Origin of the sequence: Achromobacter sp. K91, assembly GCF_003576205.1 — a bacterium.
GTDB classification, from domain to species: domain Bacteria; phylum Pseudomonadota; class Gammaproteobacteria; order Burkholderiales; family Burkholderiaceae_B; genus Achromobacter; species Achromobacter aegrifaciens.
Genome location: NZ_QWFB01000032.1, coordinates 56595 through 168147 on the forward strand (window position 1 = coordinate 56595; position 111553 = coordinate 168147).

112 protein-coding genes and 2 tRNA genes (2 of these 114 only partly in view) are annotated in these 111553 nt (G+C 65.4%); 43 read left to right on the forward strand and 71 right to left on the reverse strand.

Going from position 1 to position 111553, the window contains the following annotated elements:
* The 4 genes from DXK93_RS15305 to DXK93_RS15320 form a co-directional block, all read left to right on the forward strand.
* Window positions 1–807, forward strand: partial view of an AEC family transporter gene (locus DXK93_RS15305; RefSeq protein WP_054451124.1) — the 3' portion only. It extends 138 nt beyond the left edge of the window; 807 of the gene's 945 nt are visible here — the last part of the coding sequence; its start codon lies off the left edge, out of view; it ends in the stop codon at window positions 805–807.
* 12 nt (window positions 808–819) lie between these two features.
* Window positions 820–2100 (forward strand): arsenic transporter, encoded by a 1281-nt coding sequence (locus tag DXK93_RS15310; RefSeq protein WP_054451123.1) that lies wholly within the window; start codon window positions 820–822, stop codon window positions 2098–2100.
* Window positions 2101–2245: 145 nt separating this feature from the next.
* The gene (locus tag DXK93_RS15315; protein ID WP_119450519.1) at window positions 2246–3472 is read left to right on the forward strand and encodes a YeeE/YedE family protein; all 1227 of its coding nucleotides are present in this window, start codon (window positions 2246–2248) and stop codon (window positions 3470–3472) included.
* An 84-nt stretch (window positions 3473–3556) separates the two neighbouring features.
* Window positions 3557–5227 carry an FMN-binding glutamate synthase family protein gene (locus DXK93_RS15320; protein WP_119450520.1) on the forward strand — a complete coding sequence of 557 codons (1671 nt, stop codon included), beginning with the start codon at window positions 3557–3559 and terminating at the stop codon, window positions 5225–5227.
* An 18-nt stretch (window positions 5228–5245) separates the two neighbouring features.
* On the opposite strand, the gene DXK93_RS15325 is transcribed toward DXK93_RS15320, so the two are convergent.
* Both DXK93_RS15325 and DXK93_RS15330 read right to left on the reverse strand, forming a co-directional pair.
* Window positions 5246–6673, reverse strand: coding sequence for a phospholipase D-like domain-containing protein (locus DXK93_RS15325; protein WP_119450521.1), 1428 nt, complete (start codon window positions 6671–6673; stop codon window positions 5246–5248).
* A gap of 68 nt (window positions 6674–6741) precedes the next feature.
* Window positions 6742–7077: a YqjD family protein gene (locus DXK93_RS15330; RefSeq protein ID WP_054451119.1), complete on the reverse strand. Its 336-nt coding sequence runs from the start codon at window positions 7075–7077 to the stop codon at window positions 6742–6744.
* A 420-nt stretch (window positions 7078–7497) separates the two neighbouring features.
* Between DXK93_RS15330 and egtD the strand changes: the two genes are divergently transcribed.
* From egtD to DXK93_RS15345, 3 genes are all read left to right on the forward strand, one after another.
* On the forward strand, window positions 7498–8475 hold the full coding sequence (gene egtD, locus DXK93_RS15335; protein ID WP_054451118.1) for an L-histidine N(alpha)-methyltransferase: 978 nt from the start codon (window positions 7498–7500) through the stop codon (window positions 8473–8475).
* A 35-nt stretch (window positions 8476–8510) separates the two neighbouring features.
* A complete protein-coding gene (gene egtB, locus DXK93_RS15340) occupies window positions 8511–9827 on the forward strand; it encodes an ergothioneine biosynthesis protein EgtB (protein WP_054451117.1) in 1317 nt (438 codons plus the stop codon).
* A gap of 125 nt (window positions 9828–9952) precedes the next feature.
* A tRNA-Met gene (locus tag DXK93_RS15345) sits at window positions 9953–10029 on the forward strand.
* Window positions 10030–10113: 84 nt separating this feature from the next.
* Here the strand turns inward: DXK93_RS15345 and DXK93_RS15350 are convergent.
* The 3 genes from DXK93_RS15350 to DXK93_RS15360 all read right to left on the reverse strand — a co-directional run bounded on the left by DXK93_RS15350 (window position 10114) and on the right by DXK93_RS15360 (window position 11779).
* The gene (locus DXK93_RS15350) at window positions 10114–11022 is read right to left on the reverse strand and encodes a hypothetical protein (protein ID WP_054451116.1); all 909 of its coding nucleotides are present in this window, start codon (window positions 11020–11022) and stop codon (window positions 10114–10116) included.
* 187 nt (window positions 11023–11209) lie between these two features.
* Window positions 11210–11401 carry a hypothetical protein gene (locus DXK93_RS15355; protein ID WP_119450522.1) on the reverse strand — a complete coding sequence of 64 codons (192 nt, stop codon included), beginning with the start codon at window positions 11399–11401 and terminating at the stop codon, window positions 11210–11212.
* A gap of 129 nt (window positions 11402–11530) precedes the next feature.
* Entirely contained in the window at window positions 11531–11779 is a 249-nt protein-coding gene (locus DXK93_RS15360; protein WP_119450523.1) for a hypothetical protein, read from the reverse strand.
* Between the two features lie 262 nt (window positions 11780–12041).
* Between DXK93_RS15360 and DXK93_RS15365 the strand changes: the two genes are divergently transcribed.
* Complete coding sequence (locus DXK93_RS15365; RefSeq protein ID WP_054451113.1) at window positions 12042–12233, forward strand: hypothetical protein; 192 nt, start codon at window positions 12042–12044, stop codon at window positions 12231–12233.
* 29 nt (window positions 12234–12262) lie between these two features.
* Here the strand turns inward: DXK93_RS15365 and yddG are convergent, their stop codons facing one another.
* On the reverse strand, window positions 12263–13171 hold the full coding sequence (gene yddG, locus DXK93_RS15370) for an aromatic amino acid DMT transporter YddG (RefSeq protein ID WP_054451112.1): 909 nt from the start codon (window positions 13169–13171) through the stop codon (window positions 12263–12265).
* Window positions 13172–13325: 154 nt separating this feature from the next.
* Between yddG and DXK93_RS15375 the strand changes: the two genes are divergently transcribed.
* Window positions 13326–13598, forward strand: coding sequence for a hypothetical protein (locus DXK93_RS15375; protein WP_054451111.1), 273 nt, complete (start codon window positions 13326–13328; stop codon window positions 13596–13598).
* A gap of 11 nt (window positions 13599–13609) precedes the next feature.
* Here the strand turns inward: DXK93_RS15375 and DXK93_RS15380 are convergent, their stop codons facing one another.
* The 5 genes from DXK93_RS15380 to DXK93_RS15400 form a co-directional block, all read right to left on the reverse strand.
* The gene (locus tag DXK93_RS15380) at window positions 13610–15184 is read right to left on the reverse strand and encodes a diguanylate cyclase (RefSeq protein ID WP_054451110.1); all 1575 of its coding nucleotides are present in this window, start codon (window positions 15182–15184) and stop codon (window positions 13610–13612) included.
* Window positions 15185–15427: 243 nt separating this feature from the next.
* Complete coding sequence (locus DXK93_RS15385; protein WP_054451109.1) at window positions 15428–15649, reverse strand: hypothetical protein; 222 nt, start codon at window positions 15647–15649, stop codon at window positions 15428–15430.
* Between the two features lie 117 nt (window positions 15650–15766).
* Window positions 15767–16858 (reverse strand): AI-2E family transporter, encoded by a 1092-nt coding sequence (locus tag DXK93_RS15390; RefSeq protein WP_054451108.1) that lies wholly within the window; start codon window positions 16856–16858, stop codon window positions 15767–15769.
* Window positions 16859–16912: 54 nt separating this feature from the next.
* The gene (locus DXK93_RS15395; protein WP_119450575.1) at window positions 16913–17626 is read right to left on the reverse strand and encodes a DUF3053 family protein; all 714 of its coding nucleotides are present in this window, start codon (window positions 17624–17626) and stop codon (window positions 16913–16915) included.
* Window positions 17627–17781: 155 nt separating this feature from the next.
* Window positions 17782–18297, reverse strand: a complete 516-nt coding sequence (locus DXK93_RS15400) for a GNAT family N-acetyltransferase (RefSeq protein WP_119450524.1) — start codon at window positions 18295–18297, stop codon at window positions 17782–17784.
* A gap of 90 nt (window positions 18298–18387) precedes the next feature.
* On the opposite strand from DXK93_RS15400, the gene DXK93_RS15405 reads away from it, so the two are divergent.
* The 3 genes from DXK93_RS15405 to DXK93_RS15415 all read left to right on the forward strand — a co-directional run bounded on the left by DXK93_RS15405 (window position 18388) and on the right by DXK93_RS15415 (window position 20471).
* The gene (locus DXK93_RS15405) at window positions 18388–18747 is read left to right on the forward strand and encodes a hypothetical protein (protein WP_119450525.1); all 360 of its coding nucleotides are present in this window, start codon (window positions 18388–18390) and stop codon (window positions 18745–18747) included.
* A 665-nt stretch (window positions 18748–19412) separates the two neighbouring features.
* Entirely contained in the window at window positions 19413–19694 is a 282-nt protein-coding gene (locus tag DXK93_RS15410) for a hypothetical protein (protein ID WP_054451105.1), read from the forward strand.
* A gap of 84 nt (window positions 19695–19778) precedes the next feature.
* On the forward strand, window positions 19779–20471 hold the full coding sequence (locus DXK93_RS15415; RefSeq protein WP_054451104.1) for a cytochrome b/b6 domain-containing protein: 693 nt from the start codon (window positions 19779–19781) through the stop codon (window positions 20469–20471).
* 36 nt (window positions 20472–20507) lie between these two features.
* On the opposite strand, the gene DXK93_RS15420 is transcribed toward DXK93_RS15415, so the two are convergent.
* The 3 genes from DXK93_RS15420 to purB all read right to left on the reverse strand — a co-directional run bounded on the left by DXK93_RS15420 (window position 20508) and on the right by purB (window position 23276).
* A complete protein-coding gene (locus DXK93_RS15420; RefSeq protein ID WP_119450526.1) occupies window positions 20508–21257 on the reverse strand; it encodes a class I SAM-dependent methyltransferase in 750 nt (249 codons plus the stop codon).
* Between the two features lie 127 nt (window positions 21258–21384).
* Window positions 21385–21843 carry a cytochrome c gene (locus tag DXK93_RS15425; RefSeq protein WP_054451102.1) on the reverse strand — a complete coding sequence of 153 codons (459 nt, stop codon included), beginning with the start codon at window positions 21841–21843 and terminating at the stop codon, window positions 21385–21387.
* A gap of 56 nt (window positions 21844–21899) precedes the next feature.
* Window positions 21900–23276, reverse strand: a complete 1377-nt coding sequence (gene purB, locus DXK93_RS15430) for an adenylosuccinate lyase (RefSeq protein ID WP_054451101.1) — start codon at window positions 23274–23276, stop codon at window positions 21900–21902.
* 161 nt (window positions 23277–23437) lie between these two features.
* Here purB and DXK93_RS15435 point away from each other — a divergent pair, with 161 nt between their 5' ends.
* A complete protein-coding gene (locus DXK93_RS15435) occupies window positions 23438–24043 on the forward strand; it encodes a glutathione S-transferase (protein ID WP_054451100.1) in 606 nt (201 codons plus the stop codon).
* Between the two features lie 206 nt (window positions 24044–24249).
* On the opposite strand, the gene DXK93_RS15440 is transcribed toward DXK93_RS15435, so the two are convergent.
* The 3 genes from DXK93_RS15440 to gcvA all read right to left on the reverse strand — a co-directional run bounded on the left by DXK93_RS15440 (window position 24250) and on the right by gcvA (window position 27233).
* Window positions 24250–25068 carry a sulfite exporter TauE/SafE family protein gene (locus tag DXK93_RS15440; RefSeq protein ID WP_054451099.1) on the reverse strand — a complete coding sequence of 273 codons (819 nt, stop codon included), beginning with the start codon at window positions 25066–25068 and terminating at the stop codon, window positions 24250–24252.
* Window positions 25069–25180: 112 nt separating this feature from the next.
* Entirely contained in the window at window positions 25181–26299 is a 1119-nt protein-coding gene (mnmA, locus tag DXK93_RS15445) for a tRNA 2-thiouridine(34) synthase MnmA (protein WP_054451098.1), read from the reverse strand.
* Between the two features lie 7 nt (window positions 26300–26306).
* Window positions 26307–27233, reverse strand: a complete 927-nt coding sequence (gcvA, locus tag DXK93_RS15450) for a transcriptional regulator GcvA (protein WP_054451097.1) — start codon at window positions 27231–27233, stop codon at window positions 26307–26309.
* A gap of 192 nt (window positions 27234–27425) precedes the next feature.
* Between gcvA and DXK93_RS15455 the strand changes: the two genes are divergently transcribed.
* From DXK93_RS15455 to DXK93_RS15475, 5 genes are all read left to right on the forward strand, one after another.
* Window positions 27426–28415 (forward strand): tripartite tricarboxylate transporter substrate binding protein, encoded by a 990-nt coding sequence (locus DXK93_RS15455; RefSeq protein ID WP_054451096.1) that lies wholly within the window; start codon window positions 27426–27428, stop codon window positions 28413–28415.
* Between the two features lie 68 nt (window positions 28416–28483).
* Window positions 28484–29359 (forward strand): N-formylglutamate amidohydrolase, encoded by an 876-nt coding sequence (locus DXK93_RS15460; RefSeq protein ID WP_054451095.1) that lies wholly within the window; start codon window positions 28484–28486, stop codon window positions 29357–29359.
* A 230-nt stretch (window positions 29360–29589) separates the two neighbouring features.
* Complete coding sequence (locus DXK93_RS15465) at window positions 29590–30708, forward strand: Re/Si-specific NAD(P)(+) transhydrogenase subunit alpha (protein ID WP_054451094.1); 1119 nt, start codon at window positions 29590–29592, stop codon at window positions 30706–30708.
* A gap of 4 nt (window positions 30709–30712) precedes the next feature.
* Window positions 30713–31030 (forward strand): NAD(P) transhydrogenase subunit alpha, encoded by a 318-nt coding sequence (locus DXK93_RS15470; protein ID WP_119450527.1) that lies wholly within the window; start codon window positions 30713–30715, stop codon window positions 31028–31030.
* Window positions 31027–32466 (forward strand): NAD(P)(+) transhydrogenase (Re/Si-specific) subunit beta, encoded by a 1440-nt coding sequence (locus tag DXK93_RS15475; protein ID WP_119450528.1) that lies wholly within the window; start codon window positions 31027–31029, stop codon window positions 32464–32466. Before DXK93_RS15470 ends, DXK93_RS15475 begins: the two co-directional genes overlap by 4 nt.
* Before the next feature lie 36 nt (window positions 32467–32502).
* Here DXK93_RS15475 and glcF read toward each other — a convergent pair whose 3' ends face one another.
* The 6 genes from glcF to tldD form a co-directional block, all read right to left on the reverse strand.
* On the reverse strand, window positions 32503–33747 hold the full coding sequence (glcF, locus tag DXK93_RS15480; protein WP_119450529.1) for a glycolate oxidase subunit GlcF: 1245 nt from the start codon (window positions 33745–33747) through the stop codon (window positions 32503–32505).
* Between the two features lie 6 nt (window positions 33748–33753).
* Entirely contained in the window at window positions 33754–34860 is a 1107-nt protein-coding gene (gene glcE, locus DXK93_RS15485) for a glycolate oxidase subunit GlcE (protein ID WP_054451091.1), read from the reverse strand.
* A gap of 11 nt (window positions 34861–34871) precedes the next feature.
* Window positions 34872–36371 (reverse strand): FAD-linked oxidase C-terminal domain-containing protein, encoded by a 1500-nt coding sequence (locus DXK93_RS15490; RefSeq protein ID WP_054451090.1) that lies wholly within the window; start codon window positions 36369–36371, stop codon window positions 34872–34874.
* A 205-nt stretch (window positions 36372–36576) separates the two neighbouring features.
* Window positions 36577–37986, reverse strand: a complete 1410-nt coding sequence (locus tag DXK93_RS15495) for an FAD-binding oxidoreductase (RefSeq protein WP_119450530.1) — start codon at window positions 37984–37986, stop codon at window positions 36577–36579.
* 102 nt (window positions 37987–38088) lie between these two features.
* The gene (gene aroG / locus DXK93_RS15500; RefSeq protein ID WP_054451088.1) at window positions 38089–39162 is read right to left on the reverse strand and encodes a 3-deoxy-7-phosphoheptulonate synthase AroG; all 1074 of its coding nucleotides are present in this window, start codon (window positions 39160–39162) and stop codon (window positions 38089–38091) included.
* Between the two features lie 251 nt (window positions 39163–39413).
* A complete protein-coding gene (gene tldD / locus DXK93_RS15505) occupies window positions 39414–40874 on the reverse strand; it encodes a metalloprotease TldD (protein ID WP_013392574.1) in 1461 nt (486 codons plus the stop codon).
* A gap of 796 nt (window positions 40875–41670) precedes the next feature.
* On the opposite strand from tldD, the gene DXK93_RS15510 reads away from it, so the two are divergent.
* Window positions 41671–42054 (forward strand): H-NS family nucleoid-associated regulatory protein, encoded by a 384-nt coding sequence (locus tag DXK93_RS15510; RefSeq protein ID WP_054451087.1) that lies wholly within the window; start codon window positions 41671–41673, stop codon window positions 42052–42054.
* Window positions 42055–42142: 88 nt separating this feature from the next.
* Here the strand turns inward: DXK93_RS15510 and DXK93_RS15515 are convergent, their stop codons facing one another.
* Complete coding sequence (locus DXK93_RS15515; RefSeq protein ID WP_082400691.1) at window positions 42143–42781, reverse strand: DUF4136 domain-containing protein; 639 nt, start codon at window positions 42779–42781, stop codon at window positions 42143–42145.
* A 148-nt stretch (window positions 42782–42929) separates the two neighbouring features.
* Here DXK93_RS15515 and pepN point away from each other — a divergent pair, with 148 nt between their 5' ends.
* Window positions 42930–45635 carry an aminopeptidase N gene (gene pepN / locus DXK93_RS15520; protein ID WP_119450531.1) on the forward strand — a complete coding sequence of 902 codons (2706 nt, stop codon included), beginning with the start codon at window positions 42930–42932 and terminating at the stop codon, window positions 45633–45635.
* Window positions 45636–45644: 9 nt separating this feature from the next.
* The gene (locus tag DXK93_RS15525) at window positions 45645–46667 is read left to right on the forward strand and encodes a class 1 fructose-bisphosphatase (RefSeq protein ID WP_054451085.1); all 1023 of its coding nucleotides are present in this window, start codon (window positions 45645–45647) and stop codon (window positions 46665–46667) included.
* Window positions 46668–46754: 87 nt separating this feature from the next.
* Here the strand turns inward: DXK93_RS15525 and DXK93_RS15530 are convergent, their stop codons facing one another.
* From DXK93_RS15530 to alaC, 4 genes are all read right to left on the reverse strand, one after another.
* On the reverse strand, window positions 46755–46976 hold the full coding sequence (locus DXK93_RS15530) for a YgdI/YgdR family lipoprotein (RefSeq protein ID WP_054451084.1): 222 nt from the start codon (window positions 46974–46976) through the stop codon (window positions 46755–46757).
* 179 nt (window positions 46977–47155) lie between these two features.
* The gene (gene thrC, locus DXK93_RS15535; RefSeq protein ID WP_119450532.1) at window positions 47156–48565 is read right to left on the reverse strand and encodes a threonine synthase; all 1410 of its coding nucleotides are present in this window, start codon (window positions 48563–48565) and stop codon (window positions 47156–47158) included.
* The gene (locus DXK93_RS15540) at window positions 48562–49866 is read right to left on the reverse strand and encodes a homoserine dehydrogenase (RefSeq protein ID WP_054451082.1); all 1305 of its coding nucleotides are present in this window, start codon (window positions 49864–49866) and stop codon (window positions 48562–48564) included. Before DXK93_RS15540 ends, thrC begins: the two co-directional genes overlap by 4 nt.
* A 178-nt stretch (window positions 49867–50044) precedes the next feature.
* Window positions 50045–51232: an alanine transaminase gene (alaC, locus tag DXK93_RS15545; RefSeq protein ID WP_008164319.1), complete on the reverse strand. Its 1188-nt coding sequence runs from the start codon at window positions 51230–51232 to the stop codon at window positions 50045–50047.
* A 530-nt stretch (window positions 51233–51762) separates the two neighbouring features.
* Between alaC and DXK93_RS15550 the strand changes: the two genes are divergently transcribed.
* The 3 genes from DXK93_RS15550 to DXK93_RS15560 all read left to right on the forward strand — a co-directional run bounded on the left by DXK93_RS15550 (window position 51763) and on the right by DXK93_RS15560 (window position 54447).
* Window positions 51763–52224 (forward strand): Mth938-like domain-containing protein, encoded by a 462-nt coding sequence (locus tag DXK93_RS15550; protein WP_119450533.1) that lies wholly within the window; start codon window positions 51763–51765, stop codon window positions 52222–52224.
* Window positions 52221–52685, forward strand: coding sequence for a peroxiredoxin (locus DXK93_RS15555; RefSeq protein ID WP_054451079.1), 465 nt, complete (start codon window positions 52221–52223; stop codon window positions 52683–52685). The genes DXK93_RS15550 and DXK93_RS15555 overlap by 4 nt, the downstream gene beginning before the upstream one ends.
* A gap of 61 nt (window positions 52686–52746) precedes the next feature.
* On the forward strand, window positions 52747–54447 hold the full coding sequence (locus DXK93_RS15560; protein WP_054451078.1) for a PhoH family protein: 1701 nt from the start codon (window positions 52747–52749) through the stop codon (window positions 54445–54447).
* A gap of 147 nt (window positions 54448–54594) precedes the next feature.
* Here the strand turns inward: DXK93_RS15560 and DXK93_RS15565 are convergent, their stop codons facing one another.
* On the reverse strand, window positions 54595–56016 hold the full coding sequence (locus DXK93_RS15565; RefSeq protein ID WP_119450534.1) for a carbohydrate porin: 1422 nt from the start codon (window positions 56014–56016) through the stop codon (window positions 54595–54597).
* A 440-nt stretch (window positions 56017–56456) separates the two neighbouring features.
* On the opposite strand from DXK93_RS15565, the gene DXK93_RS15570 reads away from it, so the two are divergent.
* Window positions 56457–57161, forward strand: a complete 705-nt coding sequence (locus DXK93_RS15570; RefSeq protein WP_119450535.1) for a TetR/AcrR family transcriptional regulator C-terminal domain-containing protein — start codon at window positions 56457–56459, stop codon at window positions 57159–57161.
* Between the two features lie 70 nt (window positions 57162–57231).
* Here the strand turns inward: DXK93_RS15570 and DXK93_RS15575 are convergent, their stop codons facing one another.
* The 7 genes from DXK93_RS15575 to DXK93_RS15605 form a co-directional block, all read right to left on the reverse strand.
* Entirely contained in the window at window positions 57232–57363 is a 132-nt protein-coding gene (locus DXK93_RS15575) for an entericidin A/B family lipoprotein (RefSeq protein ID WP_042792660.1), read from the reverse strand.
* Window positions 57364–57405: 42 nt separating this feature from the next.
* Entirely contained in the window at window positions 57406–58101 is a 696-nt protein-coding gene (locus DXK93_RS15580; protein ID WP_054451075.1) for a fumarylacetoacetate hydrolase family protein, read from the reverse strand.
* A gap of 166 nt (window positions 58102–58267) precedes the next feature.
* Complete coding sequence (locus tag DXK93_RS15585) at window positions 58268–58570, reverse strand: Dabb family protein (RefSeq protein ID WP_054451074.1); 303 nt, start codon at window positions 58568–58570, stop codon at window positions 58268–58270.
* Complete coding sequence (locus DXK93_RS15590; RefSeq protein WP_119450536.1) at window positions 58570–60447, reverse strand: ABC transporter permease; 1878 nt, start codon at window positions 60445–60447, stop codon at window positions 58570–58572. Before DXK93_RS15590 ends, DXK93_RS15585 begins: the two co-directional genes overlap by 1 nt.
* A gap of 13 nt (window positions 60448–60460) precedes the next feature.
* The gene (locus DXK93_RS15595) at window positions 60461–61153 is read right to left on the reverse strand and encodes an ABC transporter ATP-binding protein (protein ID WP_054451072.1); all 693 of its coding nucleotides are present in this window, start codon (window positions 61151–61153) and stop codon (window positions 60461–60463) included.
* Between the two features lies 1 nt (window position 61154).
* Window positions 61155–61916, reverse strand: coding sequence for an ABC transporter ATP-binding protein (locus DXK93_RS15600; RefSeq protein ID WP_119450537.1), 762 nt, complete (start codon window positions 61914–61916; stop codon window positions 61155–61157).
* A 10-nt stretch (window positions 61917–61926) separates the two neighbouring features.
* Window positions 61927–62706 carry an SDR family NAD(P)-dependent oxidoreductase gene (locus tag DXK93_RS15605; RefSeq protein WP_054451070.1) on the reverse strand — a complete coding sequence of 260 codons (780 nt, stop codon included), beginning with the start codon at window positions 62704–62706 and terminating at the stop codon, window positions 61927–61929.
* A gap of 174 nt (window positions 62707–62880) precedes the next feature.
* Between DXK93_RS15605 and DXK93_RS15610 the strand changes: the two genes are divergently transcribed.
* From DXK93_RS15610 to DXK93_RS15625, 4 genes are all read left to right on the forward strand, one after another.
* The gene (locus DXK93_RS15610) at window positions 62881–63279 is read left to right on the forward strand and encodes a cupin domain-containing protein (protein WP_054451069.1); all 399 of its coding nucleotides are present in this window, start codon (window positions 62881–62883) and stop codon (window positions 63277–63279) included.
* 68 nt (window positions 63280–63347) lie between these two features.
* Window positions 63348–64559, forward strand: a complete 1212-nt coding sequence (locus DXK93_RS15615) for an ABC transporter substrate-binding protein (protein WP_119450538.1) — start codon at window positions 63348–63350, stop codon at window positions 64557–64559.
* The gene (locus DXK93_RS15620) at window positions 64559–65320 is read left to right on the forward strand and encodes an SDR family NAD(P)-dependent oxidoreductase (RefSeq protein WP_054451067.1); all 762 of its coding nucleotides are present in this window, start codon (window positions 64559–64561) and stop codon (window positions 65318–65320) included. Before DXK93_RS15615 ends, DXK93_RS15620 begins: the two co-directional genes overlap by 1 nt.
* A 15-nt stretch (window positions 65321–65335) precedes the next feature.
* On the forward strand, window positions 65336–66178 hold the full coding sequence (locus DXK93_RS15625) for an IclR family transcriptional regulator (protein ID WP_054451066.1): 843 nt from the start codon (window positions 65336–65338) through the stop codon (window positions 66176–66178).
* Here DXK93_RS15625 and ppa read toward each other — a convergent pair whose 3' ends face one another.
* From ppa to metE, 14 genes are all read right to left on the reverse strand, one after another.
* The gene (gene ppa / locus DXK93_RS15630) at window positions 66179–66709 is read right to left on the reverse strand and encodes an inorganic diphosphatase (protein ID WP_013392552.1); all 531 of its coding nucleotides are present in this window, start codon (window positions 66707–66709) and stop codon (window positions 66179–66181) included. It abuts the gene before it with no gap.
* 32 nt (window positions 66710–66741) lie between these two features.
* A complete protein-coding gene (locus DXK93_RS15635) occupies window positions 66742–68364 on the reverse strand; it encodes a heme biosynthesis HemY N-terminal domain-containing protein (protein ID WP_119450539.1) in 1623 nt (540 codons plus the stop codon).
* Window positions 68365–68369: 5 nt separating this feature from the next.
* Window positions 68370–69563 (reverse strand): uroporphyrinogen-III C-methyltransferase, encoded by a 1194-nt coding sequence (locus DXK93_RS15640; protein WP_119450540.1) that lies wholly within the window; start codon window positions 69561–69563, stop codon window positions 68370–68372.
* A gap of 37 nt (window positions 69564–69600) precedes the next feature.
* The gene (locus DXK93_RS15645) at window positions 69601–70419 is read right to left on the reverse strand and encodes a uroporphyrinogen-III synthase (RefSeq protein WP_119450541.1); all 819 of its coding nucleotides are present in this window, start codon (window positions 70417–70419) and stop codon (window positions 69601–69603) included.
* Window positions 70419–71366, reverse strand: a complete 948-nt coding sequence (gene hemC / locus DXK93_RS15650) for a hydroxymethylbilane synthase (protein ID WP_119450542.1) — start codon at window positions 71364–71366, stop codon at window positions 70419–70421. Before hemC ends, DXK93_RS15645 begins: the two co-directional genes overlap by 1 nt.
* A 9-nt stretch (window positions 71367–71375) precedes the next feature.
* The gene (locus tag DXK93_RS32495) at window positions 71376–71498 is read right to left on the reverse strand and encodes a hypothetical protein (RefSeq protein WP_042792647.1); all 123 of its coding nucleotides are present in this window, start codon (window positions 71496–71498) and stop codon (window positions 71376–71378) included.
* The gene (locus DXK93_RS15655) at window positions 71485–72204 is read right to left on the reverse strand and encodes a TerC family protein (RefSeq protein ID WP_054451061.1); all 720 of its coding nucleotides are present in this window, start codon (window positions 72202–72204) and stop codon (window positions 71485–71487) included. The genes DXK93_RS32495 and DXK93_RS15655 overlap by 14 nt, the downstream gene beginning before the upstream one ends.
* Window positions 72205–72316: 112 nt before the next feature.
* Complete coding sequence (locus DXK93_RS15660; RefSeq protein ID WP_054451060.1) at window positions 72317–73015, reverse strand: TerC family protein; 699 nt, start codon at window positions 73013–73015, stop codon at window positions 72317–72319.
* Window positions 73016–73372: 357 nt separating this feature from the next.
* A complete protein-coding gene (gene sucD / locus DXK93_RS15665; protein ID WP_013392545.1) occupies window positions 73373–74254 on the reverse strand; it encodes a succinate--CoA ligase subunit alpha in 882 nt (293 codons plus the stop codon).
* Window positions 74255–74276: 22 nt separating this feature from the next.
* The gene (gene sucC / locus DXK93_RS15670) at window positions 74277–75437 is read right to left on the reverse strand and encodes an ADP-forming succinate--CoA ligase subunit beta (RefSeq protein ID WP_054451059.1); all 1161 of its coding nucleotides are present in this window, start codon (window positions 75435–75437) and stop codon (window positions 74277–74279) included.
* A gap of 10 nt (window positions 75438–75447) precedes the next feature.
* Window positions 75448–76050, reverse strand: coding sequence for a DUF2889 domain-containing protein (locus DXK93_RS15675; RefSeq protein ID WP_054451331.1), 603 nt, complete (start codon window positions 76048–76050; stop codon window positions 75448–75450).
* Between the two features lie 80 nt (window positions 76051–76130).
* Window positions 76131–76697 carry a 4'-phosphopantetheinyl transferase superfamily protein gene (locus DXK93_RS15680; RefSeq protein ID WP_119450543.1) on the reverse strand — a complete coding sequence of 189 codons (567 nt, stop codon included), beginning with the start codon at window positions 76695–76697 and terminating at the stop codon, window positions 76131–76133.
* Window positions 76694–80677 carry a Pls/PosA family non-ribosomal peptide synthetase gene (locus DXK93_RS15685; protein WP_119450544.1) on the reverse strand — a complete coding sequence of 1328 codons (3984 nt, stop codon included), beginning with the start codon at window positions 80675–80677 and terminating at the stop codon, window positions 76694–76696. The genes DXK93_RS15680 and DXK93_RS15685 overlap by 4 nt, the downstream gene beginning before the upstream one ends.
* A 230-nt stretch (window positions 80678–80907) precedes the next feature.
* Window positions 80908–83205 (reverse strand): 5-methyltetrahydropteroyltriglutamate--homocysteine S-methyltransferase, encoded by a 2298-nt coding sequence (metE, locus tag DXK93_RS15690; protein ID WP_119450545.1) that lies wholly within the window; start codon window positions 83203–83205, stop codon window positions 80908–80910.
* Window positions 83206–83346: 141 nt separating this feature from the next.
* On the opposite strand from metE, the gene DXK93_RS15695 reads away from it, so the two are divergent.
* On the forward strand, window positions 83347–84264 hold the full coding sequence (locus DXK93_RS15695) for a LysR family transcriptional regulator (protein ID WP_054451055.1): 918 nt from the start codon (window positions 83347–83349) through the stop codon (window positions 84262–84264).
* 26 nt (window positions 84265–84290) lie between these two features.
* Here DXK93_RS15695 and recX read toward each other — a convergent pair whose 3' ends face one another.
* Together recX and recA are read right to left on the reverse strand one after the other, a co-directional pair.
* The gene (gene recX / locus DXK93_RS15700; RefSeq protein WP_119450546.1) at window positions 84291–84977 is read right to left on the reverse strand and encodes a recombination regulator RecX; all 687 of its coding nucleotides are present in this window, start codon (window positions 84975–84977) and stop codon (window positions 84291–84293) included.
* A gap of 135 nt (window positions 84978–85112) precedes the next feature.
* Window positions 85113–86177, reverse strand: coding sequence for a recombinase RecA (gene recA, locus DXK93_RS15705; protein ID WP_054451054.1), 1065 nt, complete (start codon window positions 86175–86177; stop codon window positions 85113–85115).
* A gap of 231 nt (window positions 86178–86408) precedes the next feature.
* Here recA and DXK93_RS15710 point away from each other — a divergent pair, with 231 nt between their 5' ends.
* From DXK93_RS15710 to DXK93_RS15720, 3 genes are all read left to right on the forward strand, one after another.
* On the forward strand, window positions 86409–87098 hold the full coding sequence (locus tag DXK93_RS15710) for a response regulator transcription factor (RefSeq protein WP_013392535.1): 690 nt from the start codon (window positions 86409–86411) through the stop codon (window positions 87096–87098).
* Between the two features lie 115 nt (window positions 87099–87213).
* Entirely contained in the window at window positions 87214–88593 is a 1380-nt protein-coding gene (locus DXK93_RS15715; protein WP_119450576.1) for a sensor histidine kinase, read from the forward strand.
* Window positions 88594–88787: 194 nt separating this feature from the next.
* Window positions 88788–90449 (forward strand): MFS transporter, encoded by a 1662-nt coding sequence (locus DXK93_RS15720; protein ID WP_054451052.1) that lies wholly within the window; start codon window positions 88788–88790, stop codon window positions 90447–90449.
* A gap of 91 nt (window positions 90450–90540) precedes the next feature.
* Here DXK93_RS15720 and DXK93_RS15725 read toward each other — a convergent pair whose 3' ends face one another.
* Window positions 90541–91512 (reverse strand): fimbrial protein, encoded by a 972-nt coding sequence (locus DXK93_RS15725; protein WP_119450548.1) that lies wholly within the window; start codon window positions 91510–91512, stop codon window positions 90541–90543.
* A 473-nt stretch (window positions 91513–91985) separates the two neighbouring features.
* On the reverse strand, window positions 91986–92195 hold the full coding sequence (locus DXK93_RS15730; protein WP_059379226.1) for a hypothetical protein: 210 nt from the start codon (window positions 92193–92195) through the stop codon (window positions 91986–91988).
* A gap of 148 nt (window positions 92196–92343) precedes the next feature.
* Between DXK93_RS15730 and DXK93_RS15735 the strand changes: the two genes are divergently transcribed.
* Window positions 92344–93243 (forward strand): recombination-associated protein RdgC, encoded by a 900-nt coding sequence (locus tag DXK93_RS15735; protein WP_054451049.1) that lies wholly within the window; start codon window positions 92344–92346, stop codon window positions 93241–93243.
* A gap of 76 nt (window positions 93244–93319) precedes the next feature.
* On the opposite strand, the gene DXK93_RS15740 is transcribed toward DXK93_RS15735, so the two are convergent.
* The 5 genes from DXK93_RS15740 to DXK93_RS15760 form a co-directional block, all read right to left on the reverse strand.
* Window positions 93320–94756 carry a diguanylate cyclase gene (locus tag DXK93_RS15740; protein WP_119450549.1) on the reverse strand — a complete coding sequence of 479 codons (1437 nt, stop codon included), beginning with the start codon at window positions 94754–94756 and terminating at the stop codon, window positions 93320–93322.
* Between the two features lie 141 nt (window positions 94757–94897).
* Window positions 94898–96190 (reverse strand): aspartate carbamoyltransferase, encoded by a 1293-nt coding sequence (locus DXK93_RS15745; RefSeq protein ID WP_054451047.1) that lies wholly within the window; start codon window positions 96188–96190, stop codon window positions 94898–94900.
* A 97-nt stretch (window positions 96191–96287) separates the two neighbouring features.
* The gene (locus DXK93_RS15750) at window positions 96288–96701 is read right to left on the reverse strand and encodes a hypothetical protein (protein ID WP_119450550.1); all 414 of its coding nucleotides are present in this window, start codon (window positions 96699–96701) and stop codon (window positions 96288–96290) included.
* Window positions 96702–96704: 3 nt separating this feature from the next.
* Window positions 96705–97136: a BPTD_2524 family lipoprotein gene (locus tag DXK93_RS15755; RefSeq protein ID WP_054451045.1), complete on the reverse strand. Its 432-nt coding sequence runs from the start codon at window positions 97134–97136 to the stop codon at window positions 96705–96707.
* Between the two features lie 171 nt (window positions 97137–97307).
* Window positions 97308–97439 carry an entericidin A/B family lipoprotein gene (locus tag DXK93_RS15760; RefSeq protein WP_042792633.1) on the reverse strand — a complete coding sequence of 44 codons (132 nt, stop codon included), beginning with the start codon at window positions 97437–97439 and terminating at the stop codon, window positions 97308–97310.
* Window positions 97440–97619: 180 nt separating this feature from the next.
* Between DXK93_RS15760 and DXK93_RS15765 the strand changes: the two genes are divergently transcribed.
* Complete coding sequence (locus DXK93_RS15765) at window positions 97620–97979, forward strand: hypothetical protein (protein WP_119450551.1); 360 nt, start codon at window positions 97620–97622, stop codon at window positions 97977–97979.
* Between the two features lie 66 nt (window positions 97980–98045).
* Window positions 98046–98453, forward strand: a complete 408-nt coding sequence (locus tag DXK93_RS15770; RefSeq protein WP_054451043.1) for a hypothetical protein — start codon at window positions 98046–98048, stop codon at window positions 98451–98453.
* Window positions 98454–98465: 12 nt separating this feature from the next.
* Here the strand turns inward: DXK93_RS15770 and DXK93_RS15775 are convergent, their stop codons facing one another.
* The 4 genes from DXK93_RS15775 to DXK93_RS15790 all read right to left on the reverse strand — a co-directional run bounded on the left by DXK93_RS15775 (window position 98466) and on the right by DXK93_RS15790 (window position 101040).
* Complete coding sequence (locus DXK93_RS15775; RefSeq protein WP_119450552.1) at window positions 98466–99737, reverse strand: TIGR03862 family flavoprotein; 1272 nt, start codon at window positions 99735–99737, stop codon at window positions 98466–98468.
* 286 nt (window positions 99738–100023) lie between these two features.
* On the reverse strand, window positions 100024–100368 hold the full coding sequence (locus DXK93_RS15780) for a hypothetical protein (RefSeq protein WP_119450553.1): 345 nt from the start codon (window positions 100366–100368) through the stop codon (window positions 100024–100026).
* Window positions 100369–100562: 194 nt separating this feature from the next.
* Window positions 100563–100639 (reverse strand) — tRNA-Met (locus tag DXK93_RS15785).
* Window positions 100640–100659: 20 nt separating this feature from the next.
* Window positions 100660–101040, reverse strand: a complete 381-nt coding sequence (locus tag DXK93_RS15790; RefSeq protein ID WP_059379239.1) for a hypothetical protein — start codon at window positions 101038–101040, stop codon at window positions 100660–100662.
* 169 nt (window positions 101041–101209) lie between these two features.
* On the opposite strand from DXK93_RS15790, the gene DXK93_RS15795 reads away from it, so the two are divergent.
* Window positions 101210–102649: a PLP-dependent aminotransferase family protein gene (locus tag DXK93_RS15795; protein WP_119450554.1), complete on the forward strand. Its 1440-nt coding sequence runs from the start codon at window positions 101210–101212 to the stop codon at window positions 102647–102649.
* Window positions 102646–103209, forward strand: coding sequence for a DedA family protein (locus DXK93_RS15800; RefSeq protein ID WP_054451038.1), 564 nt, complete (start codon window positions 102646–102648; stop codon window positions 103207–103209). The genes DXK93_RS15795 and DXK93_RS15800 overlap by 4 nt, the downstream gene beginning before the upstream one ends.
* 6 nt (window positions 103210–103215) lie before the next feature.
* Here DXK93_RS15800 and DXK93_RS15805 read toward each other — a convergent pair whose 3' ends face one another.
* Together DXK93_RS15805 and DXK93_RS15810 are read right to left on the reverse strand one after the other, a co-directional pair.
* Window positions 103216–103443, reverse strand: coding sequence for a hypothetical protein (locus DXK93_RS15805; RefSeq protein WP_223283424.1), 228 nt, complete (start codon window positions 103441–103443; stop codon window positions 103216–103218).
* 244 nt (window positions 103444–103687) lie between these two features.
* Window positions 103688–103933: a hypothetical protein gene (locus DXK93_RS15810; protein WP_054451036.1), complete on the reverse strand. Its 246-nt coding sequence runs from the start codon at window positions 103931–103933 to the stop codon at window positions 103688–103690.
* A gap of 184 nt (window positions 103934–104117) precedes the next feature.
* On the opposite strand from DXK93_RS15810, the gene DXK93_RS15815 reads away from it, so the two are divergent.
* The 5 genes from DXK93_RS15815 (at window position 104118) to DXK93_RS15835 (ending at window position 107783) form a co-directional block, all read left to right on the forward strand.
* Complete coding sequence (locus DXK93_RS15815; RefSeq protein WP_054451035.1) at window positions 104118–104723, forward strand: hypothetical protein; 606 nt, start codon at window positions 104118–104120, stop codon at window positions 104721–104723.
* A gap of 109 nt (window positions 104724–104832) precedes the next feature.
* A complete protein-coding gene (locus tag DXK93_RS15820; protein WP_054451034.1) occupies window positions 104833–105291 on the forward strand; it encodes an Lrp/AsnC family transcriptional regulator in 459 nt (152 codons plus the stop codon).
* A 42-nt stretch (window positions 105292–105333) separates the two neighbouring features.
* Complete coding sequence (locus DXK93_RS15825) at window positions 105334–105642, forward strand: hypothetical protein (RefSeq protein ID WP_054451033.1); 309 nt, start codon at window positions 105334–105336, stop codon at window positions 105640–105642.
* Window positions 105643–105688: 46 nt separating this feature from the next.
* Entirely contained in the window at window positions 105689–106669 is a 981-nt protein-coding gene (gene pdxA / locus DXK93_RS15830; protein ID WP_082400687.1) for a 4-hydroxythreonine-4-phosphate dehydrogenase PdxA, read from the forward strand.
* 136 nt (window positions 106670–106805) lie between these two features.
* Window positions 106806–107783 carry a bile acid:sodium symporter family protein gene (locus tag DXK93_RS15835; protein WP_054451031.1) on the forward strand — a complete coding sequence of 326 codons (978 nt, stop codon included), beginning with the start codon at window positions 106806–106808 and terminating at the stop codon, window positions 107781–107783.
* Between the two features lie 64 nt (window positions 107784–107847).
* Here DXK93_RS15835 and DXK93_RS15840 read toward each other — a convergent pair whose 3' ends face one another.
* The 6 genes from DXK93_RS15840 to rpsF all read right to left on the reverse strand — a co-directional run.
* Window positions 107848–109230 carry a replicative DNA helicase gene (locus tag DXK93_RS15840; RefSeq protein ID WP_054451030.1) on the reverse strand — a complete coding sequence of 461 codons (1383 nt, stop codon included), beginning with the start codon at window positions 109228–109230 and terminating at the stop codon, window positions 107848–107850.
* Window positions 109227–110066, reverse strand: coding sequence for a hypothetical protein (locus DXK93_RS15845; RefSeq protein WP_119450555.1), 840 nt, complete (start codon window positions 110064–110066; stop codon window positions 109227–109229). The genes DXK93_RS15840 and DXK93_RS15845 overlap by 4 nt, the downstream gene beginning before the upstream one ends.
* A gap of 127 nt (window positions 110067–110193) precedes the next feature.
* Entirely contained in the window at window positions 110194–110649 is a 456-nt protein-coding gene (gene rplI, locus DXK93_RS15850) for a 50S ribosomal protein L9 (RefSeq protein ID WP_054451028.1), read from the reverse strand.
* 14 nt (window positions 110650–110663) lie between these two features.
* Window positions 110664–110936: a 30S ribosomal protein S18 gene (rpsR, locus tag DXK93_RS15855; protein ID WP_006218308.1), complete on the reverse strand. Its 273-nt coding sequence runs from the start codon at window positions 110934–110936 to the stop codon at window positions 110664–110666.
* 110 nt (window positions 110937–111046) lie between these two features.
* Complete coding sequence (gene priB, locus DXK93_RS15860; RefSeq protein WP_054451027.1) at window positions 111047–111370, reverse strand: primosomal replication protein N; 324 nt, start codon at window positions 111368–111370, stop codon at window positions 111047–111049.
* 51 nt (window positions 111371–111421) lie between these two features.
* A protein-coding gene (gene rpsF / locus DXK93_RS15865) for a 30S ribosomal protein S6 (RefSeq protein ID WP_013392507.1) crosses the window boundary here: on the reverse strand, window positions 111422–111553 show its final stretch. It continues 246 nt past the right edge of the window; 132 of the gene's 378 nt are visible here — the last part of the coding sequence; the start codon falls outside the window, past its right edge — the gene reads right to left on this strand; the stop codon is at window positions 111422–111424.

The following is a 111553-nucleotide window of genomic DNA, read 5'->3' on the forward strand; positions in this document are numbered from 1 at the left end:
CTGCTGTTCCGCGCCATGACGCAGGTCGATCTGACGCATATGGCGCACTGGGGTTTCGTGGGCGCCTTCGCGGGCGGCATCGCCGTCACGTTCCTCGCCTCGTTTATCGGCGCGCGCCGCTCGCAGCGCGCGCTGACCGACCGTGGCATCCAGGGGCTGGCCGCGTCCTACGCCAACGCCGGCTACATGGGCATTCCGCTGTGCCTGGCGTTGCTCGGCCCTGACAGCATGGCGCCGGCCACCTTCACCACCCTGCTCACCGCAAGCGTGCTGTTCGGCTTTGCCATCGCCTTGATCGAGTTCGACCGCCAACAGACGCCCAATCTGTCCTTGACCCTGCTCAAGGTCGGCCGCGCGCTGCTGCGCAACCCCCTGCTGGCGGCTCCGCTGCTGGGCCTGGCCTGGGCCTTCACCGGCCTGGCGCTGCCGGAAGGCGTGGACCGCTACGTGGCCTTGCTGGGCGCGTCCGCCAGTCCCTGCGCGCTGGTCACGATCGGCCTGTTCCTGGCGCAGACGGAAACGTCCAGTTCGGGACCCGGCGTCATGCGCCTGGTCGCCGGCAAGCTGCTGCTGCAGCCCGCCGTCACGGCGGTGCTGGCGTTCTACGTCTTCGCCATGCCGCCGGTATGGGCCTGGACCGCCGTGCTGATGAGCGCGCTGCCCATCGGCACCGGCCCCTTCATGCTGGCGCAGATGTACGGGCGCGACGCCCGCGTAACCTCGCGCGCCATCCTGGTTTCCACCGTCGCATCGGTGCTGACCGTCAGCCTGCTGGTCGCCTGGATCAGCGCACACCCGATTTCCTGATCGTTCTTCATCATGCTGCTCGCCGTCGCCATCTTCGTACTTACCATCACGCTGGTCATCTGGCAGCCCAGGGGCCTGTCGATAGGCTGGAGCGCCGTGCTGGGCGCGGCGCTTGCCCTGGCCACGGGCGTGGTTCACCTGGCCGACATCGCGGACGTCTGGCGCATCGTCTGGAACGCCACCGCCACCTTCATCGCCATCATCGTCACCAGCCTGATCCTGGATGAGGCCGGCTTTTTCGAATGGTCGGCGCTGCACGTGGCGCGCTGGGGCGGCGGCCGCGGCCGGCTGCTTTTCGTGTTGATCGTGCTGCTGGGCGCCGCGGTTTCGGCGCTGTTCGCCAACGACGGCGCGGCGCTGATCCTTACGCCCATCGTCATGGAAATGCTGGTGGCGCTGGGCTTCGGCCCCGGCGCTTCGCTGGCCTTCGTGATGGCCGCGGGCTTCATCGCGGACACGGGCAGCATCGCATTGATCGTATCCAATCTGGTCAACATCGTGTCGGCCGACTTCTTCAATATCGGCTTCGGCGAGTACGCATCGGTGATGCTGCCGGTAAACCTGATGGCCGTGGCGTCCACGCTGGCGGTACTGCTGCTGTTCTTCCATCGCAGCATTCCGCCGCGCTACGACGTGAGCCAACTGCCCGCGCCCGCCTCCGCGATCCGCGACCTGACCACGTTCCGCGCCGGCTGGGTCGTGCTGACCCTGCTGCTGGCGGGCTTTTTCATCCTGGAACCCATGGGCATCCCGGTCAGCGCCATCGCCGCCGTCGGCGCGCTGGGCCTGCTGCTGATCGCGGGACGACAGCACATCGTCGGCACGCGCCGCATCATGCGCGAGGCGCCCTGGCACATCGTGGTGTTCTCGCTGGGCATGTACCTGGTGGTGTATGGCCTGCGCAACGCCGGGCTGACCGCGCACCTGGCGCAAGTGCTGGACCGGTGCGCCGAGTATGGCGTCTGGGGCGCGGCGATGGGTACGGGCCTGATCACCGCCTTCCTGTCGTCCATCATGAACAACCTGCCCACCGTGCTGGTGGGCGCGTTGTCGATTGCGGACACCAGCGCCACCGGCGCGGTGAAGGACGCGATGATCTACGCCAATATCATCGGCAGCGATCTGGGCCCCAAGATCACGCCGATCGGCAGCCTGGCCACGCTGCTGTGGCTGCACGTGCTGGCGCGCAAGGGCCTGCGCATCACCTGGGGCTACTATTTCAAGGTAGGCATCGTCCTGACCCTGCCGGTGCTGCTGCTGACGCTGGCCGCCCTGGCTTGGCGCCTGCAATAAGCGCCTATATAGCTTTTAGTTATATAAAAGGCATTAATTGGTGGTTTGATCCAAGCGTCCACCGCTTTAGACTTTCAAACATCACACGGGTGCCTGCGCGCGCCCGTTTTTGCTTTCTTACGTATCAAGATCCCGGGACTCGCCCATGAGCACCAACGCCTCGACTCTCCCCCTGCCTACCTCGGCCCTGCCGCCCATCCAGATCAACCGCAAGCCGCTGTGGATCGCCGTGCTGCTGGTGCTGGCAGGCGCCCTGTACCTGCATGAGACCGTCAGTTGGCGCCAGGGCGCGCTGTGGGTCGTCGGCGCGCTGCTGGGCGTGACCCTGTACCACGCCTCCTTCGGCTTCACGCAGGCCTGGCGCGTGTTCGTGTCCGATCGCCGCGGCGCGGGGCTGCGCGCGCAGATGCTGATGCTGGCCGCAGGCGTGCTGCTGTTCTTCCCCTTCCTGGCAGCCGGCACGTTGTTCGGCCAACCCGTCAGCGGCTTCGTGTCGCCCCCGGGAGTCTCTGTCCTGCTGGGCGCCTTCCTGTTCGGCATCGGCATGCAGCTGGGCGGCGGTTGCGCCTCGGGCACGCTGTTCGCAGTCGGCGGCGGCAACACGCGCATGGTGGTCACGCTGCTGTTCTTCATCATCGGCTCGGTCATTGCGACCGCCAACTTCGGCTGGTGGTCGAACCTGCCGGCGCTGGCGCCGACCTCGCTGATCAAGACCTGGGGACTGGCGCCCGCGCTGGCCATCAACCTGGCCGTGTTCGCGCTGATCGCGTGGGCAGCCACGGCGTTGGAGAAGCGCCGCCACGGCCATGTGATTTCGTTCGCCTCGCGTACCGCGCGCCCGGCGTCCCTGCTGCAAGGCCCCTGGCCGCTGATCTGGGGCGGCGTGGCGCTGGTAGTGCTGAACTTCGCCACGCTGGCGCTGGCTGGCCGCCCCTGGGGCATCACCTCCGCCTTTGCGCTGTGGGGCGCCAAGACCCTGGACGCCTTCGGCGGCGACGTGGCCACCTGGGCCTACTGGGCCAAGCAGCCCTCGCTGGCCGCGCCGCTGCGCCAGGACGTCACCACCGTCATGGACATCGGCCTGATGCTGGGCGCGCTTGCCGCCGCCAGCGCCGCCGGCAAGTTCGCCCCCATCTGGAAGGTGCCGGCCCGCTCGCTGGCCGGCGCCGTCATCGGCGGCCTGCTGCTGGGCTATGGTTCGCGCCTGGCCTTCGGCTGCAATATCGGCGCCTATTTCAGCGGCATCCTGTCGGGCAGCCTGCACGCCTGGCTGTGGCTGCCGGCCGCCTTCGCCGGCAGCGCCCTGGGCGTGCGCCTGCGCCCGGCCTTCGGCCTCGCCGTCGAAAAGACCCCGGCGGCGTCCAGCTGCTGAGAAACAGTATTCCAGGACTGTCCGCCGGCACAGGGGGACAGCTCCTGGTGTATGGTTGCTCCATCCCGAAATACGGAGATGGACATGAGCTGGATTTTCGGCCGCTACACGGCTTTTTTACTGACCCTGATCGGCGCCGCAATCACCGCCGCCCTGGCCGCGACCAGCTCGCCCTGGTGGCTTTGGCTGGCCGTGCCGCTGACGCTGCTGGCCGCGCTGGGCGTCTATGACCTGGCACAGACACGCCACGCCATCCGCCGCAACTATCCGGTCCTGGGCAATCTGCGGTTCCTGTTCGAATTCATCCGGCCCGAGATCCGCCAGTACTTCCTGGAAGACGACACTCAGGCCGCGCCGTTCTCGCGCGCGCAGCGCTCCATCGTCTACCAGCGCGCCAAGCGCGAGATCGACAAGCGTCCCTTCGGCACCCAGGAAGACGTCTACGGCGATCGCTACGAATGGATCAACCATTCCATGTCGCCGTCGCAAATCCCCGACATCGACTTCCGCGTCACGGTGGGCGGCCCCGAATGCAAGCAGCCCTACTCCATGTCCGCGTTCAACGTGTCGGCCATGAGCTTCGGCGCCTTGTCGGCCAACGCCGTCCTGGCCCTGAACGAAGGTGCGCGCCAGGGCAACTTCGCACACGACACCGGCGAAGGCGGCATCAGCCGCTATCACCGCCAGCCGGGCGGCGGCCTGGTCTGGAACATCGGCTCTGGCTACTTCGGCTGCCGCGACGAACACGGCGCTTTCTCCGAAGAGGCCTTCGTCAAGAATGCCTGTACGCCGCAGGTCAAGATGATCGAGATCAAGCTGTCGCAAGGCGCCAAACCCGGCCATGGCGGCATCCTGCCCGCGGGCAAGGTGACGCCGGAGATCGCCGAAGCGCGCGGCGTCGTGGCCTGGCAGGACTGTAATTCGCCGGCCACCCATTCCGCCTTCGATTCGCCCATCGGCCTGATGAAGTTCGTGGCGCGCCTGCGCGAACTGTCCGGCGGCAAGCCGGTGGGCTTCAAGTTCTGCGTGGGCCACCCTTGGGAGTGGTTCGCCATCGTCAAGGCCATGCTGGAAACCGGCATCACGCCGGATTTCATCGTGGTGGACGGGGCCGAGGGCGGCACCGGCGCCGCGCCCGTGGAGTTCGTCGACCACGTCGGCACGCCGCTGCGCGAGGCTCTGCGCCTGGTCCACAACACGCTGATCGGCGTGAACCTGCGCGACCGCATCAAGCTGGGCGCGTCCGGCAAGATCATCACCGCTTTCGACATGGCCCGCGTCATGGCCATGGGCGCGGACTGGTGCAACGCCGCGCGCGGCTTCATGTTCGCCATCGGCTGCATCCAGGCCCAGGCCTGCCACACCGGCAAATGCCCCACCGGCGTCACGACCCAAGACCCGCTGCGCCAGCGCGCGCTGGTGGTGCCGGACAAGGCGCAGCGCGTGGCGAACTTCCACCGCAACACGCTGCATGCACTGGCGGAACTGCTTGCCGCGGCCGGCCTGACCCACCCCGGCCAGCTGCGCCCGCACCATATCGCGCGCCGCATCTCCTCCAGCGAAATCCGGCTGCTGTCGGCCCTGTTCCCGGAACTCGCGCCCGGCGAACTGCTGCGCGGAGAATTCCGCCACCAGGTGTTCCGCGCGGGCTGGGCCATGGCCCAGGCCAGTTCGTTCCAGCCTACCCACGACATCACAACCGCATTGGCGCAAGAACATGCCGCCCATGCCACGCCGGCCGCCGCACAGGTCTGATCCGGCTGGCGCCAGGCACTACAGCCAGCGCTCGAACATGCGCGAGAAGAACTCCATCGAACGGTCACCCACGCCCCTGGCCTGCCAGGTCTCGGGCGTGATCCGCACCGACTCGGCGAGATCGCGCTGGAACAGCGCCTCCATTTCGGCCGCGAATTCAGGCCCCAGCACTACGGCATTGATTTCGTAGTTCAGCGCAAAGCTGCGCCAATCCAGATTGCTGGACCCCACCGTGGACCACACGCCGTCCACCACCGCGGTCTTGGCATGCAAGAGCGCATCGCGCCGCTCGTAGATTTTCACGCCGGCCCGCAGCAGGTCCGTATAGTGCGAGCGTCCCGCATGGAACACCAGCGACGAGTCGCTGAAGCCAGGCAACACCAGCGCCACGTCGACGCCGCGCCGGGCCGCGTCCGTCAGGACTTCGATGAAGGCGGGATCCGGCACGAAGTACGCCATGGTGATATGGATGTATTCCTGCGCGCTTTCAAACGCCGACATCAGCGTCAGGTACACGGTGTAGCCATCGCTGCGGTCCGGCTGATTGGCCAGTATCCGCACCGTCGTTGCACCCACGGGCGGCGCCACCTGTGAATCGCCCCCCTTGATCGGCTCCTTGGACTGGGATTCCCAACCCGCGCGGATGACCTGCTCCAGCTGGGCCACTGCGGGCCCTTCGATGCGCAGATGCGTGTCGCGCCAGGGCGCCGCCTTGGCGTCTGTGGCTGCCGGTGAATCGGCTTTGCCGGCGCCCTTTCCCGACCCCGACCCCGAGCCCGAACCCGAACCTGATCCAGATCCTGGCGAGGACTCGTAGACGCTGCTCACGTTGATGCCGCCCAGATAGCCGACCTTGCCGTCCACGACCAGCACCTTGCGATGGTTGCGTTGGTTCGGCGACCAGCCCGCACGGCCGCTCGCCGGGTTGACCGGATTGAAGATCGCGACTTGTACGCCCGCATCGCGCAGGCGCTGGAACAAGGCATCGGGCGTCTTGATCGTGCCGACCGCGTCGACCATCAAGGACACTTCGGCGCCGCGGTTGCGCGCCGCAATCAGGGCTTCGGCAAAGCGCGAACCCTCGGCATCGTCATCGAAGATATAGGTTTCCATGTGCACGTACCGGCGGGCCTGCGCGATGGACTGCAGCATGGCGCGGTAGGTGCTGGGGCCGTCCGCCAGCAGCCGGACACGGTTGCCGGCCACCAATGGCGCGCCGCTGACTGCCTGCTCGACAGCAAGGTGACGCGCGAGAAAATCGCTCTTGGGAGTCCGCGGATCGGCGGCGATGCCCTGCCCGCGGCGATAGCTGTCTGACGCCGCGTCGGCCGACAGACTGGCCTGCGATGCGCGCGCGCGGCGCTCCTGCGAGTCAGGAACGCTGGCGCAGGCCGCAAGCAAGACCGCGCACACCAGCGGCAACAGGAGCCGGCGTGCGCGGGCCATCCACGGCCACCAATCCCGCCGCAATCCCGACCGGCGCGCAGCCCCGGGCGGCTTCATGGCGTCAGGGCTTAGCGGCGGCCGCCCGAGGCCAGGAGGCAGCCTAGCAAGGCGCCCACCAGCGCCGCTACGCCCACCGACTTCCAGGCATGTTCATGCACGTACTCGTCAGCATAGGCGGTTGCGCGGCGCGCGCGTTCCCGCGCCGCGCCCTCCCAATCGCCGGCGGACTCGCGCGCGTCGGCCAATTGGCGCTTCAGGCGAGCTCGCGCCGACTCGATCTCGGAGCCCGTATACGACGCCGTCGACCGCAGCAGGTCTTCCGTACCCGCCAGCAATTCGTGGAAGCTGTCGCTCACCCGTTCACGGTGCAGGGCCATTTCGGCGCGTTGATGCTTTCGGTTCATGGTCGCTCCTTGTAATTGTCGGGCCTCGCGGAGTCGGGCCGCCTGATGCGATGCAACACGCCGCATTCACGTGCCTGTGCAACGCAAGATGCCATTGTGACCGCCATCGCCCGACCCCGCCCGAGCTTTGGCAACCAGCCGTAAACCGATATTTCAACGCAAGCAAAAGTATCGCGTGTATCCGCTGCGACGCCCGGTGGCCGGTCTCCTCGCAAGCCTCTTCCAAATTCGTAAAAGTCCATTGCATTCAGCGGCTTGGCGCTTGACACCAGCCCCGCCCCGACGGCCACAATAGACTTTTGCAATGCGCCAGAACCGCCTGGTCTGAGCCTCCCAACGCCGCGCCTCCCGACCGCCAGCCGCCCCATCCGAGGCGCCCCGGCGACGGGCCGTCCCGACGACAGAAAAGGAACAGGACGCATGGTTTCGCCTTCCGCACTGTTTGCCCCCGCCGCGCCGAAATTCATCGCGCAAGAGTCGCAGCCTCCCAGCGCCGAGCAGCTTGAACTGCACGAAGGCTTGGTGGCGCGCCACGCGCACATCGATCCCAAGTTCCTCTATGACGCGCTGGGTTCGGCGCTCTTCACCGCCATCACGCAGCTCCCTGAGTACTACCCGACGCGCTGCGAGTCCGAGATCTTCCAGCGCCACGGCGCCGATATTGCGCGCCACGTCGGACCGGTGCTCTCGATGATCGACCTGGGCGCGGGCGATTGCGTCAAGGCTGAACGCCTGTTCCCCAGCCTGCGTCCGCGTCATTACGTGCCCATCGACATCTCGGCCGACTACCTGCAAGCGGCAGTGCGCCGCCTGCAGCTGTCCTACCCTGACCTGCAAATCACCGCCATCGGCCAGGACTTCACGCACGCGTTGGCTCTGCCGGCCAGCATTCCTGCCGAACAGCGGCTGTTCTTCTATCCCGGCTCCAGCATCGGCAACCTCAGCCCCGCGGACGCGCACGCCATGCTGCGGCGAATCCGCGGACAGTGCGCGGGCGGCGGCTTGCTGGTCGGCGTGGACCGCGTCAAGCCCAAACAAGTGCTGGAGCCCGCCTACGACGATGCGCTGCACCTGACCGCGGCCTTCAACCTGAACCTGCTGCGGCACGTGAACAGCGTGCTGGACGCCGATTTCGACGTGGACGACTGGCGCCATGTGGCGCTGTTCAACAGCGCCGACTCGCGCATCGAAATGCATCTGGAAGCGTTGCGCGCAGTGCGCGTAGCCTGGCCAGGCGGCGCGCGCGCGTTCGGCGCCGGCGAACGCATCCACACTGAAAACTCCTACAAGTTCACTCCCCAAGCCTTCGCCGACCTGCTGCAAAGCGCCGGCTACCGCGACGTCGCGCACTGGTCGGATTCCCGCGGCTGGTTCTCGATTTTCAGCGCCCGCGCATAACGCGGGCCTGCCCTCAACGCCACTGGAGGATCGCCATGGAACCTGCGTGCCTGCTGACTCACCCTGCCACCGGACCTTACGCTGCCGGCCAGGCGGGCCAGCACGACCGCTACGACGCGGTGCGCTCGACCAGCACGGCCCTGGCCGCCCCGCTGAGTCCCGAGGATTGCCAGGTGCAATCCATGCCGGACTGCAGCCCGGTCAAATGGCATCTGGCCCACACCACCTGGTTCTTCGAGACCTTTCTGCTGACACGCTTTCACCCGTCCTATGCGGTCTTCCATCCGCAGTACCGCATGCTGTTCAACTCCTACTACAACGCCGTCGGCGCCAAGCATCCGCGTCCGCGCCGCGGCCTGCTGTCGCGTCCCGCGCTGACGGAAGTGCAGCACTACCGCCGGCATGTGGACGGCGCGATGCATGAACTGATCTCGCGGCTAGGCGGCAACGATCCTGCCTTCGACGCCTTGTTGGAACTGGGCCTGAATCATGAGCAGCAGCACCAGGAGCTGATCCTGACCGACCTGAAGCACATGCTGTCGGCCAACCCGCTCAAGCCGGCCTACGTCGCACCCGGCCCGCCTGCACTGCCGCCCTCCACACCCGCCGGCTGGACGCGCTATGCCGGCGGCATCACCCGCATCGGCCATGACGGCAATGGCTTTGGTTTCGACAACGAAGGTCCGGCCCATGACGTGCTGCTGGCCCCGTTCTACCTGGCCGACCGGTTGGTGACCCAGCATGAGTACCTGGCCTTCATCCGGGACGGCGGCTACAAGCGGCCCGAACTCTGGCTGTCGCTGGGCTGGGACATGGTCTGCGCTGAAGGCTGGCGCGCGCCGCTCTACTGGGAAGGACAGCGCGACGATTGGCGCATCTTCACGCTGCGCGGCATGCAGGAACTCGAACTGCAGGCGCCGGTCACGCACGTCAGCTATTTCGAGGCCGATGCCTACGCCCGCTGGGCGCGCGTGCGGCTGCCGCGCGAAGCCGAATGGGAACATGCCGCCCGCCAACTGCCCGAAGGCGCGCTGGCCGGGCGCGCCAACATGCTGGAGAACGGCCACCTGGACACGCGCCCGGCCCCTGCGCGCAACGGCACGGGCGGCCCCGTGCAACTATTCGGCGACGCCTGGGAATGGACCTCCAGCGCCTACGACGCTTACCCCGGCTTCAAACCCGACAACGGCGCGGTAGGTGAATACAACGGCAAGTTCATGTGCAACCAGTACGTCTTGCGAGGCGGCTCCTGCGCCACGCCCAGGGACCACATCCGCCCCAGCTACCGCAATTTTTTCCCGCCCGAGGCCCGCTGGCAGTTCTCGGGCATCCGGCTGGCGCGAGACGCCTGAGGCGTTTCTTTAAAATTTGATCGCTGATCGCTTGCACGCATCAAAAATTTCGTGCTAGAATTTCGTTCTTCGTTGATCACTGATTGCGACACAGATGTGACGCAAATCCAGGGATTAATCGAAATGGCGCATTAGCTCAGCCGGTTAGAGCGACGGAATCATAATCCGCAGGTCCCCTGTTCGAATCAGGGATGCGCCACCAAGATTCAAAGCCCGGAACCACTTTGGTGGCTCCGGGCTTTTTCGTTGTGGCGCCCGATCTCGGCGCATTCGAAGCCCCCTATCTTCAGGGCAACCGCACCGCGTCGCGCCGCCTCCCGCCCCAGGTCGCCGCCAGACTGGCCACGAAGGCGCCGATCAGCATCGAGGCGAAGCCCCACAGCGCGAATGCTGCCGCGGCCTTGCGGGCCTGGTCTGCGGCCTCCTTGGCCTTTTGCCGGGCGTCGTCGGCAGCCTGTTTCATGTTCTGCACGGCCTGTTCGACGCGGCGCTGCGCCGCCGCCGGCTCCATGCCGGTCTGCGCAGCCACGACCTTCACGACATAGTCGCGGTCCTCGCCCGTCATCGAGCCGCGCGCCGCGCTCATCGCCATGATGCGGCCCACCTCTACTCTCGCGCCGTTGCGGTCGGCGCTGGCGTCGGGCCGTTCGGAACGCAGCAAGGCGTCTGAAAAATAGCCCTGCATCTGCGACATTCCCTCGCTCCCGCCCGCGGCAGCGGCGGCTGTCGCAGCGGTGCCGGCGCCGGCCGCAACGGCTGCGCCCGCCTTGGCGACGCCCGAAGCCAAGGCCGCGATGGAAGCGCCCAGCAACACGGCGCTGACGACCGCGCTCAACGCCCACACCAGAAAGCCGTGCGCTGTGTCGCGGAAGTAAACCTCGTCAGAGTGCACGTCGACCCATTTGGTGCGCAGCCGCCCCGCGACGTAGCCGCCGATGCCATAGGCAACGATCTGCGTGGCCAGCATCCACACGATGAGGCCGATGCCTATTGCAGGCGCAGTCGCGCCCTCGCCGCTCCAGGGTGAAACAGAAAGAAAGCCCAGCCCGGTGCCGCCAGCGAACAATGCCAGGGAAAGGGCTGCGGCGATGACCGCCCCGGCGATCACCGCGGCCCAGGATACGGCGGAGATGGCGGACTCCCTCGGCGGCACGCCGCCGGGATAGGGCTGGCTCAATGAAGTTGCGTTTTCCATGGATCTGTTCCTTGTTCACGGTTCATCGCGGCTGCTCGAATACGTGCCGCCGCGGCGGAAAACCTCTGGGGTCAATGCCAAAAAAGCGCCAGCAGAATGATGATGGGAATGGGCACGCCCAACAGCCACAGCAAGATGGAACGCATAAAGCCTCCTTGGATGATGTCCTGCGCGTTGCGCGCAGCGCTCAGGCCAGGTCGATCGTGCCGGGCGCGCGCGGATTCGGCGGCGGCTGCACGGGATCGATGACGTCGGGATCTCTGCGCGGCCGCGTCGGATCCAGCGGCGGGTCGTCCGGCGGCGGATTGCTGGGAAAGGCGGGATCGTCGGGTTCGGGCGGGTCGCCCCCGCCGGGTTCGCGATGCATGGACTGGGACATGGCTTGCTCCTGAAAGCGGCGCCAGGCGCGCCGCCCAGTCCCATCAGCAAACCGCATTCCCGGCCCGTTGCGCGGGAATGCAAAAAAGCCCTCTGTGCGAGGGCTTTCAGGCGTGCGCAGCCGGCGGGGTCAGGATTTGCTCTTGCCTTCCCTGGCCGGTTCGGCGGCTTTCTGCCCGCCGCTGCCCAGGAACTCAACGACGGCGGCCTTGCCCGCGGCGGAGGCTTCGTCCTGGCTGGCATAACGCCTGGGCGAATAATTGGTGCTGCGCACATTGCCGGATTCGGGATCAAACAAGGTGATGATCCAGGCGAATTCTCCCGGCATCAATTGCCTGACTTGCAACGTGGCGCGCGTGCCTGGGCGCAGTTGCGGCATGGGGCGGCCTTTAACGTGACTCGACGCCGCCATCGTAGCGCAAGACGCGCCGGCGCAAACCCGGCGCTGGCGACACGGCCATGAATGCTGCGACCGCACATGAATTCATGCTGCACACCCCGCAGCAAAAACACCACAAACCGCGCATTGCGTCAGGAAAACCCTAGGGCCGGTTGCGCCAATACAGGCGCACAATCAATACAAACATCTAGACCGCTCAGCGGCAGCCGCATCCCTTTAATCAGGCGAGGACGGAGACAACATGACTTATGTAGCAGTGGTTATCAGCTGTTTGATGGTTGTGGGTATCGTCGCGTTGGTGATTCAAACGGTTCAAAGCGCAGGGTCCGAACCCTGGCTGAGAATCTCGGCGGCGATTACCAGTTCCTTGTTTGCTTCACTCTTGTTGATTCCGCTCGGATACGCGGTCGCGCAGACCGTGCTGATCGAATAATTCCATCATTGCAACGCATGCGCCTGGGGCTACGCGCCCCGGGCGGCTTTGCCGCGCGTTGCGGCCCAGCACAGCAGCGACCCGGCGGTCACCATGGCCACGCCCTGCCAGAACGACGCGGTCAGGCGGGTCGACAGCCACACGGCGGCAAAGAATGTTGAAAACACCGGGGTGAAGTAGGACGCCGTGGCCAGCAAGGTCAGGTTGCCTTTGAGTATCCCTACGTTCCACAGCGCATAGCCCGCTGCCATGGCGCCGCCGGTCACCAGCAGCTCCAGCGTGGCGGGCCACGTGAAGGCCAACGCAGGCTCGGCGCCCGACAGGTACTTGATCCACAGGGCAAGCGCGGTCAGCATGAAGAACAAGGCAACGCCGTTCTTGCCATCGGCGAATCGCGTCGTGACGTTGCAATAGACGGCCCAGATCACGGCGCCGCTGAAGGCCAGCCCATAACTGAGGGGATTGCTGGACACGTTGGCGAGGGTGCGCTCCCAGGATAGCCCGCCGGATCCGCCCAGGACCCAGACGATGCCGGCAAGCGACAGCAGTATGCCGGGCACTACCCACGCATTGGCGCGCTGGCCATTGATGAGCATGGCCAGAATCACGGTAAAGCAGGGCCAGAGATAGTTGACGATACCCAGCTCGATCGCCTGCCCCCGATTGGCGGCGAATCCCAGGGAGAGCGAGAGGCAGATCTCGTAGGCAACGAACAGCAGGCTGCCGACGATGAGATAGGAACGCGGAAAGGTCCGCAGCTTCGGAAAGCCCAGCAGCAGCACCAGGAACGCCGAACCCGCCGTGTAAATGAGCGCGGCGCCGCCGACCGGCCCAAAGCTTTCGCTGACGCTGCGGATCAGGCCGACCACGGTGCCCCATAGCAGCACCGCCAGCAAGCCCAGTGAAGTCGCCGTGTTCCGGCTCAGGGAGAGTTGCATTACCGATTCCGATTGCCCGCCTTGGGGCGTCAAGCCGGGCAGTTTAGCGAAAAGCCGCACGTCCCGCGGCGGCGCTCCGCCTTGCAATGAAGCCAGCCCCCCCCCATATTCAGAATGCCCGCCGGAACAATGCAGAAAAAGGAGCAAGCGCCGCATGACCATATCCACACGCAGATTGAGCGACGTGCTGGCCAGCACGGAATCGGGCCGGCTCTACCGGATTGAGGTGTTCTTGCGGGCGGAAATGCCGGGAACAGCCGCGGCCCGGCCTAGCGCGGCCCGGCCTGACGCGGCCCGGCCTGACGCGGCCCGCTACATACACCGCACCACCGAGGGGGAGCTGGTGTTGCCGCTGGATCGGAACCGGTACAGGCTGAAATCGGGCGAAGTCCTGACCGCCCTGGCGCCGCCGCTCTCCGAGTCCTGAGGCGCGCGGAGCTACTGATCCGCCTCCACCCTGCGCTTGCCCTGTCCCTTGGCCTTGTACAGCGCCCGGTCCGCGCGCTCCAGCAATTCGCGCACGGTGACGCCGGATTGCGGATACACGGCAATGCCCACGCTGGCTGACACGGCGACAGTGACGTCGGGATACGGCAGGGACAGGTTTTCGACCAGCGCCTGCGCGACATGCCCGGCGTTTTCCTTGTCCGCGCCCAGCAGCAGGACCGCGAATTCATCGCCCCCAAGCCGCGCCGCCACGTCGGACACGCGGATCGCGTCAGCCATGCGCTCCGCCGCTTCCTGCAGCACGGCATCGCCGGCGGCGTGGCCATGCAGGTCGTTGACCGCCTTGAAGCCGTCCAGATCGATCGCCAGGATGGCGAAGGATTCGCCGCTGCGCTGCGCCACCGCCAGCTCGCGCAGCACCAATTCGTTGAACAGCACGCGGTTGCACAGGCCGGTCAGCGGATCGTAGTGCGCCAGGTGCTGGGCATGCGTCAGCATGCGCGAGGCCTGTACCAGGGCGCCGCCCACTTCCGCAACCTCTTTGACGCGCGTGCCCGGCACCGTCACCGCATGCCCCTTGCCCAGCGCCAGCGCCGGCGCGACCAGGCTCTGCACGGACGAGGTCAGGCGGCTGGCCAACCGCAAGGCCAGCAGCAAGCCCAGGCCGAAGGCCAGCAAGGTGCCCAGGGCAATCCAGGCGATGGAGCGGTAAAGATCCGTGGTCAGCAGACTCATCGGCGCGCCGGCGGCAACCGTCCAGCCGGATAACGACGAGCGGCTGAAGGCGGTGTAGACGGGCGTGCCTTCCTTGGTAATGGTTTCCAGCGAGCCCTCGCTTTCCTGCTGCACCGCCCGCGCCAGTTCGGGAACGGCCTTCTGGCCCACGAATTTCGAGGTGTCTCGTGTGCGCGCGAGGATCGTGCCGCTGTCGTCCAGCACGGCTGCCACCCAGCCGTCCGGCAGGGCGCGCCTGCCCAGCAGATTGCCGATGCGTTCAGGCAGGATGCCAACGTTCAAGCTGTATGCGACCTCGCCGTTGCGCAGCACCGGCACGCCCAGCGCAATCAGGGGGCCTTGATTGACCCTGCTGGTGAACAGCCCCGTCAGCACCGCCGTGCGCGTCTGGAAAACGTGGGCCAGCTCGGCGGACGCGCCGGTCGGCGGCAAGGCGTTGCCGAACGGCACGGACGTATTGATCAACTGGCGGCCATCCTTGTCGGTCAGGACATAGCTGTCGATGATCTGGAAACGCACGGATTCACGCGCCCGCCGATGAAAACCGGCCAGATCGCCGGCGACGAGATCTGGCGACGACGCCAGCATTTGCAGGCCGGCCTCCACGCCGGTGAGCTCGCGGTCGAGAATCGCGGTGAGATTGCGCGCCAGGAATATCGTGTCGCGGAAGATCCGCTCTTTCTGGATGACGTAGCTTTCGTAGACCGCCACGGACGCCATGACCAGCGCGGGCGTGATACACGCGAACACGAGTGTGAGCAGGCCCGTGCGCATGGAATAGCGGCGCGGCCGACGCGTCCGCGCGACGGCCAGGCTCTCGGCGTCAGCCACGGGGGCCTCGCCTTGCGACGTCCGCAAACGTCGGCCTGCCGATCGAAACCACACCTCTGGACCCATGCGCCTCCCGATACGCTCCGCTCGGCCCACGGCCAGAGGACGAACGAACGTCAGAAATTATTGCAGAAGTTCGCAATCGCACAATCCGCGCCATGGGAATCCCCTCGCCGCGTCAAGACGGATGTGGCGTAACTGGCGCGTCCCCAATTTACTACAGAGGCGCGCCGCCGGGTACGTCTACCGGTCTTCCAGATCCGGGGTGCCGGTGAACTGGGTCTTGAGCAGCGTCAGCGCCCCTTTTTCAGCCAGCGCCTCATTGGGAAACACATGCTTGGTGTCTTCCAGCACCGGGAATCCGAAGACCCGCACCCGGGCGTGGTAGCCGTCGGGCGTCTCGGCGAATTCGATGTCGAAGTTGCGTTCTTCGATCCAGCCCGATCGATGCAGTTTCCATTCCATGTCCGACGCGCTCCCGAAAAGTCGAGGTTGATACGACAGGCCGGCCCCGATGGAAGCCGGCCTGCTACACCATACACCCGTCTTGCAACGGACGGACTGGCGGGCGATCCGCCGCGCCTACTTTCGGGCGCGCGACTTGTCTGCGGCGTCGTCCGCGAATCCTTCCACCGGCGGGGCAAACAAATCCCAGCTTGCCATGAACAGCGCGGCAATCAAGGGGCCGATCACGAAACCGTTCAGGCCGAACAAAGCCATGCCGCCCAGCGTGGATATCAGCACCACATAGTCCGGCATCTTGGTGTCCTTGCCGACCAGAATGGGGCGCAGCACGTTGTCCACCATGCCGATGACCAGCACGCCGAAGAGGATCAGCACGACGCCTTTGATCGTGGCCCCGGTCAACAGGAAGTAGATCGCGACCGGAGCCCAGATCAACCCCGCGCCGATCGCCGGCAGCAAGGACAGAAAGCCCATGATCACGCCCCACAGCAGCGCACCCTGGATCGACAGGATCGAGAAGATGATGCCGCCCAGCGCGCCCTGCGCCGCGGCCACCGCGACGTTGCCCTTGACGGTGGCGCGCACCACGGTGGTGAACTTGCGCAGCAGATGCTGCTTGTGCGTGTCGCTCAGCGGCATGGCGCGCTTGAGCCGCGCCGATAGCTGCGGGCCGTCGCGCAACAGGAAGAACAGCAGGTACAGCATGATGCCGAAGCTAATCACGAACTGGAACGTGTCCTGCCCTATGTTCAAGGCCTGGGTCGCCAGGAACTGGCTGGCCTGCATGGCGCCCGCGCTGAGTTTTTCCTGCAGGCTCGGTATGTCGGCCAGGTCGAAGCGCGACAGCAGATCATGCACCGACGGCGGCAAAGCCGCCATGGCTTGCTGGAAATAGTCGCCGAAGTTGATCTGCCCGGACTTGACGCTCTGATAGAGGTTCGCCCCTTCGCGCACCAGCGATCCGCTGATGACGATGAGCGGCAGGATCACCAGCAGCAGCACCAGCAGCAAGGTGATCAGCGCGGCCAGGTTGCGCCGTCCGCCGATGCGCGCCACCAGCCGGCGCTGCAGCGGCGCAAAGATGATGGCAAGGACAGCGCCCCAGAAAACAGCGCCGTAGAAAGGCCACAACAACCAGCCGAATGCGATGGTGACCACCACCAGCAGGAGCAGAAAGGTTCTGTAGTGCATGCTGGAAGATTCGCTCATATTACGTCCCAGGCTCGGCTGACGCCGCGAGACCCGCATTGTACAAAGCGCCGTTCAGCGGGCGTCCTGCGGCTGCCCGGCAGCCTGGCGCAAGGCCGCGCGCGCGTGCTCCAGAACATCCGACTGCGCGTTCAATCCCTGCAGGCGCAGGTTCAGCTCCTGCTGCAGCGTGGGCGTGGCGACACGCGCCTGCCCGTCCGTCAGCAGGATGTCCTGCGCATGGGCGGCGACGAAATCCGCCACGCCCAGCGCATCGCGCGCCACCGCGTCCATGGCGGCCGCGGCATCCAACACCTCGGCCGCGGGCGCCGTCACGGCTTCGTCATAAACACCGTCGTAGACGGGCGCCAGATCGGCCGGGAGCGCCAGCGCCGCACGCGCCTTATCCGCCTTGGCCTGGGCCCGCTGCACCTCGGCTGCCTGCTCGGCCAGCGTCTTGCGCGCGGCCTCCAGGCGGTCCCGCCGTTCCACGATATCGGCCACGGAACGCAGGGTCTCGGCTTCCGACGCGTCACGCATGGACGCCGCTGCCTGCGTCAGGATTTCCTGAAAATCGGCGATGACCTCATAGGCATCGGCATAGCCGCCGATGGCCTCCTTTTCAGGTTCGCTCAGGCTGCCGATGGGCAGCAGCGACGCGCTGTTCATCCGGCTTTGCAGCAGCTGGATGAAGGCGGCCCGCTCCTGGGGTTCCTTGTTGACGCAGGCCGACAGAAACAGCATCGATGCCATCGCCAGGCCCAGCAGGCAAGCTCGCAGCAATGCCATGCCCATCCTCCTTGCATGCGGGTTCGCGAAACCGGCGCCGCCCGCGAACCGGGCGGCCGCCCTCCGGCAGATTATCCCGAAGGCGCTTTCCGACGCTGCCAGCGGGCGGATTTTGTTGCTATCGAAGCGTGTTGACACAGGGTGCGCCGCCCGCATCATGGCTCCAGGGGATACGCCATGGCGCAGCGGCGGGCAGGATCAAAACCCATGGCCGCCTCATGGCTCAGGCGCGTCCGCAACCCGGGCGAGAGTTCCCCTGTCGTGACGTCGACGAAACCTTGCCGCAGATAAAACGGCCTGTTCCAGGATAGTTCGCGGTCGGTGGTCAGCACCACGAACCGGTAGCAGCCGGCATTGCGGGCATGCGCACACACGGCGGCCAGAAGCGCCCGGCCCAGGCCGCGCCCCTGCCACGGCAGCGCTACCGCCATTTCGGCCAGGTAGAGATCGCCATCCATGGACCGGGTCAGCGCAAAGCCTGCGGCTTGGCCCTCGCCTTCTGCGATCCAAAGCAATCCGGCCGCCTGCGCCTGCGCCAGCTCGGCGTGCGGCGCCGTATCGTCGCCAGCGGCCCACGCCATGTGCGTGCCCAGGAAGCGCCGCGCGGCGGAGCGTTCGATATCGGCCAGGCTGGCCAGGTCTGAAGGTCGTGCGAGTCTGATCATAGGCATGGCAGTATGCCTGATGCGGGCCTGTAGTCCGATCCCATAAAATGGCGTTTTCCGCCATTACGGCCCTGCAACACAGCTCAGCCCCAAGACATGACTCAAAACGCCACCTCCGATACCTGGGGCTTTGCCCATCCCGATTGCCGCGGCGCGGCCGCCCTGCTGTTCTTCATGACCGATCTGGCGCGGGTGGTCAACCAGTACCTGAGTCCTGGGCAATTGTCCGACGAGGCGCTGGCCGACGCGCAAAAGGCGGTCGACGCCTTGCTGGCCCGCTATGTGGAGATCCAGGCCGCCCCCGAAGCCTTCGACAACGAGCGCATCGAACTCGCCCTGGAAACCGAAAACCAGCCGGACGGCCAGACCAGCGCGCAAGTGGCGCTGCGCATGTCGCCGCGCCTGGAAGGCCTCATCATCGAAGCCCAGCGCCAGGCTCGCCCGGCAACCCATTAAAGGCCAAGGACGGGGGAGGAGTCTCCTCCCTACCACAAAACACTTGCCAAAAGCATCAACTGCCTGTAATATTACCGGTTGAGTTCTGCCGTTTTCGCCAAATTCCATACAAAAAACGCGGTGATAAACGACGGCGCTGGCACTGAGGCCTGTACATCAGCCCCTCCCCAGACGCCGAAGCAGACCCTCGAAAACATCCAAGCCCAAGCATCCCGTCCCATTTGCGAAAACCGCAAATCCGGATTGCGGCCTGGAACAAGACGCCTTCACCAAACCGCCAGTCCGGCTTGGCAAGAAGCAACAAGACAATCAGCGGCGCTTACAACACGCGCAAGCGACGATTACCGATAACCGCGCCGCAATCAGCAGGGCCTGCCTGTCCTGCACGAACCCTCGGGCCGCGCACGTCCGCACGCATGCTTTGCGCATGTTTGCGCATCGCGCAGCCCGAAACGATGCTGTCCCGGACTGATGGACAGCATTGCGCCGCCTGGCCGTGCGCGCAAAACATGAGAATGCGCAAAAGGACGGCGGCAAATATGCGTTAGTGTCACGACACGCCTGTCCGATTCGATACGGCTGGCAGCGGCGCGCGGCAGGAATGCTGCGCGCCACGTGACCAGACGCGGCTTTTCCCATAACTAGAAACCAAGAGAACAAACACCATGAATACTCGTTTCACGACTTCGGACCTGATCCGACGCCCGGCCCATACCACGCTGGACAACATGCCGATCCATATCGGCGACATCGTTTACCTGAAGCCCGCAAATGGCCCGGAAATCCGCGCCACGGTCATCTACAACGCGCCCATCGATGGCACGACCACCTACACGACGGAAGTCGTGCCCTGCGGCGCACCCGCGCAAAAGGCCCCCGGCCAGCGCATCCGCTTCCGCCATGAGCACGTGCATCGCATCGAACCGGTGCGCAGCGCCACTCACTGAAGCGGTACCCCGCCCCGTTGCGCCAGCAACGGGGCAATTTGTGCGTGATAAAGTCCCCGGCAATACAGCCCTGGCGATCCCACCATGCAGAACAACCGTCTCGCGGTCCACATCTGGGACCTTCCCACCCGCCTCTTCCATTGGGCGCTCGTCGTCTGCATCGTCGGCGCGTTCGTCAGCGTGAAGCTGGGCGGCCTGTACATGGACTGGCACGTGCGCTTCGGCTGTACGGCGCTGGGCCTGATCCTGTTTCGCCTGCTGTGGGGATTCGTCGGCCCGCGCTACGCCCGCTTCTCGCACTTCGTGCGCGGCCCGGCGGCCGTGGCCCGCTATCTGAAGGGCGCCGCGGCGCCCGCAGGCCACAACCCGCTGGGCGCGCTATCGGTGCTGGCGCTGCTGCTGGTCATCGGCTTCCAGGCGCTCAGCGGCCTGTTCACCACCGACGACATCATGACGCAGGGCCCCTTGTTCGGCCACGTCAGCGAATCCATTTCCGCCGCCATGACGTCCTGGCACAAGCTGAACGAGTGGGTCATCCTGGCCCTGGTCGCCCTTCATATTGCAGCTGTGCTCTGGTACGCGCTGGTGCGCCGCAAGCGCCTGGTGCGCGCCATCATCACCGGCAAGGTCGATGCCAAGGACGTGCCCGCCGGCACGCCCCCCACGCAGGACGGTTTCGCTGTCTGGCTGCGCGCGCTGGTGCTGGGCGCCTGTGTCACGGTCCTGGTACTGTGGATCCGGTCGCTGGAAGTCGCGGCCGACATGTCTTTTTCCTGACGGCTCACGCAGCGCGAAAACAGCGCTGCGGCCCACTCAACGCCGCGCCTCGATCAAGTGCCGCGTCGAATGGGCCACGAACGGCTCTCCCCGGCGCATCCGCTGATCCAGCGCCAGCAGGGCATCGCGATACCTCGCCACCGAAAAATCGGGCACCCACCACACGCATTTGCGCAGGATCCAGATCACGGCGCCGACGTCATGGAACACCATCTGGCAACGGGTCGTGCGCAAGTCCGTCACCGCAAGTCCCGCGGCCCCTGCGGCGGCCGCTTCATCCTGCGGATCCCGCAGGCGCCGCTCTGCCGGCAAAGGCCCCAGGAAATGCTCGATCAGTTCAAAGGCCGAAGCCGGCCCCACGTGCTGGGCGAAGTAACACCCGCCCGGCTCGAGAACCCGGCGGACTTCTGCCCAGGCCGGGCTCACGGGATGCCTGGACGTCACGAGCTCAAACGACGCATCGGCAAACGGCAAGCCAGCGCCCGGCGCAGTCTGCACTAGCCGCACGCCACGAGCGGCCAGGCGTTCATGCGCTTTCCTGGCATTGGCCGGCCAGGCTTCGGTCGCGCACATCGTCGGTGGAAAGTACGGAGCCTCGTCCAGCACTTCGCCGCCGCCCGTATCCAGGTCCAGCGCCGACCGCACTGTGGCCAGTCGCTGCGCAAGCAGCCTGGCGTAGCCCCACGGCGGACGCTCCTCGGAAGCGCGCCCCGTCAGCCAGCCGAAGCCCCACCCGCTGACATCGGCGGCGTCGGCCTCTGCCACCAGTTCATCAAAGGATTTCATCCCCTCTCCCCTGCGCGGGACCGACGCGCAATCCCAGGGACTCACGCTCGGCAACGCCATAAAAAAAAGCGCCAACGGTTACGCTGGCGCCTCTTTGTCCATATGCCGTCCGCGGACGGCAGGCGCTTTATTTCTTCTTGCGATACGCGTCGTGACAGGCCTTGCAGCTTGCGCCGACGTCGCCGAATGCAGCGCGCAGCTTGTCCAGGTCGCCGGCATCGGCAGCGGCCGACAGCTTGACGATATTGTCCTGGAAGGCCTGCTGCTTCTGCTTGAAGCCCGCGGCGTCGCTCCAGACTTCAGGACGCGCGTCACCGCCTTCGGTTCCGGCGCCAAAAGCCGTCCACGGCAAGGCCGACAAGGTCTTCAGCACTTCCACATTGGCCTTGATCTGCGCGGCGTCATAGGGCTGCTGGCCCTTGACCACCGGCGCCATGCGGCCGAAGTGGGAAGCCATCAGCGTCAGCGCCGACTGGCGGTACTTGATGGCGTCCTCGGGCTTGGCGAACTGCGCGGACGCGCTCGTCGCCAGCAGGGGCCCAACCGTCATACAGGCCAACGCGGCGAGCGTGGACAACTTCTTCATTGCAATCTCCCGTAAGGTCAACAGAAGCCGCGCACCCCGGGCGCGCGGCAAGGCGACTATACCGCCCGGGCCAAGTCAGCGGCCAGCCCGATGTAGGAGCGCGGGGTCATCGCCAACAGGCGCGCCTTGGGCTCTTCGGGCAGGGCCAGGCCCTGGATGAATTCTCGCAGGCCTTCCTCGGTGATGCCCTTGCCGCGCGTCAAGGCCTTGAGCTGTTCGTACGGCTGCGGCAGGCCATAGCGGCGCATGACGGTCTGCACCGGCTCGGCCAGCACTTCCCAGCAGGCGTCGATGTCGGCGTCGATGGCGACGGTGTTGACTTCAAGCTTGCCCAGGCCGCGCATGCAGGCATCCCAAGCCACCAGGCAGTAGCCCAGGCCCACGCCCAGGTTGCGCAGGACGGTGGAGTCGGTCAGGTCGCGCTGCCAGCGGGAGATCGGCAGCTTGTCCGCGAGGTGGCGCAGCACGGCGTTGGCCAGGCCAAGGTTGCCTTCGGAGTTTTCGAAGTCGATCGGGTTGACCTTGTGCGGCATGGTGGAGGAGCCGACCTCGCCTTCCTTCAGGCGCTGCTTGAAATAGCCCAGCGCCACGTAACCCCACACGTCGCGATCCAGGTCCAGCACGATGATGTTGGCGCGCGTGATGGCGTCGAACAGGGCCGACATCCAGTCATGCGGTTCGATCTGGATGGTGTGGCGGTTCTGGGTCAGGCCCAGGCCGGCCAGCACGCGCTGGCTGAAGGCGGGCCAGTCGATTTCGGGGTAGGCCGACAGGTGCGCGTTGTAGTTGCCGGTGGCGCCGTTCAGCTTGGCCAGCGGTTCGACGGCCTCGACCGCGGCGATGGCGCGGTTCAGGCGCGCGGCCACGTTGGCGAATTCCTTGCCCAGCGTCGTCGGGCTGGCGGGCTGGCCGTGGGTACGCGACAGCATGGGCTGATCGGCCTGGGCCACTGCCATGTCGTTCAGCTTGGCGGCGAGTTCGCGCAGGCGCGGCACCACGACCTCGTTGCGGGCGCGCGTCAGCATCAGCGCGTGCGAGGTGTTGTTGATGTCCTCGGAGGTGCAGGCGAAGTGGATGAACTCGGCGGCGCGGGCCAGCTCGGCGTCATCGGCCACTTTTTCCTTCAGCCAGTACTCGACGGCCTTGACGTCATGGTTGGTGACGCGTTCGATGTCCTTGATGCGGGCGGCGTCGGCCTCGGAGAAGTCGCGCACCAATTGTTGCAGGCGGGCGCGGGCGGCTTCGGAGAAGGCGGGCAGCTCCGGCAGGCCGGCGTCGGACAGCGCGACCAGCCAGGCCACCTCGACCTCGACGCGGTGCGCCATGAAACCGGCTTCGGAGAGCAGGCCGCGCAGCGCGTCGCCCCGGGAAGCGTACCGGCCATCCAGTGGCGAAAGGGCGTTGAGTTGGCTGAGCTGATCGGCGATTTGCATGGTCTGGAAGAGAAAAAGCGGGGAATGAGCGAATCGGGCGATTTTATCATCCGGAAGCGCGCAACATTGTGGCAAACTGACGAAGATTCCGGCCTTTTGGCCGTCTTGCCGTCATGCGGCCTGCTATACTTCGGCCGCTTTCCGACTCCGCTTGTGACTCCATGAAACTGATCGGCTCGCTTACCAGTCCTTACGTGCGCAAAGTGCGTATCGTCATGGCCGAGAAAAAGCTGGACTACCGGCTTGAACTCGAAAACGTCTGGTCCGCCGACACGCAGATCCAAACGTACAACCCGCTGGGCAAGGTACCTTGCCTGGTCATGGAAGATGGCGGCGCCCTCTTCGATTCGCGCGTCATCGTCGAATACGTCGACACCCTGTCCCCTGTTGCCCGCCTGATTCCTCAGCCGGGGCGCGATCGCGCCGCGGTCAAGTGCTGGGAAGCCATCGCCGATGGCCTCCTGGACGCCTGCGTGACCATCGTCAAGGAAAACCAGCGTCCCGAGGCTCAGCGCAGCCCCGAATGGATCGAGCGCCAGTATTCCAAGATCCATGCCAGCCTTGACGCGATGAACAAGAGCCTGGGCGACAACGCCCACTGCATGGGCATCAACTACAGCCTGGCCGACATCGCCGTCGGCTGCGCGCTGGGCTATCTGGACCTGCGCTTCGCCGCGCTCGACTGGCGCACCAACCACCAGAACCTGGCCCGCCTGTACGACAAGCTGTCGCAGCGCCAGTCCTTCATCGATACCGTTCCAGGATAAGCCCCCCCCGAGGCGCTGCGCGCCTCCCCCCAGGGGGCGCCGCTACGGACCGGCGGAGCCGGATCCGTGCGGCCCGGCTTCTACTTGGCCTCGCCCCTGCTCCGCCCGCGCTTCCGTTCTGCCTTTGCCTCTGCGCCGCCTGTGCTTCTGCATCGGCGGCGCTTTTGCGTGAGCTGCGCCTTTCTATCGGCGCAGCCCTACCTGGCTCAGGCGTTGAACGTCTGCCAGGCCTTGAACAGCATGTACGCGGCCAGCGCGAACAGCAGGCAGGCGAACACGCGCTTCAGGGTCTGCACCGGCAGGCGGTGGGCCATGCGCGCGCCCAGCGGGGCCGTCAGCACGCTGGTGCAGACTAGCGCGATCAAGGCGGGCCAGTAGATATAGCCCAGCATGCCCGGACGCGTTTCGCCCGAGTTCAGGCCCGACACCACGTAACCGACGCTATTGGCCAGCGCGATGGGAAAGCCCAGCGCGGCCGAAGTCGACACCGCGTTGTGCAGGGCCACGTTGCACCAGACCATGAAAGGCACCGACAGGAAACCGCCGCCCGCGCCCACCAGGCCGGACAGAAAGCCGATGCCCGCGCCGGCCGCGCTGGTGCCCACCACGCCCGGCATCTGGCGGCTGGGCTTGGGCTTCTTGTTCTGCAGCATGCTCCAGCCGGAATAGCCGACGAACAGCGCGAAGAACAGCGATAGCCACAGCGTGCTGAGCGCGGCAAAGACCGCGCCGCCCGAAAGGAGGCCGCCGATGATGATGCCCGGCGCCATCGCCCAGACGATGTTCCATTTGATCGTGCCGCGCTGCTGGTGCGCCCGCACGCTGGAAATGGAAGTAAACAGGATCGAGGTCATCGACGTGGCGATGGCGGCATGAACAACCAGGTCGGCGGGCATGCCCTTCCACGCGAACAGCATCGTCAGGAAAGGCACCAGCAACATGCCTCCGCCTATGCCCAGCAGGCCCGCGGCGAAACCCACCACGCCGCCCAGCACCAGCAGGCAAATCACCATCGTTACATCCACAACTGTCTCCTCTTTCTTCTTGGTAATGAACAAAGCCCCAAGGGCCGCGCCCGAGGGGCTTTGATTGAAATCCGTGCACGTCACGCGGCGGATGCCGGCGCGGCGCCCATACCTACAGGATGATGCCGCCGCCCAGGCAAACCTCGCCATCGTAAAGCACGGCGGACTGCCCGGGCGTGACCGCCCACTGCGGTTCGGTAAAGCTCAGGCTGAAGGTGCCGTCGGCAGCGCCAGCCAGACTGCACGCGGCATCGGCCTGGCGGTAGCGCGTCTTGGCGCCATAGGCGCCCGGGGCTGGCGCGTGGCCGGCGACCCAGCTCGCGTCCTGCGCCCGCAGCTCGCCCGACAGCAGCCAGGGATGGTCATGCCCCTGCACCACGTAGAGCACATTGCGCTCCAGGTCCTTGCGCGCCACGTACCAGGCTTCGGCCGTGCCGTCCTCGCGCTGGCGCCCCTTCACCCCGCCCACGCCCAGGCCCTTGCGCTGGCCCAGCGTATAGAACGACAGCCCTTCGTGACGGCCTACCTTCTGACCTTCCGGCGTCATGATCGGACCCGGCTCGGTCGGCAGGTAGCGATTCAGGAACTCGCGGAACGGCCGCTCGCCGATGAAGCAGATACCCGTGGAATCCTTCTTGGCGGCGTTATGCAGGCCGATCTCGTGCGCGATACGCCGCACCTCGGTCTTGTGGATCTCGCCCAGCGGGAACATGGTGCGCGACAACTGCGCCTGATTCAGGCGGTGCAGGAAGTAGCTCTGGTCCTTGGACGCATCCAGCGCCTTGAGCAGCTGGAACTGCGTGCCGCCGCCTTCGGCCGGCACCTCGCGCACCCGCGCGTAGTGGCCGGTGGCGATATGCTCGGCGCCCAGCGCCATGGCATGGTCGAGGAAGGCCTTGAACTTGATCTCGGCATTGCACAGCACGTCCGGGTTGGGCGTGCGGCCCGCGGAGTACTCGCGCAGGAACTCCGCGAACACGCGGTCCTTGTATTCGGCGGCGAAATTGACGAACTCGAACTCGACCCCTACCAGATCCGCGACGCTGGCGGCGTCCAGCAGGTCCTGGCGGGTGGAACAGTATTCGGAATCGTCGTCGTCTTCCCAGTTCTTCATGAACAGGCCGACGACCTCGTAGCCTTGCTGCTTGAGCAGCCAGGCGGTGACCGAAGAATCGACCCCGCCGGACATGCCGACGACAACGCGGCCTTTCTTGGTAAGTTTTTGACTCATGATGGGTCTATTTTAGATCGGTCCGTACATCTTCCTGCGGCTGCGGCTCGGCCGCCCGCGACACTTCCATCAGCCAGGTACGGAAAGCCTGCAGGGTGGGCAGGTTGGCCTTCTGCTCCGGATAGCACAGGTAGTACCCCATGCGCGCCCGTATCGGCAGCTGGATGGCGACGGCCAGCTTGCCGTCGCGCAGCTCGTCCTCGATCAGGCAGCGCGGAATCAGCGCCACGCCGAAGCCGGCCGCGGCCGCCTGCGACAGCAGCGCGTACTGGTCGAAGCGCGCGCCTTCCAGGCTGCGCCGGGTATCGCATCCAGCCTGCTCGAACCAGTCGCGCCAGCCTTCCAGCGCCGAGGTATGGTGCAGCAGCGGATAGGCCAGCAGGTCCGCGGGCGCCGCACAGCCGCCCGGGATCAGGCGCGGGCTGCAGACCGGCAGGATTTCGCGGCCGACGATGTAGTCCGCCCCGCTGCCCGGCCAGATGCCTTCGCCGAAGCGCACGGCAGCGTCCAGTTCAGGGGTGGAGAAATCATAGCCCTGGCGGTGAGGCAGGAATTCGACGTGGATGTCCGGCCGCAGGCGCATGAAGGCGGTCAGGCGCGGGATCAGCCAGCGCGCCCCGAAAGTCGGCATACAGGTCAGGTTGAGCGTGCCGCCCTGCCCCTGGTGCGCGATCAGTTCCACGGTGGCGGCTTCGATCTGGCCCAGCCCGGCCTGGATCTTGGTCAGGTAACTGCGTCCGGCCTCGGTCAGGACCAGGCCTTGCCTGATACGCAGGAATAGTTCGATGCCGACGAACTCCTCCAGATGTTTCACCTGCTTACTGACCGCGCCCTGCGTGACACACAATTCCTGCGCCGCGCGCGTGAAACTGCTATGTCTCGCGGCGACTTCGAACGCCTGGAGATCCGTGAGTGAGGGACAGAATCGCCGCATGGATAAGGTACGCAAATTGTTTCAGGCCGCGCAACGAAAACGGCCCTGTTCCGGGCCGCCGCGAAAAGAGGCATGAAAAAAAGTCATAGCTTACGGAGAAACTTTCGTTTGCGCAAACCGGACCGCCAGGAAAGAATCATTGCGTTTGCGTCTGCCTTTGCGCATCCGCTTTCCAATTCATTAGGGGAATCCATGCAACGCCGTAACGTAGTACTGGGCCTGTGCGTCGCCGCCGCGACCCTCGCCGCGCCGCTGACCTCGGGTATCGCGCACGCTGAAGACGCGTATCCGACCAAGCCCATCCGCCTGATCGTTCCCTTCCCGCCCGGCGGCACCACCGACATCGTCGGTCGCCTGTTCGCCGACAAGCTGGGCAAGGAGCTGGGCCAGACCGTCGTGGTGGAAAACCGCGGCGGCGCCGGCGGTTCGATCGGCAGCGCCTTCGTCGCCAGCAGCGCGCCGGACGGCTACACCCTGGGCATCGCCACCGTGAGCACGCACGGCATCAACCCGGCCATCTACCCGAACCTGCCGTTCGATGGCGAGAAGGACTTCACGCCCATCTCGAACCTGGCGGCCGTGCCCAACATCATGACCATCAACCCGAAGGTCCAGGCCAAGAACATCGCCGACTTCATCAAGCTGGCCAAGAGCGAGCCGGGCAAGCTGACCTACGCGTCGGCCGGCAACGGTTCGGTCTCGCACATGATGGGCGAACTGTTCAAGATGGCTTCGGGCACCAACCTGATGCACGTGCCGTACCGCGGCGTGGGCCCGGCGCTGAACGACGCGCTGGCCGGCCAAGTCGACGTCATGTATGACAACCTGCCCTCCTCGCTGCCGCACGTGCAATCCGGCCGCCTGATCGCCATGGCCGTGGCCTCGCCCAAGCGCGTGGCCGCCCTGCCCGACGTGCCCACGTTCGCCGAAGCCGGCCTGCCGGCCGTGAACGACGCGTCCTGGTTCGGCCTGGTGGCTCCCGCCAAGCTGCCCCAGCCCGTGCTGGACAAGCTGAACGCAGCCGTGCAGAAGGTCAGCGCCGAAGCCGACGTCAAGACCCGCCTGGAAGCCCTGGGCGCCGCGCCGGCCGCCAACACCCCGGCCGAATTCGCGGCGCAGATCTCGGCTGAAATCGCCAAGAACAAGCGCATCGCCAAAGAAGCCAACGTGAAGATCGACTAAGCGATCTTCGGTCCTCGCGCACCCGCCGGTGCGCGAGGACCTCCGATTAACGAACGCAACACCCCCTTATGCGAATTACCCAACCCCTGTCTTACCGGCTCGACCTCCCGCAGCAATATCCTGATTCGGACTCCTCGGCTCCCCTCGTGCTGGACTCCCCGCACAGCGGCACCGCCTACCCCCCCGATTTCGCGGCTGCGGTGGACTTTGGCGCATTGCGCACCGCCGAGGACACCTGGGTTGACGACCTGTGGGGCGACGCCATCGAAATGGGCGTGCCAATGATTGCCGCCGCGTTCCCGCGCGCCTACATCGACGCCAACCGCTCGCCCGACGAAATCGACGAATTGCTGCTGGACGCCGCCTGGCCCGACGCCATCAACGCCTCGCCCAAGGTCAAGCTGGGCAAGGGCCTGATCTGGCGCATGCTGGACGACGGCACGCCGCTCTACAACCGCAAGCTCACGGTCGCGGAAGTGCGCCACCGCATCGACGCCTGCTGGAAGCCCTACCACGCCGCGCTGGGCCAGGTGCTGGACGCAGCCCACAAGAAGTTCGGCAAGGTCTGGCACATCAACTGCCACTCCATGCCCAGCGTCGCCGGCGCCTACGCCACCGACCGCCCGGGCCTGGTCCACCCCGACTTCGTGCTGGGCGACCGCGACGGCAGCACCAGCGACCCGGCCTTCCGTGAATTCATCGCCGCCTGGCTGCGCGAACGCGGCTACAACGTGACCGTCAACGATCCCTACAAGGGCGTGGAGCTGGTGCGCGCCTTCGGCCGCCCCGAAGAAGGCCGCCACAGTCTGCAGATCGAGATCAACCGCAAACTCTACATGGACGAAGTTTCGCTGCGTCCTTCCGAAAACTACGGCCGCCTGAAGGCCGATCTGCGCGAACTCACCGCCGCGCTGATCACCTGGACTCGCGCGCAAACGGCTTGACGCCGGACGTTTGCGCGCAGGTGCCGGCCAGCGCAAAAGTCAGACTGGCCGGAGCAGTTGGGTTGCAAGACCCCAGCCCCATGGTTCGCCATGGGGTTTTTTTTGGTCTGCCGCCGGGCATCGGCTGGCCGATGCAACCTTGGTTCTTCTCCCTCACTTCCCAGGGGCGCGACACCTTTCCTTTCACTTTCCCGTGTATAACTGATGCCAACTAATGAGGAGAGGCGTAGATGCACATCGGGATACCAAAAGAAACCCGAGACGGGGAAACTCGTGTCGCAGCAACACCGGAGACCGTCAAGAAGTACGTAGGCGGAAAACACACCGTCATCGTGGAGCGCGGGGCAGGCACTGCCGCCCGCTATCTCGACGAAGCCTATGAGGCAGCGGGCGCAACGCTCGGCAGCGCCCAGGACGCGTTGGGGGCAGAACTCGTCATGAAGGTGCGCGCGCCTTCTGCCGCGGAACTGCCCCAGATGAAATCCGGCGCCGTCGTGGTCGGCATGCTGGATCCCTTCGACGCCGAAGGCATCCAGCAGATCGCGGCCGCCGGACTCACCGGATTCGCGCTGGAAGCCGCGCCCCGCATCACGCGGGCCCAAAGCCTGGACGTGCTGTCCTCGCAGGCCAACCTGGCCGGCTACAAGGCCGTGCTGCTGGCGGCGCACCACTACGGCCGCCTGATACCCATGATGATGACCGCCGCGGGCACGCTGAAGGCCGCCCGCGCCGTCGTGCTGGGCACCGGCGTGGCCGGGCTGCAGGCCATCGCCACCGCCAAGCGGCTGGGCGCGGTGGTCGAAGCCTCGGACGTGCGTCCCGCCGCGCGCGAACAGGTGGAATCGCTGGGCGCCAAGTTCATCGACGTCCCTTTCGAAACGGACGAAGAACGCGAGATCGCGCAAGGCACGGGCGGCTACGCCCGGCCCATGCCGCCCGCCTGGATGGCTCGGCAGGCCGCGCTCGTGTCCGAACGCTGCAAGCAGGCCGACATCGTCATCACCACCGCGCTGATTCCCGGCCGCCCCGCCCCCACACTGGTGTCCGCGGAAACCGTCGCGGCCATGAAGCCGGGCTCGGTGCTGGTGGACCTGGCGGTCGAGCGCGGCGGCAATTGCCCGCTGTCCGAGAAAGGCCTGGTGGTGGAAAAGCATGGCGTGACGATCATCGGGCTGACCAATCTGCCCGGCCTGGTCGCGACCGACGCTTCGGCGCTGTATGCGCGCAACATCCAGGATTTCCTGAAGCTCATCATCAATGCGGACGGCGCGCTGGCGATCCAGCGCGACGACGAGATCGTCGCGGCCTGCCTGGTGTGCGAAGGCGGCAACGTGGCGCGGAGGAACTAACAGCATGGAAGTGATCAACCCCACCCTGATGAATCTCATCATCTTCGTGCTGGCCATCTATGTCGGCTACCACGTCGTGTGGAACGTCACCCCCGCCCTGCACACGCCCTTGATGGCAGTCACCAACGCCATCTCCGCCATCATCATCGTGGGCGCCATGCTGGCGGCCGCGCTGACCGAAGGCGGACTGGCGCGCGGCATGGGCGTCTTCGCCGTGGCGCTGGCCGCGGTCAACGTGTTCGGCGGCTTTCTCGTGACCCGGCGCATGCTGGAAATGTTCAAGAAAAAGGACCGCAAGGCGGGCAAGGAGGAAGCGAAATGATCTCGCTGAACCTCGTCACCCTGCTGTACCTGATCGCCTCGGTCTGCTTCATCCAGGCGCTCAAGGGCCTGTCGCATCCGACCACGTCGCGACTCGGCAATGCGTTCGGCATGGCCGGCATGGCGATCGCCGTGCTGACCACGGCCGCGCTCATCGTCGGCCTGGCGCGCGACGGCTCCGCCACCATCGGCCTGGGCTGGGTCGTCCTGGGCCTGCTGGTTGGCGGCTCCATCGGCACGCTGATGGCCAAGCGCGTCGAGATGACCAAGATGCCCGAGCTGGTCGCCTTCATGCACAGCATGATCGGCCTGGCGGCGGTCGCCATCGCGGTGGCCGTGGTGGCGGAGCCGCATGCCTTCGGCATCGTGCCCGTCGGCGTGCCGATTCCCACCGGCAACCGCTTCGAGCTGTTCATCGGCACTTTCGTCGGCGCCATTACGTTCTCGGGGTCGGTCATTGCCTTCGGCAAACTGTCGGGCAAGTACAAGTTCCGCCTGTTCCAGGGCGCGCCGGTGGTGTTCTCGGGCCAGCACATGCTGAACCTGGCGCTGGCGCTGCTGATGCTGGCTTGCGGCATCTGGTTCATGCTCACGCAGGAATGGACGCCCTTCATCATCATGACGCTCATCGCCTTCGTGCTGGGCGTGCTGATCATCATCCCGATCGGCGGCGCCGACATGCCGGTGGTGGTGTCCATGCTGAACAGCTACTCGGGTTGGGCGGCGGCCGGCATCGGTTTCTCGCTGAACAACCCCATGCTGATCATCGCCGGTTCGCTGGTGGGTTCCTCGGGCGCGATCCTGTCCTACATCATGTGCAAGGCGATGAACCGTTCGTTCTTCAACGTGATCCTGGGCGGCTTCGGCGGCCAGGCTGGCGGCGCCGCTGCGGCGGGCGATGCGCAGCAGCGCAGCGTCAAGTCGGGCAGTCCCGACGACGCCGCCTTCCTGATGACCAACGCCGAAAGCGTGACCATCGTTCCCGGCTACGGCCTGGCGGTGGCGCGCGCGCAGCACGCGCTGAAGGAACTGGCGGAAAAGCTCACCGAGCGCGGCGTGACGGTCAAGTACGCCATCCACCCGGTGGCGGGACGCATGCCCGGCCACATGAACGTGCTGCTGGCCGAGGCCGAGGTGCCCTACGACCAGGTCTTCGAAATGGAAGACATCAACAGCGAGTTCGGCCAGACCGACGTGGTGCTGGTGCTGGGCGCGAACGACGTGGTCAACCCGGCCGCCAAGAACGACCCGAAGTCGCCCATTGCCGGCATGCCCATCCTGGAAGCCTACAAGGCCCGCACCGTGATCGTGAACAAGCGGTCCATGGCATCGGGCTACGCGGGCCTGGACAATGAGCTCTTCTACATGGACCGCACGATGATGGTTTTCGGCGACGCCAAGAAGGTGCTTGAAGACATGGTCAAGGCCGTGGAGTAAGACGCCCGGTGCCGGATGCCGCCAGGCGTCCGGCGCCTACGCGCCGCGCTGGCCCGCAGGCTGGCGCAATTGCTCGTCAACCACTTCGATCCAATGCCGCACCGGCGTGTCGGTGCCGCTTTGCAAATGGCCGATGCAGCCGATGTTGGCTGACAGGATCACGTCCGGTCCGCCCGCCGCGATCGCGCCCAGCTTGCGGTCGCGCAGTTCCAGCGCAATCTCTGGATTCAATACCGAATAGGCGCCCGCCGAACCGCAGCACAAGTGCTTGTCGGCGAACGGCTGCAACGCAAAACCCAGATCCGCCAGCAATTGTTCCGACAGCGGCCGCAGGCCCTGCCAATGCTGCAGCGTGCATGGCGGATGGAATGCCGCGCGCGTGCCCGCAGGCAGCCGCGCGCGCAATTGCGCCGCATGCGGCGCGACGATCTCGGCCACATCCTTCACCAGCGCCACGATGTCCGCGGCCTTTTGCGCGTAGGCCGGATCGTGCCGCAGGTGATGCGCATACTCCTTGACCATGGCGCCGCAGCCCGACGCGTTCATCACGATGGCCTCGACCTTGCCATCCTGCAGCAGCGGCCACCAGGCATCGACGTTGGCGCGCATCTGCACCAAGGCCTCTTCCTGCGCGTCCAGGTGGAAACTGGCCGCGCCGCAACAGCCGGCGCCGGGCGCGATGCGCGCGCCTATGCCCACCGCGTCCAGCACGCGGATGGTGGCCGCATCGATGGTTGGCATCATGGCGGGCTGCACGCATCCCGCCAGCATCAGCACCTGCCGCGCATGGCCCGCCACCTGCGGCAGCGGCCCCGCCGCGCGGCGTTCCGGCACCTTGCGCTTGAGCGCCTCCGGCAGCATGCCGCGCACCGCCTGCCCCAGCCGCATCGCGGGCGCGAACAGCGGCGACAGCATGGTCTTGCGCAACAAGCTGCGTTTGGTCTTGTCGGCCCAGCTGCGCGGCACGCGCTCTTCCACGATCTTGCGGCCGATATCCACCAGATGGCCATACTGGACGCCGGACGGACAAGTGGTTTCGCAATTGCGGCAAGTCAGGCAGCGGTCCAGGTGCTGCTGCGTGGACTGCGTGGGCTCGGCGCCCTCCAACACTTGCTTGATCAGATAAATGCGCCCACGCGGGCTGTCCAGCTCGTCGCCCAGCACCTGATACGTCGGACAGGTAGCGGTGCAGAAACCGCAGTGCACGCACCGCCGCAGGATGGCGTCGGCCTCCTTGCCCAGATCGGTATCGCGTGCCCAGGATGCAAGATTGGTTTGCATGATGCCCTATAGATCCAGGACCAGGCGGCCGGGATTGAACAGGCCGGCCGGATCGAGCTCTTGTTTGAGGCGGCGCGTGATCGAGGCGATCCCGGGCGCCAGCGGATGGAATACGCCGTCGGCAGGCGGCTTGCCCTGCCCGGTGCGGAACAGCGTGGCGTGGCCGCCCAGCCGCTCTGCGGTCTCGCGCAGCGCGGCGGCGTCTTGCTCGCCCGACAGCCAGCGCTGGCCTCCGCCCCATTCCAGCAAGGTCGGCCCCAGCGCCAACGCGGCGGCGGTGGGCGGCAACGCCAGGCGCCACAAGGGCCGGCCCGGCGCGAAGAAGGAATGCGTCTGCTCGCGCAGCGACCGCCACCAGGCCTGCGCGGCCTCGGGCGCCATCGGCGCGCCGCCTATCAGTTGGCGGGCGCTGGCGATCGCGGGCGGCGCGCCCGACAGGCGCACGGCCATCTGGCCTTCGGCGCCCGCCTCGTCACCGCTCCAGCTGGTGGCCGAGATCGGCAACGGCTTGCCGCGCCACAGGGCGAAGCTGGCCAAGGCCTGCGCCTGCGTCGCGGGCAACGCCAGGGTGATCTCTTCCATCGGCCGCGGCACGACCTTGAGGGAGACTTCGAGTATGGCGCCGAAGATGCCATGCGAACCGGCCAACAGGCGCGACACGTCATAGCCCGCCACGTTCTTCATGACCTCGCCGCCAAACGAGAGGATGCGGCCTTCCGAATCCAGCAGTTGCGCGCCCAGGACAAAATCCTTGAGCGCGCCGGCGCTCATGCGGCGCGGGCCTGACAGCCCCGCCGCGACACATCCGCCCACCGTGGCGGACGCCGAGAAATGCGGCGGCTCGAAGGCCAGCATCTGTCCGTTCTCGGCCAGCGCGGCTTCAAGTTCGGCGAGCGGCGTACCCGCGCGCACCGTCACCACCAGCTCCGACGGGTGGTAGCTGACGATGCCGCGATAGGGAGTCATGTCCAGCAGGCAGTGGCCGTCCTGCGGCGTCACCGGGCGGTAATTGCCATAGAACGCCTTGCTGCCCCCGCCCATCACAAACAGGGGTTTGTGGCCGGCACGGGCCGTCATGACCTGGTCGCACAATTCCGACAGGACGAAATCCATAAGGACAGGTCCTAGAAACGGGCGAGATCGGGGAAGCGCAACTCTCCCGCGTGGACGTGCATCTTGCCGTATTCGGCGCAGCGGGCCAGCGTAGGGATGACTTTTTCAGGATTGAGCAGGCAGGGCGGATCGAAGGCCCGCTTGACCGCCAGGAACGCGTCGAGTTCTTCGCGAGAGAATTGCACGCACATTTGATTTATTTTCTCCATACCCACACCGTGCTCTCCGGTCACGGTCCCTCCTACCTGCACGCACAGCTCGAGTATGGCGGCGCCGAATTTCTCGGCGCGCTCCACCTCGTCCGGCTTGTTTGAATCGAACAGGATCAACGGATGCAGGTTGCCGTCGCCTGCGTGAAAGACGTTGGCGCAGCGCAGGCTGAATTCGTCTTCCATCTGTTCGATGGCGCCCAGCACGCGCGCCAGATGGCGGCGCGGTATCGTGCCGTCCATGCAATAGTAATCGGGCGATACGCGCCCCGCGGCCGGGAAGGCATTCTTGCGGCCGGCCCAAAACTTCAGGCGTTCGGCCTCTGACGACGAGACCTGGCAGCGCGTGGCTCCGGCCTCGCGGAACACGGCCTCCATGCGCGCGATCTCGTGCTCCACCTCTTCAGGCGTGCCGTCGGATTCGCACAGCAGGATGGCTTGCGCATCCATGTCGTAGCCGGCGCGCACAAAGGGTTCGACCATGTGGGTCGCGCGGCGGTCCATCATCTCCAGGCCCGCGGGTATCATGCCGGCCGCGATCACCTGGGTGACCGCATTGCCCGCTGCTTCCACGCTGGAAAAACTGGCCATGACGACCTGCGCGCAGGCCGGCTTGGGAATGAGCTTGACCGTCACTTCCGTGACCACGCCCAGCATGCCTTCCGAACCGATGAAGACGGACAGCAAGTCCAGGCCCGGCGCATCGGGCGCTTCGGAACCCAGTTCAACCACATCGCCATCGATCGTCACGACCCGCACGCGCAGCACGTTGTGCACGGTCAGTCCGTACTTCAGGCAATGCACGCCGCCGGAATTCTCCGCCACGTTGCCGCCGATGGAACAGGCTATCTGGCTGGAAGGGTCAGGCGCGTAATACAGCCCGTAAGGCGCGGCCGCCTCCGAGATCGCCAGATTGCGTACGCCCGGCTGCACGATGGCCGTGGCGCTGGCCAGGTCTATGTGCTTGATGCGATTGAACTTGGACAAGCCGAGCAACACGCCGCGGCTATGCGGCATGGCGCCGCCGGACAAGCCGGTGCCGGCGCCGCGCGCGACCACGGGCGCATTCAGGCGTTTGCAGATGCGCATGACGGCCTGCACCTGCTCTTCCGTTTCTGGAAGGGCGACGACCGCAGGCAGCGCGCGATACAGGGAGAGGCCGTCGCACTCGTAGGGACGCGTATCTTCTTCGCGGAACAACACGCAGTGCGCGGGCAACACGGCCGACAACGCCTCGATGAGCTGCTGCAAGGAATAAGGCGCCTGCACTTGTGCCAAGCCGGTTTCGACCAATGAATTCATGAGCGCAACAATAGCGCGAGCGCCCGTCACTAGCAGACCGGGATTTACCCGCATCCGTGCACCTATGGCACGCCAGATAAGTAACCAGCCGTAATCGCCTGCCGCACCGCGAAAGCCGCCCTCCTCGTTCGCGCCTGAGGACGGCAAGAAAAAAGCCGACGGCGCGCCGTCGGCTTCGGATATCGGCTGCACTGCCGAAGCAGGCTTACCAGGACACGATCTTGCCAGGATTGAGAATGTTGTTCGGATCAAACGCGTGCTTCAGGCTGCGCATCAGATCCAGGGCGTCCTCGCCATGCTCTTCGGCCATGAACTGCATCTTGTGCAGGCCCACGCCGTGCTCGCCCGTGCAGGTGCCGTCGGCGGCGATCGCGCGGCGCACCAGGTTGTGGTTGATGGTTTCGGATTCTTCCCATTCCTTGGCGCTGTCCGCATCGAGCAGCATCAGCACATGGAAGTTGCCGTCGCCAACGTGGCCCACGATCGTGTAGGGGAAGCTTGCGCGGTCGAGTTCTTCGACCGTGTCGCGCACGCAATCGGCCAGGCGCGAGATCGGCACGCAGACGTCGGTAGTGCTGGCGCGGCAGCCGGGGCGCAGTTGCAGGCCGGCGAAGTAGGCATTGTGGCGCGCGGTCCACAGGCGGCTGCGGTCTTCGGGACGCTCTGCCCATTCGAAGTCCATGCCGCCATGGTCTGCCGTGATCGCTTGCACGGTTTCGGCTTGCTCCTGCACGCCGGCGGGACTGCCGTGGAACTCGAACACCAGCAGCGGCGTTTCGCGCAGGGTCAGCTTGCTGTGCAGGTTCACCGCGCGCACGCTGGCCGCGTCCATGAACTCGACGCGCGCGACCGGCACTCCCATCTGGATGATTTCGATCACGCTCTGCACCGCCGAATCCAGCGTGGGGAAATTGCAGACCGCGGCCGACACTGCTTCAGGCTGGGGATACAGGCGCACCGTCACTTCGGTGATGATGCCCAGGGTGCCTTCGCTGCCGACGAAGATGCGCGTCAGGTCATAGCCGGCCGAGGACTTGCGGGCGCGGCCCGCTGTGCGGATGATGCGCCCGTCCGCCGTCACCACGGTCAACGACATGACGTTCTCGCGCATGGTGCCGTAGCGCACGGCGTTGGTGCCGGAAGCGCGCGTGGCCGCCATGCCGCCCAGGCTCGCGTCGGCGCCCGGATCGATCGGGAAGAACAGGCCGGTGTCGCGGATTTCCTCGTTGAGCTGCTTGCGCAGCACGCCTGCCTGCACGGTGGCGGTCAGATCCTCGGCGTTGACCGCCAACACCTTGTTCATCTGCGACAGGTCCAGGCTGATGCCCCCCTGGATCGCCAGAATATGGCCTTCGAGCGAAGAGCCGGCGCCATAGGGAATCAGCGGCACGCGATGCTCGTTGCACAGCTTGGCGATCTCGGCCACTTCTTCGGTCGTGTGCGCGAAGACCACGGCGTCCGGCGGCATGGCCGGATAGGGAGATTCATCGCGGCCATGATGGTCGCGCATGGCGGAGGATTCGGACAGGCGGTCGCCAAAGCGGGCGCGCAAGGCATCCAGACAAGCGGCCGGCACCGGGCGGCGCAACGATTCTGCGTGCAAGGGAGCGTTCATGGTCAGCGTGATCTCGGGTTCGTTAACCTGATTATTCTACGCCGCCGCGCGCACCGCGCCGCAAACCGCCAGGCCTTGGCGATCCGCGGCGCTGCCAGGGGCTTATTTGCCGGAAGTCAGGGCGACGCGGCGGCGTTCGCGCACGGCATGGGCCAGGCGTTCAAGCACGGCGACCGAGGCGTCCCAGTCGATGCAGCCGTCGGTGATGCTCTGGCCGTAGACCAGCGGCGTACCCGGCACCATGTCCTGGCGGCCGCCCAGCAGGTGGCTTTCAACCATGACGCCCACCAGGCGGCTGTCGCCCGCTTCCATCTGACGCGCCACGTCTTCGATGACCAACGGCTGGTTCTCGGGCTTCTTGCTGCTGTTGGCGTGGCTGGCGTCGATCATGATGCGCTGCGCCAGGCCGGCCTTGGACATGTCCTGGCAGGCCGCCTCGATGCTGGCCGCATCGTAGTTCGGCGTCTTGCCGCCGCGCAGGATGACGTGGCAGTCCTCGTTGCCGGCCGTCGACACGATGGCGGAATGCCCACCCTTGGTCACCGACAGGAAATGGTGCGGCTGCGACGCCGCCTTGATCGCGTCGACCGCGATCTTCACATTGCCGTCGGTGCCGTTCTTGAACCCCACCGGACACGACAGTCCCGATGCCAGCTCGCGATGCACCTGGCTTTCCGTCGTCCGAGCCCCGATCGCCCCCCAGGAGACCAGATCCGCGATGTACTGCGGCGTAATCATGTCCAGGAACTCGCAACCCGCCGGCAGTCCCATGCTGTTGATGTCCAGCAGCAGTTCACGGGCGACGCGCACGCCCTTGTTGATGTCGAAGCTGCCGTCCAGGTCCGGATCGTTGATCAGGCCCTTCCAGCCCACGGTGGTGCGTGGCTTCTCGAAGTACACGCGCATCACGATTTCCAGGTCGGCGCTCAGCCGGTCGCGCACGGGCTTCAGGCGCTTCGCATATTCGATAGCCGCGCGGGTGTCATGGATGGAGCAAGGGCCGATCACGACGATCATCCGGTCATCCATGCCGTGCAGGATGCGGTGCATCCCCTGGCGGGCGGCGAACACGGTGTCGGACGCCTCCTTGGTGCAGGCGAACTCGCGCATGACATGCGCGGGCGGGTTCAGCTCTTTGATTTCTCGAATGCGAAGGTCATCGGTATTGTGTGACACGGTACTGCTCCTGGGTTGCCCGCCGCGGGGATGTTCCCGAGATGGTTTCCTCAACTGGCGGCGCAAAAAAAGCCGCCAGTTCGCTGGCGGCTTTTTTGGGGGGATTCTTTCCAAACTTCAGATTGAGCGCGTCCCTTCCTCCGCCAGCGGCTTCAGAAAACCATAAAAATAAAAATAAAAAGCGGGGGACGCGAATTTCATGGGGATTGACTCTAGCACAATTTTTTCGAGCCGTCATCCGTGTTTTTGAGTCAGGCGGTGCCGCCGACGGTCAGGCCTTCCATGCGGACCGTGGGCATGCCCACGCCCACGGGCACGCTCTGGCCATCCTTGCCGCAAGTGCCCACGCCGGAATCCAGCTGCAGGTCGTTGCCGATCATGGTGACGCGGTTCATGGCGTCCGGACCGTTGCCGATCAGGGTGGCGCCCTTGACCGGATAGGTCACCTTGCCGTTTTCGATCATGTAGGCTTCGGACGCCGAGAACACGAACTTGCCGTTGGTGATGTCGACCTGGCCGCCGCCGAAGTTGACCGCGTACAAGCCGCGCTTGACGGAAGACACGATTTCCTCGGCCGGCTTGTCGCCCGCCAGCATGTAGGTATTGGTCATGCGCGGCATGGGCAGATGCGCGAACGATTCGCGGCGGCCGTTACCGGTGGCGGCGGTCTTCATGAGGCGTGCGTTCAGCGTGTCCTGCATGTAGCCGCGCAGGATACCGTCCTCGATCAGCACGTTGCGCTGGGTGGCATTGCCTTCGTCGTCGATATTGAGCGAGCCGCGGCGATCCGGGATCGTGCCGTCGTCGACCACGGTCACGCCCTTGGAGGCCACGCGCTCACCGATGCGGCCGGAGAACACGCTGGAGCCCTTGCGGTTGAAGTCGCCTTCCAACCCGTGGCCGACGGCCTCGTGCAGCAGAATGCCGGGCCAGCCCGAACCCAGCACGACGGTCATTTCACCCGCTGGCGCCGGACGCGCTTCCAGGTTCACCATGGCCTCGTGCACCGCGCGCTCGACATAACCCTGCAGCATTTCGTCCGTGAAATAGGCCAGGCCCAGGCGGCCGCCGCCGCCCGCGTGACCCATTTCGCGGCGGCCATTGCGTTCGGCAATGACAGTCAGCGACAGGCGCACCAGCGGACGCACGTCGGCGGCCAGGCGGCCGTCGCTGCCGGCCACCAGCACCACGTCATATTCGGCGCCCAGCCCCGCCATGACCTGGATCACGTGCGGATCGCGCGCGCGCGCCATGCGCTCCACGCGTTCCAGCAGCGCGACCTTCTCGGGAGCGCTCAAGGTGGCAACCGGATCGATATCGGCATACAGGCTGCGGCCGATCTCGGCTTCGACCTGCGCCGCCACCTTTACCTTGCCAGCGCCGCGGCGCGCAATGCCGCGAACCGCGTGCGCGGACGACAACAGCGCTTCGGGCGATAGCGAATCCGAATAGGCGAAGGCGGTTTTCTCGCCGCTCACGGCGCGTACCCCGACACCCTGGCTGATCGAAAAACTGCCGGTCTTGACGATGCCCTCTTCCAGGCTCCAGCCCTCGCTGCGCGTGTACTGGAAATACAGATCGGCGTAGTCGACCTTGTGCGTGAAGATCTCACCCAGCGCGCGCGCCATGTCCGCCTCGGTCAGGCCCCAGGGGTCGAGGAGCAGGGATTTGGCGGTGGCGAGGGAAGCAATGGCGGGATCGATGATTTTCATGGGGCTCTGTACAGGAGACGGCGGCGCGCTGGCGCGCGCTCGCGGTGATACTCGAGATCATATCGTAACGCTGGCGCGGCCCGGCGACATGGCGCCAGCCACGGATCTCCGGAAGGTACGCGTCGGCGGCCAAAAATACCGCGGGCATTATCTGCGGAGGTATGCATGGGGCCGGAATATTACATATCAAGTTGAATTGACGAGCTCAAACGATGTTCGATGCGCCCCTTTTTCCTGGTCGCCATGGAGCATTTGCAGCCACCTGGCATATAGGCAAAGGGATTCAGACATCTCGGGCCAAACTCGTCATACAACCTGACATCAAAATGAAATATGCCAAACAGCTCGCAGGGCTCGCAGCGCGAGGACCCCATCTGATCAGGTTGGACCAATATCAGACTGCTAGACAATTCATTCGTTCCCGCCATCACGTCATCAGACTTCTGGGAACGCCTCGCACACCGCTTGCTCGAGGCAGGCGCCAAGCCTGGAAGCCCCGCATTTGCGCGCTTTGCGAGACAAATCGGGCAGATGCAAGGGCACGCGCGGCTATTCGTCCGCCTCGTGAACCAATACTCCTATTGTTTCAAGTTGTCCCAAATTCGAGAATATCTTTCCCAATACTTGGCTCGCCGCGGGTACTCGCGTGCCTGAAAACGGTATCGGACTCTTTTGATACAAAGTAATTGCTTCAGAAACCAGGAAGTCAAGCCGTAACTTCTGTATTATGCGAGGCACAACAATTACACAATAACTTCGCCGGCGATTACAGCAGTTCCATAATCAGGAATAAACCATGGCCCGAGAATCCTACGCAGCACTGCAAGCAAAGATCGAAAAGGAAATCAACAAGCTACAAAAGAAGGCTGAAGTCCTGCAAACCAAGCGTCGCAAGCCCGTGATCACGCAGATCATCACGTCGATGCGCGAGTACGACATCACGCCTGAAGAAATCGTCGCAGCCTATGGCGCCGGCAAACCCGCCCGCGCCGCCACCGGCGGCCGCCGCAAGGCTGGCGCCGCTGCCCGTCCGGCCAACGCCGCCAAACGCGCCGTTGCGCCCAAGTACCGCCATCCTCAAACAGGGGAAACGTGGAGCGGCCGTGGCAAGGCTCCCCGCTGGCTCGCCGCGGAAGAAGCCGCAGGCGCGACCCGCGACAGTTTTCTTATCAAAGAATAAGAACCTATTCGCCAGTAAGAAAAAAATCGGCGCACCATTTTGGTGCGCCGATTTTATTTAAAGGCAGGACCGAAAAGCCACGCCGATTTCATTGCACGGGGAAGCGGATTTCGCGTTCCGCGCCATTATTCCCGGGAAAATTATCAAATATTGCGCGCACCAGGTACGGCATGGTACGCAGGAAATCGTCGCGCTCGCTCAATATGAAAGCGCTGGAACGGTATACCTCGGCGCCGCTGCGCTGCGTGTCGTAGATATGCAGGGTGAGGGTATTGCGCTGCACGACCATGGGCACGTCTACCCAGTCCGGCCCCCAGTAGCCATATCCCGCTCCCCACGGACGCGGACCGTAGAAACCACCGTAGCCGTAGCCGCCGTAGAAATATGGGTCGTACGGACGCTGCACCATTATCTGGGTCTGCGAGGTGCCGTAGTTGAACGACACGTCGAAACGACCCTTGGCGCCAGGCCTGGCCTCGACCAGGCCGGTTGCGCCTATGCCGGCCCGCACCATGTCCTGATAGGACTGATATTCGAGATTATTGTTTTGCGAGGCGTCGGCGGCAATGAACTGGTAGGTTTGCCCCTCCACGCCTGCGGGCCATTGCTGAAAGGAAGTGACCCGCGCGGAAACCGTGGGCGCGGCACAACCCGTCAGGGCAAACGCCCCCGCCACCGCCAGCAGACCGGCCCAGCGGCGCATATTGAACATGGACAACCTCGACATTTGACACCCCTCTGGCGCGCGACGGCGCCATGATACTGACTTTGACTCAGACCGCTACAAAAAGTTTACGGTACGCCAAACGGCCCAGGTCGGCGCGTCTTGCCCAGCCACTACAATAGAGCCCTCGTTCATACAGGACTGCAATCCCATGCGCACAGACACGCCCGTAACCGTATATCGCAAGGATTACCAGCCCTACCCCTACGACATTCCCGAAGTCGCCCTCGCCTTCGACCTCGCGCCGGACGCGACCGAAGTGCGCTGCACGATGCAAGTGCAACGCAAGGCCGGGGCCAGCGCCGACGCCGCCCTGATCCTGGACGGCGAAGACCTGGAACTCGTCTCGGTAGGCGTGAATGGCACGGCCCTGCCCGCCGACAGTTACCGCCTTTCCGAACACAGCCTGGCCCTTTACGGCCTGCCCCCCGCCGCCACGGTGGAAATCGTCAGCCGATGCAAACCGTCGGCCAATTCCACGCTGATGGGCCTGTACGTCTCGGGCGGCAACTTCTTCACCCAATGCGAAGCCGAAGGTTTTCGCCGCATCACCTGGTTCGCCGACCGGCCCGACGTGATGTCGCGCTACCGCGTGACCTTGCGCGCCCAGCCCGAGTATCCGGTGCTGCTGTCCAACGGCAACCTGCTGGCCACGCGCCAGTTGCCCGACGGCCGCAACGAAGTCGAATGGGAAGATCCCTTCCCCAAGCCCTGCTACCTGTTCGCGCTGGTGGCAGGCAAGCTCACCCACCGCGAAACCACCGTGAAGACGTCCAGCGGCCGCGACGTGCTGCTGCAGGTCTACAGCGACCCGGGCTCGGAATCCAAGACCGAATGGGCGCTGGATTCGCTGGTGCGCGCGCTGCGCTGGGACGAAAGCCGCTTCGGCCTGGAGCTGGACCTGGACCGTTTCATGATCGTGGCCGTCCATGACTTCAACATGGGCGCGATGGAAAACAAGGGCTTGAACATCTTCAACGCCGCCTACGTGCTGGCGGATGCGGATACGGCCACGGACGCCAACTATGAAGGCATCGAATCCGTCATCGGACACGAGTACTTCCACAACTGGACCGGCAACCGCGTCACCTGCCGCGACTGGTTCCAGCTGAGCCTGAAGGAAGGCCTGACCGTCTTTCGCGACCAGGAATTCAGCGCCGACATGATGGCCCACGGCATGGATGCCGCCGAGGCCGCGAGCGCCCGCGCGGTCAAGCGCATCGACGACGTTGTGGCGTTGCGCGCCGCCCAGTTTCCGGAAGACGCCGGTCCCATGGCCCATCCGATCCGGCCTGAAAGTTACCAGGAGATCGGCAACTTCTACACGGCCACCGTGTACGAAAAAGGCGCCGAAGTCATCCGCATGCAGCACACTCTGCTGGGCGAGGAAGGCTTTCGCGCCGGCATGGACGAGTACTTCCGCCGCCATGACGGCCAGGCCGTGACCTGCGACGACTTCGTCGCCGCCATGGAATCCGTCTACGTGCGCCAGCATCCGGACCGCGACCTGTCCGTGTTCCGCCGCTGGTACCGCCAGGCCGGCACGCCGCGCGTGACCGTCAAGCTCGACCACGACGCCGCCGCGCGCCGCTGCACCGTGACGCTCACCCAGGAATGCCCGCCGGTCGGCGTGGAGAAGAAGGCCGGCGCCGACTACGTCAAGGCCCCCTTCCACATCCCGTTCGCCATCGGCTTGCTGGACCGCGACGGCCGCGCGCTGCCGCTGCGCCATGCTGGCGCGGTCCTGGACACCGCGCTGCTGGAACTGACGCAGCAAAGCCAGCAATGGGTATTCGAGGATATCGCCGAGCGTCCCGTGCCGTCGCTATTGCGCGACTTCTCGGCCCCGGTCATCGTGGACTACGACTGGACCAACGAAGAACTGGCCCTGCTGTCGGCGCACGACGGCAATCCCTTCGCGCGTTGGGAGGCCGGCCAGGAATTCGCCACCCGCCAGATCCTGGCGCTGGCCGAGGCCCGCCAGGCCGGCAAGACCCTGCATGCCGACGCCGCCTTCATCGAGACCTGGCGCGCGTTGCTGACCGATCCGGCGCTGGACGCCGCCTATCGCGCCCGCGCCCTGGCCCTGCCGTCCGAAAAGACCCTGGCAGAACGCATGCAGCAGGTGGACCCGCCGGCCCTCGCGGTCGCGCGCGACTTCCTGCGCGCCGAACTGGGACGCCAGTTGTCCGCCGAATTCCGCCAGGCATTCGACGACAACCAGACCCCGGGCGAATACAGTCCGGCGCCGGTTCCGGCCGGCAGGCGCGCCTTGAAGAACCTGGCGCTCAGCCACCTGATGGCGGCGGGCGAACCGGATGCCCAGCGCCTGGCCGAGCAGCAGTACAAGAAGGCCGGCAACATGACCGACAGCATGGCGGCGCTGTCCGCGCTGATCAATTTCGGCCAGGGCGACTTCCCGCACAAGGCGCTTGCCGCTTTCTACGACAAATGGCGCGACAACGCCCTGGTGGTGGACAAGTGGTTCGCCCTGCAGGCTGCGGCCCGCTCGACCACCGTGCAGACCGCGCGCGAGCTGATGCAGCACCCCGCGTTCACCTTGCGCAACCCGAACCGCGCGCGCTCGCTGATCTTCCAGTTCTGCCTGAACAACGCCCGCGGCATGCATCACCCCGATGGCACCGGCTACGCCTTCTGGGCCGAGCAGGTGCTGGCGCTGGATGCCCTCAACCCCGAGATTGCCGCCCGCCTGGCGCGCGCGCTGGACAACTGGGCACGCTTCGTGCCCGCCCTGCGCACGCCTATGCAGGCCGCCCTGCAGCGGGTGCGCGCACAGGAAGGCCTGTCGCGCAATGTGCAGGAAATCGTATCCAAGGCTTTAGAATTCGCAGCATAGGAGGTTCCTTTGAAACGTAAAACACTGACCCAATACCTGGTGGAGCAGCAGCGCTCCGCCCAAGCCCTCGCGCCGGAAGTGCGGCTGCTCATCGAAGTGGTCGCGCGCGCCTGCAAGGCCATCAGCCATGCGGTGAGCAAGGGCGCGCTCGGCGGCGTCCTCGGCAGCCTGGAAAGCGAGAATGTCCAGGGCGAAGTGCAGAAGAAGCTGGACGTGCTGTCCAACGAAATCCTGCTCGAAGCCAATGAATGGGGCGGCCATCTGGCGGCCATGGCCTCGGAAGAGATGGAAACCATCCATCTGATTCCGAACCGCTACCCCAAGGGCGAATACCTGCTGCTGTTCGATCCCCTGGACGGCTCTTCGAACATCGACGTCAACGTCTCCATCGGGACCATCTTCTCGGTGCTGCACGCCCCGCATGACGTATCGGGCGCGCCGGTGTGCGAGCAGGACTTCCTGCAACCGGGCGACAAGCAGGTCGTGGCCGGCTATGCCGTCTATGGTCCGCAGACGATGCTGGTGCTGACCATCGGCAATGGCGTGGTGGGCTTCACGCTGGACCGCGAAATGGGCTCGTGGGTGCTGACGCACGAGAACATCCGCGTGCCGGAGGACACCAAGGAATTCGCCATCAACATGTCGAACATGCGCCACTGGGCTGCCCCGGTCAAGCGCTACGTCGACGATTGCCTGGCCGGCACGACCGGTCCGCTGGGCAAGGACTACAACATGCGCTGGATCGCCTCCATGGTGGCCGACGTGCATCGCATCCTGACCCGCGGCGGCATCTTCATGTACCCGTGGGATGCCCGCGAACCTGGCAAGGCCGGCAAGCTGCGCCTGATGTACGAAGCCAACCCCATGAGCTTCCTGGTCGAACAGGCCGGCGGCGCCGCGATCAACGGCACGCAGCGCATCATGGAGATCCAGCCTGACAAGCTGCACCAGCGCGTCAGCGTGATCCTGGGCTCGAAGAACGAAGTCGACCGCGTCGGCCGCTACCACGCCGAAGACGCAGCCAAGCAGTAACGCTGCGGGCGCCCTGCGCCAACGAAAAAGCCCCGGCGCCTTGAGCGGCCGGGGCTTTTTGCATGGACAAGCATATCGGAACGGCGGTCACTTCACCTGTTCGATCGACTTCACGTCGTCCTTGTTGATCTGGACCTTCTTGCCGTCCTTGTCGTATTCGTACATGCCCGAATCCTTGTCGTACTCGGGCTTGTCCGGCGTCACGGTCGAGCTGCCATCCCGCTGCTGAATGACCGACGGAGACGAGCATCCCGCCAGCACTCCGAATCCGGTCACGGCCAGGGCGAGCGTCATGGTCTTCAGTTTCATGGGCGTGTTCTCCGAAAGTGAATCGTGAATTCACTGTATCTGACACTGTCCCCGCATTCGTGACGGGTTGTGGTCAAAATGCATGCGAAGGTAAAGCCGCTGACCCGCCAAAATGAAAGAAACCCCTCGAAGGCCCGGCCTGCGAGGGGTTGCACACGCATACAAGACGCAAGCGGCCTTTACACCTTGGCGTTCGCCTCGATGAAACGGCGCACGGCGCCCGCATCGCAATCCATGAGTTCGACGCGCTGCGGCAAGGACTCAAGATCGGCCAGGTTGCCCGGCGGCGTGGCCGGACGGCCCAGGGCCTCTTCAATGGTTTCCGAGAACTTCGCCGGCAAGGCGGTTTCCAGGACCAGCATGGGCACGCCGGGCTCGACGAATTCACGCGCGACCTTGACGCCATCGGCGGTGTGCGGATCGATCAGCACGCCGGTTTCGTCGTAGACCGAACGGATCGTCGCGAGGCGGTCTTCGTGCGTGCTTGCGCCCGACACGAAGCCATAGCGTTCCTCGAACTGCGGCTTCAGGGCGGACAGATCGAAAGACCCGTCGCGCGCCATGCCGGCCCACAGTTCCTTGACGCGCGCCGCGTCGCGGCCGACCAGGTCGAACACGAAGCGCTCGAAATTCGACGCGCGCGAAATGTCCATGGAGGGGCTGGAGGTGGCGTAGGTCTGCTCGGCGGGACGCGGACGATAGACGCCCGTGCGGAAGAACTCCTCCAGCACGTTGTTTTCGTTCGTGGCCAGCACCAGGCGGCGGATCGGCAGGCCCATGCTGCGCGCGATGTGGCCGGACAGGATGTTGCCGAAATTGCCCGAAGGCACCGCGAACGAAACCTGCTCGCCGGCCTTGCTGGTGGCGCGCAGCCAGCCGTGGAAGTAGTACACCACCTGGGCGGCGATGCGCGCCCAGTTGATGGAGTTGACCGCGCCCAGGCGGTACTTGCTCTTGAACTCGAGATCGCCGGCCAAGGCCTTGACGATGTCCTGGGCTTCGTCGAACACGCCGCGCACGGCGATGTTGTGGATGTTCTCGTCCTGCAGCGAATACATCTGCGCGCGCTGGAAGGCGCTCATGCGGCCGTGGGGCGACAACATGAACACCGCCACGCCCTTCTTGCCGCGCAAGGCGTACTCCGCCGCCGAACCCGTGTCGCCGGAGGTGGCGCCCACGATGTTCAGGGTGGTACCGCGCTTGGCCAGCACGTATTCGAAGACCTGGCCCAGGAACTGCATGGCCATGTCCTTGAAGGCCAGCGTCGGCCCTTCGGACAGGCCCAGCAGCGACAGGCCGCCGTCCAGCGGACGCAGCGGGACGATGTCCTCGCTGTTGAAGGTCTGCTGGTTGTAGGCCGCGCGCGTCAAGCGGCGCAGGTCGTCGGCCGGAATGTCGGTGGCGAACAGCGACAGCACTTCGAACGCCAGGTCGGCATACGGCAGGCCGCGCCAGGACTCCAGCGTTTCCGCCGAAACCTGGGGCAGTTGCTCCGGCACGGCCAAGCCGCCGTCCGGCGCCAGGCCTTCCAGCAGGATGTCCGAGAACTGCAGCGGCGTCATGCCGCCGCGGGTGGAGATGTATTTCATAGCAAATTTTCCACGCGCAGGCGCGTCACTTTCGAGCGCACGAACGGCAGGGCTTCGATGCGCTCGATCGCCTGATTGACGTTGCCTTCAACCGCTTCATGCGTCAGGAAGATGATGTCGGCGCCGCCGATGTGCGACGGCTGCTGGATCATCGAACCGATGGAGATGGAACGGTCGGCCAGGATGCGGGCGATGTCGGCCAGCACGCCCGGCTGGTCGTCCACGCGCAGGCGCAGGTAGTACGAGGTGCTGACATCTTCGATCGGCAGGATCGGCGTATCGGACATGGCGTCCGGCTGGAACGCCAGGTGCGGCACGCGGTTGCCCGGATCGGCGGTGTGCAGGCGGGTCACATCGACCAGGTCGGCCACCACGGCCGAGGCGGTGGGTTCTTCGCCCGCGCCCTGGCCGTAGTACAGCGTGGGGCCGACGGCGTCGCCCTTGACCAGCACGGCGTTCATCGCGCCTTCGACGTTGGCCAGCAGGCGCTCGGCCGGCACCAGCGCGGGATGCACGCGCAGTTCGATGCCGTCCGGACGGCGCTTGGTGACGCCCAGCAGCTTGATGCGGTAGCCCAGGCGTTCGGCATGCTCGATGTCCTCGGCGGCCAGCTGCGAAATGCCTTCGATGTAGGCGCGGTCGAACTGGACCGGCACGCCGAAGGCCAGCGACGCCAGCAGGGTCAGCTTGTGCGCCGCGTCCACGCCTTCCACATCGAACGTGGGGTCGGCTTCGGCGTAGCCCAGGCGCTGCGCCTCGGCCAGCACGTCGGCGAACGGCAGGCCGCGCGTACGCATTTCGGACAGGATGAAGTTGGTGGTGCCGTTGATGATGCCGGCCACCCACTGGATGCGGTTGGCGGTCAGGCCTTCGCGGATCGCCTTGATGATGGGGATGCCGCCCGCGACGGCGGCTTCGAAGGTCACCATCACGCCGCGTTCATGGGCTGCAGCGAAGATCTCGTTGCCGTGCTTGGCCAGCAGCGCCTTGTTGGCGGTCACGACGTGCTTGCCGTTGGCGATGGCTTCCAGCACCAGCTCGCGCGCCAGCGTGTCGCCGCCGATCAGTTCGACCACGATGTCGATTTCGGGATCGCGCACCAGCGCGCGCACATCGGTATCGACCAGGATGGCGTCGCCCACGCGCGCACGCGCCTTGGCCACGTCGCGCACGGCGGCGCGGGTCACTTCAATGCGGCGACCGGCGCGGCGTGCGATTTCTTCAGCATTGCGCGACAGCACCGACCAGGTGCCTCCGCCAACCACGCCCAGGCCGAGCAGGCCGACTTTCATGGGTTTCATCGCGGCGCCTTCTGCAGGCGGGCGTTGAGGGGAATTCATTTTCGGTTCTCCATAACTGCTGTGCGAGAGCTGCGCCCCCTGATACGGTGCCCCCCTATCGGGATGCCGCGGATCCGGCTCCGCCGGTCCGCAGGCATGCCCCCTTGAGGGGGAAGCGCGCAGCGCTTCGGGGGGGGCTCTACTTCAGCAATCCGTCCTTGCGGAACATGTCTTTGATGCCTCGCACCGCTTGCCGGGTGCGCTGCTCGTTTTCGATCAAAGCGAAGCGCACGTATTCGTCGCCATACTCGCCAAAGCCGATCCCGGGGGACACGGCCACCTTCGCATCCGACAGGACGCGCTTGGCAAATTCCAAAGAGCCCATCGCCCTGTAGGGTTCGGGGATCTGCGCCCAGATGTACATGGACGCCTTGGGAATTTCCACATTCCAACCTGCTTCATGCAAGCCGCGCACGAGCACGTCGCGGCGGCTTTGGTACTGCGCCACGATTTCGTTCACGCAGTCCTGCGGACCGTCCAGCGCGGCGATGGACGCCACCTGGATCGGCGTGAACGTGCCGTAGTCGTGATAGCTCTTGATGCGCGCGAGCGCGTTGACCAGCTCGCGGTTGCCGACCATGTAGCCGATGCGCCAGCCCGCCATGTTGTAGCTCTTGCTCATCGTGAAGAACTCGACGGCGACATCGCGCGCGCCGGGCACCTGCATGATGGACGGCGCCACGTAGCCGTCGAAGGTGATGTCGGCGTAGGCCAGGTCATGCACGACCAGGATGTCGTGTTCCTTGGCCAGCGCCACCACGCGCTCGAAGAACGACAGGTCCACGCATTGCGCGGTCGGGTTGCTGGGAAAGCCCAGCACCATCATCTTGGGCTTCGGGATGGACTCGCGCACGGCGCGTTCCAGTTCCTCGAAGAAGTCCACCCCCGGCGTCATGCGCACGGAACGGATATTGGCGCCGGCGATGACCGCGCCGTAGATATGGATCGGATAGCTGGGGTTGGGTACCAGCACGGTGTCGCCGCGGTCCAGCGTGGCCAGCATCAGGTGGGCCAGGCCTTCCTTGGAGCCGATGGTGACGATGGCTTCGGAATCCGGATCGAACTCGACCGCATAGCGGCGCTGGTACCAGTCACAGATCGCCTTGCGCAGGCGCGGAATGCCCTTGGACACGGAATAGCCGTGCGTGGTCGGGCGGGTCGTCGCTTCCACCATCTTGTCGACGATGTGCTTGGGAGTCGCGCCGTCCGGGTTGCCCATCGACATGTCGATGATGTCTTCGCCACGCCTACGCGCCGCCATCTTGAGCTCGCCGGTAATGTTGAAAACGTACGGGGGCAGACGCTCGATGCGGGAGAACTTCCTCATGATGGGAATCCTTAGGGGGCGATAAAAAGGGCGAAAAAACCAGGGCGCGAATGCGCGAAGGGGAAAAGGGTCCGAAACGCTGCGCCGGCAAGGGATTGCAGTGCAGCAAAACCCTGTAATCTAGCGCAAGGAGGGCTGTGCGGCAAATGGGGAAAAAAAGGGGCCGATTTCAGGGTCCGCCCGAGGGAAATCGCGTGGCAAAGAAGCCCTGTTTTGCCGCCGGGCCGCCCCAAGGCAAAACGCGCCCCCTCGGGGGCAGCAAGCGAGCGCAGCGAGTGCGGCGTGGGGGCCTCGTTTCTCCGCCGGGCCGCCCCAAGGCAAAACACCCCCTCGGGGGGCAGCAAGCGAGCGCAGCGAGTGCGGCGTGGGGGCCTCGGTTCTCCGCCGGGCCGCCCCAAGGCAAAACGCGCCCCCTCTTGGGGGCAGCAAGCGGGCGCAGCGAGTGCGGCGTAGGGGTCTCTCTCGTGGATACCCTGCAACATGGCGTCATCCCGATGCGCTATTATCGGGCCATATAGCCGGAGTTTTTATTGAAGCTGCATACCGATCCTGCGACGGCCGCTCTGAATACCGTCACCGCCTATGGCGATGGCTATATCGAGGTCAACCAGGTACGTTTTTCCTCCTCGGTCGCGTTCGGCCCCGAAGGCGAAGTGACCCACTGGCCCGTTGAGTCGCCGGCCGACATCACCCCCACTCTCTTGCGCCAGGCGGCCGGATTGTCCGAGCCCGTCCGCGACCCCATGGACTTTCTGGACGAACCGGAAGCCAGCCCCAGCCGCCCCGCGAATGCGCCGGAAGTGCTGCTGGTGGGCACGGGCGCGCGCCAGCAGTTCCTGCGCCCCGAGGTGCTGCGCCCCCTGCTGGCGGCCGGCATCGGCGTCGAGATCATGGACACGCACGCCGCCTCGCGCACCTACAACATCCTGATGGCGGAGGGCCGGCGCGTGGTCGTGGCCCTCATCCCCCCCAACGGAGAATCCCAGAAATGACGCCGACCATAGGCAAACCCGCCCCGCTGTTCACCGCCGAAAGCACCATAGGTCCGATCAGCCTGGAGCAATGCCAGGGCCGCGCCGTGATCCTGTATTTCTATCCCAAGGACAACACGCCTGGCTGCACCACCGAAAGCCAGGATTTCCGCGACCTGCACGCCGAATTCCTGGCGGCCAGCGCGGTGGTCATCGGCATCTCGCGCGATTCATTGAAATCGCACGAGAACTTCAAGGCCAAGTACGAGCTTCCCTTCCCTCTCATCTCCGACGCCGACGAAACCGTCTGCAATCTGTTCGGCGTCATCAAGCAGAAGAACATGTACGGCAAGCAGGTGCGCGGCATCGAGCGCAGCACCTTCCTGATCGATGCCTATGGCGTGCTGGTGCAGGAGTGGCGCGGGGTGAAGGTCCCGGGCCACGCCAAGGAAGTCCTGCAAGCAGCGAAGAGCATCGGTTAGCCGTCAGCACAGGTTTTACCCGTCAGGCGCTATAGCCGGCCCACACTGGAGAGTGACAAATATGCCGCTTCCGAAGTTGCCCACCCGTCCCGCAGCCATCCTGACCTTCCCCTCGGGCGAATCCGCCCGGGCGCAGGCCCGCAGCACCAAGACCGCCGCTGCGCGGTCCAGTACCCAGGCAGTCCTCGCCGAGGACAACGAAGACGAGCTCCTCGTCCAGCCCGAACTTGAAGGCCTGGCCGCACCGGCCCGCAAGGCGCAGATCCCCGCGCCCGCCCGCCAGGTGCCGCCGCCGGCGCCAGCCGCTCCCGCTGCGCGCGCCGAAACGCGCCGCGCCAAGCCGGCGCCCGCCAAGCGCACCAAAGCCCGCGCCCAGAACGAACCGCGCAAGCTGTTCGTGCTGGACACCAACGTGCTGCTGCACGATCCCAGTTCCCTGTTCCGCTTCGAAGAGCACGACATCTTCCTGCCGATGATGACGCTCGAAGAGCTGGACCATCAGAAGAAGGGCATGTCGGAAGTGGCGCGCAACGCGCGCCAGGTCAGCCGTTCGCTGGACGCGCTGGTGCAGGACGCGACCCAGCTGGACGAAGGCCTGGAGCTGACCAAGCTGGGCAACAAGGACGCCACCGGCCGCCTGATGTTCCAGACGACCGCGATCCACAGCACGCTGCCGTCCGACCTGCCCATGGGTAAGGCCGACAACCAGATCCTGGGCGTCGTGCGCGCCCTGCAGGAAAAGTACCCGCAGCGCGAAGTCGTGCTGGTGTCCAAGGACATCAACATGCGCCTGAAGGCGCGCGCGCTGGGCATGGCCGCTGAAGACTACTTCAACGACCATGTCATGGAGGACTCGGACCTGATGTACTCGGGCGTGATGCAGCTGCCCGAGGACTTCTGGAACAAGCACGGCAAGGACGTGGAATCCTGGCAACAGGGCGGCACCACCTTCTACCGCATCCATGGCCCGCTGTGCTCGCAGTTCGTGGTCAACCAGTTCGTCTACTTCGAAGGCCAGATGCCGCTGTACGCGCAGGTGCGCGAGGTCAGCGGCAAGATGGCGGTGCTGGCCACGCTGCGCGACTACACCCACGGCAAGAATAACGTCTGGGGCATCACCGCGCGCAACCGCGAGCAGAACTTCGCCATGAACCTGCTGATGAATCCGGAGTGCGACTTCGTGTCGCTGCTAGGTCAGGCGGGCACGGGCAAGACGCTGCTGGCGCTGGCCGCGGGCATCACCCAGGTGCTGGAAACCAAGCGCTACACCGAAATCATCATGACCCGCGTCACGGTGCCGGTCGGGGAAGACATCGGTTTCCTGCCGGGTACGGAAGAAGAGAAGATGCTGCCCTGGATGGGCGCCCTGGAAGACAACCTGGACGTCCTGAACATGGGCGAAGGCGAAGGCAACGGGGACTGGGGGCGCGCCGCCACCATGGATCTGATCCGTTCGCGCATCAAGGTCAAGTCCCTGAACTTCATGCGCGGCCGCACCTTCCTGAACAAGTACCTGATCATCGACGAGGCGCAGAACCTGACGCCCAAGCAGATGAAGACGCTGGTCACGCGCGCGGGCCCGGGCACCAAGGTGATTTGCCTGGGCAACATTGCCCAGATCGATACGCCCTACCTGACCGAAGGCAGTTCCGGCCTGACCTTCGTGGTCGACCGCTTCAAGGGCTGGCCGCATTCGGGGCATGTCACCCTGCAGCGCGGCGAGCGTTCGCGCCTGGCCGACTATGCTGGAGATGTGCTGTAGGCCTCGCCCCCCATGCGCCTCCTGCCGCAGGCGACCAGCGCAGGCTCGGCCCAAGGAATGAACGCCCGATGAATCTCATCGGGCGTTTTTTTTGGCAGTCCCCATATAGGTAAAGATGGCCATGGGGTGGAAGGGAAGAATGCCCCCTTACATGAACATGTTGAACCCCACCAGAAAATTCAAGGCATTGTTGTCCACGGGCACGAATGACGGGGATCGGATGTAGCTGAGTCCCGTGCTCAGATAGACGCCGGGATAGAGGCGCGCCATGTAGGACACCATGGCCGCACTGCTCGAGTTGGCCGTGTCCACGCCCCGCTTGCCGAACGCGTCCTTCGCGGTATCGCTGAAATCCGACCAGGTGACCGTGACGGATAGCATGTCATAGGGGCGCGATGGAAACGTCCCTATCGTATATAGCCTGGCCTCCACGAACTTGGTGTACAGATTCTGATCCGCGGGAGCAAGGTGCAAGGAAAGGCCGGCGTACCATCCCTGCGCAGACGAGGAGTTGGGCGTCAGCCGCGAAATCTGCTGGTCTCCCGCGGCATAGAGCGCGTAGTTGTTCGAGCTGCGCTGGCGGGAATCGAACCTGGCGTAGTCGGACGTATTGAAAATCCCCCCGATCCGAAACCATCTCGAAGGGTTGTCGGGACTTGCTTGCTGCTTCACTCCGGTTTCGTTGATCGCCAACCACCCGCTTCCCGGCGTTTTCCACTTCAGCCCATGCTGATGTTCCGACTCTTCGGCCTCTGCTCCATAGGGGCTTATGCTGCGCTGAATTCCGGTCTTGTTGTAGAAGCCGCCAGAGCCGTTGTAGGTCACGTTTACGCCCGGGGTGGCGAAAGGCAGGCGTGACAGGCCGACCTGAAAGGGAATGATGGCATTCATCCCTTGCGCGCCGACCGCCAACGAACCGCCAACGTACAAGCCCACGAACTCCAGGGCATTGCTGAGATAGCCTGCCTTCAACTCCCACTGACGGTTGTTGAATGTGGTGAAGTACGCCAGCCGGCTCAGCGCAATGTCCGCCGAAGGCCCCTTCGGCGCCCAGCTCGCGTGCCCCGTCATGGCGCTGAAAATCAATTGGCTTTGATCGTTTCCGTGCTGACCCAGGTCATAAGTCAGGACAAGCTGCTGTGTCTCCGCGACGGTGGGAACCTGGCCGTTGTACGACTGCTTGCGATGCGTCCTCGGGTTTCCGCCTTTGAGGTCGTAAGCCGCGGAGTTCAAGCTGACTATCTGAAAACCTATCCCGTGCCGCGCCAGGTCGGAACGAAATCCGCCGGCATCCCGCAGCACTGTGTCTCGAATCGACGGAATCCGGACCAGCGCGCCCTGCTCCATCAGGCGCTCAAGAGACGCAAAATCAGACGCAGGCGGCGGCGCGGATTCCGCGACCGAGGCCTCGGATGAGGGCCGTAGCTGAGCGACGGTTCCGCGCTCGAGCCCCGTTCGGGATTCAGAGGCATTGCAGTCCCATGCAATCGCCCCCATGGCGGTAAAGATCGACACGATCGAGTGCGCCGGCACTTTGACCTGGCGCGAATTGATGATCTGGTTTGGCACGCGGCCTCCTTCAATCCCGGATTTCTCGCTGGTTCTCTGAAAAATCTGGATTGTTTAGACATAACAATCGGGCATGTACGCATAGGTCATGGTCGATGCAAGAATTCAGGGAGGGGAGGCATCCCGATAGCGCGTCCGCAGCCGTCTCAATAGCCCGGCCCGGATGCTCCAAGCTTGGGGCCAATTGAGATATTTCATGCCGACCGGTGTCGAAAGTTGATCACTGGGCGAACCACCTCCATTCCGTGCAGCCTGCTGCTGGTCACGACGTTGTTGGCAGCGATCCATGCACCCTCTGATCAGCATCCCGCCTCTTCAACGCATTATTCCCGGCCGGGAATAAGGCGTTGAAGTTAGTGTTACGATCAACTGAGGTCAAGCAGGGTTTTCCTCAGGATGTGCCATGCTTTCCGCGCTCAAGCAGACTTGAGGCGGCCTGCTTGTTGACCAAACATCACGCCGAAAAGACGATGAAAAAAGACGTTTTAGGGGAAGTTGAGCGCGGAAGAGGAGAACGAGCCGGCCTTGATCTGGACCGGATCTTGCGGGCGGCAAGGCGCATCGGTCACGACAAATTGTCGATGCAGGCACTGGCGGATGCGCTCAATGTGGACCGGAAGGCGCTCAACTATCACGTGAAAGATCGCCAGACGCTGCTGGCGCTTGTCGCGAAGGACACGCTGACGGCCAGCTTCAGCAGCGCCGACATCGCTCACGCGGCCACATGGCAAGACGCATGCAGGACCTACGCGACCCACCTGGTCGACGCAGCCGTCGCCATGGGGGGCTTGGCGGAACATCTTCGCTTTGACGATTCCGAGCTGATGAGCTGGAACCTGCTGCCGACCGAGGAATTGCTCGAACAGCTGAATCGGGCGGGCTTCAGCGAAGCGGCCGCGGTGCGCCTGGCCGTGCTGCTAGCCGCCCTCTGCGTTGGCCATGTGAAGGATATCTGGCAGGCCAGGTCAGCGGTCGATCGCACCAGACCTCGCCAGCTTCAGAAATGGCTGGATTCGGTCGATGGAAAGTCCTATTCACGGCTACGCCAGGCCGTCGCATTGGGAATCGACACCTACGGGCCCGAGCAACTCGATTTCTCACTCAGGATTTTCATAGCGGGCGCAGAAGCACACCTTGCTTCCTAGCGTCTGAACGTACAAAGGCCTGAGCGGGGCGTGACTCCCAACTCAGGCCCTCTCAAAACCGCCCCGGCAATTACTTGTCGGCGGCGTTGGTAATGGCGTTGCCTGCCTTCGACATGTCCTTGCCCATGCCCGCGACGGTGTTGCAACCGGCGAGAACGAAGCCGAACACGACGAAGGCGGTCAGCACGATCTTGCTGCGCATGCTGGCGCTCCTGAAGTGGTGAAAACGGATCCGGGGCGTACTTTAAACGATCTGGACGCGCAGTTCACCCAGGCCTTCGACGCCGCCGGTGATCACGTCGCCTTGCAGCACGGCGCCCACGCCTTCGGGCGTGCCGGTGAAGATGAGGTCGCCGGGTTGCAGTTCGAACAGGCCGGACAGGTAGGAAATGCTCTCAGGAATGTTCCACAGCATCTGCGAAATGTCGCTGGACTGCTTGCGCTGGCCATTCACGTCCAGCCAGATGGCGCCCTTTTCCAGGGTGCCGACGACGCTGCGCGGATGGATCGGACCCAGCGGCGCGGACAGGTCGAAGGCCTTGCCGATTTCCCAGGGGCGGCCCTGCTTCTTCATTTCGCCTTGCAGGTCGCGGCGGGTCATGTCCAGGCCCAGCGCATAGCCCCACACACACTCATTGGCCTGTTCGACCGGGATGTCGCGGCCGCCCTTGCCCAGCACCACGACCAATTCCATTTCGTAGTGCAGGTTGGAGGTCTTGGGCGGATACGGCATCTTGCCGGTTTCGCCGTCGGCCACGCTCAGCACGGCGTCGGCCGGCTTGCAGAAGAAGAACGGATCCTCGCGGCCCGTGAAGCCCATTTCCTTGGCGTGTTCGGCATAATTGCGGCCGACGCAATAGACGCGACGCACCGGAAACAGCGCGGCGCTGCCGGCAACGGGAACCGCGACGGGCGGCTGAGGGGGCAATACGTAGTCCATGTTCACTCGACCTATGAAGAATACGTGGCCGGAATCCGGCAATAGAAAACAGCCAGCCCCGCGAGGCGCCCGCTACCGCGGGCGGCCTGCCCTGCAGGCGGCCAGACGATGAAAAGTCATCCGCGAGTTTATCCCTTTCCGGGAGCCCGGGCGCGGTTCGGGCCATTCAGCTGAACGTAGGAATTTCCCCGTCATACACCACCAGGCGCTCGATGAAGCCGGCCATGTAGGCCTTCATCTCCTGGTGCGCGGGCGAGACCTGGTAGCGGTCATGCGCGGGGCTGTCCGCAAAGGCCGCCACCACGGCGTGGGTCAGGCCGTCCGAGCGGCTGGCTTCGTTGGGCCGGAAGGCGTAGCCCGCCACGCCTTCGCATTCGGCCAGGATGCGTTGGCAATAGCCCTGGACGCGGTCATGGAAGCGCGCGTCGGCGGCCTCGGACAGCTGCAGCATTACGACATGCAAGTACATCAGGATTCCTTTTTCGTACGGGTAAGCGCCAGCCAGGCTCGCGAGACCAATCCCATGATGCCGTCGCGGAACAGGAGGACGCAGAGGACGAAGATTGCGCCCTGGACGATGAGCACCCAGGAGCCCAGCGGCGCCAGGTAGTTCTGCAGCGACACGAAGGTGAACGCGCCGGCCAACGGGCCGAACACCGTGCCGATGCCGCCCAGCAGCGCCATCAGCACCACTTCGCCGTTGGCGTGCCAATGCACGTCCGTCAACGACGCGACGCCGAACACCAGCACCTTCAGGCCGCCGGCCAGCCCCGCCACCGAGGCCGACAGCGTGAACGCCATCAGCTTGTAGCGCGAAGTGGAATAGCCCAGCGAGCGGGCGCGCTGCTCGTTGTCGCGCACCGAACGGATCACCTCGCCAAAGGGCGAGTTCAGCACGCGCAGCACAAAGGCATAGCCCAGCGCGAACACGGCCAACGTGAAGTAATACATCGGCATCACGCCTTCAAGATCGAAGATGCCGAACAGCTTGCCGCGCGGCACACTCTGCAGGCCGTCCTCGCCGCCGGTAAAGCCCGCCTGGACCGCGATGAAATAGACCAGTTGCGACAACGCCAGCGTGATCATCGCGAAGTAGATGCCCTGGCGCCGGATCGCGACGGCGCCAAACGCCAGACCCAGCAGCCCCCCCGTCAGCACCCCGGCCAGGAGGCCGAGTTCGGGCGTGGCGCTCAGCAGCTTCATCACGATGCCGGTCGCGTAGGCGGCCGCGCCGAAGAACGCGGCATGGCCGAACGACAGCAGGCCCACGTAGCCCACCAGCAGATTGAAGGCGGCGGCAAACAGCGCGAAGCACAGCACCTTCATCAGAAAGGTCGGATAGATGAACCAGGGCGCGGCGATGGCGGCCACGGCCAGCGCCGCCATCGCCACGCGCATGCCGCGGCGGCTCAGCTGCACCGGCTCGCGCGTGGCCTCGGCGGCCAGCACGTTCTGCACCTGCAGCGGCTTGCCGAACAGGCCCGCGGGCTTGCACAGCAGCACCAGCACCATGATGATGAAGATCGCCAGGTTGGCGGCCTCGGGATAGAACACCTTGGTCAGGCCTTCGATGATGCCCAGCCCGAAACCACTGATGATGGCGCCCATGATGGAGCCCATGCCGCCGATCACCACCACCGCGAACACCACCACCACGAGGTTGGAGCCCATCATCGGACTGACCTGGTAGATCGGCGCGGCGATCACGCCCGCCACCGACGCCAGCGCCACGCCCAGCGCGTAGGTCAGCGTGATGAGCAGCGGCACGTTGATGCCGAAGGAGCGCACCACCGTCGGATTCTCGGTGGCCGCGCGCAGCATCGCGCCCACGCGGGTCTTCTCGATCAGCACCCACACGGCCAGGCACAGCACCAGCGACACCGCCACCGCCCAGCCGCGATACCAGGGCAGGAACATGAAGCCCAGGTTGACGCCGCCAGACAACGCCTTGGGTATCGTGTAGGGCAACCCCGATACGCCATAGGCCTGACGCAGGCCGCCTTCGATCAGCAGCGCGATGCCAAAGGTCAGCAACAGCCCGTACAAGTGATCCATGCGGTAGGTGCGCGAGATCAACAGGCGCTCGACCACGATGGCGAACACGGCCATGATGAGCGGCACCAGCACCAGCGCTGCCCAGTAGTTCACGCCCAGATAGTTCAGCAGCATCCAGGCCAGGAATGCGCCCGCCGTGTACTGCGCGCCATGGGCGAAGTTGATGATGTTCAACAGGCCGAAGATCACCGCCAGCCCGATCGACAGCAGTGCGTAGAACGAACCGTTGATCAGGCCGAGCAGCAGTTGGCCGAATAGTGCCGTGGACGGCACGCCGAATATTTCGAACACGCGGATTCTCCCCTCAGACGCCCAGGCGGCGCTTGATCCGCTCGGGATCGTTGCGCGCTTCTTCTGCCGACAGCTGGTCGACGACGCAGCCGTGCTCCATGACGTAGTGGCGGTCAGCCACCTTGGTCGCGAAACGGAAGTTCTGCTCGACCAGCACGATGGTGAAGCCCCGCTCCTTCAGGGTGCGGATGGCATGCCCGATCTGCTGCACGATGACGGGCGCGAGGCCCTCGGTGGGTTCGTCCAGCAGGATGAGCTGGGCGCCGGTGCGCAGGATGCGCGCGATCGCCAGCATCTGCTGTTCGCCGCCCGACAGGTTGCCGCCGGAACTGGCGCTGCGTTCGCGCAGGTTGGGAAACAGCGTGTAGATTTCGTCCAGCGACATGCCGCCATCGGCCAGGCGCGGCGGCAGCATCAGGTTTTCGGTCACGTCCAGGCTGCGGAACACGGCCCGTTCTTCGGGGCAATACACCACGCCCAACCGCGGAATGCGGTGCGCCGCCATGCCCACGGTCTCCTGGCCGTTCAAGCGGATGGAACCGCGCCGCTTGTCCATGATGCCCATGATGGCGCGCAGCGTGGTGGTCTTGCCCGCGCCGTTGCGGCCCAGGATGGTGACGAGTTCGCCGCGCCTGACTTCCATGTCCACGCCGTGCAGCACGTGGGATTCGCCGTACCAGGCGTTGAGGTCCTTGATAACCAGCATTTCAGTGCGCCTCCTCGTCGGAGCCCATGTAGGCCGTGATGACGCGCTCGTCGCTCGACACGGTGGCGTAGTCGCCCTCGGCCAGCACCGCGCCGCGCGCCAGCACCGTGATGGTGTCGGACAGATCCGCCACTACCGACAGGTTGTGTTCGACCATCAGGATGCTGCGGTTGGCGGACGCGCGCCGGATCAGCGCGGCGATGCGGGTCACGTCCTCCTGGCCCAGGCCCGCCATGGGCTCGTCCAGCAACATGATTTCGGGCTCCAGCGCCAGAGTCATCGCGATTTCCAGTGCGCGCTTGCGTCCATATGGCAGCAGCGCCGCGGTGGTGTGCGCCAGGCCGGAGAGGCCGACCGCGTCCAGCAGTTCCATGGCGCGGCCGTTCAGGCGGTCGATGCTGCTGCGGCTGCGCCAGAAGCGCCAGCCATCGCCGTGCTGGCGCATCAGCGCCACGCGCATGTTCTGCAGCGCCGTCAGGCCCAGGAACACGGCGGATATCTGGAACGAGCGGACGATGCCCAGCCGCGCGATCTGCTCGGGCGCCAGCGCCGTGATGTCGCGGCCGCGATAGTGGATGACGCCCGCGTCGGGCGCGAGGAACTTGGTCAGCAGGTTGAAGCAGGTGGTTTTGCCTGCGCCATTGGGGCCGATCAAAGCATGGATGGAGCCTTCGCGCAGGGACAGGGACACGCCGTCGACGGCATTGAAGCCGCCGAACCGCTTGACCAATCCCTGGGCGGACAGAACCGCTGGGGTGTTCATGGGCGCGCTCCTACATGCGGGCCAGCAGGCCGCCGTCGATCGCCAGGACGTGTCCGTTGACGAACGCGGCGCCCGGCGAGGCCAGGTAGACCACCGCGGGTGCAATGTCTTCCGGCGCGGCCCAGCGGCCGGCGGGCACCGCCGTGGCCAGGAAGGACTGGAACTGCGGATTGTCCTGCAGCCCCTGCGTGAAATCGGTGCGCACGAAACCGGGCGCCAGTGCATTGCAGGTGATGCCGCTGGCGCCGTATTCGACCGCCAGCGCGCGCGTGAAGGCCGCGATCGCGCCCTTGGCCGTGGCGTAGGCGGCGATGTTGGGCATGGTGGCCTGCCCCGCCACGGACGACATCAGCACGATGCGGCCGAAGCCGCGCTTGCCCATGCCGGGCAGCACGGCCCGCGCACAATGGAAGGCGCCGTTGACGTGCACGTTCTGCAAGGCCTGCCACTCGGCGGAGCTCATCTCCACCACGGGCTTGCGGTTCTGGTTGCCGGCATTGCTGACCAGTACGTCGACCGCCAGCCCCGCGTTATCCAGTTGCGCGACGGCATCGGCCACGGCCTTTTCGTCGGCGACATCGAAAGGCGCCCCGTGGGCCTTGATGCCTTCGGCCGCCAGGCGCTCGCAGGCGGCCGCGCAGGCCTCGCCGGAAAGATCGTTAATTACCACCTGGGCGCCAGCCTGGCCCAATGCTCGCGCGATGGCGTAGCCCAGTCCCCTTGCTGCGCCCGTCACCAGCGCGACGCGCCCCGCCAGACCGAACGTGCGGTCCAGATAGTCGTGTTTCAAGCTTGTCTCCTTGGTCTTATATGCGCCGGATTTCTTGGCCCGGCCTGTGTCGCTGCATGCTTGCGCCAGGCGAAAACATGATTGACATAAATCTCAATATACGCGACTATTTTTAAACACTCAATAACAAGATTTTTTCTTTATCTCTCATAAAGAGTTCTGGTAGGAGACATCATGGCCCTGGAAACGCCCGGCTGCCCCGCAGCCAACGCCTTGCCGCCCCTGGCTTCACGCTTCCTCAAAGTTGCCGATCTGCCGTGGAAACCGACGCAAGTGGAAGGCATAGACATGAAGGTGCTGATGCAGGACAAGGAGACCGGCTTGCTGACCGCCCTGTTCCGCTGGCAGCCCGGCACCGAGCTGCCGCTGCATGAGCATGTGGAGGTCGAACAGACCTTCGTGCTGGAAGGCTCGATCGTCGACGCCGAAGGCGAGGTCTGCGCTGGCGACTACGTGTGGCGTCCGCGCGGCAACCGGCACGTGGCGCGCGCGCCCAATGGCGCCCTGGTGCTGAGCTTCTTCCTGAAACCCAATATGTTCATCGACGCCTACGCCGGCCAGACGCTGGAGTAAGCCGCCCCGGCGCGACCGTCCGGCACAGGACGGCGCGCAAAGAAACTAGCCCCCGAGGAGACATACCCATGAAGACCCGTTTGAAGTACAGCCTGGCCGCCTGCGTGCTGGGCGCCCTGTCCGTATCCGCCCAGGCCCAGGTATCCGATGACGTCGTGAAGATCGGCGTGCTCGGCGACCAGTCCGGCATGATGGCCGACCTGTCCGGCAAGTTTGGCGTGGAAGCCGTGAAGATGGCCGTCGAGGATTTCGGCGGCACCGTGCTGGGCAAGCCCATCGAAGTGATCTCGGCCGACCACCAGAACAAGGTCGACATCGGCGTGGCGACCGCGCGCCGCTGGTACGAGAACGACAAGGTCGACCTGATCCTGGACGTGCCCAACTCCGCCATCGCGCTGGCGGTGCAGGACCTGACCCGCCAGATGAAGCGCGTGGTGATCTTCACCAGCGCCGGCTCGGCCGACCTGACCGGCAAGGCCTGCTCGCCCAACGGCATGCACTGGACCTACGACACCTATGCCTATGCCACCGGCGTGGCCAACGGCGTCATGGAAGACGGCGGCAAGAGCTGGTACTTCATCACTTCCGATTACGCCTTCGGCCATTCGCTGGAGCGCGACGCCATGGCGGTGGTCAAGGCCAAGGGTGGCCAGGTCGTAGGCAGCGTGCGCCACCCGATCGCCAGCGCGGACTTCTCCTCGTTCCTGCTGCAGGCGCAGGCCTCCAAGGCCCAGGTGATCGGCCTGGCCAACGGCAGCGGCGACACCATCAACAGCATCAAGCAGGCGTTCGAGTTCGGCATCATGGGCAGCAAGCAGCGCGTGGCCGCCCTCTTCATGAGCATCGTGGACGTGCGCAGCGTGGGGCTGGAATACGCGCAGGGCCTGAACCTGGTGGAACCCTTCTACTGGGACCTGGACGACAAGTCGCGGCAATGGTCCGAGCGTTATTTCAAACGCACCGGCCGCATGCCGTCCATGGTCCAGGCCAGCAACTACAGCGCCGCCATGCACTACCTGAACGCCGTCAAGGCGGCGGGCACGGACGCGTCCGAGCCGGTGCTGAAGAAGATGCATGAGACGCCCATCAACGACTTCATGACCGAGAACGGCCGCATCCGCGAGGACGGCCGCATCATGCGCGATCTCTATCTGTTCCAGGTCAAGAAGCCCTCGGAATCCAAGCGCGACTGGGACTACTACAACCTGGTGCGCAAGATTCCGGCCGAACAGGCCTTCCGTCCGCTCAAGGACGGCGCCTGCCCGCTGGTGAAATCGTGATGGACGGCGCGCTTGGACTGCTGGCCGGCAAGCGCGCCATTGTCACGGGGGGCGCCAACCCCCGTGGCATAGGCGCCGCCATCGTCGAGCTCTTCATCGCCCAGGGCGCCACGGTCGCGGTGTTGGACCAGGCCTATCCGGAAGGCGCCGGCGCGGCGCTGGCCGCGAGCCGCATCGACCTGCACTGCGACGTGTCCCGTTCGGCCTCCTGCGAGGCGGCGATTGCCCGCGCCCGCGAGGCGCTCGGCGGCATCGACGTGCTGGTCAACAACGCCGGCATCGTCGCGGCCACGCGCATCTGGGACCTGCCCGAGGACGAGTTTCGCCGCATGGTGGAGGTGAACCTGACCGGCACCTACAACGTCACGCATGCGGCGCTGCCGGAATTGCTGCAAAGCGCGCGGCGTCCGGCCATCGTCAACCTGGGCTCCACCGCCGCCTTGCGCGGCGGCGGCCTGCTGGGCGGTTCGCATTACGCCGCATCCAAGGGCGGCGTCATCAGCTTCACCAAGGCGCTGGCGCGCGAGCTCGGCCCGCGCGGGGTGCGCGCCAATTGCGTGGCGCCCGGCATCATCGAAACGGACATGACGCTGGGAAAATTCGGCGAAAATTGGGAACAAGAACTCAAACAGGGCATTCCGCTACAGCGTTTCGGCTCGCCCGCCGAAGTCGCCCAGGCCATACTTTTCCTGGCCTCGGACCTGTCCTCCTACTCAACCGGCATCGTGGTCGACGTCAATGGCGGCTTCCACATTCACTAGGCGCGCCCTCCCGCAATGAGCACTCCAGACCGCATGTTGTCCATCCTCGACCTCTTTCGCGACGACACCACCGCCGCGTTCCAGGAAGACGTCATGGCGCATCTGGACTGCTCGCGCGCCACGGCTTACCGCTACCTCAAGTCGCTGACCGAAAGCGGGCTGCTGGCGCCCACCTCGGGCGGCGCCTACGTGCTGGGGTCGCGCATAATCGAGCTGGACCGCCATCTTCGCCAGCACGATCCGCTGATGCGCGCGGCGCGCGAGGTCATGCGAGCCACCGGCGACGAGCTGCACGCCAACCTGATGCTGTGCAACTACTACGGCGACAAGGTCATGTGCGTGGACCGCTACTGGACCGATGATTCCATCGAATCGAGCTACGCGCGCGGCCGTCCCTACACCATGTTCCATGGCGCCACCGCCAAGCCCATCCTGGCCAACCTGCCGCCGTACCAGCTGCGCAACCTGATGCTGTGGCACGCCGCGGAAATCCGCGAAGCCGGGCTGGGGGAGGATTGGGACGAATTCCGCGCCAACCTCAAGCGCCTGCGCGCAGCCGGCGTCTACGTGTCGCACGGCGAGGTCGACCCTGGGCTGATAGGCATAGGCTCGGCCATCTTCAGCGCCGAACAGAAAGTCGTGGGCAGCCTGGTGTTCATCGCCGCGGAAGCGCGCACCTCGGCCGAGCGGCTGGAGGTACTGCAGGCGCGCATCCAGATCGCGGCCGCGCAGGTGTCGCGCAATCTGCAGGCTCCGCAAAGCAACGGCGCGGCGGCGATCGGCATCATGCCGTCGCGGCCGCGCCGCATCAAGACGTCAGCCGGCGGCGCTGCGCCGGCCAAATCCAGGAAGCCGTAATCAGGCCTTGTTGTAGCGCTCGGCGCTGCGGACGATTTCCTCGTGCGCGGCGTCCAGGCCCTTCCAGCCCTTGACCTTGACCCACTTGCCCTTTTCCAGGTCCTTGTAGTGCTCGAAGAAATGCTGGATGCGGGAGATGTCTTCCGCCGGCAGATCTTCGTAGGACTTGATGTTGCGGTACGGGGGGTACAGCTTTTCGATCGGCACGGCCAACAGCTTGGCGTCGCCGCCCGACTCGTCGTCCATTTCCAGCACGCCGATGGCGCGGCAGCGCACGACCGCGCCGATCTGGATCGGGAACGGGGTCAGCACCAGCACGTCGGCGGGGTCGCCGTCTTCGGACAGGGTTTGCGGGATGTAGCCGTAGTTGCACGGGTAGTGCATGGCAGTCAGCATGAAGCGGTCAACGAAAATCGCGCCCGTGTCCTTGTCGACCTCGTACTTCACCGGGTCGGCGTTCATGGGGATTTCGATGATGACGTTGAAGTCTTCCGGCAGCTTCTTGCCAGGGGAGACGCGATCAAGACTCATGATTCAACCTTGTTGTGTGTCTGAAGGATTGTTCAAATCGAGCCGTCGTCCTTGAACGGCGGCTTGGTAGCCGGCACGGGCGCGGCGGCAGGCGCGGGCTTGGACCCGGCGGGCGTAGCCGGAGCGTACGTGGGCACGGGATCATCGAAAGCCGCCGCCGGGATGGGGGCGCTGTCGAAGTACTCGTCGATGTCGGAGGTGCCGCCGCCGGCCAGCGGGGCATCCTCGGGAGCCAGCGCACGCTCGCGCTGTTCTTTGTTCTCGCGGGCGTCCGGATCCAGCACGTAGTCGGAGGCCGACGCCGCCACGGCCGGCGGCAGCGCGGGGTAATCGCCGCCAAGTTCGGTGTCGCTGTCGACGTCGGACAGGCCCACCGCATAGCCGCCTTCGGCGTCCACGCGGTAAGGATCCGAACCGGTGTCCGCGGCCGGCAAGGCGGCATCCGCCGCCAGCACCGGCAGCGCCATGCTGGCCGCCGTTGCCAGGCGCCAGTGGCGCACTGCGTCGGCGGGACGGTCCAGGCGGTCGTACAGGCTGCCCAGCAGCGCATGCGTCTGCGCATCGCTGCGGCGGCTCAGGCTGCGCAACAGATAGCGTTCGGCCTGGCCCCAGAGCTGGCCGTTCAGGCACAGCATGCCCAGCGCGGTGAGCAGGTCCGGATCGGTGGGACGCTGTTGCAGCCAGGTTTCGGCACGGGCCAGCCGGCGCGACACCTGCTCGGCCTCGCAGCGGGCGTAGGCAGCCACCAGGGCGGGATTGAACTTCACGGCGACTGCGGCTTCCAGCACGCGTGCGGCCTCGCTGGCTTCGCCGGCGGCCTCGAACGCCGCCGCGCCCGCCAGCGCGATTTCCGGCAGGAGGCGCTCCTCGGCCTTGAGATCCTTCCAAATGGCGCGCCAGGCGTCGCTGCCACCTGCGGCGGCGGCGCGCAACCGCGCCGCGCCCGAAGCGTCGATCAATTGATCGGCTTCGGAACGGGCCAGCGCATTGCGGCGCACCAGGCCCCGCGCCAGCGTGAACACCTGTTCGTCATGATGCAGGGCGGTGTGCGCACGCAGCAGCAGGCGCATGGTGTGCAGATGGCGCGCGCCGCCGTCGGCCAGCGGCTCCAGCACGGCCAGCGCGCGCTCGGCGCGGCCCTGGTCCAGCAGCATGTCGGCCGACACGGTGGCAGTGGCTTCGATCAGGCCGGCATCCGTGCCGGCTTGCTCCTGCGCGATCGCCAGCAGGCGGTCGCGGCGGTCGAACTCGCCCAGGCCATGCGTGGCGCGGGCGGCGGACAAGGCCGCCAGCACGCGGCGCGTCTGGACCTTGGTCTGGTCCAGCAGCTTGGTCAGGTCTTTTTCGGCGGTGGTGTAACGCCCTTCCAGCAGGCCGATCCAGCCGCGCTCCAGCAATTCGTGGTCGCGCGCCTGGGCGCGCTTGCCGCGCCAGGCCCGCACGCGGTCGGGAATGGCCAGCAGCCACGCCAGCAGGCGCAGGCCCACGTACAGCACGATGAAGGCCGCGACGATCAGCAGGACCGCCAACGTCAGCGACATGCTGATGCGCCACGGCCAGACCAGCAACAGCACGTTGCCGGAGTGCGAACGCAGCACCACCGCCAGGGCGACGGCGACGACGGCGAGCAGCAGTGTCCAGAACCAGGTACGCATAAGCCTCAGTCCTGTCCGCTGGTCTTGAAGCCCGCGGCGCGCAGCGCGGCCACGGCGTTCAGGCTGTCGGCCACTTCCGGCATGCGCACGGCAATGTCGGTCTGCGCCAGTTCGCGGGCCAGGGTCTGGGCCGCGACGGTGTCGGGGGACCGGACGTCGAAATACTTGGCGAGCGTGACGCCGACGTTGTCGAGTTCGCTCTTCCAGACGGCGGGCTGGCGCATCAGCATGGCCAGTTGCGCCGTCAGCAGGCGTTGGCGCAGCGTGCCGCGCACCTGGTCGGCCTGGTCGGGCGACAGCAGCAAGGCAGCCGGCTCGTCCACGCGCTGGATCGTGATCAGGCCGCCCAGTTCATGCGCCAGCGCGGAGCCGGCGCGGCCGGGCCAGGAGGCCATCTCGGCGCGCCAGCGCTGCCACCAGGGCGCGTCGGCCGGCAAGCCCGCCAGCGGATCGACCGCGGGGGCAGGTGCGGCCGCCGGCGCGGCTTCGCCGGCAGGCGCCACACCCGGGGCGGCGGCGTCCGGCACCAGCAGCGGCGCCTTGCCGATCAGCGCCACCAGGCGGTCGATGCGGGCCGACTGGGCAGGGATATCCACGGTGGACACGGCGCGCAAGCGGTCCAGGTCGCCGTTGATGGCTTGCTGCAGGCTGGAGAAACGCGGGCGGTCGGCGCGCGCCAGGCGCGATTGCGCCGTTTCCAGCGCCACGATCGCGTTGGAGACATTGCCGGCCAGCCGCAGTTGCTGGTTGGCGATGGTCAACAGGCGCTCGACGTCGTTGGCAAGCAGTTCGTCGCTGGCGCTGTCGTTGAAGTTCTGCCAAGCCAGCTGCAAGGCGCTGTACTGGCTTTGGGTTTCGCGCACGGTGTCTTCAAGTTCGCCGACGCGGCCGGCCTGGGCTTGAGCCAGGGCCAGGGCCTCGCGGGTGTCCTTGCGGGCTTGCGCCAGATCGGTGGTCAGCGTTTCGAGGCGCGTGGCGACCTCGCGACCGGCGGACACGAACTGGGTGCGCTGCATCCAGAGGGCGTAACCCAGGCCGGCGGCCAACAGGATCAGGATGATGAGGGCGGGGACCAGCGGGCCACTGCGGCGCTTGGCCGGGCGGGCCTTGACGGAATCGGCCGGGGCCGACGCGGGCGCGCTTGCACCCGGGGCGGCCGTCGGAACGACCGGATCGGTAGCGGGAGTCTTGTCTGTCATGACGCGATTGTATTCGGTGTCAGTCCGATGCAACGAATCAAGCAGCAACAAAAGCCTGGAATATCGACTCGTCGTTGGGCAAGCAGATTTTTACCATCGGCCGCGCCCCGCCTTCATGACAGGGCTGTGGCAGCCGGCGCTCCAGGGAGGGATGCGTCAGCACAAAGCTGCACCGCGCCCACCAGTCCGCCAGGCCAGCCGCCTCCAGACCTGCCCGCAACGCATCCGCGCCCTCGCCGCTGGTGATCAGCCAAGTGGCCGGAATGCCCGCCTCCGCCCAGCGCCGCAGGCTGGCGACCTGATCGGCGCCCCAGCTCGCGGGGCGCCGCAGGTAGGCAGCATGGCGCGTCACGGCCGCGCCGTGCGCCTCGAGCTTGTCACCAAGCCAGTCGCGGCCCTGCGTGCCGCGCACCAGCAGCACGCGCGCGGGCATTTGCGGCAGCCCCAGCAAAACCGCCCAGAGCGCCTCGGAATCGTGGCTGGGCGCGCTTTCAGGGGGATGCAAAACTGTTGTATTCGCGCCAAAGCAGGGGGACAGGCGCAAGGCCTGCGCACTGGCCGGCCCGACTGTGGCGGCGATGACGCCCGCCGGCCAGGGAGCCGGCCCGTCCGCCTGCGCCCATTGTTCCAGGTACAGCCTGGCCGCATTGCCGCTGACGAACACGACCATGTCGTAGTCGGACGGACGCGGCGGCCCGCCGGTCGCGGCCGGCAAAACCTGGATTTCCAGGGCGGGAAGAATGCAGGGCGTCCAGCCGGCGCTCTGCAGGCGGCCTGCCAGGGCCTCGTTGCGGCCGTCGGGCCGCGTCAGGATGGCGACCCGCGGCGGTTCGGCGGCTGCGGACGCCATGACCATCAGTCGGCCCTGGGCGGGTCTTGCAGCAGTTCGCGCAGGATGTCCTGGGCGCCTGCGTCCAGCAGCGCCTGCGCCGCGGCCTCGCCGATGGCCTGGGCCTCGGCCACCGGACCGCTGCGGGCCGTATGGACCATGCGCACGCCGTCGGGCGACGCCACCAAGGCGCGCAACGACAAGGTGCCGCCGGCAATTTCAGCGTACGCCGCCAGGGGCACCTGGCAGGATCCGCCCAGCTTGCGGGACACGGCGCGCTCGGCCACCACACAGGACGTGGTGTCGGCGCTGACCAAGGGGGCCAGCCAGGCGCGCATGTCGTCGCGGTCGTCGCGGATCTCGATGCCCAAGGCGCCCTGCCCGGCCGCCGGCAGGCTGTCTTCCGGTTCGAGCAGGCTGCGGATGCGCGAGCCCAGGCCCAGCCGCTCCAGGCCGGCAGCGGCCAGCACGATGGCGTCGTATTCGCCCTTGTCCAGCTTGCCCAGGCGCGTATCGAGATTGCCGCGCAGCGGCTTCACGACCAGCTCGGGATAGCGCGCACGGATCTGGGATTCGCGGCGCAGGCTGGACGTGCCGACGACGGCGCCTGCGGGCAGGTCGGCCAGCGAGCCATGGGTATTGGAGACGAAGGCATCGCGGGGATCCGCGCGATCGAGGACAGCGCAAAGCTCGAACGGCGCCTGCAGATCGACCGGCACGTCCTTCAAGGAGTGCACGGCCAGATCGGCGCGGCCGTCGAGCAGCGCGTTTTCGAGTTCCTTGACGAACAGACCCTTGCCGCCCACCTTGGAAAGCGTGCGGTCGAGGATCTGATCGCCTCGGGTCGTCAGGGTGAGTAGCTCAACCGCGCACGCCGGGTACAGCGTGCGCAGCCGGTCGCGCACATGCTCGGCTTGCCACAGGGCAAGCCGGCTGGCGCGGGTCGCGATGACCAGGCGTTGCGGTAGAGACACGAGACGGCATCAAACGAAATTGGAGACGATGACCGTCGCGACCACCCCGAGGATGGCCAGCACGAAAAGGCCCTGAAGGAGGCTCAGGCCCGATTCGGATTGCTGGGGATCGGTGGATCTACGCAGACTCATGTGCTGATTCCTTGGAAGCGGTTTTGCGGCTTGCCAGCCACCGTCCAAGGACAACAACGAGCAAGGCGCCAATGATTTCTGCGCCGATTTTAACCGCAGTGGGCTGCACGCCGAATTGACGCTCGACAACCACGTCGGTGATCAGCATGCCGCCGGCGATCCAGCCCAGCAAGGCCGCGCCGAAGGTGACGACCAGCGGATAGCGGTCGATGAGCTTGAGCACCAGGGTGCTGCCCCAGATGATGATGGGCACGCTGACGATCAGGCCGAAGGCGACCAGGCCGATCTGGTGGTCGGCGTGGGCGTTCTGGGCCGCGCCGGCAATGGCGATCACGTTGTCCAGGCTCATCACGAAGTCGGCGATGATGATGGTCTTGATCGCGGCGGCGATGGATGTGCCGCCCTTGATGTTGCCATGGGCATCGTCCTCGGGAATCAGCAGCTTGACGCCGATCCAGACCAGCAGCAGGCCGCCCACGACCTTCAGGAAGGGGATCGACAACAGCGTCAGGGCGAAGGCGATCAGGACCACGCGCAGGATGATGGCGCCCGCGGTACCCCACAGAATGCCTTGCATGCGCTGCTTGGGCGCCAGATTGCGGCAGGCCAGCGCGATCACGACGGCGTTGTCGCCGCCGAGCAGGATGTCGATGAGGATGATCTGGAATACCGCTGTCCAACTCAGCGTCTGGAAAAACTCAAGCACTATGAACCCCCGAAGGCATTTATGAAAAGAGTGGCCGGTCCCGGTCCGGCAAAGCCCGCCGCGCGCGACGCGGCGGGCTTATTCAGTACAACGTATTAGTATAATTCAGCTTTCAGTCAGCTTTCTGGCGCATCAGCAAAACTTTGCCGATAGCCAGCACCAGCACCGCGCCCAACGCGCCTGTCATCAGCGCAAAACTGTGCTGCGTCACGCCCAGGGCAGCGTCGATGCGCGCCACCGGTTCCTGCAAGGCCGGATCGCCCACCAGCAGTTCGCCCGCGATGAAACCCAGCAGCGCCGCCCCCACCCAGACGATGACCGGGAAGCGCTCGATGACCTTCAGGAGCAGCGTACTGCCAAAGATGACCAGCGGAATACTGATGGCCAGACCCAACACCAGCAAGGTCGTGTCGCCCATGGCGGCGGCGGCAACGGCCACCACATTGTCCAGGCTCATGACCAGGTCGGCAATCATGATAGTGCGGATTGCGGTCAGCAGATTGCCTTGCGTCTTGCCGGCCCCGTCTTCCTCGCCCTCGGGCAACAGCAGCGTCACGCCGATATAGACCAGGAGCAGCGCGCCGATGAGCTTGAGCCAGGGCAGCAGGAGCAGCTTGGCCGCTACCAGCGTCAGCACGATACGCATGATGATCGCCGCGGCGGAGCCGACCACGATCGCTTTTTTCTGTTGGGCCGGAGGCAGCGAACGCGCCGCCAGCGCAATAACCACGGCGTTGTCGCCCGATAGCAGAATGTTGACCCAAATGATCTGGAGCAATGCTATCCAGAATGCCGCTGAACTGAGTTCCATGCCTCTCTTTCCTAGGTGTGATCCCCCTAGGACAAACCAAATGAATGGGTGAAATAAGACGAAAAAAAACGTACTGGCCGTCTTGGTGCGAGCCCGACGGCATTCTTGCTGGGTACGTGCAGAATTTCTTTCATTATAGTTTCGTTCAGCTTTCCGTATGTTTGCCAGGCCGCGACGTGGACGCGGGATTTCCCTAGGATTACGGAAAAAAAGACGAAAAAAAGCCCGCCGGAGCGGGCTTCGATGGGCGGATGCCAGTTGCCGGGAGCCAGGGGTTTGACGCCGGAAGCGGGACTTCCGCCAGCAGGCCGCGGGCGCCGGACGCAAGCAGCGTCCGGACGCGCGGCCAGGCGCTTTTTACAGCACCGACTTGAGCAGCTTGCCCATTTCGGACGGGTTGCGCGTGGTGCGGATGCCGCAGGCTTCCATGACTTCCAGCTTGGCGTCGGCAGTGTCGGCGCCGCCGGAGATCAGCGCGCCGGCGTGGCCCATGCGCTTTCCGGGAGGAGCGGTGACACCAGCGATGAAGCCGACGACCGGCTTCTTCATGTTGTCCTTGGCCCACTCGGCAGCGTTGACTTCGTCGGGTCCGCCGATTTCGCCGATCATGATGACGGCGTCGGTGTCGGGATCGTCATTGAACATCTTCAGCACGTCGACGTGCTTCAGGCCGTTGATGGGGTCGCCACCGATGCCGACGGCGCTGGATTGACCCAGGCCCAGCTCGGTGACTTGCGCCACGGCTTCGTACGTCAGGGTGCCCGAACGGCTGACGATGCCGATGCGGCCCTTGCGGTGGATGTGACCGGGCATGATGCCGATCTTGATTTCGTCGGGGGTGATCAGACCCGGGCAGTTCGGGCCCAGCAGCAGGGTCTTGCTGCCCTTGGCCTTCATGCGGTTCTTGACTTCCAGCATGTCACGGACCGGGATGCCTTCGGTGATGCAGATCACCAGATCCAGTTCGGCCTCGACGGCTTCCCAGATGGCGGCAGCGGCGCCCGCGGGCGGCACGTAAATGACGGACACGGTGGCGCCGGTGTCAGCCTTGGCGTCCTTCACCGAAGCGAAGATCGGCACGCCTTCGAAGTCTTCACCCGCCTTCTTGGGGTTCACGCCGGCCACGAAAGCGGCCTTGCCATTGGCGTACTCACGGCACATGCGGGTGTGGAACTGGCCCGTCTTGCCCGTGATGCCCTGGGTGATGACCTTGGTGTCCTTGTTGATCAGAATCGACATTTGTGAATCCTTGGATTTTTCTTTACTTGACGGCGGCTACGACGCGGGTGGCGGCTTCGGCCATCGTGTCGGCGCTGATGATCGGCAGACCGGAGTCAGCCAGCATCTTCTTGCCGAGTTCTTCGTTGGTGCCCTTCATGCGGACGACCAGCGGCACGTTCAGGTTGACGGCCTTGCAAGCAGCGATCACGCCTTCGGCGATGACGTCGCAGCGCATGATGCCGCCGAAGATGTTGACCAGGATGGCCTTCACGCCCTTGTTCTTGAGCATGATCTTGAAGGCTTCCGTGACCTTCTCGGCCGTGGCGCCGCCGCCGACGTCCAGGAAGTTGGCCGGCTCGCCGCCGAACAGCTTGATGGTGTCCATGGTGGCCATGGCCAGGCCGGCGCCGTTCACCAGGCAGCCGATGTTGCCGTCGAGCTGGATGTAGGCCAGGTCGAACTTGCTGGCTTCGATTTCAGCCGGATCTTCTTCGTCCAGGTCGCGGTAGGCGACGATTTCCGGGTGACGGAACAGGGCGTTGGAGTCGAAGTTGAACTTGGCGTCCAGGGCGATGATGTTGCCCTTGCTGTCGCGGTTCAGCGGGTTGATTTCGACCAGGGAGGCGTCGGTGTCCATGTAGCACTTGTAGAGCTTCTGGAACACGTCCACGGCCTGGGCGGTGGAGTCAGCGGGCAGGCCGATCGCGTTGGCGATCTTGGTGGCTTGCTCGGCCGACAGGCCGGTCAGCGGGTCGATGTATTCGGTGATGATCTTCTCGGGAGTGGAGTGGGCCACTTCCTCGATGTCCATGCCGCCTTCGCTGGAGGCGATGAAGGCAACCTTCTGGGTGGCGCGGTCGGTGACCAGCGACACGTAGTATTCCTTCTGGATGTCGGCGCCGTCTTCGATGTACAGGCGGCGGACCTTCTGGCCTTCCGGGCCGGTCTGGTGCGTGATCAGCTGCATGCCCAGGATTTCCGAGGCCAGCTTGCGGACGTCGTCCAGCGAGCGCGCCAGCTTCACGCCGCCGCCCTTGCCGCGGCCGCCCGCGTGAATTTGTGCCTTGACGACCCAAACCGGTCCACCCAGCTTTTCAGCGGCAGCCACGGCCTCGTCGACGGAAAGAGCGGGAATCCCGCGCGGCACGGGGACGCCAAATTGCTTCAGCAGTTCCTTGCCTTGATACTCGTGGATTTTCATGTGTTACCTGTCAGGACGTATGAGAAAAAGAAGGTGAATCGGAGGACGAATCGGCCGATGCCTCAGCGCTACCCCCGGTGTACCACTTGGGATAGTGCTCAGCCACCACCGGGCCGCTGGTGCTTAGCGCGTGGCAGCCGTCCAGTTGGAATGGACGCCGGTTCGGGTTGTTTTCCTGCCGCCGGCGGTTGGCCATGGTCTGCACCGCCGCGGTGGGTAGCACCTGCGACAGTTCGGTCATGTGCGTACAGCCCTCCACGTGCCCGAACCGCTCCTTGACCTGCCGGCGGAACCCCTTGAGCAGGTTCATTCCGATCAGATCAGTGTAAGCCGGTTCGATGGCCATGCAATGCTCGCCGTAGGGAGCGGCGTCATAGACGGCCTGCGCCGCCACGATCGAGAAGTTCTCGTCGATGGTGATGCGCAGATGCATGTGGTGGATGGGTTGTCCGGCCTTGAACATCTCGCCGTCGCGCTTGGGGAAATCGTACGCCTTGACGTCGATCAGCTCGGCTTCCAGGTCCCAGTGCCCGTCTTCGCGCGCATACGACTGCACGCGTATGGAACGCGTGTGCAATGGTTGGCGAGGATAGTCCGGCGGTGGCAAGGGCATGCTGGGGGCCTGCGGGGCGAGATGCCTGCGCATGGTGCGCGGCAACAAAACCTTCAAAGTATAGCGCAGGCGGCCTGCGATCAAGCCCCCTGACTGGCGCCTGACGCGCCGCCGCAGAGTGCGGCTGCCGCCCATAGGCCCTGGTGCCGGAGCTGGCAGGTGATGCGGGCAGCGGCCAGGTGCCGCTCGCGCTCGGGGGAGTATTCCTCCAGTCCCCGCCGGCAGGCTTTCAGGCGCGCCTCCAGCGCGCTCCAGGCGCGGGCGAAGGCGTCCGCCCGGGCGGCCGGCGGACTGGCGGCCAGTTCGGCGGCGGCCTGCGGGCCGCAATAGAGGCGGATCACGTCCGCATCGCCCGCCCAGGCCTGCGCGCCGGTCAGGTCCACGCCCGGCAGGCCCAGCCGGGACAGGCCGCAGAGAATATAGGGGCCATAGTAAGAGAAGGAACTGTTCCAGCGCGCGCCTGCGGGCATTTGCGGACCCTTGGACGTTTCCGTCCAGCCGGGCGCGGCTTGCGGATCGCGCCGCGCCAATTCCGTGGCCAGCCAATTCCGGGCTGCCTCCCGTTGCCTGTGGCGGGAGGCAGGCAGGTGCAGCAGCCACAATTCGACCGGGGCGCCCTCCCCGGTCAGCCTCCGGGGTCCGGTCACCGCTGCTCCCAAGGCGTGGCCGGACTGCCGATCCAGGCCTGGCCCGCCGGAATGGCCTCGCCCTTGAGCACCAGCGTCAGCGGCCCCAGGCGCGCGCCCGCTTCGACCCGAGTGTCATACAGGATGGTGCTGCGCGGCCCGACGTTGACGGCATCGCCGATGCGGACCATGCCGATCTTCATCACGCGGTCTTCGAACAGATGGGTCTGCGGTCCGGACCAGGCGTGCAGCACCGCGTCGTCGCCGATCGACACGCAGTCGTACTCGGTGATGTCGGTGGTGTCCATGAAGACGCGCTTGCCGATGCGGGCGCCCATGCAGCGCAGGGCCAGCGGCAGCCAGGGCGTGGCCCGCAGGAAGTTGAAGAAGTTGGGCACCGCTATGGATTCATACAGGCTGGTGACCGCTTCGCTCTTCCAGACGAACGGCGTCCACATGGGCTCGGCGCGCGGCTTGTAGCGGCCGATCAAGGCCCATTTCAGCGCCACCAGGAACAGGAACGCGCCGACGCCGTACAACACGCCGGCCAGCATCAGCTCGTCGAAAGCGGAGACAAAGCCTTCGCGGGCGGCCATGGGGATGACTTTCATCACGGTCAGATAGCCCACCGCGATCACCACGGCCAGCGGCAGGACCATGCGCATGCCTTCGACGCCGCCGCGCAGGATCTTGCGCCCCAGGCTGGGGCGGAAAGTCAGGTGCGCCGGAAAGCCCGCGGTCTGTTCGCGCGCCGGCAGCGCCAGCGGCGGATTGCCCAGCCAGGTCTGGCCGCTGGCCATGCGGGCATTGGCCGGCGCGCGGCTCTGCACGCCGATCAGCACGTCGTCGGGCAGTACCGAGCCGTCCGGCACATAGGCGCCGTTGCCGACGAAACTGCGGTTGCCGATGACGGTGGGCCGCAAGGTCATCCAGCCGGCGTCGATTTCCTCGTCGCCCAGCATGACGCCGTCGGCGATGAAGCTGTCTCGGCCGAGGGTCAGCATGTCGGGCACCACGCCCATGGCGGTGGAAATTTCGGTGCCGCGTCCGACCTTCGCGCCCAGCAGGCGATACCAGTTGCCCGCGTAGATCGACGCGTACAGGCCGTGCAGCACGCTCAGGCTCGATTCCTGGATCTGGTTCGTCAACCAGCGCCGCAGGTAGATCTGGCCGTATACAGGCCAGCGGCCGCTGGCCAGACGCGGCAACAGCGTCCATCGCAGCAACGCCGATACCAGCACCGTCAGCATCAACAGCAATGCGCTGGCAGGCAAGGCCAGCAGCAGATAGCTCAGGAAAGCTTGAGGCCAGGGCACTCGCGCGCCCATCAGGTCCAGCCAGCGCGCGTCGATCCAGTCGATCAGCACAAAGCTCGGGAACACCGGCATGAAGAACAGCGCGGCGATCAGCGTACCGCCGGCCGCATAGGCCATGCAGTCGAGCCGGCTCCAGATGCCGTGGCGTTGCGGCCGCGGCGGCAATTCGGGAGCGCGGGCCTGCGGATCGTGGCGCGCTGGCGCCCCGCTCCAGATCTGGCCCGCAGGCACGCGGGCGCCCTGCGCCAACGCAGACAGTCCGTCCAGCCGTGCGCCCTCGCCCATCGCCACGTCGCCTTGCAGCACCGAATAGGAACCGATGTAGGTGTTGTCCGCCAACGTGATCGGCGCCACCGTCCACTCGCCGCCGCGCACCGAGAAATTCTCCAGGTTGACCGCCGCGCCGATGCTCACGCCGTTGCCCACCGACAGCAGATCGGGCGCACGCACGGACACCCGGCTGATGGCAGCGTCGCGGCCGATGCGCGCGCCCAGCGCCCGCAGGTACCAGACCTGCAACGGGGATCCCGCAAGCAGATGCGCGGGCGGAATGTCCATCACCCGGTCCACCAGCCACCAGCGGTAGAACAGCCAGCCGTACATCGGATAGCTGCCGGGCTTGAGCCGGCCAAGAATGCCCCACTTGCAGGCCACGGCCACGCCGAAGCTCAACAGATTGCAGGCCAGATAGCTGGCGATGGACAGGACCACCGCACGCCAGACGGAGTCGCCTTCGTCGCCCGTCCAATAGTGATACGTGAAGAACGGCGTCAGCCAGATCAGCATGCGTACGCCGATCAGCAGCGGCAAGGCCGCCAACTGCGCCAGGCCGCAGGTCCAGCGGCGCCACTCGGGCGCGGGCGCGGGATCGGCGCCAATGCCGGCGACGCCCGCCGCTTGGGCCGCGTCGCTTTCGGCCGAAGCCAGCGCGTCCAGCCGGGCCGCAAGCGTTGCCAGCACAGGATGCTGGTAAAGCTCGTGCATGGTCAGCGCGGAAAAATGCGGATGCTTGCGCAGCGACGACACCAGGCGCGCGGCCAGCAGCGAATGGCCGCCCAGGTCGCGGAAGAAGTCGCTGGCCAGCCGCAGCGGCTGTCCCGGGAACAGCGGACGCAAGGCGTCGAACAAGGCCCGCTCGCCCGGCGTGACGGGTTCGTCGTCTTCGCCGCCGGGCTCGGACACGGCCACCAGTTCGCGCGCCTTCAGCGCCTTGCGGTCGATCTTGCCCGAGGTCAAACGGGGAACATCGGCCACCTGTTCGAAGCGCCCCGGAATCATGTAGGCGGGCAGGTCCGCGCCCAGCGCGGCGCGCATCGCATGCGGGTCCAGCCGCGCCTCGCCCTCGGGCTTGAGGAAAGCCACCAGCTGCTCGATGCCCGCGAGATCGCGCAGCACCACGGCGGCCGCGCCCACGCCCGGCAGGCGGTAAAGCGCGGCCTCGATTTCCCCGAGTTCGACCCGGAACCCCCGCACCTTGACCTGATCGTCGCTGCGGCCCAGGCAGTGGATCTGCCCGTGCTCGTCGATGCGCGCCAGGTCGCCGCTGCGGTACATGCGCGTGTCGTGATCGCCGGCCGGACGCGGATTGGCCAGGAATTTCTCGGCCGTCAGCTCGGGCCTGCCCAGATAGCCGCCAGCCACGCCGGGGCCTGTGATGCACAGCTCGCCCACCTGCCCTTGCGGCAGCACCGCGCCATCCTCGCCGCGCACCAGCATGCCGTAGTTGGGCAGCGGCGTGCCTATGGTCACGGGCTGGCCGGGCAGCAGTTCGGCCAGGCTGGCGGACACCGTGGTCTCGGTGGGGCCGTAGGTATTGAATAGGCGCCGGCCGGGCGTGGCCCAGCGCGGCACCAGGAAGTCCGGACAGACCTCGCCGCCCAGGTTGACGATGCGCAATCCGGGCACGTCGCGCGCGAACAGCGCCAGCAAGGTCGGCACGGCGTGCAACACGGTAATGCCTTCCCGCACCAACGCGTCCGGCAGGCCTTCGGGGTCCGTGGTCAGCATCTTGGGCGCCACCCACAGGGACGCGCCGACCAGATAGCTGATCCAGATCTCTTCGAACGACATGTCGAAGGCTACCGAGAAGCCCTGGTAGACCTTGTCTTCGTGGCGCACGCCCAGCACCGCGTTTTCGCTGCGCAGGAAGTGGCAGATGCTGGCATGGCTGACAGGCACGCCCTTGGGCTTGCCGGTGGAGCCCGAGGTGTAGATGACGTAGGCGGGATGCTCGGGCAGCAGCCCTTCCCGCCTGCGCAAAGCGCCTTCGACCGGCTCCGACAAGGCCCAGGTGGTCCAGGTGGCCATGCCGTCCAGCCGGACCTCGGCGCCCGCGATCAGCCCGCGAGCGCCCGCGTCCTGCAGGCAGACCAGCATGCGGTCCACCGGCGTGTCGGACTCGAACGGCAGCCAGGCCGCGCCCGCCTTCGCGATGGCCGCCTGCATCACCAGCAGGTCGGCGCCGCGCGGCAGGCACAGGCCCACGATATCGCCAGGCCGCACGCCGGCCTGCATCAGATGATGCGCGGCCAGATCGGCGCGCTGGCCGAGCATGTCGTAGGTGAGAGTGTGATCCAGCCAATGAATGGCGACGGCGGCGGGATGCCGGCGGATCGTGGCTTCCAGAATGTCGGGCAGCGTCTCTGCGAGCAGCAGGTCGGGCCGACAGGGGCCTTGGAGAATCATAGGAACGACAAGGATCCAGCAATGGGATTTTTGCGTATTGACCCCCGCCGCGGAATTTCGTTCAAGCAAGTTTGAAAAAAAACATCCACGCTGCGCGCAGGCTGTGGCTTGCAGCCATCAGAAGGACCTTGCGGCTGCAAGGAAAAAGCCCTGCTCCGCGCGCGACATGCACGGATCAGGGCTGGCGCCGGACCCTTGGGATCCCGGCGGCGTCAGGGCAAGCTGCTTGCTCAGGCCGCCTGGCGCAAGGCTCGGGCCGCCTGCACCATGCCAAGCAGCGCAGCTTCGGTTTCAGGCCAGGCGCGCGTCTTCAGGCCGCAGTCAGGATTGACCCACAGGCGCTCCTTGGGCAGGCGGGCCGCGGCCTTCTGCATCAGGCCGACCATCCAGTCCACTTCGGGCACGTTCGGCGAATGGATGTCGTACACGCCGGGGCCGATATCGTTCGGATAGCGGAAGTCCTCGAACGCCTTGAGCAGCTCCATGTTGGAGCGCGAGGTTTCGATCGTGATCACGTCCGCGTCCATGGCGGCGATGGACTCGATGATGTCGTTGAACTCCGAATAGCACATATGGGTGTGGATCTGCGTTTCGTCGCGCACGCCGGCGGTCGACAGGCGGAAGCAATCCACGGCCCAGTCCAGGTAGGCCTGCCAATCGGCGCGGCGCAGCGGCAGGCCTTCGCGGATGGCGGGCTCGTCGATCTGGATGACGCTGATGCCGGCGGCTTCCAGGTCCACCACCTCGTCGCGCAGCGCCAGCGCCAATTGGCGGCAGGTCTGCTCGCGCGGCTGGTCGTCGCGCACGAACGACCATTGCAGGATGGTGACCGGCCCGGTCAGCATGCCCTTGACCGGCTTGTCGGTCAGCGACTGCGCGTACGACGACCAGCCCACCGTCATCGGCGCCGGGCGCGCAACGTCGCCAAAAATGACGGGCGGCTTGACGCAGCGCGAGCCATAGCTCTGAACCCAGCCGTTCTTGGTGAAGGCGAAGCCGGCCAGCAGCTCGCCGAAGTACTCCACCATGTCGTTGCGCTCGGGTTCGCCGTGCACCAGCACGTCCAGGCCTACCTTTTCCTGGAAGCGGATGACTTCCTCGATCTCCTTGCGGATGGCGGTCTCGTAGCCCGAGTCCGTCAACGCGCCCGACTTCCAGTCGCGGCGCAAGGCGCGGATTTCCGCGGTCTGCGGGAAGGAGCCGATGGTCGTCGTCGGGTAGGCGGGCAAGCCCAGCTGTTCCTGCTGGCGGGCGATGCGGCCGGCAAACGGCGCGCGATCGCGCGACACGGCCGCAGCGCCGGCCATGCGCTGGGCGACGGCCGGATTGTGGATGCGGGTCGAAGCGCGGCGGGCGGCGAGCGCGGCGCGCTGCCTGGCCAGGCCTTCCTGCGTGGCCGCTTGCGTGGCGCCGTCCAGGGCGCGGCCCAGCAGGCTCAGTTCTTCGAGCTTCTGCGCGGCAAACGACAACCAGCTCTTGAGTTCCGCGTCCAGCTCGGTTTCATGCGCCAGGTCCACCGGCACGTGCAGCAGCGAGCACGACGGCGCCAGCCACAGGCGGTCGCCCAATTGCTGCTTGATCGGGGCCAGCGTGGCAATGGCCGAATCCAGGTCGGTGCGCCAGATGTTGCGGCCGTTGATGATGCCGGCGGACAGCACCTGCCCGGAGCCCAGGCCCGCAACCACTTCCGCCAGTTGCTCGGGTGCGCGGACCAGATCCACATGCAGGCCGGCCACGGGCAGGCCCAGGGCGGTCGACAGGTTGTCCTTCAGGCCGTCGAAGTAGGTGGCCACCAACAGCTTGACCGGGCTGGAGGACAGCTGGTCGTAGGCCTGCTTGAACGCGCGGCGCCAGGCTTGCGGCAGATCCAGCGCCAGGATGGGTTCATCGATCTGCACCCACTGCACGCCCAGCTTTGCGAAGCGCGCCAGCACTTCCTGGTAGACCGGCAGCAGCGCGGCCAGCAGTTGCAGCTTGCCCTCATCGGCGGCGCCGGCGGCAAAGGCGTCGCCCTTGCCTTGGTACAGCCAGGTCAGCGGGCCGGGGATCACGGGCTTCACGGCGTAGCCCTGGGCCTGCGCTTCCTGGACCTGTTCGAACAGCGATTCGCGGGCGATGCGGAAGGTCTGGCCCGGCGCCAGTTCCGGCACGATGTAGTGATAGTTGGTATCGAACCACTTGGTCATCTCGCAGGCGGCGGCGGGCTTGCCCGACGGCGCGCGTCCACGGCCCATGCGGAACAGTGTGTCCAGCGTGACGGGTTCGTTGTCGTGCTGGCCGAAGCGGGCAGGCACGGCGCCCAGCAGCGTGCTCCATTCCAGGATCTGGTCGTACCAGGCGAAGTCTCCCACCGGCACGAACTTCAGGCCGGCGGCGGCCTGCAGCTTCCAGTGCCTGGCGCGCAGCTCGCGGCCCGTCTGTTCCAGTTCCTCGGCGGTTTGCCTGCCGGCCCAATAAGCTTCGACTGTGCGCTTCAGTTCACGCTGGGCGCCGATGCGGGGGAACCCCAAATTATGAATCGTAGTCATGGATCACCACCATTAGACAAAATTTGTTCAAGTGACAGCCATTTTGAGGCCAAATCAAAATGAATCAAAATCAATGTCTACATTCATAAAATGAGAAAATCTCATAGAATATGAGCTTATTCCCAAATCCTGCGGTCACCCATGCTTGAAATCCGCCACCTTGAAACGCTTTCCGCCATCCGCGACGGCGGCAGCCTGCAGGAAGCCGCCGAGCGCCTGCACCTGACCCAGTCGGCCCTGTCGCATCAGTTGCGCGACCTGGAAACCCGGCTGGGCACGCCGTTGCTGAACCGCCGCACGCGGCCGGCTCGGCTGACGACGGCGGGACTGCGGGTGCTGGCGCTGGCGGATGACGTGCTGCCGCGCATCCGCGCGACGGAACGGGACCTGCAGCGGCTGGCCGCGGGCCGCACCGGCCGGCTGCATTTGGCCATCGACTGCCATTCCTGCTTCCAGTGGCTGATGCCGGCCCTGGATGCCTTCCGCGTGCAATGGCCGGACGTGGCGTTGGACCTGTCGGCGGCGTTTTCCTTCGCCCCCCTGCCCGCTCTGGTGCGCGGCGACCTGGACCTGGTCATCACGTCAGATCCCCAGCCGCTCGAGGCGGTGGAATACCTGCCGTTGTTCAAGTACGAGCTGGTGCTGGCCGTGTCGGAATCCAATCCGCTGGCAGGCAGCAAGTTCGTCATGCCGGAGCAATTGGCCGACCAGACGCTCATCACCTATCCCGTGGACAAGCAGCGCCTGGACATTTTCACGGCCTTCCTCGACCCCGCCGACGTGGAACCGGCCGCCGTCCGCCGCGCGGAACTCACTCCCATCATCGCGCAACTGGTAGCCAGCAACCGCGGCGTGGCCGCGCTGCCCAACTGGGCGCTGACGGAATACATGAATCAGGGTTGGCTGCGGCTGTGCCGGCTGGGCCCGCAAGGCGTATGGCGCACGCTGTACGCGACGGTACGCAGCGAAGACACGGACGCGTCGTACATCGATGAGTTCCTGACCATTACCCGGGATGTCTGCTTCAAGACGCTGTCGGGGATCAAGTCGGCAAAGTAAGAGGCCAGGCGCTTCGGGCGTAGCGCTCAGTCCTCGTCGCCGCCTGCACCCAGGATGCGGCGGATCACGTCATGCGCGAACCCGCGGCTGGCCAGAAAGCGGGCCTGCTTGGCATAGGCCGCGCGGTCTTCCGGCTTGGCGCTGAAGCGCTTCTTCCAGACTTCCAGCGCGCGGTCGTACTCGGTGGCCCGCAGTTGTTCGCGCAATTCGGCGACCTGGTTGTCGTCCACGCCATGTTGCCGCAATTCCTGCACGATGCGCGCCGCCCCTTGGCGCGACGCGCGGCGGTGCACCAGGCTTTGCGCAAAACGTTCGGTGGACAGCCAGCCTTCTTTTTCCAGGGCATCCAGCACGGCCTCGACTTCGCCCGAGTCCTCGGCGTAGGCGGCAAGCTTGCGCGCCAACTCTTCGCGGGCATGCTCGCGCCGCGACAGATAGCCCACGGCCCGCATCTTCAGCGATGGCCCCTTGCGGGCGGACTGGCCGTCCGCGTCCGGGCCGTCCTCGGCAGCGGCGGCGCGCCGGCCTCGGCGCACATTGCCGGCTTCCGAGCTGCGGCTCCATTGCTCTGGCGCATCGCTGGATTCCGCTTCCTGATCGCGGCGCGCATCCGAAGTGCGGCGCAAGCCCTGGGGCTTGGCCACGGTTTCGAATTCATCGTCCAGCTTGGCGCGTAGGCGCTCGGCTGAAGCGGGCGGCGATTTCCAGCTCATGCGTTTCCTGCTTGGTATGCATAACGGCAGGCCCGTCCTGGCGCCTGCCGCAACTGTTCGGGCTGCCCCGACGCGATAGGCGGTCCGTTTGCGGCGAACTTGAATTACGCCGCGCCAGGCCCGCCACCAATCCGATTACTCTTCGGAGGTATCTTCCGCGGTGGGCACGAATTCTGCCGCGCGGCTGACGATGCCCTGGTTTTCGCGAACGCGGTTCTCGATTTCGATGGCCAGTTCCTTGTGCTCTTTCAGGTACTCGCGGACATTGTCCTTGCCCTGGCCGATGCGGTTGCCGTTGTAGCTGTACCAGGCGCCGGACTTGTCGACCACGTTGGCGGCCACGCCCAGGTCGATGATTTCGCCTTCGCGCGAGATGCCGGCACCATACATGATGTCGAATTCGGCCTGCTTGAACGGCGGCGCGACCTTGTTCTTCACGACCTTGACGCGGGTTTCGTTGCCGACGACCTCGTCGCCCTTCTTGATGGAGCCGATGCGACGGATGTCCAGGCGCACGGAGGCGTAGAACTTGAGCGCGTTGCCGCCGGTGGTGGTTTCGGGGTTGCCGAACATCACGCCGATCTTCATGCGGATCTGGTTGATGAAGATGACCATGCAATTGGTCTTCTTGATGGTGGCGGTGAGCTTGCGCAGCGCCTGGCTCATCAGGCGGGCTTGCAGGCCGGGCAGGGAATCGCCCATTTCGCCTTCGATTTCGGCCTTGGGGACCAGTGCGGCCACCGAGTCGACCACGATCAGGTCGACCGAGCCGGAGCGCACCAGCGCGTCGGTGATTTCCAGCGCCTGTTCACCCGTGTCCGGCTGCGAGATCAGCAGGTCGGCCAGGTTCACGCCCAGCTTGGAGGCGTATTGCACGTCGAGCGCGTGTTCGGCGTCGACGAAGGCGCAGGTGCCGCCCAGCTTTTGCATTTCAGCGACCACCTGCAGCGTCAGCGTGGTCTTGCCCGAGGATTCCGGACCGTAGATTTCGACCACGCGGCCTCGCGGCAGGCCGCCGACGCCCAGCGCGATGTCCAGGCCCAGGGAGCCCGTGGAAACCACCTGGATGTCGTGCGACACCTCGTTGTCGCCGTAGCGCATGATCGAGCCCTTGCCGAACTGCTTTTCGATCTGCGAAAGCGCGGCGGCAAGCGCCTTGGCCTTTTCCGATGCGGCGGCCTTGGTGGTTTTGTCGTCCATGTAGAGTCCTGTCTGTAACGTATCTGGTGTCTAGGGAAGTGCCGCAGGGTTAGGCGGGTGCTTTGAGCAACGGGTCAGATTATGGCATCGGATTATACTGTACATAAAACCAGTGTGCCAGTGTTTTGCACGTATACCCTGAGTGGCAAGCATGGCGCCCTATGCCAGAATGCCAGACGAACCCGGCGTTTTGTCCCCTTTGCGCCGCGGGGCCTTTTCTCACTGTAGCCCATGCGTATCCTGATCGCCGAAGACGACAGCATCCTGGCCGACGGCCTGTCCCGTTCGTTGCGCCACAACGGCTATGCCGTGGATGCGGTGCGCGACGGACTGGCGGCCGACTCGGCGCTGGCGGCCCAGGCATTCGACCTGCTCATCCTCGACCTGGGCCTGCCGCAACTGGCCGGACTGGAAGTGCTGCGCCGCCTGCGCGCCCGCAATTCCGCCCTGCCGGTGCTCATCCTGACGGCTGCCGACAGCATCGAACAGCGCGTCAAGGGCCTGGACCTGGGCGCCGACGACTACATGGCCAAGCCTTTCGCGCTGTCCGAGCTCGAGGCCCGCGTGCGGGCCCTGACCCGGCGCGGCGCGGGCGGCGGCGCCACCATGATCAAGCATGGCCGCCTGCTGTTCGACCAGACCGGCCGCGTCGCCATGGTCGACGACCAGACCCTGGACCTGTCGGCGCGCGAAGTCAGCCTGCTCGAGATCCTCCTGACCCGCAGCGGCCGCATGGTCAGCAAGACCCAGCTAGTCGACCACCTGTGCGAATGGGGCGAAGAGGTCAGCACCAATGCCATCGAGGTCTACGTCCATCGCCTGCGCAAGAAGCTGGAGCCCAGCGGCGTGAAGATCGTGACCGTGCGCGGCCTGGGCTACTGTCTTGAGCGGGACCAGGGTGCGGCGTACCTCGCAAGCTGAAGCGGCGCCGCCGGAAGCGCTGAACCAGGAAGCACTGGATGTCATGCGGGCGGGGGCCAAGGGCCCCAGCTTCGCGCCGCCGCAGCGCTCCCTGCTGGGCGAAATCCTGGACTGGATGCTGGCGCCGCTATTCCTGCTGTGGCCGATGAGCGTGGCCATCACCTATGTGGTGGCGCAGAACATCGCCAACGTGCCCTACGACCGTGCGCTGGCCAATAATCTTCACGTGCTGACGCTGCAGGTACATGCGCAGGACGGCCGGGCCGTGCTGAAGATGACCAACACCGCGCGGGAAGTACTGCACGCCGACGAGACCGATAGCGTGTTCTGGCTGGCGCTGGGCAGCCGCGGCGAATACCTGGGCGGCGACCGCGCCCTGCCCCTGCCTTCCACCGTGGGCCAGCCCCGGCCCGGCGAAGTGCAGTACGAGGACGCGACCTTGCGCGGCTTCGGGGTCCGGCTGGCGTTCACCTGGGTGGACCTGCATCTGCCCGATACCCAGCCGGCGCTGCTGATCGCGGCCGAGACCGTCGAAAAGCGCACCCAGCTGGCCAACGACATCATCAAGGGCGTGATCATTCCGCAGTTCGTGGTGCTGCCTGTCGCCGTGCTGCTGGTGTGGTTCGGGCTGTCGCGCGGGGTGGCGCCTTTGAACGCGTTGCAGCAGCGCCTGCGGGCCCGCCGGCCCGACGACCTGTCGCCCATCGACGAGCGCGCCGCCCCCACCGAGATCGCGCCCCTGGTGGCCGCGATGAACGACCTTCTGGACCGGCTATCGTCCAACGTGCAGGCGCAGCGCCGCTTCGTCGCGGACGCCGCGCACCAGCTGAAAACCCCGCTGGCCGGCCTGCGCACCCAGGCCGAACTGGCCCTGCGCGACGCCAGCCCCGAGGAAATGCAGTCCAGCCTGCGCCAGCTCGTGACCGGTTCCGAGCGCGCCACGCGCCTGGTGAACCAGTTGCTGTTGCTGGCCCGGGCCGAAAACCCCAGCGCCATCGGCATGACCCGCACGGACATCAACGCCATCGCCTACGAACAGGCCATGCACTGGGTGCCGCAGGCGCTCTCGCTGAGTACCGACCTGGGCTTCGAAGGCACGGACCACCCGGTCGAGATCAACGGCAACCCGCTGCTGCTGGCCGAACTGCTCAACAACCTGGTGGACAACGCGCTGCGCTACACGCCGCACGGCGGCCACATCACGGTGCGCACGCAGATCCTGGGTGCGCATGCGGTGTTGGAGGTAGAGGATTCCGGCCCCGGCATCCCGCCTGAAGAGCGCGAACGGGTGTTCGACCGCTTCTACCGCGTGCTGGGCACCCAGTCCGACGGTAGCGGCCTGGGCCTAGCCATCGTGCGCGAGATCGCCCAGAAGCACCAGGCCAGCGTCGAAATCAGCGATCACCCCACGACGTATTCGAACCTCCCCGGTATGCGGATTCGCGTGATCTTTCCGCTTTACGCCGAGTCGTCAGACCTCTCCGACGTCTCCTAGGACTATCCCTAGCCTCCCAGGGAAAAGTTACTTTTAGTTTCAATTTTAAGACTCAAGTAAGTATCCCGTCAGAACCTCGTCAGCCTCACCCCCCAATGTTGCATATAGCTCAATGTCGGCTCGCCGGCGGCGGGCGCAGCACGGCGGACCACCGCCGGCCATAAAACCGAGGAGACATCATGAGCACAACAACCATGGCAGGCCGCGGTCCATCCGCGGATCCGCGCCCGATGACCAAGGATGAACGCCGCGTCATCTTTGCGTCGTCGCTGGGCACGGTTTTCGAGTGGTACGACTTCTACCTGTACGGCTCGCTAGCCGCCATCATCGCGCAACACTTCTTCTCGGGCGTGAACCCCACCGCGGGCTTCATCTTCGCCCTGCTGGCGTTCGCCGCCGGTTTCGCCGTACGTCCGTTCGGCGCACTGGTGTTCGGCCGACTGGGCGACCTGGTCGGACGCAAGTACACCTTCCTGGTCACGATCGTGATCATGGGCCTGTCCACGTTCCTCGTGGGCGTGCTGCCCAGCTACGCCAGCATCGGCCTGGCCGCTCCCGCCATCCTGATCGTCCTGCGCCTGCTGCAAGGCCTGGCGCTGGGCGGTGAATACGGCGGCGCGGCGACCTATGTCGCCGAACACGCGCCGCATGGCCGCCGTGGCTTCTACACGTCCTGGATCCAGACCACCGCGACCCTGGGCCTGTTCCTGTCGCTGCTGGTCATCCTCGGCATCCGCACGTTCATGGGCGAAGACGACTTCAAGGCCTGGGGCTGGCGCATTCCGTTCCTGATCTCGGTCGTCCTGCTGGGCATCTCGGTGTGGATCCGGTTGCAGTTGAACGAATCGCCGACCTTCCAGCGCATGAAGGACGAAGGCAAGGGTTCCAAGGCGCCGATCGCCGAATCGTTCGGCCAGTGGAAGAACCTGAAGGTCGTGATCCTGGCGCTGCTGGGCTTGACCGCCGGCCAGGCCGTGGTCTGGTACACGGGCCAGTTCTACGCCCTGTTCTTCCTGACGCAGACGCTGAAGGTCGACGCCAACACCGCCAACATCATGATCGCGATCGCGCTCCTGATCGGCACGCCCTTCTTCGTGATCTTCGGCGCGCTGTCCGACAAGATCGGCCGCAAGCCCATCATCATGGCCGGCTGCCTGATCGCCGCGGCGACGTACTTCCCGATCTTCCAGGGCATCACGCACTTCGCCAACCCGGCGCTGGAAAAGGCCCAGGCTTCGGCGCCGGTCACCGTGATCGCGGACCCGGCCACCTGCTCGTTCCAGTTCAACCCCGTGGGCACCGCCTCGTTCACCAGCTCTTGCGACGTGGTCAAGTCGTTCATGGCCCGCAACTCCGTGAACTACAAGAACGAAGCGGCCCCGGCCGGCTCGGTCGCCAAGGTCAAGATCGGCAACGACGAGTTCGCCTCGTTCGACGGCAAGGCCCTGGCGCCCGCCGACTTCAAGGCCAAGGCCGCCGAACTGGACAAGTCGCTCACCACCGCCATCCGCAGCCACGGCTACCCCGCCAAGGCTGATCCGGCCCAGAGCAACAACGTCATGGTCGTGGTGCTGCTGACCATCCTGGTGATCTACGTGACCATGGTCTACGGCCCGATCGCCGCCATGCTGGTGGAAATGTTCCCGACGCGCATCCGCTACACGTCGATGAGCTTGCCTTACCACATCGGCAACGGCTGGTTCGGCGGCTTCCTGCCCCCGGTCGCCTTCGCCGTGGTCGCCGCCACCGGCAACATCTACGACGGCTTGTGGTATCCGATCATCATTGCAGTCATGACCCTGGTCATCGGCACGCTGTTCGTGCGCGAATCCAAGGACAACGACATCAACGCTTAAAAGGCCATCCCCCGCCGGACGGGACTGCTGCGCCCGCCCGGCCTTTCAAAAGCTCCTTATGGAGCTTTTTTTTTGCGCGCGCATTGGGGGGCTATGGATAGCTCATCGTGAACGTCGCCCGGCCATTGGCCGATCCACCCTTGACCTTGGCCCCGGTTTGCACGTAGCTCGCCGACAGCGGGATCAGGAACGTGCCATTGGCGGCCGCCCCCGCGTACCAACGATTGGGGTTGTCCTGCGCAGCCGAGTCGGGGCCATAGCTGATAAGCGTCGTCCCGCTCTTGACCTGAATGCCTAAACCCTGCGCGGTTGACCCCGAGGTCAGCGACAGCACGGCCGTGCGGTTGGAAGGCGCAGTCTGGTCGGTCAAGGTCAGATGGATGTCGGTGGTGCGGCCGGCGTCGCCACCCGAGCACTGCAATGCGATGTTGAAGCTCTCGGACTTCGAAGTGCTTCCTATCCCAGAGAACTTGCTGGCTGGAATGGTGCCGAGCGGGACGGGAATGGACGGCGTGGCGACTTTGCAGGTAGGGATCACCGGCTTGACGGTGACACTGCCCCGCCAACTGTAGCGCAAGTACTGTTCAGCCCCGACCTTCCATTCCGCGAATATCCCGCTCAACGTTCCGCCGGTTGTGATCGGCCCGGTCTTCACCAGTTCGACCAGAAGGCTGTGAGTACCCATCGTGCCCGACCATGAGTCGGTGCACGAAGACGGCCACCAGACTTTGGTGCAAGATCCCGAGCTTGTGAACTTCAGCCTGTAGCCGATCCCCGAAATCCCAGAATCGTAGAGATTGTTTCCCTGGTAGGTCTTCGAACCCACGAAATCAATCCTGAACGTACCGGAACTGCAGCCACCGCTACCGCCACTGGATGCATTGACAGAACCGCTCCAAAGCGTGGCGCCGACAGTAAGCGCAGGGTCGAAGGCAATAGAAGCGGGACCTTGAAGCGTGAACGCGTACGGATTCGTACAAATTGCTGCCGAGCTGTCGTTGGCAAACAAGTGCGACAGGACAATTGCGCCAGCCGCAGCCAGGAGCCGGACTGCTTTCTTCATGTTTCACCTCGCATCACGCATCACCTCGCCGAAAAGTACGAGTTCTGAGTACCGAAGACCGGCATCGACAAACCTCGATAGCGAGAGAAAAGTGTATTTTTTCGACCCGAGGCGGAAAATCAGCCCAGTCCCAGACCAAGGTCGCCAACGATAGGCCCGGTCCGAATTCGCCTATGTCGCTCCATCGCAATTGAGTCCGCACTTTCAGGACCATGTCAGACCCGCGCCATTAGACTGGGCGCTCAGATTACGGCCTTGCGCCAGATTGACCGACGATTGATCCCCCTGTCGGCCGATTGCAGGGCCAGTGTTCTGACACCGATACCGCGTTCCCCGCGAGCCTTTTATGACGCGGTATTGCGTGCTCCCGTACCGGCCCGGCCCTCAATGAGCCGGGCCGCTTTTTTTTGCCTGCGCGCGCAAAAATGGCGACCCTGCGGTCGCCATCGGCGGATCTTGCAGACAGCCCGCAGTCAGCGGCGCATGCCGACGCCGATCGCCACCACGCCGGCCACGATGGCCGCAATGCCGGCCCAGGCCGGAATCGCCACCGACTTCTCGGTCTCGGCGGTGGCCTTCACCGAACCGATCTGCAGCACGGTCTCCTCGGACTTGTAGTTGAAGCCCTTGTAGGCCAGGGCGGCGATACCCAGGACGATCAGAATGGCGCCGATGATCTTCATTTTTTATCTCCAGTTCGACTTGCTGCGCGGACAGTAGCGCATCGGCCCGCCGCTGTCAGTGACAGAAGGTGTCGCGTCACGCTGCGGTATTGCCGCACTTCGGCAAAGCGGCCGGGTCGTATAGAATCAACCCTTTTGGCCGACGCTCATGTGGTTCAAGAATCTCAAGATTTATCGCCTCTCCTCGCCGTGGACGCTGGTCGGCGACCAGCTTGAAGAAACGCTCGCGCGGCATGCCTACCAAAGCGGCAACAACCTCGAAATGCAAAGCCTGGGCTGGGTTCCTCCGCGCGAGAACGGCGGCCTGGCGCATGTGGTCAACGGCCAGATCCTGCTGAGCCTGCGCGCCGAAAAGAAGCTGCTGCCTGGCACCGTGGTGAACCAGGTCGCCAAGGCCCGCGCCCAGGAAATCGAAGAGCAGCAAGGCTACAAGCCGGGCCGCAAGCAAATGAAGGAAATCAAGGAACGCGTCACCGACGAGCTCCTGCCGCGCGCCTTCAGCGTGTACCGCGACACGCGCGTCTGGATCGATCCGCAGAACCATTGGCTGGTGATCGACGCGGCCGCCTCGGCCAAGGCCGACGAAGTCATCGGCCTCCTGGCCAAGTGCGTGGATCCGTTCCCGCTCGAAAACCTGTACGTGGCGCAGTCGCCGGCTTCGGCCATGACCGGCTGGCTGGCCGAGGACGAGGCTCCGGCCAACTTCTCGATCGACCAGGACACCGAGCTGCGTTCGTCGGGCGAAAGCGGCGCAGCGATCCGCTACGTCAAGCATTCGATCGACGCCGATGACGTGCGCCGCCATATCCAGTCGGGCAAGCAATGCACCCGCCTGGCCATGACCTGGGCCGACCGCATTTCGTTCGTGCTGACCGAAGGCCTGGACGTCAAGCGCGTCGCGCCCCTGGACGTGCTGAAGGAAGGCAACGAAGGCGTGGCCGCCAACGACGACGAGAAGTTCGATTCCGACATGATGCTGATGACGGGCGAATTGGCCAAGATGATGGCCGAACTGGTCGACGCGCTCGGCGGCGAAAAGAAGGTGTAAGCCGCGGGCGCCATGGCGCCAGGCAAACCGCGGGCCGCCCCTGACCGGGCGGCCTTTTTCATGCGCGCGCCGGGCCTCAGGCCGCCACGGCGCGGTCGCGGCCGGCCTGCTTGGCCTGGTAGAGCGCCTGGTCGGCGCGGTCGATCAGATAGGCATAGTCCGGGTGGCCGTCGAAGGTCGCCACGCCGATGCTGGCCGTGATATGCAGCGGCCCCGCCTCGGGGATGTTGAACACATGGCGGCGGATCTCCGCGCCCAGCTTCTCGGCCGTCGCCAGCGCGGCCTCCTGCTGCGCATCCACCAGCACCACGAGGAATTCCTCGCCGCCGTAGCGGAACACGAAATCGCTGGAGCGGCACGATTGGTGCAGCACTTCCGCAAACTGGCGCAACACCTGGTCGCCGCCCGAATGGCCGTGCTGGTCGTTGATGGCCTTGAAATGGTCGATGTCCAGCAACAGGACGGAGAATGCGCTGCGCTGGCGCCGCGCGATCGAGATTTCGCGCCCGACCACCGAGGGCAGGAAGCGCCGGTTCAGCACATTGGTCAGGGGATCGCTGCCGCTCTCGATTTCGGCCACCATGTCGAACAGGCCGTTGAGCAGATGCTTGATGCGGGCCACCAGTTCCTGCAATTCGCGCACGTGGTCCGGCATCGAGGCGGCGAGCCCCTGTTCTTCGCCCCGCATCAATTGCGGCAGCACTACCGAGTCCAACTGCGCGACGGCGTCCGTGATCTGCTGCAGGCCCGGCGCGCTTTCGAACATCGCCCCGCCCTTGTGCTGCAGCCACAGCCCGAATTCCGAGGCCGCAAGCCGCGGCAGGCTTTGCCCTGGCGCACGGTAATGCAAGCCGATCAGCACCGCCTGGCTCCACTCCAGCAAGGCGGCGCGCTGGCGTTCGCGTTCCGTGGAAATGTTCTGGCCCAGGGCAAAAAGGCGATAGGCCTCGTCGTTGCGGGCGCCGCGGCTGATGTCGCGCATGAAGGCGCGGCTCATCTGCTCGACCGCCAGGTCGAACAGATTGCACACGTACTGGGTGGCGACCGATGCGGCCATGCCGTCCAGGTCGCTGGCGCGCAGGCGCAGCGCGATCTCGTTCTTCAGGATGCGGGCGCCCGCCATCACCAGATGGATCGGAATGTGGACGCGGGCGTGCACCTCGCCCACTTTTTTCTGCGTAGCCATCAGGACGGCGATGTCGCCCTGGTCGCGCACGCACAGGAGCCCCTTGAGCCAGCGGGTCATGCCCGCGTGCAAACGGCTGGATACGATGTCGTGGGACAGGCGGGGGCCGGCTTCGGCGTCGGCCAGCAGCGTGGAATAAAAGGCGTCGACCAGGGCGGACAGGCTGTCGCCCACCACTGCGGCGACCTGCCCGCGCGTATAGGCGTCAACCGACTGGTAGACCGCTATCCAGGCCTGCTCGTCGGATGCGCTCAGGTAGCACGCCTGGCCGGATGCGCCGGCGTGCCGATCGGAAGATGGCGCGACGCCAACACTGCTAGTAGACATAGATAATCCGTCCGTAGGCCCTACGGCGTGTCCGGAAACGACACGCGACAGAAAAAGCCAGCGCGGATTATGCTTGAAAACCCCGGCTCCAGGCCGCGTAGCGGCTGGAGTCCAAGGGGTATTCGACCCGGCGCCGCGCGCTTATTCGAGTCCGTGGAAAGCGGAATCGTCCGGACCCACGTGCGACGGATGCTGCCAGGTCACGTCGCGCAAGGAGTGCTGCACCAGGCCCTCCACGCCCAGCAGCACTGCGAAGATCGCCATGCGAATTGGAATGCCGTTATCGGTCTGGCGGAAGATGGCCAGGCGCGGATCGTGGTTCAGGTCCACGCTCAGGTCGTTGGCGCCGGGACGGCTGTCGCGCGGCAGCGGGTGCATCACGATGGTATCGGGGCCGCAGTAGGCGTCGATGATGGCGCGGCTGATCTGGAAATCCGGCGTGTAGCCTTCGTTTTCTTCGTTGGCGAAGCGCTCTTTCTGCACGCGCGTCGCGTAGATCACGTCGGCGCCGGCCAGACCTTCGGCCAGCGTGCTCTTCTGCTCGATGATGTTGCCGTTGCGGCTGGCCTGCTCGATGATGTAGGCCGGCATTTCCAGGCCCTTGGGCGACACCAGCGAGAACTTCACGTTCTTGTACAGCGCCATCAGCTTGATGAGCGAGTGCACGGTGCGGCCGTACTTCAGGTCGCCGACCATGGCGATGTGCGCGCCGTCCAGCAGTTTGCCCAGGCGCGAGAACTCGGTCAGGATCGTGTACAGGTCCAGCAGGGCCTGGCTAGGGTGTTCCCCCGGGCCGTCGCCGCCGTTGACCACGGGGATGTTGGTGGCGCGCGCGAATTCCGCGACCGAACCCTGGTCCGGATGGCGGATGACCATGGCGTCGACGTAGCCGCTCATGACGCGGCTGGTGTCGTAGATCGACTCGCCCTTGGCCATGGACGAGAACGTGAAGCCGGTGGTGTCGCAGACCGAGCCGCCCAGGCGGCAGAATGCCGAACCGAAGCTCACGCGGGTACGGGTGCTGGCCTCGAAGAACAGGTTGCCCAGCACCGCGCCTTCCAGCACGCGCGACACTTTCTGGCGGCGGGCGATGGGCTGCATCATGTCGGCCACGCGGAACAGGTCCTCGACCGATTCACGGGTGAACTGGTCCACCGACAGCAGTTGGTGCTTGCCTTCCACGGCGATGCGGTCACGCAGCGGACCTTCTTGTACGCTTTGCGTATATTTTTCCAGCAAAACACCGTTCTGGACGATTTCGCTGACGAAGCGCTGCACCACTTCCGGCATGGCGCGGAATTCCTGCGAGCCCTCGGGCAGCAACCAGGTATCAAGCGCCCGGCGTTTGACGCCGATGCGGGTCGCGAACACGTCGCGGGTGAGATTCAGGCGCCGCATGGCGTCGCGCAGGAAGGCTTGCTGGGAAATGGTCATGACGGGCCCCGAACAGGAGATTTATATACGCACTGCGCATATTATTCTCAACACAAATTCAAGTCCAACACTTTTGCGCACACGGGTTTACCCGCAACTACCGCCTCGCATAGGCGGTCGTCGTCTGAGGCGCATCCGTGACCGTCTGTCCAGCCGCCAGCCAGCAGGCGGCGCAGAAGGCAAGCGCACTGATCAGATAACAAACCATGGCCAGAAGCTGCGCGGGCCAGTGGGCACGCGTCAGATGTCCGGTGTAGCCCTGGCGCAACAGGCTGACCTGCGCCAGGTAGGCAAACAGAATTCCCAGGCAGGCGGCCAGCAGGCCGCCCAGCAGCAGCGCCAGCGGCAGTTGCAGATCCGGCGCGGCGATATCGCCGCCGACCACGCCCAGCGAAAACCCCGTCAGGACCAGCGCCGCGCCCCCATTGAGCCAGCCCAGGAAGCGGAACGCCCCCGCCAGCAGCGAGAACGACAGGCCGCTAGCACGGATCTGCTGGGCGCGGGCATCCATGGATCAGCCTTCGCCGCCCTTGCGGCAGACCGGAGTTGCGCTCTGGATGGAGGCGCGGGCAGCGGCGATTTCAGCAGCGTCCCAACGCCCTTCGCCCAAGACCGTGATGGTTACCTTGGCGGTGGAGGGGCTGGCGCTTTCGGCGGCAATCAGTTCCAGCACCTTGGCGGGTTCCGTCACCTTATAGAGCTGCACTTCGTCCGGCGCACCCTTTTCGCCCTTCACGTGGCGCCAGGCATAGGCGACGTTATAGGCGTGCTGCACTTGCACGTGGCAGGTGCGCACGTACTCGCCGGCCCGGCGGAAAGCCGCTTCGTAGTTGGTATTGACGGTGAAGGTCTCCGTGACGACGGCATCGGATTCGTAGACCCCTTTGCTCGCGCAGCCGGCCAACAAGGCCGCAAACGCCATTCCCAACCACAAAGACTTGCGCATGACACTTCCCACGATCGAATTCAACTCCGCGAATTATGCCAGGGGGAAAGCCCTCGCACCGCCTCCCGCTTGCAGCCCCTTTCTACGTAGCGCGCCAACAAAAAAGCCGCGAGAGGGATGCCAAGGCATGTCTCGCGGCTTCCAGGCCGGATTGCGGCGCAGGGCGCGGGCCTACTTGGTGGCGGCGCCCTCTATCTTCTCGCCGCCCCGCTGGATGTCCTTGCCTGCCCCCGCTACGGTGTTGCAACCGGCCGAGAGCGCGGCGATCGAAAGCAACATGACGAGAAAGACTTTGTTCTTCATAGACATCTCCTGTCTGGGCTTGGAAAGTGAAGCCAGCATACCCCAAAGACCCTCATTTGCGCATCGACCGGACCGGCTCGCGGCGGCTCCCCTATGGGAGGCTGAGCCGGGATCAAACGCCGTTGGAAAGGCTTGCGTTCGCCTGTCGCGCATTTAGCGCCAATCGATTAGGATGCGGACATGACCAAGAAACACACATCGCAAAGCGCCGGCTCGGCCCACCAGGGCTGGGGCTGGGAACAGCCGCAGTGCCGCGGGCAGGCGGCTTTGGCGCTCTTCATCGACGATCTCCATCGCATTTTGCAGGCGCATGCCGCTGGCAAGCTGGCTGAAAGCAGCACGCTCGCCGACGCGCAGCAGAACGTGAACGAATTGCTGACCCGCTACAACGAAATTGGCGCCGCACCGGATATTTTCCTCGGCCAATCGGTCGAACTCAAAGAGGGCGTCGACCGCGATGGGGTGTCCCATACGGTACCGATTTTTTCGGCACGCCTGAAAAAGTCATTGGTATCGATGCTGGGCCAAGGCCCGGCCTGAAACGCCGCCCGGCTTGCCTGCAGGCTCAGGGCCATAACCAGAACAGTCACCACAGGAGACCGCACAATGAAGAATACCGACAACGTCGTAGAGTTCCTGCGCCTGCTGTCGCTGGATGTCTCCCTGGGAGCCGCCGCCCAGCATGCGGCCAGCCAGGCAGACGCGCCGCTGGCCCTGGCCCGCCTGGCCACCGCTCACGGCTTGCCTTGCAACGCATCGGACTGGTCGGCCTTTGCCCGCAGCTGCCTGGACAGCTCCGACCTGACCGAACAGACCGCAGTCCCCGAAGAAGCCACCATCTGGCAACTGGTGCAGGATCCCGCGCACGGCACGGACATTCCGGCCAGCGCGATTACCCGCGTCATCGGCATCGTCACGCAACCGGAAGGGGGCGAACCCGTCGTGGGCCACGTCGTCGGCGATCTGGCGCCGCGCGCGCCGCTGGGCCTGGCGCCCTATTCCTCAGGCTCCTGAGCTCATGCGGCTTCAGGCATCCGCCTGGCCGCGCCCACCCGATCGCAAGAATTCAATCGCCCCGGCCGCGGCGGCCACGCCGCTCGCCATGCAGGCCGTCAGCAGATAGCCGCCTGTCGGCGCCTCCCAATCCAGCATTTCCCCTGCGCAGAACACGCCAGGGATTTCGCGCAGCATCAGGCCGGAATCCAGCGCGGCGAACGACACGCCGCCTGCGGTACTGATCGCTTCGTCGATAGGCCGCGCACGCAGCAGACGCAGCGGCAAGGCCTTGATGCGCAGGCCCAGCAGTTCGGGGGCGCGGAAATCTTCCGCCGAGGCGCATTCGCGCAGCAACCCCGCCTTGACCCCGGTCAGCCCCAACCGGCTTTGCAGATGGCTGGACATTGACCGCGAGCCGCGCGGGTGCGTCACGGCAGCCATCACTTTCTCCTGCGACCAGTCCGGAGCCAGATCCAGCATGGCGACGGCATGGCCTTGGGCATCGATACGGTCGCGCAGCGGCGCGGACAGGGCATACACCAGGCTGCCTTCTATGCCGGTTTCCGACACGACGAACTCTCCCTGACGGGCGGGAGCCACGCCGGCTGCGGTTTCGCAGGCCATGGCCACGGATTTCACGGGCTGTCCCGCATAGCGTTCGCGAAAATGATCCGACCACGCCACGTCGAATCCGCAATTGGCCGGCCGTAGCGGCGCGACCGTAACGCCGTGCGCTTGCAGGCCGTCGACCCAGGCGCCATCCGATCCCAATTTGGCCCAGCTGCCTCCGCCCAGCGCCAGCACCACGGCGTCAGCCGCGTAGCACTGCTCGCCCTCGGGCGTATCAAAGCGCAGCGCGCCCGGGCCAGGCCGGGAACCCGCCGGCCATCCCAGCCAGCGGTGCCGCATGCGCAGGCGCACGCCGCCGGCGCGCAGCCTGGCCAGCCAGGCCCGTAACAGGGGCGCCGCCTTCATCTCCTGGGGAAAAACCCGGCCGGACGAACCCACGAAGGTCTGGATGCCCAGTCCGTGGGTCCATTCCCGCAATCCGTCCGCGTCCAGCACCTGCAGCCAAGGCGCGACATGGGACGCGCGGTCGCCGTAACGCGCCAGGAACGGCTCGGCCGGCTCGCTGTGGGTCAGATTCAGGCCGCCCCGCCCCGCCATCAGGAACTTGCGGCCGACCGATGGCATCGCATCGAACACATCCACCTGCACGCCTTGCGCGCTCAGGCGCTCGGCGGCCATCAGGCCGGCAGGACCGCCGCCAATGACGGCGACGCGCACGACAGCCGGGCTCATGGCGACGGCGCCTTCAGGCCGCAGGAATGGATACGCGTAGCACTAAGCATGGGGAACGAACCGGGTGGGAATGGCAAGACAGGCGCGGGAACGCCAGGAAGGGAAAAGATTGTCGCATAGCCGGACCGTCGGGCAGGACGGAAGCAATAAACGCCCCAGTGGGGCGTTTATTGACCGGTGTTAGCAAGTCATTGTTATCACAGGGAAAACCCGAAATGCGCAGAGGCTATCCCAAGGCTTGTCCACAGTTGCTGTGGGTAATTCAGTCGGCTTTTTGCGCCGGGATTCAGGCGTGGACGGCAGACTGCATCGGGCCGGACCAGGGTTCGGCGTCGATCTGGAAGCGCAATTCCTGGTATTCCCCGTCCACCGAGACGGAAGGCAGCAGGCCCGCACCCAGCGCCTGGCCCAGCGCGCGGCGGCACAGGGTTTCAGGATCGTCGGGCAAGGACTGGAACACCCCGTCCGGTATGCGCAGGCGCAGTAGCGCCTGGGGATCGCCGCGTTCGGCGGGCCTGCCGATATGAATATGGGCGGGATAGCCGTGGGGGCACCAGATGCCCACGTGGTACTTGCCGTCAGCGCCCGTATCGGCGACATAGCCGGGATGATCGTATTTTGCTGTTCCCATGGACCCTCCTCGAGTGCGGCAACGTAGCGCGCGTGACCCATGGTAGCGCAGGGCTGCGGACCTGTGCGGCCGCGCATACCAGGGAAAGTCCGGACTGGAACAAAGGTTTGACGCAGAGCAAGCAGCGCCAAAAATCCAGCCGCGAGGCGAAAAAAAAGCCGCGATGAATATCGCGGCTTTCTTCTGCTTGAAACTGGTTGCGGGGGCAGGATTTGAACCTACGACCTTCGGGTTATGAGCCCGACGAGCTGCCAGACTGCTCCACCCCGCGTCTGATGTGTGAATCATACATCATTTTGAAATCTTGTGCAGCGCACCGAGGGAATTTTTTCGGTTTTTGGCCAAATTCAGCTGAAAAAATGCGGCAGCCGCCTGAAAAAAGCGCTGTGCATAGCCCGGCATGTCCATGCATATCACCTCGGCCGGGCCGATGGCCGTGACCTGCGCCACGCCGCCGTAGCCCAGGCCATGCCCCTCACCCGCATTAATGCGCACCGAAACCGCGCGAGGCAGTCCGCCCGCGGCTTCCGGGCCATTCACGGGTTCCTCGATCCGCACGCTGCCGCTGACGCACACCAGCGTGGCGCCCGCGCGCAGGACCAGTTTCCGGCTGGCGCCGGCGGCAAGTTCCAGGCGGCGGGCCTGGGCATCTGGGGTGTAAGTCGCAATCATCGTCGTCTCCTGTCGGACAACTACAGACTACGCGCGCCCTGCTATGCGCAACAGTCACACTCGCAGGGTTTCTGTACCGATGCAGATCCTCGATTTCCGCGCTGTTATGGTGTACTTTGCTTGAATCTGTGCCTAGTCTCACACCAACCTCGGGGAGCATGATCGGCGCATGGATCCGCAACCGCTCTATCTACGCCTGGCCAACCATTACCGGCGCGCCATCCAGACCGGCGTGCTGGCGCCCGCCCAGCGCATGCCCTCGGTCCGCACGCTGGTGCGCACCCACCACGTCAGCCTGTCCACGGCCTTGCAGGCCTGCCGCCAGCTGGAAGACGACGGCCTGATCGAAGCGCGGCCCCGCTCGGGCTACTTCGTGCTCAAGCCCCGCCGCAACACTATCCCGCCCGTGGACGAGCCGGACATCCGCCAGGCACTGGGCGCGGCGCAATACGTGGGCATCCACGATCGGGTCTCGGACTTCGTGGCCAAGTGCGAAGCGCATCCGGTCAGCGCCAACTTCGCCCTGGCCGCGGCAGTGCCCGAAGCCTATCCGCTGGAAGAACTTAAGCAGGCCATGATCCGCGCTCTGCGCCAGTCGCCGCAGGTGCTGGTCAGCCCGGTCCCGCCGCAGGGCCATCCGGACCTGCGCACCGTGCTCGCCCGCCGCGCACTGGCCAACGGCATCAACGCCACGCCGGACGACGTCATCGTCACGCATGGCTGCATCGAGGCGCTGAACCTGGCGCTGCGCGCGGTGGCGCGGCCAGGCGACACAATCGCGGTCGAATCGCCCGCCTACTTCGGCCTGCTGCAGATCCTGGAAAGCCTGGGCATGCGGGCGCTGGAGATTCCCACCAGCCCGCAGCACGGCCTGTCGATCGAAGCGCTGGACCTGGCGTTCCAGACCCACGGCAACATCCGCGCCGTGGTGGTGGTGCCCAATTTCCAGAACCCGCTGGGCTGCGTCATGCCCGACGCGGGAAAGGCGCGGCTGGTTGCGCTGTGCGAACGCCAGCAGGTGCCCCTGATCGAAGACGACACCTACGGCGCGCTGACGGACGACGACACGCCGCTGGCCGCCGCCAAGTCCTGGGACGCGACCGGCAACGTCATCTATTGTTCGTCCATGCACAAGACGCTGGCGCCAGGCATGCGCCTGGGCTGGCTGCTGGGCGGCCGCTGGAAGGCCCGCATCGCCATGCTGAAGTTCGCCCAGAGCCGGCCCAACGAACCATTGGCGCAAATTGCCGTGGCCGAGTTCATGGGCTCGCGCGCCTACGACCGCCATCTGTCGCGCCTGCGCCGGCACCTGAAGATGCAGCGCGACCAGACGGCCGAGACCATCGCTGCGCACTTCCCTTCCGGCACCCGCCTGAGCGTGCCGCAGGGCGGCATGCTGCTTTGGGTGGAGATGCCCGACGGACGCTCGGGCATGGACGTGTTCGAAGCCGCGCTCCGGCAAGGCATACGGGTCGCGCCGGGCGCCATGTTCTCCAATGGCACACGCTACAACCATTTCCTGCGCATCAGCTGCGGACAACGCACCACGCCCGAGATCACCGCTGCGCTGCAAACGCTCGCGCGCATCGTGGGCGAGCGGCCCAGATGAATCCCGCCCTGCACCAGTTCATCGTCGACTACGGCCTGTGGGCGGTGCTGGCCGGCACGCTGCTCGAAGGCGAAAGCGTGGTCGTTTTCGCCGGCTTCCTCGCACACCAGCACCTGCTGCACCTGCCCTATGTGGTGCTGTGCGCGTTCGCCGGTTCATTCCTTGCGGACCAGGCCCTGTTCCTGCTGGGCCGCCGCTATCGCGATCATCGCTATGTCCGGCGCATCCGCGAGAAGCCCGCTTTCGAAAAGGCCTTGGCCGCGGTGGACCGCTATCCGCACGGCTTCATCCTGAGCCTGCGTTTCCTGTACGGCCTGCGCACGGTGGGGCCAGTGGCGCTGGGCGTGTCGAATGTGCCGCCGCTGCGCTTCCTGGTGCTCAACGCCATCGCCGCCGCCATCTGGGCGGTGTGCTTCAGCACCCTGGGCTATCTGTTCGGCCAGACGATCGAATCCATGCTGGGACGCCTGCACGGCGTCGAGACCAAGCTGGCCGTGGCCATCGCGATCGGCGTGCTCATCTGGCTGGCTTATCACCTGCTGGGCAGGCGCCGCAAATAACTGCGCTCAGACCACCAGCTTGCCGCTGGCGCGCAGCACATAACGGCGCCGCGCGTTGCGGTACCAGCGGCCCACCAGGGGCAAGCGCGCCAGGCGGCGCAGGATGGGGTGGCGCTGGTCGAAGTCGTGCCAGGCCTTGAAGCCATGCCCCATGCGCTCCCAGCTCTGGCGCGCCTCGGGGGAAAGTTTGCCGGGGTCGAACGCCGCCAGCTTTGCTGCTTCCGAGACACGCATCGCGATCGATCCGCCCCGGCATTCCAATGAATACTGATTCCGCATGGGGCCGCATATTACCCGGCTTGCGTGACCTGCGGCAGCGTGCAGCAAGCGCTGCCGCAGCGAGCAAATGGAGCCAGCTTTGACCGCCCCATGCAAGCCTTTGTAATTAAAGGAAAATGAACATCTATGCCCGCACTATCCCAAGGCTTGTCCACAGAAGTTGTGGGTAACTCCCGCAAGCCTGGACCCGCAAGCCAGCCTATTTCAAGGCGCCCAGAATCATGTCGCGCACGCTCTCGAAACCGGCCACGTACTGCGGATTCTCGGAGCGGGCCAGCAGGCTGGAATAGTTCTGTTCGAGCTGGGCTTCGATGGCCTCGCGCAGGCCGGGAGAAGCCTTGGCCAGATGCAGCATCGACAGCACGGTCGAATTCAGCGCATCGATGCGGCCGCCTTGATGCGAAATGGTATGCACGATGACGGCGATTTGTTCCTGGATGTCCATGTGTAAGCCTCCTGGCATTGAAGTCGGCGCAAATCCTAGCACGGCGCCACGCCGGCCCATGCTAGGCAAGCCCTGCGCGCCGCGCTAGCATGAAGCGTAGCCGCAGAGGCACGGCGGCGCACGTCACCGGCTCCGTCTCCAGGGCTGCGCGCCCGCGAGCATCCGGTGCAACCGGAGGCCTCCGATGAAGACGATCCAGAACTACGTTGCGCCGGACGCCCAGTCCATGCGGCGCCTGCAGGACCGGCTGGGATACAGCGACGCGCGCATGGCGGAGCTGGCCGGACTCGACGCAGCCATTCCCTGGCACAGTTTCATCGGCGGCCCCGAACCGCGCTCACTGGGCCGCCAGCGCCTGTTCTACGTGGCGGCCCGCCTCACCTTGGACGAAGCGCAATGGCAGCGCGTGCTGGCGGCCATGCATGACCTGGGCGCGCGTTTCGATTATCAGGACACCCGGCATCCCGACGCCCTGCCCGCGCCGGAACCCGTCGCCGACGAAGAACGCAAGTTCGGCATGCTGCTGGTCAGCCGTAACGGCTCCTTCCACGAAATGGAGCAGTTGCGCGAATTCGCGCATTTCGCGCACGAGGCCGATGTCAGCCGCTATGTGCATTCGGCCTTCTACGATAGCGACATCGATCTGTGCCGCTTCAGCTTCGCCGACCACGACGGCCTGGACGATGCCAGCCGCGACCGCATCTTCGATGCCGCGCGCAAGACCATCACGCGCTTCGAGTTCGACGGGCGCATCTATCAAGGCGGCATTCCGCCTGAATCCGATGGCTAGCGCCCGGCGCCATGCTGGCGTGCGAGGGCCGGCTGCGCATTGACGCGGGCAGGCCCGGGCCTGTACCGTCGGCACTCGCGCCCTCTCGCTCCATGCCGCCCATTTCCGTATGAACGAACGACTCGACGCCATCGACCGGCAACTGCTCAGCCTGCTGCAAGCCAATGCGCGCGAACCCGCGGCCATCCTGGCGCGCAAGCTCGGCCTGGCCCGTACCACGGTGGTGGCGCGCATTGCGCGGCTCGAACGCGAGCACATCGTGGCGGGCTATGGCGTGCGCCTGGGGCGCTTGCTGGAAGAAGCGGCGGTGCGCGCCTATTGCTTCATCAGCGTACTGCCCAAGACTCCCGCCGCGGTCATACGCGAACTGGAGAAGATGCCCGAAGTCGAGGAGGTCTCCTCGGTCAGCGGCCCCTACGATTACCTCATCTTCCTGCGATGCGAAACCCACGAACAGCTGGACGAACTGCTGGACCGCATCGGCCTGATCGACGGGGTCAAGCAGACCCAGACTTCCATCGTCCTGAGCCGCAAGCTCGACCGCCGCAGCGCCGTGGCCGCGCCATGAAATGATGGTGTAATTGAGGTAATCGCCATTTCAGGACGCCTCATGTTTGCACGCCTTGCCCCCGCCGCCGTATTGCTTGCCCTGCTGACCGCCTGTTCCAGCATGAGCGAGGTCACGCCCGCCGGCAAGGACACCTACAGCGTCACCCACAGCTCCGGCTCGCAAATGATGACCTGGGTGGAAATCAAGAACCAGGCCCTGCTGCGGGCCGAACAGTATTGCCAGTCGATCGACCGCAAGCTGGTCAAGCCCAAGATCACCTCCAACCACGCGACCGGCCTGGGCCCCAAGCGCGCCACCGTGACCTTCGAATGCGGCGTCATCGAGCCGCCCAAGAATTCCTCGAAGTAAGGCGGCGGCCCACCCAGATCCGCAACACAACCTCAGTCCCCGCATCGTGAACACCTCCCTGCCCGTAGGCATCACCATGGGCGATGCCGCCGGCATCGGTCCCGAAATCGTCGTCAAGGCCTACGCGCAAGGCCTGAACGCGCCTTGCGTGGTGTATGGCGATGCGGGCGCGCTGCGCCGCGCCGCCGCCCAGCTGGGCGCAAGGCTGGAGATCGTCGAGGTCGCCGACGTCGGCCAGGCAGCGCCGGGCGCGGACCACATCAACGTCATCGCCTGCAGCCCCGCCCTGCCCGCCGACCTGCCCCTGGGGCAGATCAGCGCGGCCGCGGGACGCGGCGCCTACGATTATGTCTGCGCCGCCATCGACGACGCGCAGGCCGGCCGCATCCGCGCCATCGTCACCGCGCCGCTGAACAAGAAATCCATGCATGCCGCCGGCATCGACTATCCCGGCCATACCGAGATCCTCGCGGAACGCTCGGATACGCAAGACTTCGCGATGATGCTGGCCAACGACGAGTTGCGCGTGCTGCTGGTGACCATACACGTGGCGCTGGCCGACGTGATCGCGCGCATCACGCCGCAGGCGGAACTGACTGCCATGCGGCTGGCCGACCAGGCCTGCCGCCAGATGGGCATCGCCCAGCCGCGCGTCGCGGTGGCGGGCCTGAATCCGCACGCGGGCGAAGGCGGCAAGTTCGGCCGCGAAGACATCGACATCATCGAGCCCGCAATCGCCGCTGCCCGCGCGCAAGGCATAGACGCGAGCGGGCCCTGGCCCGGCGACACGATCTTCATGCGCGCCCGGCGCGGCGAGTTCGATATCGTGGTGGCGCAATACCACGACCAGGGACTCATTCCGGTCAAGTACCTGGGCCTGGACCACGGCGTGAACGTGACGGTAGGCCTGCCTTTCGTGCGCACCAGCGTGGACCACGGCACTGCCTTCGACATCGCGGGCAAGGGCCTGGCCGACCATGCCTCGCTGGTCGCGGCGTTCGACCTGGCGCTGGCCATGACGCCCTGAGCGCCGCGCTGCGGCGCTGCCACGACCTGCAGCGCTGACAACTGGCTGTCAGGAAGCAAGACGTCCCGGGGACTACAATACTGCCCGTTTACGGCGCCCGCGGCGCTTTCCGTCCGCCCTCCCCCTTCCATCCCTCATGTCACGCCTTGCCCGCCTTCTTCCCGATCGCTTCACCCTCTATCTGATCTGCACCGTCATCATCGCCAGCATCGTGCCCGCTCATGGGCAAGGCGTGGTGGTGTTCGGCTGGATCACCAACATCGCGGTCGGCCTGCTGTTCTTCCTGCACGGCGCGCGCCTGTCGCGCGAGGCCATCATCGCCGGCCTGACGCACTGGAAGCTGCACCTCACGATCTTCTCCGCGACCTTCCTCATGTTCCCGCTGCTGGGCCTGGCGCTCAAGCCGGTGCTGGAACCGCTGGTCACGCCCGAACTCTATCTGGGCATCCTGTTCCTGTGCTGCCTGCCCGCCACGGTGCAATCGGCCATCGCCTTCACCTCGATGGCGCGCGGCAACGTGCCGGCTGCCGTGTGCAGCGCCTCCGCCTCCAGCCTGCTCGGCATCTTCATCACCCCGCTGCTGGTGGGCACGGTGGTCGCCAACGCGGGCAGCGCGCCGATCTCGTTCGACGCCGTCGGCAAGATCATGCTGCAACTGCTGTTGCCCTTCGTGCTGGGCCAGTTCGCCCGCCGCTGGATCGGCGCCTGGGTGCACAAGCGCAAGGCCATGCTGAAGTTCGTCGACCAGGGCTCCATCCTGCTGGTGGTCTACACGGCGTTTTCTGAAGCCATCAACGAAGGCCTGTGGAGTTCGACCCCGATCCCCGCGCTGGCGGGCCTGGTGGTGGCTTGCGCCGTCATCCTGGCGCTGGCGCTGGGTCTGTCGGCCCTTGCCGGCCGCGTGTTCGGCTTCAATGTCGAAGACCGCATCACGCTGCTGTTCTGCGGCTCGAAGAAAAGCCTGGCCAGCGGCATTCCGATGGCGCAGGTGCTGTTCGCCGGCCACGCCGTGGGCGCGATCGTGCTGCCGCTGATGCTGTTCCACCAGATCCAGCTGATGGTGTGCGGCGTGCTGGCCGCGCGCTTCGGCAAGCGTCCCGAGGCGCAAGCCTGAAGCGGGTTCGCAGCTGCAATGAAAAACCGCGCCGAGGCGCGGTTTTTTCTTGGACCGGACAGGTTCAGTACATGTCGCGCGGCTGCGCGCCCGAGAAGTTCAGGAAGCGCGTGCTGGAGCCCTGGAAGGTCAAACGCACGGAACCAATGGGACCGTTACGCTGCTTGCCGATGATGATCTCGGCGGTGCCCTTGTCCGGCGAATCGGGGTTGTAGACCTCGTCGCGGTAAATGAACAGGATCACGTCCGCGTCCTGTTCGATAGCGCCGGATTCGCGCAGGTCGCTCATCACGGGGCGCTTGTTGGGACGCTGTTCCAGGCTTCGGTTCAGCTGCGACAGCGCGATCAGCGGGCAGTTCAGTTCCTTGGCCAGGCCCTTGAGCGAGCGGCTGATTTCCGACACTTCGGTGGCCCGGTTTTCGCCCGAGCCATTGCCCGACATGAGCTGCAGGTAGTCGATGATGATCAGGCCGAGCTGGCCGCATTGGCGCGCCAGGCGGCGCGCGCGCGCCCGCACTTCCATCGGGCTGAGCGCCGGCGATTCGTCGATGTAGACCTGCGCGTCCTGCATCAGCTGGACTGCGTGGGTCACGCGTGGCCAGTCCTCGGCGATCAGCTTGCCGGTCCGCATGCGATGCTGGTCCAGCAGGCCCACGGAGCCCAGCATACGCATGGCCAGCTGGACCGCGCCCATTTCCATGGAGAACACCGCCACCGGCAGCCCTTCCTCGATGGCCACGTGTTCGCCGATGTTCATCGAGAACGAGGTCTTGCCCATCGACGGACGGCCGGCCACGATGATCAGGTCGCCGCCCTGCATGCCCGAAGTCATCTTGTCCAGATCGGTGAAGCCCGTGGGCACGCCGGTCACGTCGGAGGTGCTCTCGCGGTGATAGAGCTCGTCGATGCGCTCCACCACCTGCGTCAGCAGCGGCTGGATTTCCTGGAAGCCCGCGGCGCCGCGTGCGCCTTCCTGGGCGATCTGGAACACCTTGGACTCGGCCTCGTCCAGCAGTTGGCGCGCTTCCTTGCCCTGCGGGCTCATGGCGGCCGCGGAGATCTCGTCGGCGATCGCGACCAGCTTGCGCAGCATGGCGCGCTCGCGCACGATCTCGCCATAACGGCGGATGTTGGCGGCCGACGGCGTGTTGTGGGCCAGCGCGTTCAAATAGGCCAGGCCGCCGGCATCCTCGGCCTTGCCGGCGCTGACCAGCGACTCGTGGACGGTGATGACGTCCGCCGGGCGCGCCAGCCCGATCAGGCGGGCAATATGGTGCCAGATAAGCCGGTGGTCGTGCCGGTAGAAATCCTCTTCGACCAGCACGTCGGCGATGCGGTCCCAGGCTGCGTTGTCCAGCAGCAGGCCGCCCAGAACCGACTGTTCCGCCTCGATGGAATGGGGGGGAACGCGCAGGTATTCGAGCTGGGAGTCGGCAGGTGTATTCATGACTTCAATAGTAACGGCTGCAGGATGTCCGCGACGCGGAAGAATCCCTGGATATCGCGCGAGGGCAATCGGCCCAGCACCACGCGCAAGGGCGCGGCAATGCCGCAGAGCACGCGCGCCAGGCGCGTCAGGCGGGCTCGGACCTCGGGGTCGGGGTTGCTTTCGAAATAGACTTCGAACGCCAGTTTACCCAGCGTGCGGGCCACGTCGTCCGGCAATTTACGCAAAGACACCAGAGAGGCCAGCATCTGGAACAGGTCATAGGCCTGGGCCAGCGGGCGCGACAGGGTCGAACCGATGTTCTCTTCGAAATCGATGCGCCACAGCTCGCCGTCCTGCAGGGTGATGTTGCGGATCTGGGCGCCGCCATGCCACATGCCGCGGGCATGGAAAGCGGCCAGATCTGCTGCCGCGGCGCGCGCTAGCCACAAGCGGGACGTCGTGTCCTCGTTGCGGATCAGGTCGGCCAGGTCTTCGCCCACGTATTCCAGCACCAGCAGGCCTTGCTCCTGCCACCAGACCTCGGGCACGCGGCAACCGGCCTTGAGCAGTTGCGCCAGGCGCTGCGACTCGTGCGTCAGGCCGTTGCGCAGCAACACGCCCGGACGTGGAAACTCGCCGAGGAAAATCTTGCATCCCACGCCCAGGAACAGGGCGCGCACATAGCGCAGCGCGTAGCTCACGCCCTGACCGATGCCGGGACGGCGGCGCTTGATGATGCAGCGCACGCCATCTATCGTCAAATCCCTCACCGAAGGTTCACGCGACGCATCCACGCTATCCAACCAGGCTCGCAGGCCGGGGGGCGCGTTGTGGTGAACGGGGGGCTGAGTCAAGACGTCCTCTGAGGAATGCGGCGCGGGGCCTGGATCGTGGAGTCCGAAGACTACACGCAATACGCGATGGACAAAAAGAAAAAAAGCCGGCGCGCGGGCCGGCTTCTTTTTTACTGCGGGTACCGGCTTAGGACAGTTCGCCTTCGACCAGGATCGTCACGTCGACCAGAACGTCGGCGTGCAGGGCAACCTGGGCCGGGAACTCGCCGATCGACTTCAGCTGGCCGTTGGGCAGGCGGATTTGCGCCTTTTCCACGGCTTCGAAGCCGGCCTTGCGCAGGCCTTCAGCGATGTCGGCGTTGGTGACCGAGCCGAACAGGCGGCCGTCGACGCCAGCCTTCTGGACGATCTTCAGCTGGAAGCCGGCGACGCGCTCGCCCAGAGCCTGGGCGGCGGCCAGCTTTTCAGCCTGGGCCTTTTCCAGTTCGGCGCGGCGCGCTTCGAATTCCTTCAGGGCGGCGTCGGTTGCGCGACGGGCCTTGCGCTGGGGGATCAGGAAGTTGCGGGCGTAGCCATCACGCACGCGGACGACTTCGCCGAGGTTACCCAGGTTGACGACTTTTTCGAGCAGAATAACTTGCATTTCAGTGCCCCGGATTAGTTGTGGTTGTCGGTGTAAGGCAACAGGGCCAGGAAGCGCGCGCGCTTGATGGCGGTGTCCAGCTGACGCTGGTAGATTGCCTTGGTGCCGGTCAGGCGAGCCGGGATGATCTTGCCGTTTTCTTGCACGAAGTCGCGCAGGGTGTCCAGATCCTTGTAGTCGATCTCTTCCACGCCGGCAGCGGTGAAGCGGCAGAACTTACGACGCTTGAAGAGCGGGTTCTGCTGCGTGAATTTGCGTTTTTCCTTGCGTTTTCCGAAGAAAGCCATGATATGTGCCTCTTTGTTTGAGGGGGCCGGGTTCTACCCAAAACGGGCCCAAACCCCCATAACCTATCCGTAATCAGAAGGCGCTCATCGCGCCTCTTGCCCAATTCCCTTCAAGCCACCAGCGGATCGCGCCCTGCGCTGCCGCTGATCCTGCGTGCCTGCTGCAAATGCAGCTTGACCTTCACCGAGTCCTTGCGGGTGGGAGCCAGAAACCCCTGCACCAGCAATTCGGACCCTAGCGCGGTGTCCTTCAGCAGCAACGCCAGATCGCCCAGTGCCACGGCCGCGATAGTCAGTTCGACGCGGCGCGGGTGGCCTGCTTCGATGACTTCGGACTCGTGCGCCAGCACCATTTCCAGTGCGGGCAAACCGGCGGGAGTGTGGCGCAAAGGCTCGCATTCGAGAACGCGGGCGCTGAGTTCCAGCTTGTTCATCCTGCCAGGCACCGAGGGGACTTCATGGGATGAGCTCTGCGTGAGCCCTGCTTACTCGGCCTGAGCCGGCGCTGCTGCTTCAGCCGAAGCCTTGCGGGCTTCTTCGCGTTCGACCGACTTCATCATGATCGAGGGCGTGGCTTGAGCCTTCTTGGTCTTGATGACCAGGTGGCGCAGAACGGC

What these genes read in the sequence shown, in the direction of transcription:
- DXK93_RS15780 (WP_119450553.1), bottom strand. Translation starts at nt 100,368, where the DNA reads ATGGGAACAGCAAAATACGATCATCCCGGCTATGTCGCCGATACGGGC.
- DXK93_RS15360 (WP_119450523.1), bottom strand. Translation starts at nt 11,779, where the DNA reads ATGCCGCAACTGCGCCCAGGCACGCGCGCCACGTTGCAAGTCAGGCAA.
- DXK93_RS15725 (WP_119450548.1), bottom strand. Translation starts at nt 91,512, where the DNA reads ATGAAGAAAGCAGTCCGGCTCCTGGCTGCGGCTGGCGCAATTGTCCTG.
- yddG (WP_054451112.1), bottom strand. Translation starts at nt 13,171, where the DNA reads ATGCAACTCTCCCTGAGCCGGAACACGGCGACTTCACTGGGCTTGCTG.
- DXK93_RS15350 (WP_054451116.1), bottom strand. Translation starts at nt 11,022, where the DNA reads ATGGAAAACGCAACTTCATTGAGCCAGCCCTATCCCGGCGGCGTGCCG.
- sucC (WP_054451059.1), bottom strand. Translation starts at nt 75,437, where the DNA reads ATGAAAATCCACGAGTATCAAGGCAAGGAACTGCTGAAGCAATTTGGC.
- mnmA (WP_054451098.1), bottom strand. Translation starts at nt 26,299, where the DNA reads ATGAGTCAAAAACTTACCAAGAAAGGCCGCGTTGTCGTCGGCATGTCC.
- DXK93_RS15610 (WP_054451069.1), top strand. Translation starts at nt 62,881, where the DNA reads ATGGCCCTGGAAACGCCCGGCTGCCCCGCAGCCAACGCCTTGCCGCCC.
- DXK93_RS15825 (WP_054451033.1), top strand. Translation starts at nt 105,334, where the DNA reads ATGTTTGCACGCCTTGCCCCCGCCGCCGTATTGCTTGCCCTGCTGACC.
- DXK93_RS15735 (WP_054451049.1), top strand. Translation starts at nt 92,344, where the DNA reads ATGTGGTTCAAGAATCTCAAGATTTATCGCCTCTCCTCGCCGTGGACG.
- DXK93_RS15815 (WP_054451035.1), top strand. Translation starts at nt 104,118, where the DNA reads ATGAAGACGATCCAGAACTACGTTGCGCCGGACGCCCAGTCCATGCGG.
- DXK93_RS15455 (WP_054451096.1), top strand. Translation starts at nt 27,426, where the DNA reads ATGCAACGCCGTAACGTAGTACTGGGCCTGTGCGTCGCCGCCGCGACC.
- DXK93_RS15400 (WP_119450524.1), bottom strand. Translation starts at nt 18,297, where the DNA reads ATGCCTATGATCAGACTCGCACGACCTTCAGACCTGGCCAGCCTGGCC.
- DXK93_RS32495 (WP_042792647.1), bottom strand. Translation starts at nt 71,498, where the DNA reads ATGAGTCTGCGTAGATCCACCGATCCCCAGCAATCCGAATCGGGCCTG.
- DXK93_RS15460 (WP_054451095.1), top strand. Translation starts at nt 28,484, where the DNA reads ATGCGAATTACCCAACCCCTGTCTTACCGGCTCGACCTCCCGCAGCAA.
- purB (WP_054451101.1), bottom strand. Translation starts at nt 23,276, where the DNA reads ATGCAAATCGCCGATCAGCTCAGCCAACTCAACGCCCTTTCGCCACTG.
- egtB (WP_054451117.1), top strand. Translation starts at nt 8,511, where the DNA reads ATGGAACCTGCGTGCCTGCTGACTCACCCTGCCACCGGACCTTACGCT.
- DXK93_RS15560 (WP_054451078.1), top strand. Translation starts at nt 52,747, where the DNA reads ATGCCGCTTCCGAAGTTGCCCACCCGTCCCGCAGCCATCCTGACCTTC.
- DXK93_RS15675 (WP_054451331.1), bottom strand. Translation starts at nt 76,050, where the DNA reads ATGCCCTTGCCACCGCCGGACTATCCTCGCCAACCATTGCACACGCGT.
- DXK93_RS15820 (WP_054451034.1), top strand. Translation starts at nt 104,833, where the DNA reads ATGAACGAACGACTCGACGCCATCGACCGGCAACTGCTCAGCCTGCTG.
- DXK93_RS15710 (WP_013392535.1), top strand. Translation starts at nt 86,409, where the DNA reads ATGCGTATCCTGATCGCCGAAGACGACAGCATCCTGGCCGACGGCCTG.
- DXK93_RS15620 (WP_054451067.1), top strand. Translation starts at nt 64,559, where the DNA reads ATGGACGGCGCGCTTGGACTGCTGGCCGGCAAGCGCGCCATTGTCACG.
- DXK93_RS15490 (WP_054451090.1), bottom strand. Translation starts at nt 36,371, where the DNA reads ATGAATTCATTGGTCGAAACCGGCTTGGCACAAGTGCAGGCGCCTTAT.
- DXK93_RS15615 (WP_119450538.1), top strand. Translation starts at nt 63,348, where the DNA reads ATGAAGACCCGTTTGAAGTACAGCCTGGCCGCCTGCGTGCTGGGCGCC.
- DXK93_RS15660 (WP_054451060.1), bottom strand. Translation starts at nt 73,015, where the DNA reads ATGGAACTCAGTTCAGCGGCATTCTGGATAGCATTGCTCCAGATCATT.
- DXK93_RS15835 (WP_054451031.1), top strand. Translation starts at nt 106,806, where the DNA reads ATGTCACGCCTTGCCCGCCTTCTTCCCGATCGCTTCACCCTCTATCTG.
- DXK93_RS15585 (WP_054451074.1), bottom strand. Translation starts at nt 58,570, where the DNA reads ATGTACTTGCATGTCGTAATGCTGCAGCTGTCCGAGGCCGCCGACGCG.
- DXK93_RS15555 (WP_054451079.1), top strand. Translation starts at nt 52,221, where the DNA reads ATGACGCCGACCATAGGCAAACCCGCCCCGCTGTTCACCGCCGAAAGC.
- DXK93_RS15640 (WP_119450540.1), bottom strand. Translation starts at nt 69,563, where the DNA reads ATGACAGACAAGACTCCCGCTACCGATCCGGTCGTTCCGACGGCCGCC.
- glcF (WP_119450529.1), bottom strand. Translation starts at nt 33,747, where the DNA reads ATGCAAACCAATCTTGCATCCTGGGCACGCGATACCGATCTGGGCAAG.
- DXK93_RS15530 (WP_054451084.1), bottom strand. Translation starts at nt 46,976, where the DNA reads ATGAAACTGAAGACCATGACGCTCGCCCTGGCCGTGACCGGATTCGGA.
- sucD (WP_013392545.1), bottom strand. Translation starts at nt 74,254, where the DNA reads ATGTCGATTCTGATCAACAAGGACACCAAGGTCATCACCCAGGGCATC.
- DXK93_RS15515 (WP_082400691.1), bottom strand. Translation starts at nt 42,781, where the DNA reads ATGTCGAGGTTGTCCATGTTCAATATGCGCCGCTGGGCCGGTCTGCTG.
- DXK93_RS15770 (WP_054451043.1), top strand. Translation starts at nt 98,046, where the DNA reads ATGAAGAATACCGACAACGTCGTAGAGTTCCTGCGCCTGCTGTCGCTG.
- DXK93_RS15625 (WP_054451066.1), top strand. Translation starts at nt 65,336, where the DNA reads ATGAGCACTCCAGACCGCATGTTGTCCATCCTCGACCTCTTTCGCGAC.
- DXK93_RS15805 (WP_223283424.1), bottom strand. Translation starts at nt 103,443, where the DNA reads ATGCGTGTCTCGGAAGCAGCAAAGCTGGCGGCGTTCGACCCCGGCAAA.
- DXK93_RS15320 (WP_119450520.1), top strand. Translation starts at nt 3,557, where the DNA reads ATGAGCTGGATTTTCGGCCGCTACACGGCTTTTTTACTGACCCTGATC.
- pepN (WP_119450531.1), top strand. Translation starts at nt 42,930, where the DNA reads ATGCGCACAGACACGCCCGTAACCGTATATCGCAAGGATTACCAGCCC.
- glcE (WP_054451091.1), bottom strand. Translation starts at nt 34,860, where the DNA reads ATGGATTTCGTCCTGTCGGAATTGTGCGACCAGGTCATGACGGCCCGT.
- DXK93_RS15600 (WP_119450537.1), bottom strand. Translation starts at nt 61,916, where the DNA reads ATGAACACCCCAGCGGTTCTGTCCGCCCAGGGATTGGTCAAGCGGTTC.
- DXK93_RS15765 (WP_119450551.1), top strand. Translation starts at nt 97,620, where the DNA reads ATGACCAAGAAACACACATCGCAAAGCGCCGGCTCGGCCCACCAGGGC.
- tldD (WP_013392574.1), bottom strand. Translation starts at nt 40,874, where the DNA reads ATGAAAATCATCGATCCCGCCATTGCTTCCCTCGCCACCGCCAAATCC.
- DXK93_RS15415 (WP_054451104.1), top strand. Translation starts at nt 19,779, where the DNA reads ATGCAGAACAACCGTCTCGCGGTCCACATCTGGGACCTTCCCACCCGC.
- egtD (WP_054451118.1), top strand. Translation starts at nt 7,498, where the DNA reads ATGGTTTCGCCTTCCGCACTGTTTGCCCCCGCCGCGCCGAAATTCATC.
- rpsR (WP_006218308.1), bottom strand. Translation starts at nt 110,936, where the DNA reads ATGGCTTTCTTCGGAAAACGCAAGGAAAAACGCAAATTCACGCAGCAG.
- DXK93_RS15475 (WP_119450528.1), top strand. Translation starts at nt 31,027, where the DNA reads ATGATCTCGCTGAACCTCGTCACCCTGCTGTACCTGATCGCCTCGGTC.
- DXK93_RS15775 (WP_119450552.1), bottom strand. Translation starts at nt 99,737, where the DNA reads ATGAGCCCGGCTGTCGTGCGCGTCGCCGTCATTGGCGGCGGTCCTGCC.
- DXK93_RS15385 (WP_054451109.1), bottom strand. Translation starts at nt 15,649, where the DNA reads ATGGAATGGAAACTGCATCGATCGGGCTGGATCGAAGAACGCAACTTC.
- DXK93_RS15740 (WP_119450549.1), bottom strand. Translation starts at nt 94,756, where the DNA reads ATGTCTACTAGCAGTGTTGGCGTCGCGCCATCTTCCGATCGGCACGCC.
- DXK93_RS15390 (WP_054451108.1), bottom strand. Translation starts at nt 16,858, where the DNA reads ATGAGCGAATCTTCCAGCATGCACTACAGAACCTTTCTGCTCCTGCTG.
- DXK93_RS15800 (WP_054451038.1), top strand. Translation starts at nt 102,646, where the DNA reads ATGAATCCCGCCCTGCACCAGTTCATCGTCGACTACGGCCTGTGGGCG.
- DXK93_RS15810 (WP_054451036.1), bottom strand. Translation starts at nt 103,933, where the DNA reads ATGGACATCCAGGAACAAATCGCCGTCATCGTGCATACCATTTCGCAT.
- DXK93_RS15685 (WP_119450544.1), bottom strand. Translation starts at nt 80,677, where the DNA reads ATGATTCTCCAAGGCCCCTGTCGGCCCGACCTGCTGCTCGCAGAGACG.
- DXK93_RS15790 (WP_059379239.1), bottom strand. Translation starts at nt 101,040, where the DNA reads ATGATTGCGACTTACACCCCAGATGCCCAGGCCCGCCGCCTGGAACTT.
- DXK93_RS15355 (WP_119450522.1), bottom strand. Translation starts at nt 11,401, where the DNA reads ATGTCCCAGTCCATGCATCGCGAACCCGGCGGGGGCGACCCGCCCGAA.
- DXK93_RS15330 (WP_054451119.1), bottom strand. Translation starts at nt 7,077, where the DNA reads ATGAACCGAAAGCATCAACGCGCCGAAATGGCCCTGCACCGTGAACGG.
- alaC (WP_008164319.1), bottom strand. Translation starts at nt 51,232, where the DNA reads ATGAGGAAGTTCTCCCGCATCGAGCGTCTGCCCCCGTACGTTTTCAAC.
- DXK93_RS15730 (WP_059379226.1), bottom strand. Translation starts at nt 92,195, where the DNA reads ATGAAGATCATCGGCGCCATTCTGATCGTCCTGGGTATCGCCGCCCTG.
- DXK93_RS15365 (WP_054451113.1), top strand. Translation starts at nt 12,042, where the DNA reads ATGACTTATGTAGCAGTGGTTATCAGCTGTTTGATGGTTGTGGGTATC.
- DXK93_RS15760 (WP_042792633.1), bottom strand. Translation starts at nt 97,439, where the DNA reads ATGAAGAACAAAGTCTTTCTCGTCATGTTGCTTTCGATCGCCGCGCTC.
- DXK93_RS15580 (WP_054451075.1), bottom strand. Translation starts at nt 58,101, where the DNA reads ATGGACTACGTATTGCCCCCTCAGCCGCCCGTCGCGGTTCCCGTTGCC.
- DXK93_RS15465 (WP_054451094.1), top strand. Translation starts at nt 29,590, where the DNA reads ATGCACATCGGGATACCAAAAGAAACCCGAGACGGGGAAACTCGTGTC.
- DXK93_RS15750 (WP_119450550.1), bottom strand. Translation starts at nt 96,701, where the DNA reads ATGGATGCCCGCGCCCAGCAGATCCGTGCTAGCGGCCTGTCGTTCTCG.
- DXK93_RS15410 (WP_054451105.1), top strand. Translation starts at nt 19,413, where the DNA reads ATGAATACTCGTTTCACGACTTCGGACCTGATCCGACGCCCGGCCCAT.
- DXK93_RS15495 (WP_119450530.1), bottom strand. Translation starts at nt 37,986, where the DNA reads ATGAACGCTCCCTTGCACGCAGAATCGTTGCGCCGCCCGGTGCCGGCC.
- DXK93_RS15420 (WP_119450526.1), bottom strand. Translation starts at nt 21,257, where the DNA reads ATGAAATCCTTTGATGAACTGGTGGCAGAGGCCGACGCCGCCGATGTC.
- priB (WP_054451027.1), bottom strand. Translation starts at nt 111,370, where the DNA reads ATGAACAAGCTGGAACTCAGCGCCCGCGTTCTCGAATGCGAGCCTTTG.
- DXK93_RS15575 (WP_042792660.1), bottom strand. Translation starts at nt 57,363, where the DNA reads ATGCGCAGCAAGATCGTGCTGACCGCCTTCGTCGTGTTCGGCTTCGTT.
- ppa (WP_013392552.1), bottom strand. Translation starts at nt 66,709, where the DNA reads ATGAGTCTTGATCGCGTCTCCCCTGGCAAGAAGCTGCCGGAAGACTTC.
- DXK93_RS15715 (WP_119450576.1), top strand. Translation starts at nt 87,214, where the DNA reads ATGCTGGCGCCGCTATTCCTGCTGTGGCCGATGAGCGTGGCCATCACC.
- DXK93_RS15635 (WP_119450539.1), bottom strand. Translation starts at nt 68,364, where the DNA reads ATGCGTACCTGGTTCTGGACACTGCTGCTCGCCGTCGTCGCCGTCGCC.
- DXK93_RS15310 (WP_054451123.1), top strand. Translation starts at nt 820, where the DNA reads ATGCTGCTCGCCGTCGCCATCTTCGTACTTACCATCACGCTGGTCATC.
- DXK93_RS15405 (WP_119450525.1), top strand. Translation starts at nt 18,388, where the DNA reads ATGACTCAAAACGCCACCTCCGATACCTGGGGCTTTGCCCATCCCGAT.
- DXK93_RS15695 (WP_054451055.1), top strand. Translation starts at nt 83,347, where the DNA reads ATGCTTGAAATCCGCCACCTTGAAACGCTTTCCGCCATCCGCGACGGC.
- metE (WP_119450545.1), bottom strand. Translation starts at nt 83,205, where the DNA reads ATGACTACGATTCATAATTTGGGGTTCCCCCGCATCGGCGCCCAGCGT.
- gcvA (WP_054451097.1), bottom strand. Translation starts at nt 27,233, where the DNA reads ATGCGGCGATTCTGTCCCTCACTCACGGATCTCCAGGCGTTCGAAGTC.
- DXK93_RS15595 (WP_054451072.1), bottom strand. Translation starts at nt 61,153, where the DNA reads ATGCTGGTTATCAAGGACCTCAACGCCTGGTACGGCGAATCCCACGTG.
- recX (WP_119450546.1), bottom strand. Translation starts at nt 84,977, where the DNA reads ATGAGCTGGAAATCGCCGCCCGCTTCAGCCGAGCGCCTACGCGCCAAG.
- DXK93_RS15720 (WP_054451052.1), top strand. Translation starts at nt 88,788, where the DNA reads ATGGCAGGCCGCGGTCCATCCGCGGATCCGCGCCCGATGACCAAGGAT.
- DXK93_RS15540 (WP_054451082.1), bottom strand. Translation starts at nt 49,866, where the DNA reads ATGAAACCCATGAAAGTCGGCCTGCTCGGCCTGGGCGTGGTTGGCGGA.
- rplI (WP_054451028.1), bottom strand. Translation starts at nt 110,649, where the DNA reads ATGCAAGTTATTCTGCTCGAAAAAGTCGTCAACCTGGGTAACCTCGGC.
- DXK93_RS15435 (WP_054451100.1), top strand. Translation starts at nt 23,438, where the DNA reads ATGAAACTGATCGGCTCGCTTACCAGTCCTTACGTGCGCAAAGTGCGT.
- DXK93_RS15325 (WP_119450521.1), bottom strand. Translation starts at nt 6,673, where the DNA reads ATGGCCCGCGCACGCCGGCTCCTGTTGCCGCTGGTGTGCGCGGTCTTG.
- DXK93_RS15375 (WP_054451111.1), top strand. Translation starts at nt 13,326, where the DNA reads ATGACCATATCCACACGCAGATTGAGCGACGTGCTGGCCAGCACGGAA.
- DXK93_RS15840 (WP_054451030.1), bottom strand. Translation starts at nt 109,230, where the DNA reads ATGAATACACCTGCCGACTCCCAGCTCGAATACCTGCGCGTTCCCCCC.
- DXK93_RS15745 (WP_054451047.1), bottom strand. Translation starts at nt 96,190, where the DNA reads ATGACCATTTCCCAGCAAGCCTTCCTGCGCGACGCCATGCGGCGCCTG.
- DXK93_RS15755 (WP_054451045.1), bottom strand. Translation starts at nt 97,136, where the DNA reads ATGCGCAAGTCTTTGTGGTTGGGAATGGCGTTTGCGGCCTTGTTGGCC.
- thrC (WP_119450532.1), bottom strand. Translation starts at nt 48,565, where the DNA reads ATGAAATACATCTCCACCCGCGGCGGCATGACGCCGCTGCAGTTCTCG.
- DXK93_RS15395 (WP_119450575.1), bottom strand. Translation starts at nt 17,626, where the DNA reads ATGGCATTGCTGCGAGCTTGCCTGCTGGGCCTGGCGATGGCATCGATG.
- DXK93_RS15510 (WP_054451087.1), top strand. Translation starts at nt 41,671, where the DNA reads ATGGCCCGAGAATCCTACGCAGCACTGCAAGCAAAGATCGAAAAGGAA.
- DXK93_RS15470 (WP_119450527.1), top strand. Translation starts at nt 30,713, where the DNA reads ATGGAAGTGATCAACCCCACCCTGATGAATCTCATCATCTTCGTGCTG.
- DXK93_RS15795 (WP_119450554.1), top strand. Translation starts at nt 101,210, where the DNA reads ATGGATCCGCAACCGCTCTATCTACGCCTGGCCAACCATTACCGGCGC.
- DXK93_RS15425 (WP_054451102.1), bottom strand. Translation starts at nt 21,843, where the DNA reads ATGAAGAAGTTGTCCACGCTCGCCGCGTTGGCCTGTATGACGGTTGGG.
- DXK93_RS15645 (WP_119450541.1), bottom strand. Translation starts at nt 70,419, where the DNA reads ATGGTCATGGCGTCCGCAGCCGCCGAACCGCCGCGGGTCGCCATCCTG.
- DXK93_RS15315 (WP_119450519.1), top strand. Translation starts at nt 2,246, where the DNA reads ATGAGCACCAACGCCTCGACTCTCCCCCTGCCTACCTCGGCCCTGCCG.
- recA (WP_054451054.1), bottom strand. Translation starts at nt 86,177, where the DNA reads ATGGACGACAAAACCACCAAGGCCGCCGCATCGGAAAAGGCCAAGGCG.